The following is a 115,343-nucleotide window of genomic DNA, read 5'->3' as shown; positions in this document are numbered from 1 at the left end:
CGTGATACAGCGATTGAATCTTTCAAAAGCTTCTTCGGAAGTGACCAAAGAGTTTAAATCAATTTATTTATCAAAAATACTTCTGCTCATTGAGCAGAGGTATTTTTTTGTGTGTCAGGGTTGCCCGCTATTATTGTAGTAGTATAATAGAATGGATTGACATATATAAAGGTGGATTTATCTATGCGCTCGATTAATACAAAAGAGTTATTGATTCTATTATTTGTACTAGGATCTGCCAGCTATATTATTTTTGTTTCTGTCACACAGCCTTTTCTGGGCATCGAACTCGAAAAGAATGGGGAACAATTTGAAATCACCCATATTAACGGGGATAGCTGGGGTGACAAGCAGCAGGTTCCTTTAGGGGCGACCGTTGAAAATGTGAATGGAGAAAGTCCAGGAGAACATTACACAGTTACCATGTTTAAAACACTGGAAAACGCAAATTCTTTTACATTGAATCATGATGGAGAATTTCTAAGTTATGAACAAATCGAACAGTCTTCTGCAACACATTGGGCATTTTTCATTATATTGCCGATTATTTTTCTGTTGTTCGTACTGTGGATATCGCACCTTGTAAATAAAAAAGTAAATAAACGTTATTCTGCGAATTTGCTCATGCTGTTCTTTTTAATGATAGCTGTTGGCTATATCAGCAATGGTGGAGCGGTACGCGCTGACTTCTACAGTTTATTCATCAATGTTTTTTTGTTTTTGCTTGCTCCCGTTGTATTGATACACTTTTTGTATAAATATTTCTCGGAACTTGGAGTGTATTGGTTTTCAAAAAATTGGTATCAAGTATTATATATTTTGGTTGGAGCCGTAACCTTACTGGAAGGTTATTTTATATTGACGAACCAATACCCGTCAGTTTATTACTATGTTCCTCGAATCTTTTTATTGGGATTATATATTATTTCTTTTTTTATTATTTTCAGAGGATTATTTATTCACCGGAATCATTCCCATGGTACGTTGTTCAAGTATGTAAGCATAGGGATGACGGTAGGCTTTTTTCCGTATATTTTCTTGTACTTGATTCCTGCTTTACTGCTGGATACAAAGTTCATTCCTATTGAATTTGCAGGGGCTTTCTTGACAGCGCTGCCTGTTACTTTTATGTATTTAATTACACGTGAACGACTGATCGATATTAACTTTTATATGGGAAGACTGCGATACTACTTATTTCTTTCATCAATTCCAAGCTTATTGATTACTATCGCTTTAGTCTTATTCCTTAGAGACAGCGTTTCAGTTGTCCATTATATCGAGATCTACTTTATCATCAACGTTTTGCTCATCGTGTTTCTTTCTTTAAAGGAAATATTGGACTTTAAGCTTCAGCAGTATCTATTCGCTGCTCGTTATAGTTATCAAGAGAGTATGCACCGCATGTCCAAAGATATGAAAGACCAGACAAATGCGGTCGACTTAATGAAAGTATTGAGAAATGAGATCAGCAATGTACTAAACGTTAGAGAGATTTATATTTATTCAAAACACAACAAAAAACCGCTTTATTGTGTATACGATCCAATTCCTGAAGACTATATCGAGCATGTCGATTATCATTTGACCCATCACAGCTATGATATCGGCTCCATTATTGAGACTGAAAAAGGGTTCGGGGTCATCGTTGGATATTCTTTAGAAAAAATTACAATGCTCTGGTGTAGAGGGAAGAAGGATTTCACCAGGTTAAATCGGGATGAGAAGACGTATCTTCAGACGATATCTCATAATGCCAATATTGCTATTGAAAATATGAATCTCATTGAAGATCTGCTTAAAGAGCTGCGAACCCTTCGAAGTGATCAGACTCAACAATATCCAGCATGGTTATCAAGGCTTTTATTTACGATCGCGGAAAACCAAAGGAAGCAACTTTCAATTGACCTTCACGATACTGTTTTGCAGGAACAGCTTTATCTTTACCGTAGGATGGATGATTTAGTCAGCAAACGTAAAGACTTACCGAAGACTCTTGTAACGGAACTTAATATGTTCAAGGAGTCGATATTGGATAGTATACATTTGATTAGAGAAACGTGTAATGAGCTAAGGCCAGCTTTTATTGAGGAACTCGGATTGGTACATTCGTTAGAGGACCTTATTGAGCAATATCAGCTTAGGTCTAATTTCACGGTATACTTTTCACATGATAACTTTGATGCGGAGCTTGATCAGGAGCGGATTCTAGCAATCTTTCGAATTGTCCAGGAGTTATTGTCCAATGCGATGAAACATTCTGAAGCGAAAATTGTTAAACTCAGTCTTTCCAATTTAAGTGAAGAGGTTACTTTACTTTACTCTGATGATGGGCAGGGCATGGATTATTCATTTCAACGAGATCTTTTCTCTCATATCGGATTATCAGGAATCGAACAAAGGGTTCACGGCTTAAACGGCCGTTTGCATATTGATACTTCGCCGGATCAAGGATTCAAATCAATGGTTACTTTCCCTTATAACTCAAGAAAGGAGGCAAAAGTATGACTCGTGTACTCATAGTGGACGACCACCCAGCGGTCGGTGCTGGAACCAAAGCCATGCTGGAACAAGAGGAGGACATGCAGGTAGATGTCATCGATCAAGCTGAGGAGGCAGAGGCGACACTTGCACACCAAATTTATGATATTGTGCTCCTTGATTTATATATGCCTGGAATGAGCGGTGTCGATTTAGCGAAGGATTTACGCAAGGACCACCCGGATTTAGCCATTCTTATTTATACAGGGTTTGACTTGAGTACTCATTTTAATATGCTGGTGGAAGCGAATATCAACGGGTTCGTTAGTAAAACAGCTTCTAGTGAGCAACTTATTAATGTAATTCGCTGTGCACTTCGAGATGAAGTCGTCATTCCTCTTCACCTTTTCAAACAATTGAGGCGGTCTGAAGCCAGCGTGAGCGATATCTCTGAAAAAGAAGGAGCTCGACTTTCGTTAAATGAAAAGGAACAGTCCATACTAAGAGAAGTATCTTCTGGTTTGACAAACCGGGAAATCGCTCAAACCCTTCATATGTCACAGCGCAGCGTAGAGTATACGTTAACGGGTATATTCAATAAATTGTCCGTAAAGTCGAGAACTGAGGCCTTATTTAAAGCTCAGGAGTTAGGTCTTGTATCTAAAACGTAAATGAACGGCACATGGTCACCCCTACCTTCATACGATACAATGACTAAATAATTCCCTCCGTACAGAGCTCTAGACAACAAGGAGGGGTTCGCTTGTGAAGGAGGAGGGCTATAGGCCAGCACAGATTCTGACTAAACGCGAGCGCGAAGTTTTTGAACTATTGGTGCAAGACAAGACAACAAAAGAAATTGCTAAAGAACTGTTCATCTCAGAAAAGACGGTTAGAAACCATATTTCTAATGCCATGCAAAAACTGGGCGTTAAGGGCAGGTCTCAAGCTGTAGTAGAATTACTGCGAATGGGTGAATTGAAGCTTTAGCTTTGATGTGCCATGCTAGATAGCAGGCAAAGACCTTTCAGGTATTAGATTGTCTATGCCTGGGAGGGTTTTCATTTTTAGAAAGTTTAGCTTGATATTTATCTCAAAAAAAGTAAGATATATAGAATAGAACAATTTGTTAGGAGTGCTGTAAGTGGTCGAATCACATCCCGCGGCGTCAATAGCCAATGTTGAAAAAGAATTAAGGTACATATCAGGAATTATTAAACAAAAAGGAAGAGAAATTCTTGACCAGTATCCAATAACAGCCCCTCAGTTTGTAGCTATTCAGTGGCTGCTTGAAAAAGGTGATCTGACGATAGGTGAGTTATCAGACCATATTTATTTAGCATGCAGCACAACAACAGATCTAGTGGACCGTATGGAAAAGAATAAACTGGTGGAGCGGGTCCGTGATCCTAAAGACCGCCGGGTAGTTCGTATACACGTTTTAGATAAAGGAAAACAGATTATCCACGAAGTGATTGAAAAGAGGCAGGAATACCTTAAAGAAGTCTTAACTGAAATGCCAAGTGATGACGTGGAAACTTTAAATAAATTATTGAGTCTTCTGCATGATAACATGCTACACACATCTAAGTAGACGCAGAGAAGAGGGATATGCTTGGAACAGCCTATAGGAGTTATAGATTCAGGGGTCGGAGGGCTGACCGTGGCCGTGGAGTTGATGCGTCAGCTTCCTAATGAAAAACTCATATATCTGGGAGATACGATCAGGTGCCCGTATGGCCCGCGCCCAAAAGAACAAGTGAAGCGTTATACTTGGCAGATGGTCCATTATTTATTAGAAAAAAACATTAAAATGCTGATCGTAGCGTGCAATACGGCTACGGCTTATACTCTGCGTGAGCTTCAATCAACGCTTTCTATTCCCGTTATAGGAGTTATTGAGCCTGGCGCAAGAGCGGCGATTAAAAACAGCAAAAACAAACAAATCGGTGTTATTGGTACAGAAGGCACAATCAAGAGTGAAGCGTATCCTCATACCCTTCGGACAATCGATCAAAGTATTGTCGTAGATGGTTTGGCTTGTCCGTCGTTCGTCCCGATGATAGAAAGTGGCGTTCTATCAGGTCCTGAAGCAGAAGAGATCGTTTCGAAAACCTTGAAGCCTTTTAAAAATCAAAAAAATATCGATACGCTGATTCTTGGATGTACCCATTATCCTATTATAAAAGATTTGATTCAAAAGGAGATGGGTTCTCACATTCAAGTTATCAGTTCTGGAGAAGAAACGGCAAGAGAAGCCAGTTTGATTCTTGCTTATCACAGGTCTTTAGAGCAAGGGAACAGAAGTCCTGTTCACGAATTTTATACAACGGGTGACACAGAGAAATTCCGCCATGTGGCGAATCGCTGGTTTGAAGAACCGATTCAAGTGCTTAACTACGTCAGCCTGGACCCGATACAAAGCTCCGCAAATTAATGTGGAGTTTTTTTGTTCGGCTGGTCTAATCCCTCAAAAAGCTCGTATATATGGTAGTACAAACTATCATGGGAGGGAAAGGCATGAAAACTTGGGGAATTAAGCCATTAACAATTGTAGCTCTTCTGAGCATGGGTATGTTGACTGGCTGCCTCTTTGAGGGGGAGCAATCCCTGGAGGAAATGGATGGTCCTCCTGAAGAAGAAGCAGCAAGTACAGATACAATAACCGAAGAAACTGAAACGGAAAGTGGAGAAGGTGAGGAAGGGGAAGGTACTGAAGAAGAAACTTCCGGAACAGTTGAAAGAGAATTATATCTTCTTGACTCCAACGGAATGGTTGTACCGCAGACGCTTGAAATACCGGCTTCTGAAAATGTGGCCGGACAATCATTAGAATACTTGGTCAAAGATGGGCCAGTTACTGAACTTCTCCCATCAGGCTTTGAAGCCGTACTTCCAGCAGGAACGCAAATTCAGGGAGTGAACCTGGTAGATGGGACAATGACTGTTGATGTTTCGAAAGAATTCCAAGAATATGAAGCGGAAGATGAAGAGGAAATTTTACAAGCTATGACCTTCACTCTTACGCAGTTCGATAATGTGGAAAGAATCAAATTATGGATCAATGGCCATGAACAGAAGACAATGCCTGTGAGCGGAACCCCAATATCCGATGGGGTTTCCCGTTCTGACGGGATCAATGTACAGGAAAGCTCAACGAATGATTTAGTGAACAGTGAACCAGTGACTGTGTATTATCCGAGTCAGCAGGATGGTGAAGAAGTTTATCAGGTCCCTGTAACAACGAGAGTAGCCAGCGGAGAGGATTTATATACAACTGTAGTACAAACCCTCCTGAATGGCCCCGCACTTGGCACATCGCTTATGCAGCCTTTTAATGAAGGAGCGGAAGTAAGTAAGGCAGAGATGAAGGACGGAGTGCTGTCAGTCACTTTCAATGAAGCGATGCTGACCGGTGAAGAAACAAAGGCTCTGTCGAATGAAGCCTTATCAAGCTTAGTGATGAGTTTGACAGGTCTGCCAGACGTAGAGTCAGTGGAAGTGATGGTAGAAGGAGTAGAGGATGTATTAAATGAAGCTGGAGAACCAATTAGTGAACCTGTAACGAAATCTGACATAAAAGAAGCTGAAAGTTTATAAAGTTTCGGTTAAAGAGCCACTCTAAAATAAGAGTGGCTCTCATTGTTTATGCAAAGCAGAAGCTTATTATGTTAAGATAGTCAAGGATAAAAGGAAGAATGGAAAGGGAGGACGTTTACGATGAGAAGTGATCAGCGTGAAGTCAATGAACTTAGAAAAATTACAATTGAAACGGACTATGTAAAACACCCGGAGGGGTCTGTATTAATAAGCTTTGGAGATACAAAAGTAATTTGTAATGCAAGTGTAGAAGATCGTGTTCCCCCTTTTCTCCGTGGACAAGGAAAAGGCTGGATCACAGCTGAATATGCTATGCTCCCAAGAGCTACTGAGCAACGAAATATAAGAGAATCCTCTAAAGGGAAAGTCTCTGGCCGTACGATGGAAATCCAGCGTCTGATCGGTCGTGCCCTGCGTGCTGTAGTGGATTTAGATAAAATCGGTGAACGCACTTTGTGGGTGGACTGTGATGTCATCCAGGCTGATGGCGGTACAAGAACAGCATCCATAACCGGTGCGTTCGTAGCTGTCGTTCTTGCGTTTGGAAAGATGGTAGATAAGGGTACAATTAAAGAACTCCCTGTTAAAGATTTTTTGACGGCGATTTCTGTAGGGGTTTTAAAAGATGGAAAAGAAATTCTCGACCTTTGCTATGAGGAAGACAGCCAGGCTCATGTAGATATGAATGTAGTCATGACTGGACAGGGAGAATTCGTAGAGCTTCAAGGGACAGGGGAAGAAGCTACTTTCTCGATGAATCAACTTCAAGAGATGCTATCGCTGGCTCAAGAAGGTGTAACCGAACTGATTACATTGCAAAAAGAAGCTATTGGTAAATGGTCGGAAACAATCGAATCTAAACAATCCTCAAAAGCAGCGGGAAAGTAATCATATGAAACAATTGGTGATTGCTACTAAAAACGCTGGAAAAGTGGAAGAGTTCCGTACGATGTTTGCCAATTACAACATCGAAGTGAAGTCATTATTGGATTTTGAACAGCCTATCGGAGATATTGTCGAAGATGGAGACTCGTTTGAAGAAAATGCAATAATAAAAGCAGAAGCCATTGCAGAAAAATTTCAAATACCAGTCGCTGCTGATGACTCCGGTTTAGAAATCGACGCTCTTGGCGGAGCACCAGGCATTTATTCTGCCCGCTATGCAGGCGAAGACAAAAATGACCAGAAGAACTTAGAAAAAGTCCTTCATGAGTTGAAAAGCACCCCTGCGGAAGAACGCACTGCACGTTTCGTCTGTGCAGTAGCTGTAGCTCGACCTGGCCTTAGTACATTTGTGAAAAGAGGAACATGTGAAGGTACAATCGCTGAAGCTCCACGTGGAAACGAAGGGTTCGGATATGATCCGATCTTTATTCCTCTCCATTCCAATCGTACAATGGCAGAACATAGTTCAACAGAAAAAAACTCGATCAGTCACCGTAAACAAGCGATTCTGAAAATTGAAGAATGGATACAAGAACATTTCTAAAGAGGTGATTCTAAATGCCAAAAGTATTAATTGTAAGTGATACACACGGTCTTACGGACAAGGTTATTGAAATTAAAGAGCGTCACCAGCATGAAGTAGATGCTATGATTCATTGCGGTGACTCAGAGTTGGCTTATGCTTCAGAAGAACTTGAAGGATTTTATTATGCGAAAGGCAACTGCGATTTTGAACCGGAAATGGAAAACGAACAAGTAGTGCCGGTCGGTAATATCAAAATCCTTGTCGTTCACGGCCACCTGCATCAAATTAAATCAACATTGCTCCCATTATCTTATCGTGCGGAAGAAGTAGGTGCACAAATCGCCTGCTTTGGACATTCTCACATGGCCGGAGCAGAAAAAGTAAACGGAAAACTCCTGATCAATCCAGGTAGCGCTCGCGAACCGAGAGATCATAAGGAACCGTCTTATGCAATTTTAGAATGGCAAAGTAATGATAAAATCAGCCTGCAATACTATCACGTCAACGGTGAGCCGATGCCTGAACTAAGAATGGAAACATCACTTGCAGCAGAGAATTAATTCTTTGCTGCAAGACTGTTGACAAATCCGCTGATAATTAATATACTTATTCTTGTCCGAAAAAACAGGACAGCAATTACAAATTGCTTTATTAAATACATATTCATGAACTTTTCTAGAAAATCAGTAGAATAAAATATGCGGGTGTAGTTTAGTGGTAAAACCTCAGCCTTCCAAGCTGATGATGAGGGTTCGATTCCCTTCACCCGCTCCAATTAAATTACATATTTTGTCCCAGTAGCTCAGCTGGATAGAGCAACAGCCTTCTAAGCTGTGGGTCGGGAGTTCGAATCTCTCCTGGGACGCTAACTAATAAAACGCTGAATCTCTTGTGTATCAAGGGATTCAGCGTTTTTCTTGTTTTGAAAGGATTGGGGCTGGTGAAACTCTAAACCGCCTTTTGGGGCAGAATTGGGGCAGGATTTTTATCCAATGGAATCTTACGTTGTATTCTTACCTCTTATAAAAATAAATTGGAGAATAATCTTCCCTTTGAATAATTTTGGTATTTCAAAGTCCATTTTATGATCATACTATTATAGAGGTGATTGAAAGTGGGAAGACGGAGAAGAACTTCATTTGGATATTTACCGATATTACTGGCCATTACATTATTTATATATGTGACAATATTAATCGAAAAATTTTTTTATTGGCTGATGTCATTATCTCCATTGACATGGCTGACAATGATCTTCGCAATTATTGTTTTTGTAACTCTTTTTCGTAATCACCGAATAAAGAAAAAGATAATAGAAGAAGAACTAATTGCTCACGAGAGAAAAATTGTGTTAAAAAGAAAAGGTAACCTTATTGATTTAAAGAAAATGCTTCCTTTAGAATTTGAGTATTTTATCTGTGACCTGTTTTTGCAAATGGGCTACGAAGCTGAAGTTACCAAAGCAACAGGAGATGGAGGGAAAGACATTGTATTAAGAAAAGGAGATTATTGCGCAATTGTAGAGTGTAAACGTTACGACAAAACAAAAGTAACTAGACCAAAAATACAACAGTTTCATAGTGCAGTAATTGATTGTAAAGCTGAAATTGGCTTTTTTATAACGACTGGGGAATATACACTTCAAGCAAGAAAATATGTTTTGGATAAACCTATAGATTTAATTAATGGGTCTCAATTAGTAAAGTTAATTGAAAAGGTGACTGAGAAACAGTGTACAGCAGAAAACTTTGGTTTAGTCTTAAAGAAAATATAGGGGAAAGCTGGAAGCTATTCAGGCTTTCAGCTTTCCTTTGATTCTAGTTTTCAGCAGAGTGGTTTTTATTAAAAAACTCACTAAAATGAGTTGCAGCTAACTGATCCACTTCCTCAATATGATGACCGTAAATATCCATGGTTGTCCCGATTTTCCTATGACGTACTCTCTGACTAATGGATTTAGTAGGAACATTCTTCTAAATTAAATAAGTAACAGAGTAGTGTCTCAAATCATGGAATCGAACGTTTCCGATATCATACCTCTTTCTAAAACGCCCCCACCATTGACTAACACTATCCGGGCGCATTGGCTTTCCCAATTCATCAGAGAAGAGGTATAGGTGCTCTGGGTCATACCAACGATCCCTGAGCTTCATAAAGTGCCTTTTCTTCTCTTTAACTATCTTATCAATCATGGTCATTAATTCTACTGGAACGGCTGCCGTACCATCCATGCCATTTTTAATTGATTTCACTTTTAATCCTTCACCTTTAACTTGAGTCAGAGATTGTTCAAACCGAATAGCACTTTTCTCAGGTAGGATGTGACGACCCTCTATAGCGACTAATTCACCTTCCCGACAACCTGTGACGAATGCAATCCAGAACATGACCTGCTTCTCGAATGGTTCGTTACCAATACATTCAATAATGTAATCAATCGTACCTTTAGAGAAAGATATAGCATTCTTGTTTGAGTTCGTAGGGAGCTTAATATTTTTCGCAGGGTTGTTTTTAATTAATCCAAAATCAGCTGCGACCGATAAAAGGCTGTTAAGAGCTTTGTAACAGTTTCGAATAGTGGAGGAGGACAATGGAACCTCTTTACCATCAAAACGGCTCTCACCCTTCTTTAATTGATCGATAAAGTCAACAACATGCATAGGTTTAATATCCATAAGTCTTAGATGACCTAACTGGGGAAGAATTCTTTTCTGAATAATATTAATGTATTCGTTTTTTGTACGAGGTGCAAAATGATCTTCTGCATAATTAGTAAGCCATTCCTCATAAAAATCTTCTAACTTTGTATAGGTGGGCTTAGTATAATCGCCAGAAAGCACTTCTGACTCAAATTTAGCCAGTTCTTGCCTTGCTAGAGTCTTATTCCTTACTTTAACGTTTCTGCGCTCTCTGATAGCTTTTCCTTTTGCATCATATCCAGTAACAACCGAAAGACGAAAAGAGCCCTTACCGCGTTTCTCAATGCTTCCCATAGCTTTAACCTCCTTTACAAGTACCGTAAATGATCTTCAGTAATTTTTGTGTGACATTTCTCTTGCCTTGCTGAGATGTATCTTCTTTGGATTTGATCGAGTCTCTCCACATATAATTCAGGGGCCACTTTAAAATCTAGGGACAATCTTCCAATAATTTCAGGATCCTTGAGGTTATACTCCTTAATCATGTGATAGGGAAGAGCAGCATATAGAGTAAAGTTACGAGCATCTCGCTCCTGTAGCTCTCTAAAGGCTTCAGGCATCATTGTTTGTTTTCCTACATGACGTAGGGCGTGGCAAAATTCATGAAAGAATTGTTCGCGTTGAATTAATGGATCTTTAGTGGAATTAATAACGATTTCTTCGTACCTTCCAAATCGTGCATATCGTGATTCAATTGTGTGCTTTATGTACCAGTTGGACACCCAATCTTCTAGTGCTGTTATCGTATACTGTGAGAAATTCATCCTGTCACCTTCATTGAAAATATTATACGAACAAATGTTCTGTTATTGCAAATAAAAATACCCATCCATAAATTGAATGGGTATTTTATTAAGTTTAAGGATGAGCAGGGAGGAGTTTGTACTGTGTGAAAATAATACTATCATCCTTGCTTATAGTACGAATGTTTCATCTAACATCCCAACTATGACTTTTGAAAATATTGTGAGAAGCATTAGTTATTGTATGTTTAGAATTTCCTTAAAAAATTATTTTTTCTCTCATTGTTAGCATCTCTTAAACAATTTTCAATTCTATCATTTATATACTTTTTAAGTGGTATTATTTCAATACCTAATTGAAAATTATCTACCATTGATAGCAAATTACGCCATTTAACAGCTTCAATATCTCCGATAATTACATCACCATTATAAGTACCACCATTACCTACCCACCAAATCTTTGAAAAATCTTCTGTGCTTTTATTATGGTTAAGATATTGTAACAAAACGCTTTCAAACATGTAATCCATAGAATGGAGTACAATATCTATAATGACATTCATTTTCTCTCTATTATCAAAATTCTTTTTAACATAATCTAGTATGAATGTTTCAGCATTTGTTTTAAAAGGACTCTTAAGATCTTCAAATAAATTATTGAGGGGATGGCTAAGTATTCCAAAGAAAGGTAATCTATCTAAAATAGAATCAAACGCCCTTTCAATTTCATGAGAAATGCCGCTGATTTGCCAGATAAAGCTAAGATCGTTGTGCTCATAATTTCTTTGTTTATCTTGATACATAGTATCTAAGTAAGGAGTTAAATAACTTGGTTTTTTATTCAAGATATTAATTAAGCCAGTTCCATTATAATCAAAATGGGCATTTAGCTTAGCCTGTTGTATATAGGCTTTAAAAATAATATCAAACTCTATATTTAACTTATTAAAATAAAGAGTGAATATTTCTTCCCGAAGGATTATCGGATTACTATTGGAAGAGTTTCTCTCAACAATTATTTTTAGTAATCCGTCAAACAAATTAGGTTCTATTTCAAGAAACTTCTCTAATACGTGAAAATTAATAGTTACTTCCTCATCGCACTTCTCCAGAGCTTTAGTAATTTCTCCAATGTTAACGAAAGAGATGTCAATATTTTCAAAATACGAAAATTGCCAATTTGTTTTACCATAGAAATCTTTATTTTGAATTACTGCGTAAACTTCGTTAGCGTGCGTCTTATTTTTAAGGTGATTTTTTAATGCTAATTTAGGAATGTAGTTTATTGAGTTGTTGTCATTAATAATAAGGTTTAATAAATAGAGACCCATTTCAAAGTTATTAGAGAAAGTTTCATCAATTATAATATCTAATGTATTTAAAGAATTCCAATCGTTTTTTAATTTCTTTTTTAAAAATAAGAAATCCTTGTAAAATTCATCAATATCTTTTCTTGAACTAAACTTAAAATAACTTCGGAGTTGATTTTCTTTTAATTTCTCGTATTCTCTGTAGTCATCAAAATCAAATATTTCCTTGTCTCTTAATCTGTCCCAGTCAATTATTAAATACATTTCATAAGTATCGTTTGTGTAAAACTTCGAAAGAAAGGTGAAATTCGAGTTTTTTATAGAGTTCCATCTGCACAAAGAAATATATTCTTGAACAATATCACAATGGTCAAAAATTGTATTCGTGAAGTGCTCTTGAATCAATTGTAAGAAAAAAGACATATCGAACTCATCGATTTGTTTAATCCTTTTATTTTTATTGTTGCTAATGTAATGTTTTATTACTTCTATAGACTTAGCAGGAAAATCTTTATAGTTATCAATTAAAGCATGCCAAATATTTGATCGAAATTCTTGTACTGCCGTTGTGTTTGGAAGTGGATAATCATAAAAACTTATGGTTAGATTTTTTCCAGCTTTGACTTGGTGAAATGAAGATTCTAAGAAGGTTTTCGCTAATTCATAAAACAACACAATGTATAATTTATCGACAGTTTTAAAACCGTTTATTAGTAGTTCGAAAAGCGTCTTCTGTCTTTCAAAATTTATTAGTTCGTCCTCTTTATCAAAAGTAAGTGTTTCTCTAATTTCAAAAACTAATTCTGGTAAGTACTCAGGGCATTTTCTTGTAAACTCCATTGCTAATGCTAGAGCATCTTTTATATCGTTTGGGAGAGATCTAAATAGTTGTCCAAAAAGGGTAATGGTTTTGTTTCTATTATAAGTGAATTGATTGCGTTCATAGGTGACGTTGTACTCTAGAGAATTATCAGAGGGTAATCTAGAAATTAAATTATATAAAAATTCGAAACACTCTTCTTTTAGGTATGGCCAAAAAACAGCTAAAAACTTATAAGAGTCATTCTCATCAAGCTTCGCTGTTTCCCAATATTTTTGTAACAGAGGTCTTAATTTTTCCATAACGTTCTTAGGGCCAAAAGTGTTGTTTGACGGAATTACACAATCTCTAAACCTTGACTCAAATGAAGGAAAGTAATTAAACAATAGAACTGTAAAGGAGAGCATTTCATCTTTTATGAAGCACTTATAAAAGAAATAGGTCGAGAGATTCTGCTCAGGAATTTTTACATGTTCAAATTGAATGTCAATTATTTCTCTCTTTGCAAGTTTATCCATGGTCTCAATAAAATTATAATAGTCTAAATTGAAACTTTTAAGGATAGGTAATAGTACATTCTTATCTTTATAAGGGAGGGTATGAAAAAAAGCCACTAAACCTAAACACTTTATATCCTGATTGCTAATAACTTCAGTTTTATCTAGGGTGAAGTTAGAGAAATACTTTTCAAATAGAGAAGAAACGTCATATAGAGCGCTTATTCTTTGCTTTGTTTTCGCCAATAATGCAGCCATGATTGCCAGCCGGGGATTACCATCTGCAATTCGAAGAATTTCTTTTTGATATTCAGAATTCAAAATGCGAAATGAATCTGCTTCAATTATATCTATAATTTGCTGATCTTTAAGCTTTGGCACATTAATTTGTGTTGCATTGAGTTCTTTGTGAAGCCACTGCATATCTGGAATTACATAATCTCTAAGTGTAATAATAATCTTTAAGTTACCCTTTCTAATGGAACGATAGTAACCTATTATTTGCTGAAAAGCATCTATCCGGTTAGCATCATCTACGAACAAAATATTATTATGGTTAGGATTAATTACTTGATAAAGATCTTCAATTAAAGTATGACTTTTATATGAAATACAGTAAGCATTATAATCTGGGTTTTCTTCTATATAGCTTTTAATTGTCTCAATTGCTAATTTGGTTTTCCCCACTCCTGGTGGCCCTGATATTATAGTGAAATCATTTGTTTGAATAGCATTAAGAAGTTTTTCTCTTTCAAATTCACGGTGTAGAAATACGTTATCAAGGGGAGTAGAAATACCCTGTGCAGCTTTATTATATTCTTCAATAAATCTATTTATTGAAACCACCTGTCCTGTATCTAGATGAAGCCCTAAATATTCTTTCGCTAGGTCTCTATGGTGCAAATTTATTTCCATTGCAATAGAATCTAAATATTCTATAGTAAGAGTTATCCCCTTATCACGTACTAATTACTGTAATAATTCTGTTTCACTTGTATTTAAATTAAAATTCAAACAAATTATTATTTCAGCTATGTAATTAATATGTATTCCTGTTTTGTCGTCATCTAAGCATTTTTCAATGTCATCTCTTAACTTATTGACTCCTTTGGTGATATTAGTAGAATGTTCTACGAATATATATTTTCCATTTGAAAGAAGAAAGAAGGAATCAGGGGTCCCAACAGTTGTTTTTTGCTTGCCACTCTGGCTGCCGGTACGCGAAAATGCAGAGTAATTATTGTTGCGACGTATTAGAAGGCTATCACAAAGTTCCTGAAATACCGTTTCATTTATTTCTTTTAATGAGTTCTCTATAGATTGTAGTCTTGTCACTCAAATACCACCCTTCAATAAAGAATTAACTGTTATGACTATCATTAATTAATTTGATAAGTTACTCCCTTTAATTTATGATTCTCGAATTTATGAACCACTTTCCTTAAAATTACCTTTTAACTGAGATTAAGAAAACACGTCAATTGACGTGTTTTCTTATTATTTATTTCTTAAATTGTTTCCCTTCTCCACTAAATACTGAAAATACTCTCCACTTCCTTAATTTTCTCAGGACTCATTGATTTCCACTTCTCGATAACATAGGAACGCATAATTTATTGCAAACTATCACAAGCAATCCCATCAGTATCCCTATTCAAATCATGAGGGTCATTCGCTGGTCCACCAGCAGCTTCAAAAAATGCTTGGGCTGATGCATGGTCAGGGAAGTCACCACAGTCACGATCAGGTCCAAATGGGTCGTACAAAAGCCCATCATTAGACGGTTCTTCAGGTTCAGGCTCAGGCTCATGTTCTTCCTCAAAGTGATAACCATGATCGTGGTCCTTATGGGCATAACCATCAATTGACCATACACCCTTGCCAGAATCGATTGCTTTCTGTTGAGCTGCATGAAATTCATCAAGCATTGTTAAGTCGTTGTATAAGTAAGCAGTTCGTGCCAATCCTTTTTCCAGCAACTTTTCTTGAATAGTTTCGCCATCAATAAATACATAAGCTAGCAATCGGCCGTAATTGTCACGCTCTTCGCTTCCAACTTTCACTCTTACTTCTTCTCCGGATAGAGTATCCTTAACAAACTGAGTTGCTTCAGGTCCGTAAGGTTGAACTGGTTCAGAAGGATGTACCGTTTCAGGTGTGTCAATAAGTAAGAGACGCACATCTTCTGTTTTACCATCCATGCTCACTTCAATTGTATCTCCGTCAATGACTCGTGTTAATGTAGCGTTTGTTTCATTTTTCTTCTTTTCTGCAGCTTCGGCTTCAGCCTTTTCCTTAGCTTCCTGCTCGGCTTTTTCTTTCTCAGCTTGGGCTTTTTCTTCGGCTTCTTTTTCTTTACGCTCTTTTTCTGCTTGAGCTTGTTCTTCAGCCTCTTTTTTATATTTTTCTTCCTGCTCTTTTTGTTCTTCAGCTTCTTCTTCTTCGGCAGCCTTTAATTCTTCTTCATCTTTTTTGTTTGGATCTGCTCCATCGCCATTACTAGAATTTTTAGGTTCCGTGTCAGTCTCAGCCATGACATCCTCTGTATTAGCTACATCTGTTAAGTTGTCGTTCTCCTCAGTTAGAGCATCTACACTTGTACCAACCAGAAAGATATAGATGAGGATAGCTGTTACCATTTTCCATGCTTTTCCGGTTCTAAATCCTACAATTTTCTGGTGCCATTTTCTTTCTTGTTTTTCAATGTTTGTATTGCACTTTTCCTCAGCGGTTCTTAATACTTTCTTACTGTTATTAATGATCTTATAAACTTTTCCATTCAGCGCTAGAAGGGTGCTCATAGCTCTAAAATCAATCGAAGCTCGAGTGATCTTTTTCCAATGTGTTTGTTCTAGTTCTATTAGTTTTCCTTTTTGATAGGAATAAGCAAAAATTCCGGTTTGAGTAATTGCAGAGTACTGATTGGGTTCATTTGATTTATATAATCCGCCCTCAACCATATAAATAAAATCAGAGTGCATACTCATTAGTAGATTTTTAACCAATTCTTTTTTTGGTAATGCTTTTTCATTTTGCTCATATGGTTGGTTTGACGTTTGAGGGGTGGATTTTTCATCTGCTATATCTGGGTAAACCTGCTCGTTAGTAGATACTCCTGTTTCATTTATTTGAGTTTGAATGTTAAAAAAATTTTTCACCAGTGATCTAAATTTATCTTCATCTTCCTCTATGTGTGCCAGCAAGCAATTGAAGCAGGTTTCTGCATCAAGAGCGTGGTGGGGAAGAGTGTTCTTTAGTTCAACCCATGATTTATTGAATATCCATTTGAGATCATTGCTGTTTAACTTTAAGATTTCAATTAATTGGTTTAGTCGCTTACTTGTTGGCATAGGTGATATATTTTCTGGATCTTCAATAATAAATCCATTGTGTAAACCACTAGTGCTTAAAATAAATGCATGAAGATAATAATTATGTGCATGTTCATAATCTTCTTCATTGTATAATTGGTTTGCCATATTAATTAAGACAATAGTCAATAATCCAAAATTACGCTCTCTCTCATATCTGCTTTTGGCACGTGTATAAAGCCCCCATGAAATTTCGCTGTTACTAGGAGTGTGATTACTCTGCTTTACAAAACGAATTGCACTTGCAGGATAGTAAATACCATCCCTTGAAGATGATTTGTGGGAAGGGATAATATAATAGTATTTCTTAAATACATCCTCGCCTTTTGAAGTAAGTTTCAAAGTTGTATCAACAATATGATGCTGGAGGTCTGCCAAAGGTATTTCTTCTTTAATGCGATCTACGAGGACGGCTTTTTTTCCGGAAACTTTAAGGTTGTGGTGTTTTAAAATCTCCTTTAATTCTGCAACCTTGAAGTGTGGAAGTGATTCATAAATAGTAGCTTGTTCTAAGTAGTTTTCTTTAATTAGATTCTCTGCTGATCGGAGAGCATCAATACCATAATCATATTCAAAATAGAGGGGAAAAGTAGCTTTCATAAAGTTTTTGCCATTTAGCCAATCCAGTAGAATTACTTCTCCAGGTAATAATCCATTCTCTAAAGGTTTCATGTAAATCAAGTCGATTTCATCACGGAAGTCATCATGTGGCAAATGTTTTCAACCTCTCGTGTTCAAGTATTTTAAATCTATTACTTTAATTATAGAAAATTTTAGCAACAATATATATAGAAAATACAATTTTTTCATGTCAAAAAAGAAAAAATACCCAACTAACCACATGCAATAAAAGGAAGCACATCAATAGTGTGATGTGCTTCCTTTTATTATTTAAGATAGGTATAATTTTTTTCTTGCTTTCTATATCCTTCAACTTCTGCACTAACTACTAACACCATATCTGCAATTCCTTAACCTGTTCTTGTCCCATTGAGTTCCACTTCTCAATATCTAAGAAAAAATTGTCTATTCGTATCTTCCTAGAGGTTTCATAATACGGATTCATTCTATACTTCTTAAAATGCGATAAAAAAGGTCATGAAAATCTATTTGAAAAGTACGTATCTATTTAATGAAGGTTTTGTTTTTTTATATAATATTTTATGGTTCGCTTTCATTATATAAAACACTATTTGTATCCTTTTCTTCAATTATAAATTCGGTATGAAAAAGTTTATAAAGAAGGTAATATTTGAGATATTTAATAAAGAAAAATGAGAATAGAAACTAAGCCGGTCAATCTCTTAGAATGTATAGGGGTGGACGTAATACTAATCTTTAGATTGGTGTACTAATTGGACAGTCCATTGTATAGGAATTCTATATAATAAATTCTCTGCATATATTTAGTACAAACTGTGCTGGTATAGAGGGGATATACTATGAAAAATTTCGTGAAGAAAGCATCAGCCATACTTATAGGAAGTGTTTTCCTTTCATTAGGTATCAATCTGTTTCTTATCCCCCATCAGGTATTGGACGGTGGTGTGATCGGCTTAGGGCTAATAGCGAATTATGTATGGGATTTACAAGTAGGCTTCACAATCATATGTGTCAGTATCCCGATATTTACGATCGCATGGTTTCAATTTAGAAGTTATTTCTATAATAGCCTGCATGGGTTGTTAGTCTCTTCCTTTTTAATTGATGTTCTGAGTGATACGAGAAATTATCAAGTTAACATCGACCCTGCGGTCAGCTCGATTCTTGGAGGAGTACTTGTAGGGTGTGGGATCGGATACATGCTCAGACATCAGACGAGCACGGGCGGGACAGATTTACTTGCACAGATGATTGCGAAGTTTATGAAAGTAAACGTCGGGTTTGTTATTCTTTTTATTGATTTGATCGTAATTCTTTTAGGAGGATACTTGTTTTCAGCGCACACCCTCCTGCTTTCAACCCTAACTATCATAAGTGTAGCACTGGCCACTATGCTGCTTACTTCTCAAAGATTCACCCCTAATGCCTCTCTATGAGTGAATAAGATGTGTTCATGAACTGCCTGTGCTATAATAAACGGTGTCAAATATACATATACAGGTTTGTGTCAGCGATACTTCGCAAAACAAAGAAAGAGGCGCCGCATTGGACGCCTCTTCTCTATATTTTTATTAAGGGGGAGTTACATCTACACTTTTCGAGTACATTTCTTTTTTTAGGGTGTTTTCTTATAAAAAGTTTGGAACAGACCATTTTCAAAAACTTACCGGTTTTAAAAATAATGAATCTGGTTACAATGGATGAATGATAAATTATTTGGAAGGGTGTCTTATGGAAAAACAAAACGGGGATATAGTATTGTTCCCAAAATGGAAATCAACATTGGAGAATACAGGTTTTCAGTCTATTCGCGAGAAGCGGTATGAAGACGCAGCAGAAAGCTTTAAGCTGCTTCTTGAGCACCGTGTTGCAACTCATGAAGTAATCACTGGATTATTAATGGCATGGATTGAGCTGGGACACTATGAAGAAGCAGAGAACCTTTGTCAAGAGCAGATGAAAACAGAAGAAGATCACTATTATCAATATCTACATATTTACATTACAATTCTTTTTCAAGATAATCGGTATCAGGAATTAATCAGTCTATTGGATGAAGTATTTGAGACGGAGGATATGCCCCATCAAAGCCGTACTCAGCTTTGGCAAATGTATGAAGTAAGTAAAAAACTCTTACAGGATGTACATAAAGAAGAAAGTGATAAACTGACGTCCGACTTTAAAAGTGCATTAGGGGCCGGTGACTTACATAACCAATGGATAGCGGTCAATCAATTGAAGAAGCAGCCTATTCCGAAGGATGTTTCAGTATTTGAAAGCTCTTTGGTTGATGATCAAGTACACCCCATTATTAAAACCGGGATTATTCAGTGGTTTAGGGATGAGGGCTTCAACAACAAAATCCGGATTAAGAAATTCGGTTCAGAATGGGACGTCACACCCTCTAAATTGAACACATTTCAATCTGACTACATTATCAAGCAGATTCAATTAAGGCTGGGTTCCATTGAACAAAGCAATCCGACAATGTTTGACTTGATTCATAACTTACTTGATCACTACTGCTTCGTCCGTTATCCGCTCTTCCCATCTGAAGATGAAGTGGATTTTGTAGTGGAGGCTTTAAAACAATTGGGACATGAGTATTTGCAGCTTCCTTATAATTATGATGGACATGCTGAAGAAGTTCATAAATATAAGGAAGAAATTGAACTTTGTGAACAGCATTATATGGTTCTTGTAGGGGAATGAAATCGTTAGACTTTTCATAATTCTTTTGAGGGATGGACAATTGTTGAAAGCACGAATCTTTATGTTATAATGTAGTGGTTGCATATGAGATTCGTGTATAGGTAGAATCATAGAATGAAACAATGATCGTCTACTGACGAAAAGGAAATTATAGATGTTGGAGGGAATTTTTATGTCAGCAAAGTGGGAAAAACAAGAAGGTAATCAGGGGACACTAACAGTGGAAGTGCCTGCTGAGGATTTCAACAATGCTTTAGATGAAGCATTCAAAAAAGTAGTAAAGCAAGTACAGGTACCAGGTTTCCGTAAAGGTAAAGTACCTCGTAAATTATTCGAACAACGTTTCGGAGTGGAATCACTTTACCAGGATGCTATTGATATCGTTCTTCCAAAAGCGTATTCAGACGCTGTAGAAGAAACTGGTATCGAGCCTGTAGACCGTCCTGAAGTGGATGTGCAGCAAATCGAAAAAGGAGAGCCGCTTGTATTTACTGCTGAAGTAACAGTAAAACCAGAAGTTAAACTGGGTGAATACAAAGGATTAACTTACGAAGAGCAAAGCACTGAAGTAACGGACGAAGACGTTGAAAACGAACTTCAGCAGCAGCAAGAGCGCCAAGCTGAACTTGTTGTGAAAGAAGACGGTGCAGTTGAAGATGGAGATACAGTTGTTATGGACTTTGAAGGTTTTGTCGATGGCGAAGCTTTTGAAGGCGGCCAGGCTGAGAACTATTCTCTTGAAATTGGTTCTGGTTCTTTCATTCCAGGATTTGAAGAACAGCTGGTTGGTAAGAAAACAGGAGAAGAAACTGATGTTACAGTGACGTTCCCTGAAGAATATCATGCAGAAGATCTTGCAGGTAAAGAAGCTACTTTCAAAGTGACGATTCACGAAGTAAAAGGAAAAGAACTTCCTGAACTTGATGATGAGTTTGCTAAAGATGTAGACGAAGAAGTTGAATCTCTGGATGAACTGAAGAAGAAAACTCGTGAGCGTTTGGAAGAGCAGAAGAAAACAGATGCTGAAAACCAAAAGCGCGACACTCTAGTTCAAAAGGCTTCTGAAAATGCAGAAGTAGAAATACCACAATCCATGGTGGACACAGAACTTGACCGCATGGTCAGCGAGTTTGAACAACGCCTTCAAATGCAAGGCATGACGAAAGACATGTACTTCCAGTTCACTGGTCAAGATGAAGATGCTTTACGCGAACAAATGCAAGAAGATGCAGGCAAGCGTGTGAAAACAAATCTTACACTTGAAGCAATTGCTGAAGCTGAAAATGTTGAAGCTAACGAAGAAGACGTGAATGCTGAGCTTGAAAAGATGGCTTCCACGTATCAGACTGACGTAGCTCAACTAACACAAATGCTTGGCGGTAACACTGACATGGTCAAAGAAGACTTAAAAGTCCGTAAAGCAATTGACGTATTAGCTGAAAATAGTAAACCTGAATAATAAAAATAGAAGACAAGGGGACCTAGTCACCCCTTGTCTTCTCCTATATTTTTCATTCCTTATAAAACTAGTTTTATCAAAGATGATGAATGAATATCTCTTGTTTTTACATATAATATAGATATACCTATCAGTTGACTTCTAAGTTATATGTCTACATAATGAGGTTGATGTAATAGTATTCGCACACCTCTCTATGGGTATTGCTTTTTTGTTTGTCGTTAATCTGGTATGATGGGCAAAAGAAACGGATGCACAGCAGCCACGATTGAGCAGTCGCAATCAACTATTGCGTCATTTTATAAAGGGGTGAAGGTTATGTTTAAATTTAATGAAGAAAAAGGACAGTTGAAATGTTCTTTCTGTGGGAAAAGTCAAGAGCAAGTTAGAAAATTAGTGGCTGGCCCTGGCGTATATATATGTGATGAGTGTATTGAACTATGTACAGAAATCGTAGAAGAGGAGCTGGGCAATGAAGAGGAAGTGGAATTTAAAGAAGTTCCAAAACCTCAGGAAATACGCGGAATTCTGAACGACTACGTCATCGGGCAGGACCAAGCTAAGAAAAACTTATCAGTAGCTGTTTACAATCACTACAAGCGTATTAACGCTGGAGTTAAAAATGATGATGTAGAACTAGCTAAAAGTAACATTCTTATGCTTGGACCGACCGGGAGCGGTAAAACGTTGCTTGCACAGACATTGGCTCGTATTTTGAATGTTCCATTTGCTATCGCAGATGCAACATCATTGACGGAAGCTGGATATGTAGGTGAAGATGTAGAAAACATTCTTCTTAAACTGATTCAAGCAGCTGATTACGATGTTGAAAAAGCAGAAAAAGGGATCATCTATATTGATGAGATCGATAAAGTAGCTCGGAAATCTGAGAACCCTTCCATCACTCGTGATGTTTCTGGTGAAGGTGTGCAGCAGGCACTGCTTAAGATTCTTGAGGGCACTCAAGCCAGCGTTCCTCCACAAGGTGGAAGAAAGCATCCTCATCAAGAATTCATTCAAATCGATACTACTAACGTTCTATTTATCGTCGGTGGTGCATTTGATGGGATTGAGCAGATCATTAAACGCCGCTTAGGTAAAAAAGTTATAGGTTTCGGCTCAGGCCAAGTGGACGTAGACGCAGAGAAAAGTGAACTTTTAACAAAAGTTTTACCAGAAGACCTGCTTAGTTACGGTTTGATTCCTGAATTTATCGGCCGTCTTCCGGTAATTGGAAGCCTGGAGCAATTAGATGAGGAAGCACTCGTTGAAATTCTTACGGCTCCTAAGAATGCATTGGTCAAGCAGTATCAAAAGCTTCTGCAAATCGACCATGTGGAATTAGAGTTTGAAGAAGAAGCACTGCGTGAGATTGCGCGTTTAGCAATTGAACGTAAAACAGGCGCTCGTGGTCTCCGTTCAATCATCGAAGGAATCATGTTAGACGTTATGTACGAACTGCCATCAAGAGATGATATTGAAAAATGTGTCATAACGAAGGATACAGTTGTTGAAGAAAGCAGCTATCCTAAGTTGATTTTGACTGATGGTACGGTAGAAGATGAGAACAAGGAATCCGGTAAAGAGAGTGCTTAATTAAGCCTTTTAACATTTTTCTATTTTTTATGAAAACCGCGCTGCGATCAGTTTGTAGCGCGGTTTCTGCTGTACATAGGTTCTTTTTTAGCATGATTCACGGGCTGCGTGTTTATAATAGAACTAACGCTCGTAGTTTTAAGTACGGCTATAGTCTTTAGACCTATTCCTTACGTTTTACTTTCCACTTGGATTTCTATATGATTAACATACAATTCGCATTATTTGGAGGTGCAATCCTTGTCAGAAAAACATAAAATACAGTTACCCCTCCTTCCTCTTAGAGGTCTTTTAGTGTACCCTTCGATGGTACTACACCTTGATGTAGGTAGAGACAAATCAGTTAATGCCTTAGAGCAAGCGATGATTGAAGACAACGAAATATTTCTCGTTTCACAAAAAGAAGTGAATATCGATGATCCCTCAGCAGAGGATATGTATGATATAGGTACAGTCGCCCGCGTGAAACAGATGGTTAAACTCCCTAACGGAACGAACCGAGTTCTTGTAGAAGGACTTTACCGAGCGAGTGTAGAACATATCCGCACAGGAGAAGAGTTTTATGAAGCGGATGTCGTAAGAGTAGAAGATATCCATGAAGATCATAACGAAGAAGAAGCTTTAATGCGCACTTTGCTCAATCAGTTTGAGCAGTATGTCAAAGTGTCTAAAAAGGTGAGTAAAGAGACGTATAATACCGTAGCGGATGTAGATGAACCAAGCCACCTGGCTGACATCGTCACCTCACATCTGCCAATAAAAATAAAAGAAAAGCAAAGCGTTCTTGAAACTGCTAATGTTAAGCAGCGTTTGAAGCATTTGATCGAATTGATCGGCAATGAACGCGACGTGCTTCAAATTGAGCAAAAAATCGGCCAGCGTGTTAAGAAATCGATGGAAAAAACGCAGAAAGAATATTATTTGCGTGAGCAGATGAAGGCCATCCAAAACGAACTCGGTGATAAAGATGGAAAGTCTGGAGAGGTTTCAGAGCTCAGAGAGAAAATAAAAGAAGCTAATATGCCTGAACGTGTAGAAAAGGTAGCAGAAAAGGAGCTGGGCCGTTATGAAAAGGTTCCACAAAGCTCTGCAGAAAGCTCTGTCATCCGTAATTATATCGAATGGCTGGTTTCTTTGCCGTGGACAACAGAAACTGAGGACAATTTAGATGTGAATCATGCGGAAACCATTCTGGATGAAGATCATTACGGCTTAGAAAAAGTGAAAGAGCGCGTACTGGAGTACTTAGCTGTGCAGCAGCTCACTAATTCGATTAAAGGGCCTATCCTTTGCTTAGTCGGCCCGCCCGGAGTAGGTAAAACCTCTCTGGCCAAGTCAATTGCAAGAGCGATCAACCGTAAATTTGTGCGCGTGTCACTTGGCGGTGTCCGTGATGAAGCTGAAATACGAGGTCATCGACGTACGTATATTGGTGCGATGCCTGGTCGTGTTATCCAGGGGATGAAACGTGCTGAGACGGTAAACCCTGTCTTTTTATTGGATGAAATTGATAAGATGGCAAGTGATTTTCGCGGCGATCCGTCCTCCGCAATGCTTGAAGTACTTGATCCTGAGCAAAACAACACGTTCAGCGACCACTTCATTGAAGAACATTACGATCTATCTAACGTTATGTTCGTCGCTACCGCAAATACGATGAACTCGATACCCGGCCCATTGCTTGACCGTATGGAAGTCATATCAATTGCTGGATATACAGAGGTGGAGAAGCTTCATATCGCTAAAGAGCATTTGCTTCCTAAACAAATCAAGGAAAATGGTTTAACGAAAAGCAAAGTCCAGTTCAAAGATGAAGCGCTATTGAAGTTAATTCGTATGTATACGAGGGAAGCCGGCGTGCGTAATTTAGAAAGAGAATTGGCAGGCGTCTGCAGAAAAGCAGCGAAGATCATCGTCTCTGGCAAGAAAAAACGTGTCGTAGTAACTGAAAATCAGCTGGAGGAGCTTTTAGGGCGCCCTAAATTCCGTTATGGGCAAGCAGAGCTCGAAGATCAAGTTGGAGCTGCAACAGGATTGGCTTACACCTCTGCAGGAGGAGATACGCTATCCATTGAAGTTTCTATTTATCCTGGTAAAGGCAACCTGACCTTGACCGGTAAATTAGGTGATGTCATGAAAGAATCAGCACAGGCTGCGTTCAGCTATATTCGCACACGTGCTGACGATTTGAAGATTGATCGCGATTTTGTTGAAAAGAATGATATCCATATTCACGTTCCTGAAGGAGCTACACCTAAAGATGGCCCTTCAGCCGGTATTACTATGGCTACAGCCTTAGTCTCAGCCCTTACAGGAAGAGCTGTAAAGAAAGAGGTAGGCATGACTGGTGAAATCACTCTGCGCGGCCGCGTGCTCCCTATCGGCGGGCTGAAGGAAAAATCTTTAAGTGCTCATAGAGCAGGACTTACAAAAATCATTATTCCAGCAGATAACGAAAAAGATTTGGATGACATTCCTGAAAGCGTGAGGGAAGGTCTTACATTCATTCCGGTTAAACATTTGGATGAGGTGTTAGAACAAGCTTTAACGGAGGATTCTCATGAAGGTTAACCAGGCAGATATCGTGATCAGTGCAGCGAGTAAAAAACAATATCCTAAAGATCTTATTCCGGAAATTGCGTTAGCTGGCCGTTCCAATGTAGGTAAGTCTTCATTTATCAATAAAATGATTTTAAGGAAAAATCTAGCCAGGACTTCTTCTAAACCAGGCAAAACGCAGACATTGAATTTTTATATCATCAATGATAAATTCCATTTTGTCGATGTCCCAGGTTATGGGTATGCTAAAGTGTCTAAAAAGGAAAGAGCTAAATGGGGAGAAATGATGGAAGAGTATTTCTCAGAAAGAGAACAGCTTCGAGCGACTGCTCTTGTCATCGATATCCGCCATAAGCCGACTGAAGATGACTGTATGATGTATGATTTCCTTAAACACTTTGAGCTTCCTGTGATGGTCATTGCGACGAAACTAGATAAGATAAAAAAAGGTCAAAGGAAAAAACAGCTCCAATTGATTTCTTCAACGCTTCAGATGGAAGAAGAGGATCTGTTGATTCCTTTCTCTGCTGAAACTGGAGAGGGCAAGGATTTAGCATGGAGAAAAATGCTGGAGTATTTAAACATTTGAAAGTAACCACTCCTATTGGGGTGGTTTTTTTCTGAAGGTACGGAGGAGGCAGTCTTATGAATGAACGTAGAGAGATGGTAACCGTAAAGAATCTGAATAAATATTTTGGTGATTTACACGTATTGAAAGACATAAACTTTAAAGTAAGGGAAAGTGAAGTAGTCTGCCTTATCGGCTCGAGTGGATCTGGGAAAAGTACACTGCTCCGGTGTCTGAATTTTTTAGAAATGCTTAACAGCGGCGTCGTAATGATTAAGGGACAAGCTGTAGACCCAAAGAAAAATAACTTAAATGACGTTCGTCAAAAAGTCGGGATGGTGTTTCAGCAATTTAATTTATTTCCTCATAAAACCGTCCTTGAAAATGTTACCGAAGCCCCTATTCAGGTGAAAAAGAAAAAAAAGACGGAGGCTGAGCAAGAAGCCCTGGCCTTACTTAAGAAAGTGGGATTATTAGAAAAAGCGAACGAATTTCCTTCTAAGCTTTCTGGTGGACAGATGCAAAGAGTAGCAATTGCAAGAGCACTAGCCATGAAGCCGGAAATCATGCTGTTTGACGAACCAACTTCTGCTCTGGATCCAGAGCTCGTCGGTGAGGTCCTGCAGACAATTAAAACATTAGCGAGTGAAGGGATGACGATGGTCGTCGTAACTCATGAAATGGGATTTGCCAGAGAGGTCGCCGATCGTGTAGTTTATATGCATGAGGGTAGAATTGTAGAGGTTGGCGAGCCTGAGGAGATTTTTGATCATCCAAAAGAGGAACGAACGAAAGCTTTCTTGAGCTCGATATTATAATTAAAAAGGCCGCCTCTTGGCAAATTGTAAAGTAATTAACTTCATAATTTGAAGAAAATGGTGCATCACATTATCAAAAGGCGTCAGTGCCTTATTAAAATCTTAGTTGTTCCACTAATGCTCCCTATTCTTGAAGACTCAGTTTCGAGACTTTTGTATGAGGATATGGTGACTTCAGGAAACGGATCGCTTTCCGTGGGCATGTGTTGAGCTTCCTCAGGCTTCGCCTTCCGGGATCTCACCTACCATGTACATCCCACAGGAGTCTCACCGTTTTCTAAAGTCACCATCCGATTGGAAGGTGCTCGAAACTATACCAAATTTAAAAATATTAGTAGAAATATTAGAAAAGACCTTGTCACTGGAGTGATAACCAGGAAGACTGTCGTATGCAAAGAAATGTATGGAACTACCTTAAAGCGCAGGTTTTATAACTGAAATTCTATAGCTATACCACCGGAGTTTAGTACTCACATTATTACTTAGAAGGTTCTTTTTACAGCGATTTCGAGAAGAAAATCTATAGTAAGGGCGGCGGGGAATGGGGAGACTCCTGTGGGAAGAGAGGGCTTGGTGAGATCCCGCAGGACGGGATGTCCGAGGAAGCTCACCAAGCTCCCACGGAAAGCGAGCCATTCCCCGCCGCCCTGACCCACTCACCCAATATCTCGAAACTAAGTCTTCCACTATCCTGCCAGTTTGTTCAAGAGCTTTATTCCAAGACTCTATATAAACTTAAACATCCATTCGCATACACCTTTTCTGATTCCAAATATTAATAAGGCTTTGAATGACAATTTGAAGGTGAAAAAGTATAGCATAAAGAAAATGTAGACGAAGTTAAATGCCTGTCTAATTTACTGCAACGTAAGTAATGTCAGCTCGCAAAGCTGATAAAGAACTTTATAAAACAAAAAATGCCTAACAAATTGATAGGCATTTCAGACTGCATTTTCTAGCTGCAATAGGGAATGGAAACTGTTATCCTATAAAAAATATCTCAGACTTATAAGACAGCCTGATTTTATAAAGTGCATCTATTTTCTTTTCATTAAAAATAGTCCTGCTGCAATTAGGACGACAGGCCAAAACTGTTCAATCCAGCCCGTCAATGTATAGAAGAAGCTGAACCAGCCTGGGTTAGATGTAGAGAAAAAGCCGAAACCAGCTAATCCTAGTAATCCTAGTGCTGGTAGAATGCCAGATTTCGTTTTCGAATACTTAAGTAAAAAGCCGATACCGATAATTAAAGGATACATGGCCCAATGATCGATCCAAAATGAATAATGATTCTGCCCGTGAAAATGAACGCCAAGTCCTGTAAGAATAAAACCAGGAAGAATGTTCGTATAATCTTTTGACACATAGCTATGTATCAAAAAGGCGGCCCCAATTATGATAAGAATGGTAGGCCAAGAGTAAAATTGACTGAAATAGGGTATATTTAATTGGCGAAGAAGAAAATAAATTCCGAGACCAATCAATAGATAGCCAGCGAAAGAGTTTTGTTTTTTCAATGATAATTCCTCCATAAATACATAGCTGCAAAATGCTTTTCTTGCGCAATTTGTAATGATTTGTTATATTACAAACGGGTTATAAATTAGACTCGTTCTAAACAAATATCAATGATTAATGATTATAATTTCATCCTAACATAAGGATTTCAAATTCTGTTCATATTTTTTCTCTAAAATTTCATTTTGTTCATGTTATAATGGTGTATATGTAACGGACTAGGAACGTTGAGATGGGGGTATTCGTAGTGCATATTTTAACAATAGGACTAAATTATAAAACAGCCCCTGTGGAAATTCGAGAAAAATTGACGTTTTCTGAAGACCACATTGAAGAGGCGATGCAGAAGCTGAGTGCTCAAAAAAGTGTGCTGGAAAATGTCATTATATCTACCTGCAATCGTACGGAAATTTATGCAGTTGTAGATCAGCTTCATACTGGACGATATTATATTAAGAAATTTTTAGCTGATTGGTTTGAGATGGATAAAGAACAATTTTCTCCATTCTTATCGATCTATGAAGCGGATGGCGCGATGGAGCATTTGTTCCGTGTGACGTCAGGTCTCGATTCCATGGTATTAGGCGAAACTCAAATATTAGGACAAATAAAGCAAGCGTTTCAAAGAGCTCAGGAAGCCGGAACGACGGGAACGATTTTTAACCAGCTTTTTAAACAAGGGGTTACGATGGCGAAAAAGGCTCATAAAGATACAGAAATTGGTGGAAATGCCGTCTCTGTAAGCTATGCCGCTGTGGAACTTGCCCGAAAGATTTTCGGAGATTTAGTTCATAAGCATATTGTAATTGTCGGTGCCGGAAAGATGGGCGAGCTTGCGGCTAAAAACCTGCACGGTTCGGGCGTGAAAAAAGTCACTGTATTGAATCGTACGCTAACCAAAGCACAAGTGGTAGCTGAACAGTTCAATGGGCAGGCTAAAACGATGGACAACCTTGAAGATGTGTTGACGAATGCTGATATCGTGATAACTTCTACAGGTTCTTCAGAATATGTCATGACAAAAGAAAAAATGGAGCCTATTCATAAGAAGCGAAAAGGTAAGCCTCTATTCTTTGTGGATATTTCCGTACCTCGAAATTTGGATCCGGCTATGGAAAACTTAGACAGCGTCTTTTTGTATGATATCGATGACCTTCAAGGAATCGTTGATTCAAACCTGGCAGTGAGAAAGCAGGCAGCCGAAGAGATTGAAATCATGATTGAAGCAGAAATAGTAGCGTTTAAAGAATGGCTGCAGACGATAGGCGTAGTGCCTGTCATTTCAGCTTTACGTGCTAAAGCTATGGGAATCCAGGCAGACACGATGGAAAGCATTGAAAGAAAAATGCCTGAATTAACCGATCGTGAAAGAAAAGTGTTGAACAAACACACGAAAAGCATCATCAATCAAATGCTTAAAGATCCCATTCTTCAAGTGAAAGAACTTAGTGCTAAACCAGATTCTGAGGAATCTTTGCGTCTTTTCACGCAAATTTTCGGCATTGAAGAAGAAGTGGAAAAGGAACTGGAAGAACAAGAGAGAAAAGCACAATCTACCGTAAAGTCGACGGATGAAGAAAATTTCACCTTTCCAGCTCTTCGTAAGATTGTGAATTCATAGGGTGGAGTCAGCGATGTTCGAGCTCAAATGGATTTATGAACTGATCCTTTTACTTTATGGACTGAGCTTAATAGGATATTTTATTGATTTCATTCAAAATAACCGGAAGGCTAATGTGTTTGCCTTCTGGTTACTTAGTTTGGTTTGGGGTTTGCAAACCTTTTTTTTATTGGCACAAGTCTTTGTGCAAGAAAATTTCCCAGTTATGAACGTTTATGATGGGCTCTATTTCTATGCATGGATCCTTGTCACTTTCTCCTTGATTATCAACCGTTTTTTTAGAGTGGATTTTCTTGTGTTTTTTACAAATCTATTAGGATTCCTTGTCATGCTGCTTCATATTTCCACGCGTGCGCAAAGTGTAATGGATGATGAAGGAGTGGCATTGGTTCATGAGATGCTCGTCGTTCATATTATCTTGGCTCTCATTTCTTATGGGTTTTTCACCCTGTCCTTCACTTTTTCACTAATGTATTTATTGCAGTACCGTCTGTTAAAACAGAAACAATGGAATGCTAAACTGTTTCGACTTGGAGACTTGACTAAACTCGATCATTTCTCGTATATAGCTGTCATACTTGGCATGCCTCTGCTATTGATCGCTTTGATTCTAGGAATCACGTGGGGTTATGTTTCTGAAGATACTTTTTATTGGTATGATTCCAAAACATTAGGGTCCATTCTCGTGCTGATCGTCTATGGGGTCTACTTGTTCCTTAGGGTTGTTAAAGGGTATCAGGGCAGAGCCATTTCACTCTTTAATAGTGCGGCATTTCTATTTTTATTGATTAACTTTTTTTTATTTGGATCGTTATCGAATTTTCATTTCTAACCTGAGGAGGATGTAAGGTGCGTAAAATAGTCATTGGCTCGCGTAAAAGTAATTTGGCGATCACTCAAACTGAATGGGTAATCGACCAGTTGAAGAAAGTAGATCCTTCTTATGATTTTGAAATCAAGAGGATTTCTACAAAAGGGGATCGTGTCCTTGATGTGACCTTGTCTAAAGTAGGAGGGAAAGGTCTATTCATTAAAGAAATCGAACAAGCTATGTATGATGAAGAAATAGATATGGCTGTTCACAGTATGAAAGATATGCCATCTGAAGTTGCTGATGGCTTGACGATTGCTTCCATTCCTTTGCGTGAGGATCACAGAGATGCTTTCATTTCAAACGATCATGTAGCATTGAAGGATCTTAAAGAGGGTGCTGTCGTGGGCACAAGCAGCTTGCGCAGAGGCTCTCAAATCAAAGCTTTCCGGCCGGATTTGGAAATTCAATGGATTCGTGGGAATATTGACACGCGGCTGAAAAAACTCAAAGAAGAAGATTTCGATGCGATTGTACTAGCCGCTGCAGGTCTTAAGCGTATGGGCTGGGATGATGAGCTTGTGACCGAATATTTAGAAGAAGATGTATGTGTTTCGGCAGTAGGTCAGGGAGCGCTGGCGCTGCAATGCAGAGAAACAGATACGGAGCTTCTGAATTTCCTTAAAAAAATTAATCATGAGTATACGGAAAAAACGGTGACAGCGGAACGCAAATTTCTTCATGATTTAAATGGAGGCTGTCAGGTTCCTATTGGTGGTTATGCTTATCTTGAAGGTGACGATGTCATTTTGACAGCTCTTGTAGGCAAACCAGATGGCTCGGCTATTCTTCATGAAAGGGTAAAAGGCAAGGACCCTGTAGAAGTAGGCAGAGAAGCAGCTGACCGACTAAAAGCACAAGGTGCTGTAAGCATAGTGGAGAAAGCGAAACAGGAGTACGGGCAGTAATGATCCTTCTAGAAGGCAAGAAAGTGTTAGTAACACGAGCTATAGAGCAATCGGAAGGTCTGCTTTTAAACCTGCAGGAATCGGGGGCTGAAGTCATCCATGAGCCCCTGATTCAATTTCAGTTCAATGAAAACATTAATAATAAATCGATTTTGACTAAACTTCACGATTTCAGCTGGGTTTTCTTAACAAGCTCTAATGGCGTGAAGTTTTTTTTCGAATGGATGAAGAGAAACGATCTCAGCCCCCCTTCCCACTGGCGATGGGCGGTCATAGGTGATAAAACAAGGCAAACGCTCAGGGAGTTCGGTAAACATGCCGACTTTGTACCCGGTCAGTTTGAAGCTGAAGCTATGGCGGAGGAATATTTATCACTGTACAAGCATCCCGGTCCGACTCTATTTGTTCGCGGGAATTTATCAAAAGATACTCTCTTAAAATCATTTAGAGCCAAGGGCGTTCTTTTTGAAACACTAACTGTATATGATACCCTACTATTAAAAGAGTCGAATGACATACTTAACCATTTGAACACGTTGGATGCTCTTACATTTACTAGTCCTTCCACAATACAAGCTTTTATAAAAGTCGTTGAAAATAGAAAAGCAGAAGCCTTTCGTATTCCTTGTTTCTGTATCGGTTCAACGACTGCTAATGAAGCCTGTTCCGAGGGCTTTCAACAAGTGTATTTTCCTGACAGGTTTACAGTGGAGGATATGATTCAGCAAATGATCGATTATTTCACGAAAGAAGGTAAGTGAACATGGAAGATTTGCAATTCAAAAGACATCGCCGCTTGAGAAAAACAGAATCTATGCGCGCACTGGTGCGGGAAACGCACCTGCGTAAAGAAGATCTTATCTACCCTATCTTTGTAGTGGAGGGTGAACAAATAAAAAACGCTGTAGCATCAATGCCAGGAGTGCATCAAGTATCTCTTGATCATCTATCTGAGGAAATGAATGAACTTGAACAGTTAGGCATCCGTTCTGTCATTTTGTTTGGAGTGCCTAATGAAAAGGATGAAGTGGGAAGCCAGGCTTATCACAATGAGGGAATCGTCCAGCAGGCAATTCGTCATGTAAAAGAGGCTCATCCATCTTTAACCGTAATTGCGGATACGTGTTTATGCCAATATACTGATCATGGGCACTGCGGTGTCGTACGAGACGGGGAGATCGCGAATGACGAATCTCTTGAGCTTATTACAAAAACAGCTGTGAGCCAGGCTGAAGCGGGCGCGGATATCATCGCTCCTTCAAATATGATGGATGGGTTTGTGGCAGCAATCAGAAAGGGGCTGGATAATGCAGGGTATAGCCATGTCCCTGTTATGTCATATGCGGTTAAATATGCTTCTGCGTTTTATGGTCCATTTCGTGATGCTGCCCACAGCTCTCCGCAATTTGGTGATCGCAGAGCCTATCAAATGGATCCAGCAAACCGTTTGGAAGCTATGAGAGAAGCCCAGTCTGATGTAGATGAGGGAGCAGACTTCCTTATTGTGAAGCCCGCCTTGTCATACCTTGATATCATGAGAGAAGTAAAGGACCGCTTTAATTTACCGCTGGTGGCTTATAATGTCAGTGGTGAATATTCAATGATCAAAGCAGCCGCAGCTAATGGCTGGGTGAATGAGGAAGAAATTGTGATGGAAAAGCTGACATCCATGAAGCGTGCAGGTGCTGATTTGATTATTACCTACTTTGCAAAAGATGCAGCTGGATATTTAGATAAGTAAAGGAAGAAAGGATGCTGTAAATGAAAAAATTCGAACGCTCTGTCGCCGCTTATAAAGAAGCCGTGGATTTAATGCCTGGAGGAGTGAACTCACCAGTACGTGCATTCAATTCGGTCAAGATGGATCCGATTTTTATGGAAAAAGGAAAAGGTTCGAAAATTGCAGATATCGATGGCAATGAATATATTGATTATGTATTGAGCTGGGGTCCTTTAATTTTGGGGCACGCAGACGATCGTGTCGTCGATTCATTAAAAAAAACGACGGAACTTGGAACTAGCTTCGGTGCACCTACGCAGGTGGAAAATGACTTAGCACAGCTGGTAATTGATCGAGTTCCTTCTATAGAAATGCTTCGGATGGTCAATTCTGGAACAGAAGCTACCATGAGTGCTCTTCGGGTAGCGAGAGGGTATACCGGGCGTGACAAAATCCTTAAATTCGAAGGGAATTATCATGGTCACGGGGATTCCCTTTTAATAAAAGCGGGTTCTGGTGTAGCTACACTAGGGTTACCTGACTCACCAGGTGTCCCGGCATCTATTGCAGAGAATACTATTACGGTTCCTTATAATGATATGGAAAGCGTCAAGTATGTATTTGAGGAATATGGCAAGGATTTAGCAGCTGTTATTATTGAACCTGTCTCAGGCAATATGGGAGTAGTCCCACCGCAAGAAGGCTTCTTGGAGCAGCTTCGTGAAATTACTGAGGACCATGGCACGTTGCTTATTTTTGATGAAGTAATGACCGGTTTTCGTGTCGGGTACGAAAGTGCCCAAGGTCACTTTGGAGTCACTCCTGATATGACTTGTCTCGGTAAAGTGATAGGCGGCGGCCTTCCGGTCGGTGCGTATGGTGGAAAACGAAAAATCATGGAACGTGTAGCTCCTGTTGGCGACATTTATCAGGCAGGAACTCTATCTGGTAACCCTCTGGCAATGACCGCTGGGTATGAAACGTTGAAAGCTATGGACGAAGAAGCTTATCAAAAAATAGGTGAAAAAGTCGATCGACTTGTGGAAGGTTTCAAGGCAGCTGCTGAGAAATACAGCATTCCATTAACCGTCAATAGAGCTGGTTCCATGGTGGGTGTCTTTTTCAATGAAGATCCCGTGGTCAACTTTGAAACAGCAAATGCTTCTAATCTGGACATGTTCGCAAAATATTATCAAGGAATGATTGAAGAAGGTATTTTCCTTCCGCCTTCTCAATTTGAAGGCTTGTTCTTATCCACCGCTCATACTGAAGAAGATATAGAAAAAACGATCAAAGCCGTGGAACAAGTTTTCAGTAATTTATAATTTCGCAAAAGGCTCTGTACTACAAGCCTTCAGCAGTGAGTAAAGCACTCAGATGAAATCAAATCAGCTGAATAGTCACTTATAAAAAATCGCTCTGTTTCGTTTTTTTGTTAAAGCTTAGTCGCTTACATTAAAACAAGTGGAGCGATTTTTATTATAAGAGATTAATTAAACAATGACGCGCGATCGTTGATTGGAAGTGTGATTTTTAACCGTTCTTTCATCGTAATGAGGGCAAGGTGTTTTTAGGAATGGGCTCGCTTTCCTTGGGAGCTTGGTGAGTTTCCTCGAGCTAACGCTCTGCGAGGCCTCATCGATCACTCTCTTCCCACAGGAGTATCGCAATTCCCCGGAGCTCTTAGCGATGATTAAGTGGAACGAAAACTTCCGTTGCGTCCCTCTCCACATGTCGAAGCTGAGTCGATAAAGGAGAAAGTCTACTTCTAAAACGTTCAGGATAGTTCCTTTTTCTTTTCCTAATGTATATCAAAGAAATTCATGCATACGTTTTAAGTAGGTGACTTTGTTGATTAATTAGGGGAGGGAATGGAATACATGCAAAACAATCAGGAATTTACATTTTATTTAGATGAATCTCTGTGGTTCAAGGAAGGACAGGGAGTAAATGAATTATTAGGCATATCATTGGACCCTGATGTATCTATTACAGATTTAGGAGAAGAAGTAAGGCTTCATGGATTTGTCGTGCTGTCTGGGGAATATTTACCGAACCCAGACATTGAGCCATACAGAAACCAAGATGCTATTCCTGTTGGTCGAGTATTGGAGGTAGCCGATGCAGAAGATGGAGTGGCAGAGTTTTCTCATTCATTTCCAGTTGAAATTACTGTAGCCAAAGATCGAGTCGATGATTTAGATAAAGTAGTAATAAACATTGAAAGTTTCGATTACGAATTACCTGAACCTGCAAACTTGAGTCTTCATGCTCAAATCAGCATGATGGGCATAAAACAAGAGCAAACGGCTGCCCCTGAAAAAGACGATCATGAAATGATTACGATTGGCCCTGTCCGGTATACTGAAGAAGAAACGTTGGCTGTAGATGAAGTGGATTTCAATAAAGATACTGGAGAAGAAACCTTGGCTGCAGATGAAGTGGATTTAAAGAAAGATATTGAAGAAGAAACATTGCCAGTTGATGAAGTTTCCTTGTACGAAAATACTAAAGAAGACAGTCTAAGGAATGAACGTTATGAAACTTATGAGGAAAGCAGCAGGAAAGAAAAAACCCAAAGTTTATCAGAATTTTTCTATACAAATGAGAAAGAGATTGAGGAGGAAACTGAATTAGTTGAGGATGAAGATGATTCTGAAACATATGAGGCGGAGAATGTATCAAATGTAGAAGAAGAATCCTCGCCATCCGTCAACGGCTTCAAGCAAATATTCCAACACCTCTTTCCAAATAGAGATGAAACGTATACGCAAATGAAGATGTATATTGTACAAGAGGATGAAACCATTCAAATGATCGCTGAACGCTATGAGGTGCCTGTGAAACAGTTGGAGAAAGTGAATGGGGTAGAAGATGAAGTTTCACCCGGGCAAATTGTTTATATTCCGAATTAAATCCACTTCACTCGGAAAGCTAAGTGAAGACCTATACAGACCCCAAGCAATAAAACGTCAAGTGTGGTAGGAAAGATGACGGTTCTGATCAGCTGATAAATACAAATAGGTAACGTCGCTTTTTCAATGACATAGAGCCAATGACGACACCATGGAGGTAACCGATAACGGTACATTCTACTCATATAGACCACCTCTTTCTTTTAAATTTTAAAAATAGTTGACTTCCTAGTCGCATTCTATATACAATATGAATACTAACTACTATATGTGAAATGCCGTGATTGGGAAGAGTACATCAATCTCTCCTTCAGAGAAGAAAACATGAGCTGAGAGTTTTCTAGGAAAGAGATGGATGGAAGGTCGCCCGGGATGCAGCTTCTTTGAATGTTCAGTAAAAGAAGCCGGTTAAAAGCCGTTATTTGTCATGAAGTGTACAGATGTAAATGTCTGTAAATGAAGGTGGTACCACGGAAACTCAGTCCTTTTCGTCCTTTTTAGGATGAAAGGGATTTTTTTGTTTTACAGCAGTGTATGATTTGAAGGAGGAAATGAAATGGAGCATGAAAATCTGTCAATGCCGACGAAGTATGATCCGGCAGAAATTGAAAAGGATAGGTATCAATATTGGGTAGATGGTAAATTCTTTGAAGCCGATGGGGATAAGAGTAAAGAGCCTTATACGGTCGTCATCCCACCGCCTAACGTCACGGGGAAACTGCACCTTGGTCATGCCTGGGATACTACATTGCAAGATATTCTGACGCGTGTGAAGCGCATGCAGGGTTATGATGTGCTATGGCTGCCGGGAATGGACCATGCAGGTATCGCTACGCAAGCTAAAGTAGAAGCTAAACTGAAAGAGCAAGGAACGTCCCGGTATGATTTAGGGCGAGAGGCTTTTCTTGATAAGTCTTGGGAATGGAAAAAAGAATACGCTCAGTTCATTCGAACGCAATGGGAAAAGCTAGGGCTTGGATTAGATTATTCCCGCGAAAGGTTTACCTTAGATGAAGGGCTTTCTGAAGCTGTAAAAGAAGTCTTTGTGAAACTTTATGAAAAGGACCTTGTTTATCGGGGAGAATATATCATTAACTGGGATCCATCCACGCAAACGGCGCTTTCTGATATCGAAGTGGAATATAAAGATGTCCAGGGTGCATTCTATCATATGCGTTATCCATTAAAAGATGACGAGGGATCGATAGAAATCGCTACGACACGTCCGGAAACGATGCTTGGAGATACGGCGGTAGCCGTGCATCCTAAAGATGAGCGATATAAACATTTGATCGGCAAAAAAGCGGTGCTTCCTGTCATCGGACGTGAGATTGAAATTGTAGCGGATGATTATGTTGATATGGAGTTCGGTTCAGGAGCTGTGAAAATTACTCCGGCTCATGACCCTAATGATTTCGAAATCGGTAACCGCCATAACTTAGAGCGCGTACTCGTTATGAACGAAGACGGTTCTATGAATGAAAATGCCGGCAAGTACAAAGGGATGGATCGCTTCGAATGTCGTAAGCAGCTCGTTAAGGATCTCGAAGCTAGCGGTGTTCTTTTTGAGATTGAAGAGCATATGCATTCGGTTGGTCACTCGGAAAGAAGCGGAGCTGTTGTAGAGCCATATTTGTCCACTCAATGGTTTGTTAATATGGAACCCCTTGCTAAAGAGGCGATCAAATTACAATCCGGCGATGATAAAGTCAGCTTTGTTCCTGACCGTTTTGAAAAAACTTACTTGAACTGGATGGAAAACATCCGTGACTGGTGTATTTCTCGTCAGCTTTGGTGGGGGCACCGCATTCCAGCATGGTATCACAAAGAAACAGGAGAAATCCATGTAGGGAAAGAAGCTCCTAAGGATATCGAAAATTGGGAACAGGATGAAGATGTACTTGATACATGGTTTTCATCCGCATTATGGCCTTTTTCTACAATGGGATGGCCTGATGAGAACAATGAAGATTTCAAACGGTACTTCCCGACGAACGTGCTAGTTACAGGCTACGATATTATTTTCTTCTGGGTAAGCCGCATGATCTTCCAGTCGATTGAATTTACAGATCGACGTCCATTCGAAGACGTACTGATCCATGGCCTCGTAAGGGATGCGGAAGGCCGTAAGATGAGTAAATCTCTCGGAAACGGTGTAGATCCAATGGATGTCATAGAAAAGTATGGGGCAGACTCCCTTCGCTATTTCTTATCCACAGGATCATCACCAGGACAAGATTTGCGCTTTCAGTGGGAGAAGGTAGAATCGACGTGGAATTTTGCGAATAAAATTTGGAATGCGTCTCGTTTTGCTTTAATGAATATGGGCGATCTTAAATATGAAGACATCGATCTCTCAGGTGAAAAATCTGTAGCCGATGAATGGATTCTGACTCGCTTAAATCAGACCATTGAACAAGTCACAAAGAATATTGATCGCTATGAATTTGGTGAAGCTGGACGCCACCTATACAACTTTATTTGGGATGAATTTTGTGACTGGTATATAGAAATGGCTAAATTGCCGTTGTATGGAGAAGATGAAAAGAGAATTCATACGACTCGCTCCATTTTAGCTTATACGCTGGACCAGATAATGCGGATGCTTCATCCATTCATGCCATTTATTACTGAAGAGATCTGGCAGCATTTGCCTCATAAAGGGGAGTCCATTACTCAAGCAGCATGGCCGCAAGTGGTCAAAGAATTTCACAGTGAGCAGGCAGTATCCGAAATGAATCGATTGGTCTCTATTATTCGTTCGGTAAGGAATATCCGTGCCGAGGTAGATACACCGATGTCTAAAGAGATCCAGCTTCTTATTCAGGCGAAAGATGAAGAGGTTATCAAGGAATTAGAGAAGAATCGCAGCTACCTAGAGCGTTTTTGCAATCCAAGCGAACTTACCATCAGGACAGACTTGCAAGCTCCGGAAAAGGCTATGTCAGCCGTCGTAACAGGAGCTGAGCTTTATTTACCTTTAGCTGGCCTGATCAATATCGATGATGAGATTAAGCGTCTCGAAAAAGAATGGGATAAATGGGACAAAGAAGTAAACCGTGTACAGAAAAAGCTGGCGAATGAAGGCTTTGTCAGTAAAGCTCCAGACCATGTCGTCGAAGAAGAACGTAATAAAGAAAATGATTATTTAGATAAACGATCGAAAGTTGAAGCAAGGATGAAAGAATTGAAAGCTTAAAAGGGAAAAGGAGGGTATTCAAAGGAATACTCTCCTCTTTTATGATACAAAAAAGTGAGGGATATCAGTGAATTACGAAGACTCTATCCAATGGATACACTCAAGAGAGAAGTTTAAATTCAAGCCAGGATTAAAAAGAATGGAATGGATGATGGAGAAGCTGGGCCATCCGGAGAAACAGTTGAACTCCATACATATCGCAGGAACGAATGGAAAAGGATCGACTGTTTCATTTCTTAGAAATTTACTTCAGAAACAAGAGTATACCGTAGGGACTTTCACCTCTCCATACATCGTCCGATTTAATGAAAGAATGAGCATAAACGGAGATCCCATTTCAGATTACGAACTTGCCGATATAGTTGAGATGGTGAAACCACTCGCTGAGGAAGCGGGCCAAACTGAACTTGGGGAGCCTACAGAATTTGAAGTCATTACGGTAATAGCTATCCTGTATTTTAAAAATAAAGGCGTAGATTTTGCAGTATTTGAAACTGGGTTGGGCGGCCGCTATGATTCCACGAATGTCATACATCCGTTAGTGGCGATCATTACGAATATAGGTAAAGACCATACGCATATCCTCGGAAATACTTTCGAAGAGATTTCCTATCAAAAAGCAGGGATCATAAAGAAGAAAACACCGGTCCTGACTTGTGTAAAACAGAAGGAGGCCCTTGAGGTTATAAAAAAAGAAGCAGCACTTCAACAGGCGGACCTCTTGATTGATGGGGAGGATTTTTCAGCTGAGTATTACGGAAGTTCAAGTGATGGGGAAGTTTTTACTTTTCATATGAAAACGTACGACTCACCAGAGCTCGTCTCGAATTTGAAGGGAGTTCACCAGGTGGCTAACGCTTCTCTTGCTCTTGGGGCTATCGAACAATTAAGGAAGATGGGCTTTCTTATTCAGCAAGATTTTTACCCTGAAGCTATATCGGCAACAACTTGGCCGGCTCGATTTGAAACAGTTCAGGAGGATCCTCGCGTTATTTTGGATGGAGCCCACAATGAAGAAGGAACTGAAGCTTTAGTAAGTACCATTGAAAATTACTTCCCGAACCAGACCATTTACCTATTATATGCGGCAGTGGAAGGGAAACCGGTCCATAATATGTTAGAAAAGCTGCAGCCCATTGTTAAAGAAGCATGGTTCACACAATTTGATTTTCCAAAATCGCTTAAGGGCAGAGATTTAGAAGCTGAATCAATGATTGAACCCGCACATGTGGAAGAGGATTATAGAGAGGCTCTTAATCAAATACTTGGAAAAATGACAGGGAAGGATGTCCTAATAGTTTCGGGATCTTTGTATTTTATTTCCGATATAAGGAAATGTTTTGAATAAAAAGTATGGCTATGATAATATGATAATTGTTTGAATATTCTTTTACTATTGTAGCGAGAGGGTGCAGCTCTATTGATAACTAAACGAAAAAAGCTCGCCGTTTATGCCTCCTGGTTAGTCATTTGGCCAGCCGCGATCTACATACTTTTTTCGAATACACCATTAGAGCTTGCAGATTACAAAATAGATATTTTCGGATTCATCGTTCTTGCCTCAGTAGTGGCTTTATTTCCATTGTTGATGGGAGACCATCCTGTTTTCTTAACGAACGTAGTCAGCTTTGCTGCTTTTCTGTATTTCGGCCTCCTGGTAGAGATACTTGTAATACAGGCAGCGATCTTATTTCTTATGCTAAAGCTCGGAGTGGGACGGGTTGGTTTCTTTCGTATCCCTTTGAATATGCTCATGTTTCTAGTTATTTCGTTAGCCTCTGCTTATGTATATATTCTGCTGGGTGGAAGCCACGGAAGTGACGCTTTAAGTTCCGGAAACGATGCCATCCCAGTAGTTGCGTATGTCGTTACTCACGTAGTAGTCAATCAGCTGCTCCTTCAGTTCATCTGGAGGTATTTGTATGGCCGGAAGCAAAATCTTTTGGACAACGGGGTGCTGTGGGAATTAATAAGTTTAATATTGATATCACCCGTAGGACTTATGCTGTATTTTGTTTACACAAAAATCGGTCCGTCTGCCATTTATTTGATTGGTTTTCCTTTTTTACTGCTTTCTATCACTTTAAGACAATTCCATAAAACGAGTCAGGTGAATTACTATTTACAGACTACTGGCGAAATTGGTCATGAACTTACAGGCAGCCTCGGTGTGAAAGAAGTGTTAGATGTCTTTGTTATGAGGGTAACTGAGCTGCTTCCGGTTGATTATATGTATGTTTTTGACGTGACACATGGCAACTCGCTAAAATTAATTAGATATTACAACCGGTTTCAGCAGGATGAAATTCCTGACCTTAACCTGGTAGAGAATCAAAGCATCAGTGGAGATACATGTAAGCGTGGCAAAGGTAAGCATTACCATAACAGAAAAAAGTGGAGACATTTGAGCAACTCTTATACTCCGGAGAATGCTGAGAGCGTTTTGTCTATTCCGATCAGCCGTCAAAACGAAATAGTGGGTGTAATTACAATGTACTCGACCAGTCCTCGTGCGTTCTTTAAATATCAGTATATGATATTGAACATACTGGGTGGTTACTTAGCAGTAGCCATCGAAAATGCTAGGAACTATAAAAAGACTAAAATGGAGAGCGAGCGCTGTCCTTTGACGTCATTGTATAATTATCGATATTTTGAAAACTATCTGCAAATATTAACAGATGAGTGGGCAAATGAACAAACGAGTCAACCGGTCTCCCAAATTTTATTAGATATCGATCACTTTAAGTCTGTGAACGATCAGTATGGGCATGAAGCGGGGAATGAAATTTTATGCGAACTGGCTGTCCGACTAGAGCAAGTGATTGGCGAACTTGGAACTGTGGCACGTTATGGCGGGGAGGAATTCGTTGTTTTGCTTCCAGGTATGACGATCGAAGAATCACTTCCTATGGCTGAGGAGATCCGGCAAACGATTATTGAAAAACCCTTCACCGCATATGAGCATATCTTAAAGGATAGAGAGCCCGCTAGCATCCGTATATCTGCGAGTATCGGAGTAGCATCCTATCCTGAACATTGTGAGGATATTCTTGAATTAACCCGTCATGCAGACCGGGCAATGTATGTAGGTGCTAAACAGAGGGGACGAAATCGAGTAGCCAGTTATGAAAAGTTGAAACAAGATGCTGTTACATAAGCTAATTCACATGATAAAAACTCTTAAAAATGAAAGTAGTATCTGAATAGACCCTCATAAAAATCTCCCTTTTTCGTTTTTGTTAAGTTAAGTCACTTACATTAAAACGAGAAGGGCGATTTTTTTGTATTAAGTTATGTCGAACGTCATGGTTGATTTTTTATAATTGAGTAATACAACTATAAGTCAGGATTGTGATGACTCGATTTCGGATTATTTTGTGGGAGAAGAGGTGTTTGGGAACGATGCGCTTTTGTCGGGACCACTGAAAAACTGATTTATTCCCATAATTAAATGATGAAATATTCAAATATGGAAAGTTAAAGGATGGATACAACGATTAAACGTTGTGGAAACCAAGTGTCTCTGATTTCAAGTGTTAGAGGGCGTTCATTTTCAAAAACAGATGTCATAATGAACGATTTGATGGTGAGAAACTGAGTCATAAAGAAACGGACAGGTTTGTGTAAGACCCAGTTTAGTAATAAATGGGTTATTGATAAAAGCATACACAATGATAATTCCATGAGCATCCATAAAATAATAGAACCCATTAACAAAAAGGAAAAAGAAGGCCGTGTGATTTATACCGCCTTCTTTTTCCTTTGATGCGTGCGTTTTATTGAGGATGAGGAGTCTTCTTCACGCTAAGAACGATAACCGTAAACAGGATGAGCACCATTCCAAGAAGTTGGATGATGATTAAATGATCGCCGATTAGGAGAAAGCCAAACAATGAAGCTGTTACCGGTTCCACCATAGCGACCATTGAAGCGGTAGTTGGGGCAGTCCACTGAATGCCAATCACATAAAAGATAAATGAAATTCCAGCTCCCAGGATTCCCAATAAAAGAAACCAGCCTAAGTCGTTTGACTTCGCAACACTAGCAGCTTCATCTATGTCCGCAATAAGCAAAAGTACGAGACAAAATGCAAAGAACGCGATGGTTAACGTGGTCTGTGGCTTTCCAATGGAAGAGGCGTTCTTAAATCCGAATATAAATAATGCATAGGAAAGGCCGGCAGCAAGCCCGGAGGCCACCCCTAGAAAACCCACTGATATAGAATCCGCATTGTAAGCACCTGTAAGCATGATAATTCCCATAAGTACACCCGATATGCATCCCCATTTAAACCAAGTCGAACGTTCTATTTTTAATAAAAAAGAGATGATAAGGACGAACACCGGTGCTGTGTACATTAAAGTAGCAGCAACAGCCACGCTTGATGCTTGGATAGTGAGAAAATAAAAGGTGAAATTACCAGCAACACCAACACCAGCTAATAAGGACCAAATGTATAAACGAGTAGAGGAGGTCCAATTTTGTTTAAAGCGTAAAAGAAACCATACAAAAAAACATACAAAGCCAACAGCCCCTCGATAAAGTGAAATTACAATAGGATCCCAGCCCTTGTTCATTAAAATATCTGCAATTCCTCCACTAACGCCCCAGAATATAGCTGCACAAATAACTAAGCTTACACCTACGGATCTCACCTTTTATATGCCTCCTAAAAAATAGTAATAATACAAAAACAGACCTCTTAGAAATATAAAGTGCGCTTAAAAACAATGGAAATTATAGAGCCAAACCATCTTCTGTAATAAAACGCATGTTTTTAGAAGGCATAAGTGATAATTTTCTTTACTTCATCCTCAAGTCAAATTAATCTTTCACATGGAATATATATACGGAACTTTGCGGTCAGAGGATAAAGTTAAAACAGTGAAAGCTGATACTTAATATTGAGTTTGATAGCTATTGGATTATTAAAAATTCATTATTAGAAGGGGAAGCTGCTTCTTATTGATCTCATATTGGTGTATCTAATTATTAATGTAAACTTAGATATTTTGATTTTTGAGAAAACGAAGGAGGTGGTAGAAATATAATAAACTCTCGTATGGTAAAAATTAGAAATTTATTTCTAAGCTTAGCAGGGGCATACCTTTTTTTCAATCAAAAAATAGAAAAATTTGATATTTATTGGTATATTCAGAATTAGCTAGTGGATCGATACCATCTCAGATTCAAATTTAAAAGAATTAGGGACAATTCTGAAATAAAGTGGACACTCTAATGACAAGGAAATTGTAGCTCTAATTAGTGTATTGGGAGCGATGGTCTTACCTTTATTGACTAAATCGTCTAAACTCACAAAGGTTTCGATAGGGAATAAAATCAGTCTTTTCGTACTACCGGTGGTCTTTTTCACAATCATATTCGTTGTGACTTTAAATGATGATGATTATTGGGTTATTGATGAAGGACACATGACTGTTCAAGAGGACACGAATAATCACTACTGTCGTGTTTCAACGATTTCAGAAGGAAACAAAGAAATGTTTGAAACTCATACCTTAAATAATCGTATTTGTAGGTGAATTAGCTTTTTTATCAGGTGCTATATTATTTTTTTTTTCAACATTCAATAAGGTAGTGCGAATATAACTGTAGTAATTAGGAGTGAAAAATGCTAGAACTAATTTTATTTGGGATATTAGTGGTTTTAATAGCTGTTGCGTGCAATATCAAATTGGTCGGTGAAAAAATACTTGAGAAAGAAGAAAGGAGGAGACTAATTTTGCAGCCTTAAAATTTAACGTTTATCATGAATTCAATTCTTCCTGTATCGGGGACGATTGCTCTATTATGGCGATCGCTTTTTAATTAACGCAGCAGAATTGTTTAACAAAGCAGGACAAGAGTTAGAAGTGGTAAATTATCAATAATTAAGGGGTATAAAAATATGGATTTATCTATTCGAACCGCCGAGAAAAACGATTATGAGTCATTGTTGCCTTTATTTAAGCAGGTTCATGAATTGCACGTTGCTGAAAGACCAGATTTATATAAAGAGAATTCAACTCCAGTCGAGCAAGAGTTCTTTGAAAGCCAGTTAATTGATAACCAACAGCATATTTTTGTGGCTGTCATAGGGAATGATATAGTCGGAGTTATAGTTACTAAGGAAGAAGAAACGCCTGAAAATTCTTTCGTCAAAGCGAGGAAGGTATTATTTATAAATAGTTTATGTGTTGATGAAACGCATAGAAAGAAGGGTGTCGGAAAAAAACTAACTACATACGTTTTTGATTTTGGAAGAAGCCTCAGAGTTGATAGTATTGAACTGGGAGTATTCGAGAAAAATAAATCTGCAATAGAATTTTATAAGTCAATGGGGATGACAACAAAGAGTAGAAAAATGGAGATTAAATACAACTAAATGGAGCGTTAGAGAGAGATTTTTTAAATATATAACGAACCCGAGTATTACATAGACTTGGCCATTGCTTAATACGAACGATCGCTTTATTACTAACGAAGCGGGATATAACATTTAAATAATTGTATTAAATTGATATGAAGGAGTGAATTATTTAATTGAAGAAGTTTAATAAACAAGAGCTAATATTTATGAAATGGATAGGTTTCGTAGTAGTTCTCTTCTCGATTTTTCTTGAATCACAAATATCAAATGGTGGTTTTTTTGGTTTCTCCTATATCCTAGTAGCAAGTATGGTCATTGGGGCAAATATGATATTTCTGGCTGAATTTAAACTTAAAAAATATAAATCTGAATGATAAATTAATTTTAAAATTTAAATAATATAACAACAGTCTTAAAATAACTCTTAACTTTTTTGGTCAGGACTATTTCGGTAGAAATGAAATATTCTGTTTAGGCGGCCTGAATAAAGTAGGGGGATATGTATAGGGGCTTGTTGGTATTATTAGTGGACTTATAGCAGTAGAACTCGTTGTTTTTTTATAATGAATAGACCTGAAACGACCACATTTGGAGAACTAATACATAAGGAATTAACTTCGTCTGATGATATCAATGAAGTTTATATTAATCAGTATTGTTAGGTAATGAATTTACAACTATTACTGATCGTCAAGATAAAAAAATAAAAACCCCACTGATATGAATCAACTTCTAATCACTACGTTCAAAAAGGGCAGCTGCCTCCTTCTTCTATCGTGTGGGGTCCATTAATATACTCTTTTCCAATAACTTCTCCTTCGGCGCAAATGAACTCATTTTCACCATCTGAATACCCGATATTTTTGCGGAAGATAATGTCCCCTTTTGCTATCAGTGATGTATTGTTTTGGAAATACCCGGTTTCATTGAAAGTGATATTGCCTTCAGATTTAACAGAACTATTGCCATTTAAATTCGCCTGACTGTGAAAGGTTATGTCTCCTCCTGAAGACATGGACGCGTTGTTTTGAAATTGTGTCTTGCCGCGAATATCGATAGATCCGCCTGCGTACAAGTCGGCATTTCCTAGAAGGTTTACTTTATGTGTAAAAGCAGCACCCTCTGAGACGTACATTTCTACATTATTTCCAATCCTAAAATCATTATTAGAGAATAGATATCCTCCTATGTTAAAAGTACCATTTGAAAAAGAAGTCATGGGTTGATCAAATCGAGTACTGCCAGATGTCTGCAGGGTAAAATTATTATTAAAGTTTGTGTTGTTCTTAAAATGTACGTTGTTTCCTTCAAGCACCCCGCTGTTGAGGTTGAAGCGGTTGTTGAACTGTATATTGTTACTTACCTTTAGTGTGCCTTGTTGTATACTGGCGTAGCCATCTACATATAAGCTTTCACCAATTTCAACTAAAAGTTCATCACGGTAGCCATTAGTACCATTCATTGAAAATCCTTGTTTGGCGTGCACAAATTCAGCGAATGTCGTATGAAGGCAAGGACTTGTCCAACTAGCAAAAGTGATCGACAAAAGTGATACTGAGTCTTCATAATGGCACTGGCCATTACCGTTTGAATTCGTACGTTGGTAAGGCTCTCCATCTTTCACACTTAAGTCCTCAAACTGTTCACTTGTTGTAAAAATAGTTTCCGGCTCTTCATTTTCGTTTTGTTTTACTTCTACTTTCAGGTGGGAAGGGCTCCTGGGCATTATCACGGTAGAGGTATTGTAATCTGAAGAATTTTGTCCTGTTGTGGAAACTGTCAAACCAATGCTTATAGGACTTTCGGTTGTAGTATTTATACAATCCCCTGGATTAGATAATGAAATATTCCCATTTTCAATGTATAATTCATTTATGTAAATGTGCTCATTACTTAAGACTTTATCATTATTTACATATAATTGAAGTTCGTTATCAAAACAGATTTCAGCAGGTTGATTTTTAGTTTCTTCCCTTATTTGGGATAGTAATAGATTGGACTGCTGCTTTAAATCTATTTGACTTTCCACACTGCTCGATGAGTTGATCGACTGTACAAATAAAGAGCCCGCAATGGTTAAGATAATGCCTGCAATGGCTAAAGCAGCTAATAGTTCAATTAGGGTAACACCTCGATTATTATTTAAAAAGTTCTGTCTCATACTGGTTCTCCTAACTAGACAAAAGTAGTGGTGATATTATGAATGCCGAAGAAGATGGCTTCACTTTAATTGAAGTGTTGGCTGCAATAACATTGGTAGGGATCATAGCGACAGTGTTTCTTGCCGTTTTTTCTAATTATGCTGCATCCACCGATCGAGTCGAAAGTGAGCTTGATGCAACAAATCTTGCACAAGAAGTCGCTTTTCATGCGGGACAGTCGGAGCAGATCGTAAGCCAGGACCCTGCTGCGTGTGAATCAGATAGTGAACATCAGCAAGTGAATGTAAGTTCTTTATCTAATATAAACAGTCAATTTGAATCAGATGGTTCTAACCGATTATATTACACATCTTCTCAAAATCAAACCTATGACCTAGTTGTGAATCTGTGTCAGAACGAAGCGGAAAAAGGATTGGTCGTACGTATGAAAGTTGAGGTGTATCGAACTTTACAAAGCGGTGATTTATCCCTTGTAACAGAAGTGTACCAATACATAGATGAAGAGGTGAATCCCTCGTGAAACTTTTTAGCAATGAGCGGGGCGCTGCTTTAATTATGGTTTTATTTCTTATCGTTTTCATGGGACTTCTATTTACGGTGGCTGGATTTCAATTGACCTCCACAGGTAAACAGGTCACACTCTCGCAAAAGCACCTGCAAGCTGAAAACCTGGCTGTGATGGGCCAGGATTACTTCCGATCTTTTCTAAATAAGATAGAACCAGAAATTGTTGAAGGAGATACCTCGCAGCAAATTTTAGAGTATTGGGGAAGCGAAACGACGATAACCATGGATGACGCATCCCTGCAAACCGAATATACGGTCCGCGTTTTTGAGCATCCTACCGAACCTAATAAACTTCAATACGAAAGTATAGGCAGGTCAGGAGAAGTTGAGGAAGTTATAGAAGGTACGGTAACTATTGAATCAGCAGAATAAAAAAACCTTATAACCAGCTCCATTTAATCAATTTACAGAAGGAAATCATCATGCTGCGTAATAGTTGTTAACTGCAGTGCTTGGAAGTTTAAGCAAGGTGAGGAGGAAGTGGCATGCAGATCATATTCTTTGTTTTATCTTTGATTGTCGTTATTGCTTTAATAACTACCTATCGATCTGGAGCTGATAGACAAAGTCTATTTCTTCTGTTCGGTGCGGCGGTCACAGTGAGTATAATTATCATTTTTGCTAATACGATATTCCAATTATGGGGTACAGTATTACTTGGCAGCATTCTCATCTTTTCGACTTACATAATGATCAGACGTAAAATTGTTGAAGTCTCTCAAGATGAGAGTATAGACGAAATCGAGCCAATAAATGTACGAGTAAATAAAATTAATGATCAATATACGCAAAAGGGATCCTCTTTTTTGAGTGAACAAAACACTTCCTCCGAAAAGGAAAGTGTCAAAGAAGAAGTTATTCCTGAGCGGGTATCTTTTAATCAATTGAAAGTAAACAATGAAGCATTTGATATTGAAGAAGAATGGTTTTCTAAGCGAACAATTCCTGATGCTCAGCAGGAAGATAAGAATCCCATTCTTATTACTGAGGTAGAGGGTCGTTTAGAAGCCATTTTTGAGGAAGAGGAAGAAAAACCTATTAAAAATCAACCTATAGAACATGTCACTGCTTCGGAACAAGAAAAGACAGAGGTCGAAGATTATGAGATTGCAGAAATTAATGTCGATGTCCCACAAAGAAGGATGAGGTGATCAAGGTGAGCCAATGGAAAGGTTTAATCATAATGACGAGCATGGTACTCTTCATATTAAGTGTTACGTATGGAGGACCCCTTGGCTGGCAAATCGTATCAGGTGAGCACGGAAAGTTTGCTAAGGGCACTCAAATAGCCGGAGTGAATGTTGAGGATATGAATCAAGAAGAAGCCGCCGGAAAATTGGAATATCAATTCTCCAAATGGAAGAAAAACCATCTTATCGAGATAGAAACTCAGGAGAATACATTACGTTTTCAGGATTCTTTTTTGACAATATCTACAGAAGCTTCATTACATAATAGTGAGAGCGGGGAAAATACTGCTGCAGTTATTAAAGTAGACCGCTCTCATCTCGATGATTTTAAAAGAAGTACGGGGGAAAACATCAGCGATAATTTATTATCAGAAGAGCTTGTCGCTCAAGTTGAAACTGACGCATCAACCCTTCCGGAAAACTTGCCTGCCTATTCTGTTTATGAATTTTTACCACCTGATGTAGAGGCTTTATATGAAACGATTTCTACTGCAGAAATCAATATTAAGGATAGAGAACAGCTAGCGGAATTTTTGGACAAGCTAGGTTCCGTGTCCTTAGAGCCTGGAAGCAGCTTTTCTATAATTGACACTATTGAATCCCTTCCTGCATCCATCGATGAGGAAGATGAACACCGATTTGCAACCGCTGTCTATACAGCCGTCCTCAATACAAACTTTTCGATCGATGAAAGACATATAAGCCAGCAGCTCCCCGATTTCGCAGATATAGGAAAAGAAGCTGCTGTTGATTTTGATAAATCACACGACCTTTCTTTTACGAACCCGAATGAATACACTTATGATTTGGTGTTCTCAATAATCGACAACCGGCTTACATTGGAAATTCGGGGCTATCCTATGGGGAGTAAAGTCAAAACTCATACTGAAGAAGAAAAAGAAATTCCTTCCCGGACAGTTGTTGAATATTCTGTTGATCTCAATGAACAGGAAATTAAGGTTGAAGAAGAAGGACAACCTGGCAGAAGCGCTGTGACGACAAGAGTCATTTCGAATGAAAATGGTGAGCGAACGGAAAAAATGGGCCGTGATTATTACCCCCCTGTTAATCGTATAGAAGTCCGAAGCAGTTTACTTAAAGAAAACACAATGGACGAAGAAGAGATGGAAGAAGATTTTCCTGCCTCTGACAGCGATTCCTCTTCACCTGAGAGAAATGATTCAGATACTGATGGTCCACAGAGTGAGGTGGATGAGACTATTGAAGAATCCAACCCTTCATTTGAAGAAGACGAAAATAGTGATGAAGAGAAAGAAGGGGAAGGGATTTGGGAAAATGAAGATGAAGTTTTGTACTTTAAGTAAACTTCGAAGGAGGCCCCTATGGAAAGAAAAAGGCTTGGTGATATTTTAAAAGAGACAGGGCTGGTATCTGAACAGGAAATCCATGACACCCTGCTTATCAAGAAGGATAAACAGAAACTCGGTGATGCCCTCTTGGAGAGAGGATTGATTACTGAACAACAGCTGATAGAGGTGCTCGAATTCCAGTTAGGCGTCCCTCACGTTTCTCTTTATCGTTATCCGATTGATTCAAGTTTAATGAATATAGTCGATAAAGAATTTGCTGCGAGAAATATCGTGATGCCTTTAAAGAAAGAAAACAATATCATGACCCTCGCTATGAGTGATCCGATGGACTACTATGCGATTGATGATTTACAAATCAGCACCGGCTTCCAAATTTCACCTGTGATCGCTGCACGTGAGGAGATTTTGCATACCATCAACAAGTATTATGGAATGAGTCAGAAGGAGGAAGAGGTAACGGGAGGTGACGATGACCAATCGCCTGCGATTCGCATTGTTGATCAGATTCTGCAAACCGGGATCCAACTGAAGGCGAGTGATATTCATATTGACCCCCAGGATACAAAAGTGCTCATAAGGTATCGAGTAGATGGTTTGCTTCGCACAGAAAAATCCTTATCCAAGTCCATACAAAACTCTTTAACTGCGCGTGTGAAAATCATGAGTAATCTGAATATAACGGAAAGCCGGCTGCCTCAAGATGGACGAATAAAAACAGATGTGAACTCTATCCCTGTTGACCTTAGAATATCTAGCTTACCTACTGTTTTTGGTGAAAAAATAGTCATCAGGATTTTAGATTTGGGCAGTATTCTGAATAAACTTTCAGAATTAGGATTCAACAAGATTAATTATAAACGTTATTTGAAATTGATCGAACAACCTTCCGGCCTAATTTTGATCACTGGTCCAACTGGGTCTGGAAAATCTTCTACCCTCTATGCGTCATTGAACCACCTTAATACAGATCAGCAAAATATCATCACGATCGAAGATCCTGTGGAGTATCAAATAGAGGGAGTCAATCAAGTGCAAGTGAAAACTTCGGTGGGGTTATCCTTTTCAAAGGGATTACGCTCTGTGCTTCGCCAGGATCCGGATATCGTTATGGTTGGAGAGATCCGAGATTCTGAAACAGCTGAGATTGCTGTGCGTGCCTCTTTAACAGGACATCTCGTTTTATCAACATTACATACAAACAGCGCCATAGCAACGATCCCGCGACTGATTGATATGGACATTGAGCCGTACTTAGTTGTATCTTCCTTATCGGGTATTGTAGCTCAGCGGCTCGTACGAAAAATTTGTCCGAACTGTATAAAAGAAGTTGAACCGACTCCGATGGAAAAAGAGCCTTTTGAAAAAAGAGGTTTACCTATTGAAAAAATCCATAAGGGAGCCGGATGTGGCAATTGCCAGCACACCGGTTACCGAGGAAGACTAGCGATTCAGGAGATTCTCGTCATCAACGATGATATCCGCCAAATGATGATGAACAATCAATCGATTTCAAAAATAAAAGAATATGCATTGAAGAATGGAATGATTTTTTTAATTGACGATGGACTGTTAAAAGTTAAAAAAGGATTGACGACGATTGATGAAGTCTTGCGGGTGGCACTAAATGATTAGTACAGGAGGTGTTTTCATATGTTAGAACGTTTTAAAGAATTGTTGACAGCCGCATACAAGTTAGAAGCTTCTGACATTCATCTTACGGTAGGGGTTCCTCCTGTATTCAGATTACACGGGGAACTAAAGCAATATGGAAAAGAAGTTCTTACGCCTGAAAGTATACAGGAAATGGCAGAATCAATATTATCTGAAGAATCGTGGGGAAAATTCAAAGATTTAGGAGAGCTTGATTTTTCTTATGGAATCCCGGGGATCTCTAGGTTCCGCATCAATGCCTATCATCAAAGAGGATGTATTTCTTTAGCTATCCGGATTGTTCCGAAGGAGGTTCCGACCCTTGAAGGTTTATCTATGCCGGATATATTAAAAAACATCGCTAACTCCCCCCAGGGGCTTGTACTAGTTACAGGTCCGACTGGAAGTGGTAAAAGTACGACTCTAGCGGCGATGATCGATTATATGAATCACCATTCGAGAAGGCATGTCATTACACTTGAAGACCCAATTGAATACTTGCATTCTCATCATCATTGCATTATCGACCAACGGGAAATTGGATTCGATACGAAAAATTTCGCCAATGGGTTGAGAGCATGCCTGCGGCAGGATCCGGATGTCATTTTAGTCGGGGAAATGAGGGACTTAGAAACGATATCAACAGCGATTACTGCTGCGGAAACGGGGCATCTAGTTCTAGGAACGCTCCATACGACAGGGGCTTCAGCAACGATGGATCGCGTGATTGATGTTTTTCCACCCGAACAGCAGTCTCAAGTAAGAATTCAATTAGCATCGGTATTACAAGCCATCGTTTCCCAGCGTCTTTTCCAAACGAAAGATCGTAAAGGAAGAAAAGCTGCGACAGAAATATTAATGAATACCCCTGCGGTAAGGAATTTGATTAGAAATGAAAAGATCCATCAGATCCAGAACATAATGCAGACAGCTAAATCTGAAGGCATGCATACGATGGAAATGTCTGTGAGAGAGCTGTTGGATGAAGGTAAAATCTCAGAAGATCATGCAGGTCCATACATACAGGAGAGAGGCTGACAATGGCTCACTTCAAATACGACGGCCGGAATAAGCAAGGCAGGAAGAAGAGTGGAAAAATAAGAGCGGAAAGCAAACAGGAGGCTCTGCAGTCATTAAGAGAATCCGGTATGTTCATAGCTCATATTGAAGAAATGAATGGATTTTTATATCAAGAAATCCGATTAGCTAAAAAGGTAAAGAGCCAGGATTTTGTTCTTTATTTACGTCAATTTGAAACGTTGATTGCAGCAGGGGTGTCCATTCTTGATTCGACTTATATTCTAATGGAGCAGAGCAATAGTAAATCTTTAAAGAAGGTACTGCGTGATGTTGCCGAGGAGTTAGAAGCAGGGCATGCTTATTCGGATGCGGCGGATCGCCATCAAGATGTTTTTCCTGTGCTTTTTATCAATATGGTTCGCGCAGGAGAGGCTGGGGGTAACCTTGATGAAGTTTTACAGCGTATGGCAAGTTATTATGAGAAGCAGCACGATTTGAAACAGAAAGTTATATCTGCGTTATCCTATCCGTTCGTGGTAGGTCTCATTGCACTCTCTATTGTGGTTTTCATGTTGAGCTATGTCGTTCCCAGATTTGAGGATATGTTCTTATCTTTCGGGAGTGATATTCCGCCCTTTACGCATTTTGTATTGAATATCGGCACATTTTTTGGAGTTTATTGGTGGTTAATGCTCACCGTCCCAGTCCTTTTAGTGTTCGGATACCAGGCGGGCCAGCGTCACCCTGCGTTCGCTTATTATACTGACTACTATAAAATGAGAATACCGCTGTTTGGAAAACTCATACAAAAGGCAGCTCTATCTAAAATGACCAGAACATTGAGCTCTTTGTTCAACAGTTCCGTGCCTATCCTTCAGTCTATTTATATCACAGAAAAAATTGTCGGAAATAAAGTAATTGAACAAGCTTTGAGAAAGAGCGCAGACTCTATGGAAAAAGGGGAGTCGATGGCTGAACCTTTCAGGGACCATTGGGCTATTCCTAACCTGGTCACCCAAATGATCATCATAGGAGAAAAAACGGGGGCTTTAGACCAAATGCTCAGCAAAGTTGCTGACTTTTATGAAAGAGAAATCGATCACACTACCGATCGCATCAAAACGTTGATAGAGCCTATCATGATCGTAGTATTAGCTGTTATGGTCGGCGGGATCGTTACGGCGGTGGCTGTGCCGATGTTTTCCATATTCGAGCAGATTTAGTGAAATTACACATTGATTTTGTGTTTACTATAGTAAACACTTAGTTGATTTAGTAAAATAGAATTAGTTTATAAGTCATATGTTAGAGGTGCGATGAACAGAACTCTATATTTGGGCACTTGGAGGGCTGGGAGCAAGTAGTGCAACCGACCTGGTCATAATTGGCAATTAATACTTAAGAAATGGGGAAAATGTATGTTAGAAAGATGGAAGAAAGCACTAAAGAGTCAAAAAGGGTTTACGTTAGTAGAACTGCTGGCGGTTATTGTCATTCTTGGAATCATAGCTGCGATCGCAGTACCGGCTATAGGAAATGTAATTGATAATTCAAAGTCGGATGCTCATGAAGCGAATGCGTCTTCTTTACGAGAAGCGGCAAGGCTATATGAAGTTACGGAAGACGTTGACGATGAGACAATCACTTTGGCTGATTTGATTGATGAGGGCTATATAGACGGGGATGTAGAAAATCCTGACGGGGGTGTCTATAGCCAAACGGATAGTACTGTTAATTTAAGTAATGGTACCGTAACGTTAGATGGTGAGACCTACGAGCAGGCAAGCTCTGAATAAAATAATTAGATCGTTTTAATATTGATGAAAGTCCCTCTTCATGGGGGATTTTCTTCTATACATAACCAAGGAGAGAACAATGACAACTTTTTTCATTCTATATTTTTTTATCTTAGGTATCATCTTAGGGTCTTTTTACAATGTGGTAGGACTCCGTGTTCCAAAAGGAGAACTGTTCAAGGAAGACAGGTCTTACTGTCCTCACTGCCGCCATTCATTAAGCTGGTATGAATTAATCCCTCTCTTATCTTTCACCCTTCAAAGCGGAAAGTGCCGTCATTGCCGACAGCGCATTTCTCCGATTTATCCTTTTATGGAATTCTTCAGTGGACTGGCTTTTGCTGCAAGTTTTTTATCTCTAGGCTTTCAGTTTGAACTTCTTCTCGCTCTATTATTGGTTTCTATGTTTCATATTATCGTGGTCAGTGATCTAAGATATATGATTATTCCAAATAAAGTGCTGGTGTTTTTTGCTTTTCTCATAATGATTTATCGCATAGCGGACCCAATAGACCCCTGGTGGGCATCACTTGCAGGCGGGGGGCTTGGTTTTGCAGGTACAGCTTTGATCATTATAGTCAGCCGAGGAGGTATGGGTGGTGGTGATATGAAGCTGTTTACAGTGATCGGATTTGCATTAGGGGTAAAACTTCTGATCGTGTCATTTTTCTTAGCTGTATTGATTGGTACGGCCGCGAGCCTTGTATTAATGAGCTTGAAAGTGGTTGGAAGAAAGAATCCTATCCCTTTTGGACCATTCATTGCCATAGGGAGCCTAGCCTCTTATTTTTACGGAATTCAATTGATCAACTGGTATTTAGGAAGCTTCTTCTAAGGAGGTATTTGATGTTAGGGTTGAAAAAAAGTAAACGGAGAATGAATATGATCATTAAGGAACATACGATTCGGTATATCATCTCCACACCAAATGAAAGGGAGCGGATTTCCGTTTTCGGCGAAGTGTTTTTACCTAATGATCTAATTGTTGAAGGTGTCATTACAGATGAGCGAAAGTTTATCATGCAGATAGAAGATATTTTGATCGACCATAAATTAAAAGCCAGGGATTTATATTTTTGTGTTCCGGATGCGTCTGCTATCATCCGTCACCATTCATTACCCGATCAGGTAAACTGGGACGAGATCAAAGGATATCTATACTCGCAATTAGGAGAAACGGTGCACCTCCCATTTGAAGATCCCGTATTTGACTTTGTAAAGCTCGGGATGGCGCATGGTGAGAAACACATTCTATTTGTCGCTTACCCTGAAGAACGACTGGAACAGCTGAGGTCAAGCTTTAAGAAAGCGAAACTCATTCCAAAAGCTGCGGATTTATCTTCTCTTTCAACCTATCGCTTTTATGAGGAACAAAATGAGGTGTCAGAGGATGAGCATATTTTGATGGTAGAATGGAATGCAGATGGTATCATTTTGACCGTTTTTCATGAGGGTATCCCGCAATTTTCACGTCAAATGAAATCCACTTTGGATCGTAAGGATTGGAAGGTGAGAAATGTGGGAGAGAAAACCTGGGTTCGTTGGGAAGGAGAACTTGATTCACTAAGGAATTACGTTCGTGAGCAACTTGAGGAGATTACCAAAATCTTGAGTTTTTATAAATTTTCGGTGAAAGAAGGGGAGGCTGATATCTCAAAGGTCATCCTTTCAGGAGATTGGTGTTACCGAAAAGAATTAGAAGAGCAGTTGGAAGACTTTCTTAAAATTCCTGTGCAATGGATTAAACTCCCTCGATTGAATGTAGAGCTGCCCAACCACTTTGTCGATGTTGTAGGATTGTCTTATAAAAAGTAGGTTATTGAGCTTGGAGTGTTCACTATGATGGTCGATATTAATTTATTAGAAGAAAAAGAAAAGAAAAACCGAACGCCCTTGTTCATCATCGTAGCTGCTATTTCAGCTGCTTTGATCATGTTCGTCATATTTATGGTGAGTTCACAGCAGCTGACAATAGAAAGAGACCTTAACATGGAACGTATTGAGCAGCTGCACCAGGCGCAGGAAAAATTGCAACTGACTATGACAGATGAAAAAGCGGAAGCAGAGGGCAAGTTACAAGAAGCGCACGATGGCATAATAGATTCTGCCGTTCCGGCTGTTCCTGCGTTGGAAAAAATGATTGGATTGCTTCCCGAACGAGGCTACATAGAAAATTATATTTTGATGGATCGTTCCGTGGCAGTACAGGTGAGGTTTGACTCTTTTCAGCAAGCTGCTGCTTATACGGATGCTTTACTGTATGACCCTTTATTTGAAAATGTAGAATTAGTGGATATATTATCTTCAGAAACAGAAGCGGATTTGGACTCTTTTGAATACAGGACAGGTTATTCTGCTTCTTACTCTTTGAATATCGCCTCCAAAATGAATAATGATGGGAAGGTGGAGTAAATGCTGCGCTGGAATAAAACTTACACCTTGACCCTGACGGCCGTAATTATAGGTTTGTTTGGCTTAGGGTTCCTTTTACACGATGTATTTATAAAAGGAACACAAGAAGAAGTCCAAAATCTCCGCAATACAATAAGTAATGAACAAAAGATTTTAGAGGAGCTGCAGAAGCGAGAGAATGCCAGCAAGACCTCCTCAAATCTACGAGAACTTTTAGTTAGTCTGCCTGTTACTGAAAAAACGGATCAACTGCTTATCGCATTGGAGCGTGCTGAGAGTATCTCTGATAGTTTGATTAATAGCGTGACTACTCAAAGTGCAGGGACAGATCCTCGGGAGGCGACGAATGAAGAAGAGTCGCAAAATTCCCTGCCAGAAGGAGTGCAAAAGCTTAGCTATGAAGTCGAGGTTTTGACAGATGGTTTTTCAGACTTTTTAATATTTCTTGAGGAATTGTCGAATGACGATCGTATTTTGACAGTTGATGCTATAAGCTTCGACGATTCTGTGCCTGAAGGATATGAGTCGGATGTGAAAAGCTATTTAGTTACTGTTTCTGCTTTCTTTCAACCTGACCTTGGGGAATTGGAAAGCGAGCAGCCCTCTCAGAAATATGACGAAGAATCAAATAAAATAAATCCATTTTAATGGTAATGGGAAGAGAGAGGCTAACTGATTAGTCTCTTTTTTTCTTGCGAAATTTGCTGTCGAAAACTTCATGACAAAATCCAACCCCATTTTTAATATGCTTATGTTAGATTGATAAAAATGGTAAGGGAGAGGGCAGGATGGCAGAAAAAAATAAAATAGTGATTTCATTCAACCGTGATCAAGAACAAACAAAAAAAGAAATTGTACAAGCTCAGGAAGAGCAGGCAGCTTCCCAAATTAAAAAGGTTCACCACATTCATGAAATAAAACGCCAGCCCAAAATTTCTAAATTTACTGCAGTTAAAAACAACGTGAATCCTTCTTACATGAAACATGTAAGCATATCCATAATGACAGCCATAGTCGTTAGCGTTTTTCTTGGTTTTATTCTATTAAAGTTATTTGTTTCAGTAACTGAGGAAACAGCTCCTGCTGCTGAGTCACTAACCGAGGGGAGCAAAGCTGAAATAACGGCAGCAGCACAGGTTCCTGTGAAGCTTCCTGAGCTAGAGACGCAAGTTGTGCAAAGTGGTGTGTTTACGAGTGAAGAAACTGCACTGGAGTGGCAGAAGGATTTATCTGATAAATCGCTGCCTTCCCTTATATGGAAGCAAAATGACCAGTACTTTCTGCTATCAGGAACCAGTGACCTTGATGTTGGGATTCAATCATTGACTGGTGAACTGGCGAAATTAGATGTACCTACTTATATAAAAAAATGGAATGTGCCGGCTGCTGATTTGATGATCACAGAAAACAATGCCGCCGTGGCAGAAACTATTATTACTCATTTAGAAAATAATACATTGCACACGGTACCAGTCGAGGAACGAAAGGCATTGCTTGAGAAATGGGATGATTCAGCTGTGGGGGAGGAAAAGGTACGTAAAGCTTTCGACGGCTGGGTGAATGAACAAGCGAATGGTCTTACTTGGCTGGAGTTTGCCCAGGCCTTTGAATCTTTGTAGAGTTTATATAAATTTTATAAATTTCATAGGTATAACTCGTTCAATCTTAGTATTTTCTATGTTAAGAAGTTAATGTTATCTCAATCATATCCTTCAAATCCTCATATTTACCTGGTCTATGAATAAGCCATTTTTTTATACACTATAGGTACCTCAATGAGGAATAGAAGAGAAAGGATATGGTAATAGAATGACAACCAGCAGTGTGATGATACGTGATCTACCAAAGGAGGACCGCCCTCGGGAAAGGCTGCTTAAATTAGGTGCGTCCCACCTTTCCAATCAGGAACTGTTGGCGATTCTTCTTGGGAGCGGGACCAGGCAGGAGTCGGTAACGGATCTAGCCCATAGGATACTTAGTCATTTCGAAGGGATTATGTTATTGAAAGATGCGACAATCGAAGAACTGACAGCTATTCGTGGAATCGGGGCTGCGAAAGGGGTCCTGCTATTGTCAGCTATTGAGTTCGGCCGCAGGATTCATCATATGAAGCCTGTAGAACGCTATGTCATAAGAAGTCCAGAGGATGGAGCGGATTTTGTTATGGAGGAGATGAGGGATCTTAAACAAGAGCATTTCATTTGTCTGTTCCTTAATACAAAGAACCAGGTGATTCATAGACAGACGATTTTTATAGGAAGTCTTAACGCTTCCATCGTGCATCCAAGAGAGGTTTTTAAGGAAGCGGTTAAACGTTCAGCTGCCTCTATCATTTGTGCCCACAACCACCCCTCCGGCGACCCGACTCCTTCTCAGGAAGACATTCAGGTAACGAGGAGGTTAAATGAGTGCGGAAAAATGATCGGTATAGAACTGTTGGATCACTTAGTGATCGGGGATCGTACATTCATTTCCCTGAAAGAAAAAGGATACCTATAACACTATCTATTTTTATGTATTTTTCGTATAATTGAATAAATGAAAAAAATAAGCGCCTTTTATAAGTTTTTCTTATAATATGGCGCTTCTTCTGATGATATTTAGTTATTCATTTTGTTATGGATGAGGTTTAGAAAGGGAGATATAATTGGGCTTATTTGGTTTTTCGCAAGATTTAGGGATCGATTTAGGTACTGCAAATACATTGGTGTTTTTGAAAAATAAAGGCGTTATTTTACGAGAGCCTTCTGTGGTAGCTAAAAACAGCCATACAGGCGTGATTGAAGCTGTTGGAAACGATGCCCGAAACATGATAGGACGTACACCGAATTACATAAATGTTATTCGTCCGATGAAAGATGGGGTAATCGCAGATTATGATACAACTGCACAAATGATGAATCATTATATTAAACAGGCGATTCGCACACGTTCATTTTTCGCTAGTAAGCCGAATGTCATGGTATGTGTGCCTTCAGGAATTACAATGGTTGAAGAACGGGCTGTTATTGATGCTACAAAACAAGCAGGAGCCAAAGAAGCTTTTCCTATTGCAGAGCCTTTTGCGGCTGCGATTGGAGCTGGACTACCTGTCTGGGAACCTACAGGAAGCATGGTGGTGGATATAGGCGGTGGTACGACAGAAGTTGCCATCATTTCACTCGGAGGCATTGTGACAAGCCAGTCCATACGAGTTGCCGGTGATGAAATGGACGAGGCGATCATCCAGCATGTCCGTAAGAAATATAATTTAATGATCGGAGAGCGTACGGCTGAAGACGTAAAAGTGGAGATTGGCGGAGCAGGATCAGTCGAAAAAAGTGTGGAAATGGAGATACGCGGACGCGATCTTCTGAGCGGTCTTCCTAAAACAATTCAAATACACTCAGACGAGATTGTAGGAGCTTTGAAAGACACTGTAGACTCTATTATTGAAACTGTGAAAAACACATTAGAGAAAACACCTCCTGAACTTTCTGCTGATATCATGGAGAGAGGAATTGTGCTGACAGGCGGTGGAGCGTTACTGAAGAATCTGGATCGGGTAATAAGTGAAGAAACAAACATGCCAGTATTCATCGCTGATGAACCTTTAGATTGCGTAGCCGTCGGAACAGGAAAGTCTCTTGAGTATATTCATCATTTCAGATCCCAGCCTAATGTAGCGGCACGTCCTAGTACGGATTAAGGAGTATTTTTATGCCTTCTTTGTTTCGCAGAAAAAGACTTATGACCGTACTTATCGGCTTTATCATACTTGTAGCACTTATCGGTTTTTCAATGAGGGACCGCAGTGAATTATCAGTTCCAGAGAAGTTCCTTCAGGATTCCGTCGGCTGGGTACAAACAGTGTTTTTAGCGCCTGTGCAGTTATTCGATGATTCTTACCAAAATATACAAAAAATGTTGAATGTATATGATCAGAATGAAGTTTTGAAAACAAGGCTAGATGAATATAAAGGGCTTATTCAAGAGAACCAGCAGCTTCAAAAAGACAACGAGGAGTTAAGAGCTGCTTTAGATAAAACGGAATCCTTACGCGATTATACGCCTATTCAATCTACAGTCATTGCCCGAAGCTCCGATCGCTGGTTTGAACAAATGACGATCAATAAAGGGGAAGAGCACGGGGTGGAGAAGGATATGGCTGTCATTACTAGTGAAGGAATGGTAGGTAAAATTATATCCGCCGGCTCCTTTCACTCCACCGTACAGCTATTGAGCGGCTTTGATGAGTCCAATAAAATTTCCTCCTGGGTTGTCAGAGAGGACGAAGAGAACGCGTTCGGCTTAATCGAAGGCTATGATAGTGAAAGCGGCCGGCTTCTTCTTGAAGGCATAAGTTTGGATGAAGAATTGGAAGAAGGAGATACCGTGATATCTTCCGGGCTGGGTGGTGTATTTCCTAGTGACTTGCGCATAGGTACCGTAGATGAGGTGGAAAATGACCAGTCCGGATTGACGAAAACCGCCTACGTAGAACCGTTTGCAGACTTATTCGATATTAGTCACGTAATTGTCGTAGACCGCGATGTGCAATCTGCCAATGATGAGGAAGAAGAGGAAGAGGAAGAGGAAGGCGAAGGACAATGATACGTTTTACAATATCCTGCCTGCTTATTATATTGTTAGTATTTCAAGGGATGGCGATGAGTTTATTACCCGCCAAAATCGCGTATTCCGAATTATTGATGACTCCTCACTGGGTCTTATGTTTTGTACTAATTATTGCCATATTCTTTGATAAAGATGATACATATCACTGCGTATGGTATGGAATGATCTTCGGACTTTTGATTGATGTAGTATATACTGGGGTCCTCGGAGTTTATATGGTAACTTATACTATTGTCGCCTATGTCATTCACGGGGTTCATAAATGGGTGCACGAAACCTTCTTCGTTTCTTTGCTGCTTGCGATGGCTGGTGTAGGTTTGGCGGATGCTGTATTATATATAATTTATTCTTTTGTTCAGATAACAGAAATGCCATGGTGGAACTATATAGTCCTTAGATTGGTGCCGACAATATTGGCGAACGTCGTATTTTTTGTCTTTTTATATCCTCTTATGAAAAATAGAGTAGAACGTTGGTCTGACATGTGGAAAAGTACTTAATTAATCGGAGAAATGTCCAAGTTTTGAGGTGAAGGCCCGTGACAACAAATAGTCAAATGGTGACGATAAAAGGAACGAGAGATGGATTGACACTTCGGTTAAATGACCAATGCTCTTATGATGCTATACTCCAGGAGCTTGAGGAAAAGCTTTCAGTGAGCGGTACAGATGCTGACCAGCCGATGATCCGTGTAACAATACAATTAGGGAATCGTTACCTTACGGATCAGCAAAAGAACAAGCTCAGGGACATTGTCCGTGAGAAACAGAAGCTTGTTGTTGAGCAAATCGAGTCGGACATTATTACAAAAGAAGAAGCGCTTTCTTGGAAAGAAAACAGCGAAATCACTCCTATAGTAAAAACTATCCGCTCTGGTCAAGTGGTTGAAGTCACTGGAGACTTGCTCTTGTTAGGCGATGTTAATCCAGGTGGGAAGGTTATTGCTACCGGCAACATTTTCGTATTAGGGAATTTGCGGGGGATTGCTCACGCTGGATATGAGGGGAACGAACAAACAGTAATAGCGGCTTCCTATATGAAGCCAAATCAGCTGAGAATTGCAGGACAGCTATCTAGAGCACCTGATCAGGATTCAGAGGGCGTGTATATAGAATGTGGTTTTATCGATGAACAGGTCAACGCTATACGTATAGCCCCTTTGCAGGAAGTTATAAAGTTAAAACCGGATTTACTCAGTTTTGAAAGGAGAATGCTAAATGGGTGAAGCCATTGTAATCACCTCAGGAAAAGGCGGTGTTGGGAAAACAACGACGACTGCAAATTTAGGTACAGCATTAGCTCTCCAGAACAAGAAAGTTTGTTTAGTGGACACGGACATCGGGTTGCGTAATTTGGATGTCATCATGGGGCTGGAGAACAGAATCATTTACGACATTGTAGATGTCGTGGAAGAGCGCTGTAAAACGAAGCAGGCTCTCATAAAAGATAAACGGTTTGACTGCCTTCACCTATTGCCAGCCGCCCAGACTTCTGACAAATCAGCGGTCACCCCTGAAAGGGTCAAAGCCATCGTTGATGAACTCAAGCAGGATTACGATTACGTCATCATCGATTGTCCAGCCGGTATTGAGCAAGGGTACAAAAATGCAGTCGCAGGAGCTGACAAAGCTATTGTGGTGACCACACCTGAAAAAGCGAGTGTCCGGGATGCTGATCGAATCATAGGGTTATTGGAGCAGGAAGAACTGGAACCACCGAAATTAGTGATTAATCGGATTCGCAATCATTTAATGAAAAATGGAGAAATGCTGGATGTCGACGAAATTGTCAATGTGCTATCCATTGATCTCTTAGGGATTGTTATAGACGATGATGCTGTGATTAGAGGATCGAATAAAGGTGAGCCTGTGGCTTTTACGCCAGATACTAAAGCGTCTATCGCTTATCGCAATATTGCAAGACGCATCTTAGGAGAATCTGTGCCTTTGATGAATTTAGAAGAAGACCCTGGCTTGATGACTAAAGTGAAAAAGTTCTTCGGAATGCGTGCCTGACAGCTGCGAACCATAATTCGCAGCTGTTTTATTTTGCCTGCAAACATCTCTGGGGATTTTGCGACACCAGCTAATCACAACGAGTCTATTCATATTCTCTCTCTTTACGCCATAAAATAATAAAAAGGCTGGGAGAGAAGGGATCAAGTGAAAAAGAATATAAACGATGTAAGAAAAAACATAGCAGAACGAAAAAGGAAAAAGGTTATAACCTCCCGCACTCCAACGACTCATAAAGGGATCAGCGGACCGCAGGATGAAGAGATGCATGGGTATCCTCCTTTCGCAGTGAGCGATGGTTTCAAGCAATCGTCAAAGAAATCTGCCTCGCTTTTTGGTGTACAAGCTCTGGCTTCTGTTCTTTTATTTGGAGTTGTATTTATCAGTGAACAATCTTCATCAGCTGTTGCCGAACAGCCCAGGGAATGGGTGTCTTCCCAGCTGCAAGAAGAGTTTCCTTTTGCGAAAGTGACGGCGTGGTACAGTGATCGCTTTGGAGGGCCTTTGCAGCTAGTTCAGCCTAAAGAAGAGCAGCAGAGTGTCAATGTAGCACTTCCAGTCAACGGAACGGTAACAGAGCCTTTTGAGAATCACGGAAGAGGAATCATCATGAGCACGGCTCAAGGTGAAGAAGTTAAATCTATTAAAGAAGGTACCGTTATTTTTGCGGGCAATGACCCAGAAACGAAAAAAACAGTTATTATCCAGCATCAGGACGACTCGAATACGATTTACGGGTTTTTGTCCACTATAGATGTCCATTTATATGAACATATTCAAGCACAGGAAACGGTAGGCTTGTTGAATGAGAAAGATGGCAATGAGTTTTTCTTTGCTATTGAGAAAGACAAGCAATATTTAGACCCTGCTGCAGTGATCAAAGTCGATGGCGACTCTTAAACTTGCTAAATCCATCCATATCCATCCCCTGTTCTTTGTGCTGGCAGTATCTGCTCTTTTGACTGGAGCCATTTACGAATTCATCATTTTGTTTTCAATAGTGGCCATTCATGAAATGGGGCACTATGCGGCTGCTCGAAGGTATGGATGGAGAGTTTCTCATATCGAATTTTGGCTTCTCGGAGGAAGTGTAGTAAGTGATGAACATACGACACGACCACTCAAAGAACAATTTCATGTTACGTTAGCGGGACCAATTCAGCATGTATGGATATTTGCGGTCCTTCAGCTGCTTTCATTTGTGATCGGTCCACACCCTTTATTGTCGGCAGCCTTTACTTACAATAGTCTGATTTTACTATTGAATTTAATTCCTGTATGGCCGTTGGACGGAGGAAAACTGCTTTTTTATTTTCTCAGTCAGTATCTTCCTTTTAAATTCAGCCTGAAAGCCTCATTGATCATTTCAATGGCTGTGTTGTTGCTAAGCTTATCCGTATTAATTCTGGACGGAAGAATGACTTTAGCCGGCACACTGCTGGCAGGTTTTTTGCTTTTAGAAAATGTTTTGGAGTGGAAAAGGCAGATGTATGTATTTATGAGATATGCCGTCTACTGCCTCGAGAGAGACGTTACGAATATGAAAGTAAAGTACTTCACAGTTCCGCCTCAAACTTCCGCATTTGATGTTATAAAAAATATCCGCGCGAATCGTCACCATTTATATATATTGAAACAAACACCAGGATTATATATAGTAGATGAACAGGAATGTCTGCATCAATTTTTAGATGAGAAACGAACGAACGCGACATTAAAGGACATTTCAAGTCTATAGTGATGAAGAGGTTCAACATGAGAACTTTAGCGCTACATACAAAAACAAGTGAATTGATAGCTCTCTTTATCGAACAGGGAGATGTCATTGAATATACAGCGGTGCGCCCGGATGCTTTTCAGCTTTCGGGTTCAATTTTTAAAGGTACGGTAAAAAATATTCATAAAGGCATGCAGGCAGCTTTTGTTGATATTGGGGAAAGACAGCATGCTTTTTTGAAAAAAACTGAAATCCCGTGGTGTAACGGGTCTATAGAACAGATACTAACGGAAGGACAGTCGATCTACGTACAAGCGACTAAAGAACCTATCGGTGACAAAGGAGCCCAGGTCAGTGCAGACTTGACTTTCCCTGGACTGTATTTAGTTTACCGACCGTTTGGGAAGAGGATTTCAATTTCTAAAAAAGTAGCTAAGGATCATGCGGAAACTTTACGTGAAGTTATGACCTCGATGCTGACTGACGCGGAAGGAGCCATCATGCGGACGAGCTCAAAAGATACGGGAGCTAACATCATGAAAGACGAGCTGAGCACTTTAAGAGAGGTATGGAAGCAGATTCCCGAAGCGAATAAGCCAGGGAAGGTGTGGGAGGATCTCATTATCCCTGATCAGTTCATTCGAAAATACGCTCATTCTGTGAATGAAATTGTAGTGGACACGAGTGAAATGAGTGTTCTGTTAAAAGCGAAGTACCCGAGCCTGGAAGGGAAAATACGATGGGAAAAAAGTTTAGAAAACTATACAAACCATTCTGTTAATGAAATCCAAAATAAGCTTTCTCAACGCGAGGTAACAACGTTTAAAGGAGTTCAATTAATAATTGACCGTACGGAAGCTATGATGGTCATCGATGTTAACAGTCATCAATATAAGGAAAAAGCTATGTCCCGTAAGGAAATATTGACGGTGAATAAATTGGCGGCTGAGGAAGTATTGAAGCAGGTAAGGCTGCGAAACCTTTCTGGAATGATTCTCGTAGATTTCATTTCCATGAACATCCTTTCAGAAGAGCAGCAGCTCCTTAAATACATGAAAAAGATTGCGCAGGCAGATCCCGTCAAAACGCTCATCCACGGAATGACTAAACTAGGAATAGTGGAAATGACTCGGACTAGACAATGGTATCCTGTATGCGATCAATTACTTGCGAGACCTGAACGTCGATATGATTTACATACACAGTGGTATCGACTGGAACGTTTTCTTTTTGAGAACCGGCAGCAAGAAGCGGTCCTCGTTGCCGTTCATCCTGAGTTATATGATATAAAAAAACAATTGCATTCTGAACCTATATCTAGTAAAATTCCACAGGAGCTGTTTGTTAGGCAGGATCATAGCATTCCTGGCTGGCAAATTGAGCTTGAAGGGTCACTAGACATGATCACAGCAGCTATTCAGAGACGTGTGTATCATGTTGACAACTTGTTTTGATCTGTGGTAACATCAATATGTTATTCAAGTAGCACTTCATGCTACAACCGCACAGAACAGGTTTTTAAACCGATTCCGGTACCTGGATGGCGAGTCTGAGTTATTTGAGGAGGTGCAAGTATGTACGCAATTATTGAAACTGGTGGAAAACAAATCAAAGTTCAAGAAGGTCAAGAGATCTACGTAGAGAAAGTGAACGTAGAAGATGGCGAGACTGTAACTTTTGATAAAGTTCTTTTCGTAGGTGGAGACGATACTAAAGTTGGCGCTCCATTCGTAGACGGTGCAACGGTAACGGCTAAAGTTGAAAAACAAGGTCGTCAGAAGAAATTGACTGTCTTCAAATATAAGCCTAAAAAGAACTACAAACGTAAACAAGGTCACCGTCAACCGTACACGAAGCTTGTTGTTGAGAGCATCAAGGCGTAAGCGGGACGATGATTAAAGTAACGATATTTCGTTCACAAGAGGATGTAACTGGTTTTGAAATAGCCGGTCATGCCGAGAGCGGTCCTTATGGACATGATCTCGTTTGTGCCGCAGTATCCGCAGTATCCTTTGGAGCGGTCAATTCAATAATCAGCCTTTGTGAATTCGAACCGGAAATCACTCAAGGCGGTGAAGGCGGTTATCTGAAAATAAAACTGCCTGAGAATTTGGATGAGACATCTCATTCTAAATCTCAACTGCTCCTTGCAGGAATGATGGTTTCTTTGCAGACGATCGAAAATGATTATCACGAATATATAAAAATTACAGAACTGTAAGGAGGTGGGACACATGCTACGTCTAGATTTGCAATTTTTTGCCTCTAAAAAAGGTGTAAGTAGTACTAAAAACGGACGTGACTCTGAGTCTAAACGTCTTGGAGCTAAGCGTGCCGACGGTCAATCGGTAACAGGTGGATCAATCCTTTATCGCCAACGCGGTACGAAAGTATACCCTGGTGAAAACGTTGGCCGTGGTGGAGATGACACATTATTCGCTAAAGTGGATGGTGTAGTTAAATTCGAACGTTATGGTCGTAACCGTAAAAAAGTTAGCGTTTATCCTGTAGCTCAGGAAGCGTAACATCATTAGTATGATTTCATACGTACATGTAAGCCGCGCTGTGCCATGGCATAAGCGCGGCTTATTTATTTTATGATGATTTCAGTTTTCCTATGAGTTTGCTATACTTTCTATAGAAGAGAATGGAAAGCAGGGGGAGCGGAAGACAATGGATGAAAATGAGGTACTGCATCTATTACAGCATAAGCGTCATGACTGGATGAATCAAATACAGTTGGTGCAAGGGTATGCGTCTATGGGAAAGATGGAGCGAGTAAAAGAACAGTTGAGAAGGGTTATAGACGAATCAGAACATGAACGAAGACTTATGAATAGTTCAGCGGTTCATTTTGCACTGTGGCTAATCACTTTCAATTTTCGTCACTCTTACTATCGATTGGCCTATGTAATCAATAATGACGTTGATTTATCCCGTCATGATGAACAGCTTGTTGCTTATGCGGATCAAACGATTAAAGCTATGGATGAATTCAACGTCCATGAAGAACTCTATGAAGGTACCCTCCAACTGAGCGATAATGAGGAAAACGCAGGTATAACGTTAAGCTGGAATTGGACAGGGGCATTCACCAAAGAAAAAGAATTGATTAAACAGCTCGAAGATATCGGGTACAGAATGGCTTATGTTAACGGTTCTGACCTTTATCTAGAATTAACGATAGAATAATGAGGTGATCCATATGTTTGTCGATCAGGTTAAAGTTTTTGTAAAAGGTGGAGATGGTGGTAATGGTTTAGTCGCCTACCGCCGGGAAAAATATGTTCCTATGGGAGGACCAGCCGGTGGAGATGGAGGAAATGGCGGCGATGTCATTTTTGAAGTCGATGAAGGACTAAATACGCTGATGGATTTTCGTTATCAGCATCATTTTAAAGCCAAGCGCGGCGAGAATGGCATGAATCAAAAGCAGCACGGTAAAAATTCGCAGCCTTTAGTGATCAGCGTCCCCCCTGGAACAACGGTTAAAGATATTGAAACAGGGAGAGTCATTGCGGATCTCACTGAGCATAAACAGCAGGCTGTCATTGCCAAAGGAGGTCGAGGAGGCCGAGGAAACGCTCGATTTGCTACGGCTAGGAATCCTGCTCCGGAAATTGCTGAAAATGGTGAGCAAGGGGAAGAACTGAACGTGCAAGTGGAACTGAAGTTGTTAGCTGATGTAGGGCTGGTTGGTTTTCCAAGTGTTGGAAAGTCTACTTTTCTTTCAGTCGTGACAGCAGCAACTCCAAAAATCGCTGATTATCATTTCACGACCTTAGCTCCAAATTTAGGTGTTGTAGAAAGTCAGGACCACCGAAGCTTTGTCATGGCTGACCTTCCAGGTTTAATAGAAGGCGCACATGAAGGAATTGGGCTCGGTCATCAATTCCTGCGCCACGTGGAAAGAACGAGATTGCTGCTGCATGTAATTGATATGTCTGGCTTAGAAGGAAGAGACCCTTACGAAGATTTCGTCACGATCAACAATGAGCTTTCTTCCTATGATGAAAGGCTGACAAAACGTCCGCAGATCGTTGTGGCCAACAAGATGGATATTCCGGAAGCGGAAGAACATCTTAATGCTTTTAAAGAAGCTGTGGGAGAAGAAGTAACAGTTTTTCCTATTTCAACAGTAACAAGAACAGGTCTCGACGAGCTTCTTTATGCGGTAGCAGATAAGCTGGATGAAATTCCTAAGTATGAAGCGGAGCCAATTGAAGAAGTGGAAGAGCGAGTCATATATAAGTATGAAAAAGAGGAAGCCCCATTCAAAGTTACGCGAGCTGATGATGGAGCCTACGTTTTATATGGTGAAAAGATCGAGTCCGTATTCCGTAAAACTGACTTCTCTAGAGACCAATCCATTAACCGCTTTGCGAGACAGATGCGCGGAATGGGTGTAGATGAAGAACTTAGAAAGCGCGGGGCAAAAAACGGCGATACTGTAAGACTGCTTGATTATGAATTTGAATTTGTTGACTAATGGGGTGCTAAGTGATGACGGATTATAATGAAAAGTTTTACTTAGTCCGTAGTGATATTTTGCCCGAAGCGATGAAGAAGACGATTGAAGCTAAAGCTTTGATAGAACGGGGAAAGGCAGTATCTATATTTGAAGCTGTTCAAGATGTTGGTTTGTCCAGGAGTGCTTTTTACAAATATAGAGATGCCGTATTTCCGTTCCAGGCTATGGTGAAAGAGCAGATGATCACATTATTTTTTCATTTGGAGGATCGAACAGGTACATTATCCAACCTCCTCAATACGGTGGCAGATTCAGGTTGTAATGTATTGACCATTCACCAAACGATTCCTTTGCAAGGGAAAGCGAACGTTACTCTGTCATTGAATACGACAGGTATGATATATTCGATTGAGCAATTATTACAGAGGCTTCATAAATTGGACTTTGTAGATCGTGTAGAGATTCTTAGTTCTGGGGCTTAAGAAAGAAGGAGTTAAAGCTATGCAGCGAATTGGATATTTAGGACCAAAAGGTACTTTTACAAAAATGGCGGTTGACGCATTGTTTGAAAAAGGATCTTTTATCAGTTATGACAGCATTCCTGCTTGCCTTGATGCAGTAGAACGCGGGGATATTGATACGGGCGTGGTGCCCCTGGAAAATGCGATTGAAGGATCGGTTCATCTGACGATCGATTATTTGATTCATCAGGTAGATCAGGCTGTCATTGCAGAAATGACAGTACCGATAAAACAGCATTTACTCGTCCACCCTGATTACAATGGAGAGAACCTAACTCACATCTATTCACACAGTCACGCTATTGCCCAGTGCCATCAATATTTGTACAAACATTATCCTGAAGCAGAATTAGAATATACGGCTTCTACAGGAAGGGCAGCCGAGGTAGTAGCTTCGGAGGGGGTTCACGTAGCCGCTATAGGAAATCATTTGGCAGCTGAAGAAAATGGTCTGAAAATCTTTACGCCGAATATTCACGATTACGACAATAACCATACCCGTTTCGCTGTCGTGCAAAAAAAGAAACAGCCATTGGAAGTGAAAAATCATCCCGTTACCACTCAAAAGACGACGGTGATGGTCACGCTGCCTAAAGATTTCGTTGGAGCTCTCCATCAAGTGTTAGCTGCGTTCGCCTGGCGTAAAATGAACTTATCAAAAATTGAATCTCGCCCAATGAAAACAGGTTTAGGCAATTATTTCTTTTTAATAGATGTCGATCAACCTTATGATGAGGTCTTGTTCCCGGGAGTGAAAGCGGAATTAGAAGCCTTAGGTTGTACATTGAAGTTGCTCGGCACGTACCCGAGTTATAATATAGATATCCCTTCTCCTGTATGTCAGTAAGTAAAACGAGTCCTCAATAATTGGGGACTCGTTTTTTAAAAGAAAGGCTTTGTTAAAGTTCCGTGTTGATATTCTTTTTAAGCTTTCTTATATTGAAGACTCAGTTTCGAGATGTTAGAGCTGTTTCCGTCACAAAAATAGCATTTGAAGGGCCGGGAAATCACTCGCTTTCCATGGGCGTACGGTGAGCTTCCTCGGGCTGACGCCCTTCGGGATCTCACCCTGTACTGTCATCCCATAGGAGTCTCGCAATTTCACGGTCCTTCTTGCTTTTGTGAGGATAACGGAAACACCTCATGCGATGCTTAACTATTGCACTGGAGTTTAATGCCACACCATTAGTAAGAAAGTACTTATTCAGGTAATTTAAGGTAGAACTTTTATATCTATAGCGAGGGACGGAGGGAAACATTGGTACAACAGAGTTTTCACTTCTTATTCCTTAGTTCCGTCCCTTAATATAAGTTAGGTGGTTTTAGGAATGGGCGAGACTCCTGTGGGATGAGAGTGATTGGTGAGATCCCGGAAGGCGGCAGCCTGAGGAAGCTCACTGCACTCCCACGGAAAGGGAGTCCATTCCTAAAACCACCTTCCACTCATCACGATGACGGAACAGCAGAGTTGCCACAGTGATAACAACTTATATAAATGTCAATGCGAAAATTTTACAGCGACTATATTTAAAAACTTCTCCCTGACTATTAATAATGAGGCTTCCCATAGCTCGGGTTTATTAATTAGGCAAATTCATCATTCTTTTTCTTGTCTACGCATAAAGTGTTAGGAAACGATTATGCTCTTATAACTTTATAGATCACAGGAAAGGAGTTGCAACTGTGAGAATTCACATTGTACAAAAAGGTGATACGCTGTGGAAGATTTCGAAAAAATATGGGGTGAATTTCGAAGAATTGAAATCAGTGAATTCCCAATTATCGAACCCTGATATGATTATGCCGGGCATGAAAATCAAAGTACCTCAGGGGAAAACTCCTGTAAAAAAAGAAGCTCCCAAAAAAGAAAATGTAAAAAAAGAAGCCCCCAAGAAAGAAGCGCCTAAAAAAGAAATGCCAAAACCAAAGCCAAAAACAATTCCTAAACCCATTCCTCAAATAAAAGAAGATGAAAAAATGCCACAAGTTAATAAGCCTATGCCGATGATGGAAAAGCCAATGATGCCGATCCAAATGAATATGCCAATCCAAATGCCGATGGACCAGCATATGCAAAATTACTATACAACCTTTCATCTTCCTCAGATGCCTGCTCCAGAGGAATCTTCGGAGAGTCCTGTTTATGAAAAACCGATGAAACCGATGAAACCGATGAAGCATATGGAAAAACCTTCTAAGCAAGAGACAGCAAAATCATTGCCTATGGAGCAAGAATCAGAGACTAAGCCAATGCAAAGCATGCCGATGCAGAACATGCCAATGCAAAGCATGCCGATGCAGAACATACCAATGCAAAGCATGCCGATGCAGAACATGCCGATGCATAGCATGCCGAAGCATAGCATGCCGATGCAAAATATGCCAATGCAGAACATGCCGAAGCATAGCATGCCGATGCAGAACATGCCGATGCATTATCAGCATTCTCCTTGGGATAGTTTCTGGTGCCCGCCTTACCATCACGCAATGATGGGAATGCCGCACTCCCCACAAATGATGCCTTATGAGAATGAAATGATGAACCATCAATATCCGCAGCAGATGCCGTATCAAAACGCAGCGGCTAATGAGATGTACGAAATGGAAATGGATGAGGAGTCTGAGTCATCTTATGTGGGCGGAGCACAGCAAGAAAGTGATTGCGGCTGTGGAGCTCCAAAGCCATTCACTCAGCCACAGATGATGGATTATGGTTACCCGCCAAATCAAATGATGCAGCCTCAAATGAATGGATGGCACCCTTATGCTATGATGAATAACGATTACCAGATGAGAGGTTTATATTTCCCTCAACAGCCACCACAGCCTTTTCAAAACTGGGCGCCTGAACAAACGTGGCAGGATGATGATGGAGATGACTCGTAATTTAAAAGAAGGCGATTCTTATACGGATCGCCTTTTTCAATGGCTGCGCTCAAGAGACATGAATATTACCAAATTTGTTAAAATAAAACCTAAAGTATACAACGTATGGGTGGACCAGAAGCCCTTCTTATTAAAAGGGTATAGACGTTCTAACATACTGAACCAGCAACTATCATTTTTTGAAAATTGGAAGGAAGCAGCGAAATTTGCAGCTACTCCGGTATCTTTTCCTGACAATGCCCGAAGTTTGAGTAAGCTTGGCTGTGATTGGGCGCTGTTCACTTGGATTAACGGCAGTCACGCAAATTTTGATCATCGAAGTGATCGAAAAAAAGCTTACCATTGCTTAAGGCAGTTTCATCGTTCGACAAAAGGTTTACAAGCATTATCGATTCCTAGAGATCCCTTATACTTGAAATGGGGACGTCGGTTAGAACAATTCAAAAATACGAGAGAGGTTTTTGAATACTGCGAGAAAAAGGAGTTCTACGATGAAGTCGTAACCTCCATGAGCCGTTTGCTCGACCCGTTTGCCCGTTATTCCTGGGGAGTGATCGAAGAAGAGGCTTGGGAAGAACAGCAATGGCTGCACGGGGATGTTGCTCACCATAATTTCATATTGGAACCTGCAGGATCAATGAAAATGATCGACTTCGATTTACTTCATATCGGGCCGAAATTGTATGATGAAATTCAATTAGCTCACCGATTTCTCCCCTATTTAGAAAATGATCGCTCAGCATTCTTCCAATTATTTAAACATGTTGAGTATCCTGAGATTTGGCTTAGAGGCGTGCTCGTTCCAGCCGATCTTGTCAGAGAATGGCTTCACGGGTATAACAAATTTCGAATGGGAGAAGATTTATTAACCAATCATATTGAAAAGTTTGAAATTGCATGGCAAAGTCGTAAACAGTTTGTCCGATATGCAGAATTCATGCTAAGATAAAAAGTATCTTACGTGTGAAAGGATGAACAATCCAGTGAAGCAAAAAGTAGATCGTATTGTAGCTTGGCTGCAAGAACAGGGTGAAAATGCAGGCGTAAAAGGGATGCTTGTTGGTGTAAGCGGCGGTATTGACTCAGCCGTAGTGGCTCACTTAATCAAAAAAGCCTACCCAGATCATTCCCTGGGCGTCATTATGCCTTGTAAGAGTCATGGCAGCGACCAGGAGCATGCAAAAAAAGTAATCAGCTCATGTGAGATTGATTCATTGACTGTTGATTTAACTGAGACGCATAACGTGATGTTCGGGAACATTTTAGATCAGCTGAAAACAGATAATAGCTATGATCCCGACCAGGAGAAAATTGCTGATGCCAATTTACGGGCTCGCTTGAGAATGAGTACCCTATACACTCTTGCCACGAATCATCAGTATTTAGTTGTAGGAACCGATAATGCCGCAGAATGGCACACAGGCTACTTCACCAAATTCGGTGACGGAGGCGTGGATCTAGTCCCTCTTGTCAACTTGACTAAAGGTGAAGTCAGAGAAATGGCAGAATATCTTGGCGTGCCAGATGAGGTTATTCATAAACAGCCAAGTGCGGGTTTATGGGAAGGTCAAACTGATGAAAATGAGATGGGCACAAGTTATGACATGATCGACCGTTACTTAAAAGGTGAAACTATTCCTGACAAGGATAAAGAAATTATCCAGGCGATGCATAACAGAACAGCGCATAAAAGAGAAATGGCTCCAGGGCCGCCGAAGTAATCTTACCTTAAATTGACAGACTAAAACATTCTTCTTCGTCCATAGTAATGGAAAAGGAGAATGTTTTTTATGTGGAAAATTTTAATTGTTTTATTATTAGCGGCGGTATTGTCAGCTTGTAAAGATGACATTCCGGAGAAAACTAATGAATCACAAAGCGATGAGCTTTATCAGCCTATCGAGTATACAGATGAGGACAAAAAACCTAAAGGAACACAAATCCCTACAGGAGAGGATCAGTTTTTTAAAAGATCGACTCAAGAAGAAATGAGGGAAACCAAGTACTCGGAAACAACCCGCTCACATGACAATGCTTTCAACAATGAAGAAGCCATGCTGATTACTCAGGAGGTCAACGAGTTGAAAGAGGTGACGCTTTCTCAAGCTTTTACAAACGGAGAAAAAGCTTACGTTGCAGTAATGGTCAACCCACCTGATTATAAGGACGAAAAAATCGCAGAAAAAGTTTTAGAAAAAGCAGAAGCTGTCACGGATCTACCCGTTGTAGTCTATACAAATGTCAGTCAGTGGGATCGAAGAAAGGATGAAGACGCCAGATCCAGGGCTGCCGAGGCTCCGGAAGCTCTTAAGAAACAAATTAAAGATTTTTTTAACTCAAATTAAACAGGTTTCATAAGTTATCAAGGGCTTGCTTTTGTGATATATTGATATAGGAAAAGTTTTGCTCCAGGGGAGGAGATTACCTATGGCAGGCCATTCTAAATGGAATAATATTAAACGAAGAAAAGGTGCTCAGGACGCCAAAAAAGGCAAGATTTTCATGAAGCATGCTCGTGAAATTTTTATGGCGGCTAGAGAAGGCGGTGGAGATCCAGAAATGAACGCTAACCTTCGCTTAGCTGTAGATAAAGCAAAATCAGACAATATGCCGAACGATAATATAGATCGAGCTATTAAAAAAGCGACAGGTAACCTCGATGGTGTTAACTATGAGGAATTCACTTATGAAGGCTATGGTCCGAATGGAGTAGCCGTTATGGTCACTGTATTGACGGATAATAAGAATCGTACAGCCGCCGAAGTCCGCCACGCATTCAATAAAAATGATGGAAACCTCGGTGAAAATGGATGTGTAGCTTTTATGTTCAACCGTAAAGGATATATAGCCATAGATCGCAGCCAGACAGATCTGGATGAAGAAGAGTTTTTACTTGAAGTTATTGAAGCTGGGGGCGAAGAGCTCGAAACAAGTGAAGAACAATATGAAGTCTATACAGAACCAGAGGATTTTACTAGTGTACAATCTGAACTTGAAAATAACGGCCACGCCATTATAACAGCCGAAGTTACAATGGTTCCCACTACGTATTCACAGCTGGACGAAGAGGGCGTTGGTAAAATGTTGAAATTGATTGATGCTTTAGAAGATAATGATGACGTTCAAGAGGTTCATCATAATTTGGACGCTGATGAAGAAGTGTTGGAAAAACTATCATAAATATTAGTCTCACTTATAAAAGCTATTGTTTCTGAGCATACTAGAAATAATAGCTTTTTATAAGGAGGAAAAACCATGCAATCCATATGGATTACAGCCCTTATGATCGTCAGTATGACACTTCAGCCGTTTACAGGAACTCCAGAAAGAGCTGTAAGCGACCATAGTTTTGCGAGTTCTACTCTAACCGAGAAAGCCATCCCGGCTTTTGTCTATCTGGATCCATTAGAACTTAAAGTTATTTTGAAAACTTATGAAGGCAGTGAATTGATAGATACGAAAATCCAAACAGAGACGATATGGGCCATGGAAGACTTTTGGGCGGCATATGAAGGCTGGACAGTGGAGGATCAGAGTATTGGGGAAGTCGTGTTTCAGAAGCAGCTTGAAATAGCCTGAATAAAGAAAAAACCGCTGTATTTTGGCGGTTTTTTCTTTGGATTAATTCTTATACGAACATGTGCTTGTGTGTTACAATGGAGTGTAGAAAAGAATTCGAGACAGAGGGGAATTTTCACCATGATCGCATACGTGAGAGGAAAAGTAACATCTATAGATGAAGAGGCAATAGCCATTGAAACAGAAGGCATAGGGTACGAAATTTTATGTGCAAACCCCTTCAACTTTCAGGATGATTTACATAATGAAATTAAAGTTCATACGTATCATTATATAAGAGAGGACCAGCAGCTGCTTTTCGGTTTTAAAAAGAAGGAAGATAAATTACTTTTCGCTAAACTTCTAAATGTTTCTGGAATTGGTCCAAAAGGCGCTTTAAGTATTCTAGGCAGCGTCAGTGTTCCCGAATTTGTTTCAGCGATAGAACAGGAAGATGATAAATATTTGACTCGCTTCCCCGGAGTCGGGAAAAAGACAGCCCGTCAGATGATTCTCGATTTAAAAGGGAAGCTTATTATCTGGCTGCCTGATGAAGAGAATGAACAAACGATCTTTTACAAAGAAGATGTGACTTCTAAAGAGAAGAGAGAACGTTTGGATGAAGCGCTTGAGGCATTAAAAGCATTAGGGTACTCAGATAAGGAATTAAAGGTGATCCAACCTGAATTAGCAAAATCAAATCAGTCGAAAATTGACGATTTAATTAGGCAGGGACTGCAGCTTTTAATGAAATCTTAACAGAAAGGAGGAAGCGGGATGGAGGAACGTATGATATCTGGAGAATTACAAGACGTAGAACGGGATATCGAACTTAGTTTACGTCCTGAAAACTTATGTCAGTATATTGGCCAGGAGAAAACTAAAGAGAACTTACGGATTTTCATTGAAGCGGCAAAAATGCGTGAAGAACCACTTGACCATACTTTGCTGTACGGCCCGCCAGGCTTAGGGAAAACCACGCTGGCTTCAATAATAGCAAACGAAATGGGGGTCCAGTTCAGGACGACCTCAGGTCCTGCGATTGAACGTGCTGGAGATTTGGCAGCCATTTTGTCCTCTTTAGAAGCAGGGGATGTGCTTTTTATAGATGAAATTCATCGTCTTCCAAGATCCGTCGAAGAAATTTTATATCCTGCGATGGAGGACTTCTGCCTGGACATCATAGTCGGTACCGGTCCGAGTGCAAGGTCAGTGCGTCTTGACCTTCCTCCATTTACCCTCGTTGGAGCAACAACAAGAGCGGGGCTGCTTTCAGCTCCGTTAAGAGATCGTTTTGGTGTCCATTGCCGTCTTGATTACTATGATGCCAGCGCTCTATGTTCTATTGTAGAAAGAACTGCGGATATTTTCCACGTAGGTATTCACAAGGAAGCGGCGATTGAGGTTGCTCGAAGATCCCGAGGGACCCCGAGGATCGCTAATCGACTGCTTAAGCGTGTGCGGGATATCGCGCAAGTAGGCGGAGAGACAGTTATTTCTGAGGAGACGACTCAAACCGCATTACGGATGCTTCAAGTGGACGGAGAAGGCTTGGATCATATCGATCATAAATTGCTGACTGCTATTATGGACAGCTTTAAAGGCGGACCGGTAGGACTTGATACTATTGCAGCTACTATAGGGGAAGAATCACAGACGATTGAGGACGTGTATGAGCCATTTCTTTTACAGACAGGCTTTATTCAACGAACTCCTAGAGGAAGAGTAGTGACGGATAAGGCATACAGCCACTTTAATCGGGAGGTGCCAGGCTCTTGACGGGCATGGGTAAAATCTTTATTGTAATAGGGGTTGTATTTATCGTTATTGGGTTGTTATGGAGTTTGTTTGGTAAACTGCCGGGTGACTTTAGTTTTAAGAAAGGTCCTGTTACAGTATATTTCCCAATCATGACGTCCATAATTGCCAGTATCGTACTCACATTGATCTTTTACTTAATAGGAAAAATTCGATAAGCAGAATAGGAGTTTCAAATGGATATCAACGCATACGATTTTGAATTGCCAGAAGAATTGATTGCTCAAGTTCCGCTATTGGAACGAGCATCCTCTAAACTGATGGTGTTGGATCGAAAAGAAAAAAGGATAGATCATCAGCATTTTTCCGATATCAAACGTTACTTGCATGAGGGTGACTGTTTAGTATTAAATGATACAAAGGTACTCCCCGCCCGCCTTTATGGAGCTAAAGAAGAGACGGGTGGAAAAGTAGAAGTTTTATTGCTTCATCAGCATGAAAACGATGAGTGGGAGGTTCTCGTAAAGCCTGCCAAAAAAGTGAATGTCGGTACAAGAATCGTATTCGGGGACGGTAAACTGATTGCAGAATGCACAGAGTTGCAGGAACATGGCGGAAGAAAGATGCGTTTTGAATATGAAGGGATTTTTCTTGAAGTTTTAGATTCTTTAGGAGAGATGCCCCTTCCTCCTTACATTAAAGAGCAGTTGTCTGATCGTGAACGCTATCAGACAGTCTATGCCAAAGAGCAAGGTTCAGCTGCTGCACCTACGGCTGGACTGCACTTCACAAACGAATTATTGGACGAGTTACAGACATCTGGAGTGGAAATCGTATATTTAACCCTTCATGTTGGTCTAGGGACTTTCCGCCCCGTAAGTGTCGATGATGTGGAAGAACATGAAATGCACGCTGAGTTTTATCAGCTTAGCGAACAGGCTGCTAATCAGCTTAATGAGGTGCGAACAAAAGGTGGGCGGATTATTTCTGTCGGGACCACTTCCACTCGGACGCTCGAGACCATAGTGCGTGATTATGGAAGTTTCCAAGCTTCGAGCGGCTGGACTGATATTTTCATTTACCCGCCTCAGCAGCTCAAAGCGATTGACGGATTGATAACGAACTTCCATTTGCCAAAGTCAACTTTGATCATGCTCGTTAGTGCATTTGCCGGCCGTGATTTTGTATTAGAAGCTTACCGACTTGCTGTAGAAGAACGTTACCGCTTTTTCAGTTTCGGTGACGCAATGTTTATATTTTAATGATAAACGTGAGAAAGGACTTAAAACATGGCAATAACTTATGAACTTATAAAAACATGTAAACAAACGGGGGCAAGGCTCGGCCGCGTGCATACTCCACACGGGTCTTTCGAAACTCCGATGTTCATGCCGGTAGGAACGTTAGCTACCGTTAAAACGATGAGCCCGGAGGAACTTGAGCGTATGGGTGCTCAAATCATTTTATCGAATACGTACCACCTGTGGCTTAGACCTGGGGAAGATATTGTTGAAGAAGCCGGCGGACTCCATAAATTTATGAATTGGGACGGTTCCATTCTCACAGACTCTGGCGGGTTCCAAGTTTTCAGTTTGAGTGATCTTCGTCAAATCGAAGAAGAAGGCGTACACTTCAGAAACCATATCAGTGGTGAAAAACTATTTTTGTCACCAGAGAAAGCTATGCATATCCAAAATTCTCTCGGTGCAGATATTATGATGGCTTTTGACGAATGCCCTCCATATCCGGCGGACCATGATTACATGAAAAAGTCAGTAGAACGGACGAGCCGCTGGGCTGAACGTTGTTTAGAGGGGCACAATCGTTCGAATGAACAAGGTTTGTTCGGAATTGTGCAAGGCGGCGAATATGAAGATCTGAGGCGTCAAAGTGCTCAAGATCTAACGTCGCTCGACTTTCCGGGATATGCAATTGGCGGTCTGTCAGTTGGAGAGCCAAAGGATGTAATGAATCGCGTACTTGACTTTACTACACCGTTACTACCTGATGAAAAGCCTCGTTACCTTATGGGGGTAGGTTCTCCTGATTCATTGATTGACGGCTCTATAAGAGGCATTGACATGTTCGACTGTGTACTGCCGACAAGAATTGCTCGTAACGGTACCTGTATGACTTCCGATGGCCGTTTAGTCGTAAGAAATGCAAAATTCGCTCGTGATTTCCGCCCGATCGATGAAAATTGCGACTGCCATACATGCCGTAATTACAGTCGGGCTTATATTAGACATTTGGTGAAATCGAGTGAAACATTCGGCTTTAGGCTTACTACTTATCATAACCTTTATTTTCTGTTAAAATTAATGAGGCAAGTTCGTGAAGCCATTAGAGAAGATCGACTCGGTGACTTTAGAGAAGAATTCTTTGAGCAGTATGGTTTCAACAAACCAAACGCAAAGAACTTTTAGAAAGGGGGAATATATAAATGGAAACGTTAGTAGGATTATTGCCGATTATTCTAATGTTCGTCATTTTCTATTTCTTGTTAATCCGTCCACAGCAGAAGAAGCAGAAAAAAGTACAGCAGATGCAGACGGAATTGCAAAAAGGAGATAGGGTCATCACTATTGGAGGCCTTCATGGGACGATTCATGCACTTGATGAAGGTACAATAGTCGTTAGTGTGCAAGATGGCACCCAGATGAAATTTGACCGCTCCTCAGTAAGAGAAAAGTTGAACCAAGATTAAGTATAATTTAAAGCGGTAAAGGTTCGATTCGTTCGGACCTGCGCTTTCCTACATACTTAAAATAGAACCCCGCCTTGAGCGGGGTTTTTTATATCTTTCTTTTTGGCATATTGACTCCGATCATTCCCCCTAAAATGGCTGCGAGCACCAAACCGCCGAAATAACTTAATTGGGCTAAAGAAATCCATCGATTCTCAAAAATAATTTGAAAGAGCATCATGATCGATATAAAAACAATTCCAGTTAGCAGCCCTGTGAGCCACCCTTTTTGTTCGCCTTTATGAGCTGCGAGCAGGCCGCCGACTCCTAAAATGGTCAACCCGGCAATTAAAGACACTTGATTTAAAGCATCTGTGTCGATAGTAGTGAAGCGCAGTAAGCCGGCCAACACGGCTGAAAACAGAATCATCAGAATGAAGATAGATCCTACCCCGTATCCAAGTACCCCTTGAAGAAAAATTTTCATATCTTCCGTCCTCCTTATTTAGCTTGTCTTCTTTACTATATGCTCACACATATTTCTAGTAGAAGTAGATATTTTCCCAAGCTTTTGAATAGATATAAAAAAAGCTTGTTTTAAAGGGGAAGATCTATGACCACTTTGATTACGATCATCATTTTTGTAATTAGTTATTGTCTACTTATGCTTGAGAAATGGAATCGTGCGGTTGTAGCTTTGACAGGTGGTGTCCTTCTGCTGATTTGCAATGTTTTTGAATGGGAAGAGGCATTCGGTTTCATCGATTGGTCTACAATCGCTTTGTTATTTTCAATGATGGTTCTAGTGTCCATTACTAAAAAAACAGGCATTTTCACGTACGTGGCAATTAAGCTTGCGCAGATCGTCAAGGGACGTCCTGTTCCGCTGCTGATCGTTTCTGGAATATTCACCGCCATAGGATCAGCTTTCCTGGACAATGTGACGACCGTGCTATTATTTGTCCCTGTCCTCCTCTCACTAGTTAAACAGCTGAAGCTGCCAGCGTTTCCCTATTTAGTTACGACGATATTCGCTTCCAACATTGGTGGAGCGGCTACATTGATTGGGGATCCGCCGAATATCATGATAGGACAGGCTGTAGAGCATTTCAGTTTCTTATCTTTTCTCAACCATATGGGTCCTGTAGTTACTGTGGTATTTATCGTTGTCATGTTCTTGATGATCCTCATCTTTAAGAATAAGCTCCATTATAATAAGGGATTAGCAGAAGAGTTTCTCAATCAAGATGCAAATCAACACCTGGTGAAAGACAAGCTGCTTTATCGGTCATTGTCAGTTCTATTTTTGACAATCGTTGGGTTCATGCTCCACCCGTTTATTCATATGGACATTACGACTATTGCTGTAAGTGGGGCGTTATTGCTTTTATTTTTGACAGATAAATGTATAGAAGTGGAGCAAGTATTTCAAGAGGTGGAATGGGTCACGCTTTTCTTTTTCATAGGCTTATTCATGCTCGTAGGTGGACTTCAGACTGTTGGATTAATTGATGAATTAGCTAGAGCCATGGTGTGGGTCTCAGATGGAGATTTACCGTTTACTTCCATGCTGATGTTATGGAGTTCTGGCATCCTTTCTGGGATCGTCGACAATATTCCATTTGTGGCTGCGATGATTCCGGTCGTTCAAGAACTGCAAGGCTATGGAATGATGAATGTTGATCCCATTTGGTGGTCGCTTGCTTTAGGTGCATGTCTAGGAGGGAACGGAACGCTGATCGGAGCATCTGCAAATGTTGTGGTAGCGGGGCTGGCAGCAAGTTATAAGGAGCCGATCCCTTTTGTGAAGTTTGCTTTATACGGTGTGCCGATCATGCTGCTTTCTTTACTCATTTGTACCGTCTATATATTTCTAAGATATTTAGTTCCGTTTCTTTCATAGAAATAACAAAATAGGTCATCTTAAGGATGTAGAGAGTACGAAGGGCAGATGACTTATGGTTATTTTTGAATTGATCATTCGGACTGTTATAACTTATTTTTTCATACTGATTGTTTTTAGATTAATGGGCAAAAGGGAGATCGGCGAGCTGAGCGTGATGGATCTCGTAGTATTTATAATGCTCGCCGAAATTGCTATATTTTTGATTGAAAAGCCCGAAGCCTCCCTGTGGCAGGCGGTTATCCCTATGGCAGTATTACTGCTGATACAATGGGGAAGTGCGTTATTATCTCTGAAGAGTAAAAGGTTTCGCGACTGGTTTGACGGGAAGCCCTCGATATTGATACGGAATGGCAAAATTGATGAGCGAGAGATGCGGCGTCAGCGCTACAATTTCTCTGATCTACTCATGCAGTTGAGGGAACAGGAAGTACAAGACATTAAAGTCATAGACTTTGCTATACTTGAACCTTCTGGAAAGTTGTCTGTATTCAAAAAGGGTGAGGACGGCAGTTCGGATTATGCAGTCGTATTGATAGAAGATGGACATGTTCAATATAACGGACTACGATCGATTGAAAAAAGCAAGGAGTGGCTTATGAATGAACTGAAACAAAAAGGTTACGTTGATTCGTCGAATATCTCCTTATGTACTGTGAATTCTGATGGAGATCTTTCTATAGATGAGAAAAACGAAATAAAGTGATGTTAGATGTATGATAGCTTAAGGCAAGTGAATTGTTCATTTTTTTATTAATGGCTCTGTTAAATTTCCTTGTTGATATTCATAAAAGCTCCGAATACTCAGTTTCGAGACATAGTAAGATTTTAGGTGCTACAGGAAACGGTTCGCTTTCTGTGGGGCGGACGCTGAGCCTCCTCGAGCTTCGCTCTGTGTGGTCTCACCTGTACCGCTAATCCCACAGGAGTCTCACCGTTTCCTTCCACTCCTTTCCATATAAGTGTCTCGACCGCTTTAAGGAAAGCAGCAAACTCAATGTAAGCATGTGTTCGAAAGACTTGCTATAGAGCGCTTTCTACCTATAGGAAATGAAGGACAAAAGCCGTTCCTTATGGGGTAGTTTCTCACCTTCATCGAATGATGTTGTTGGGAAGCTGCGAGACTCCTTTTGTAAAAGCGGAAGCGCTTTGGTCAGCGGCGTATGGACTGGACTGAGCTGGCGGAGATAAAGGAAACACGAAGAACGAAGGGAGTCGATGTTGACTTATCGTTCAGAAGTGAAGGAAGTCTCGTTCAACCGCTAAGCGTAGAACCTCGAATACACGGGTTTGATTGGGAAACGTTGGTACAAGAGTTTTTTTGCTTCTCATTTCTTAGTTCCGTCTCTTAATTTAAGTTAGGTGGTTTTAGGAATGGGCGAGACTCCTGTGGGATGAGAGTGATAGGTGAGATCCCGGAAGGCGACAGCCTGAGGAAGCTCACCGCACTCCCACGGAAAGCAAGTCCATTCCTAAAACCACCTTCCACTCATCATGATGACGGAACAGCAAAGATCCCACAGGAAAGCGGGTAGCTTCACAACAACCCCTGACTCTTAATACGGCTCCTTATACAAAAGTCTCGAAACGGAGTACTTAAGATAAGGGAGCTTATATGATTATCAACATGTAAATTTATTAAACAACGCAAAAAAAGATAGCCAGACAGGTGAGCAACCTTTCAGGCTATCTTTTTTTCATTATTTTATTCCATGGAATGAGATTCCACTCTTCTTTAGTCAGTAATTTGAACTTGAATAGAAGCAGCAAATAAAGGAATGTCAGGATTCCACCGACTAAAAGCATCTCAATAAGAGCGTCGGATGACATAAAATTTTGCTCGTGGATAAACATTCCAAATGAAGCGGTTACCACTAGTATACAGAAGAATTTTACAGTCATGAAGATAGGGAATACAAAGCCGGTAGATTTCACTAGGACTGATAAATGAAGGAGTGTCACAATTACAACTCCCGTCACCATAGCGATCGCCACGCCGTTAATTCCAAATTCAGGTCTTGAACTTAAGGCTACCAATACGATGAATTTCACGGCGGCTCCGATCAATGTGTTCCACATGGCAGCCTTGGCCAGGTCCAGTGCCTGCAGACTAGCCTGTAAGGGGGTCTGAATATAATGGAGCAAGAAAAAGGGAGCCATGAACTGCAGGAGGAAACCTCCCTGGTCGGTACCGTAAACGATTGCCAACGTAGCTGCTGGAAATAAGAAATAGATGACTGTTATGAGTCCGCCAGATGCAAGGGACAAGCGGATGGCTTGTAATATTCGATAGTGAATGGATTCATATTGATGTTTAGCCGCAGATTCACTGATCGAAGGGACGAGTGAAACGGCCAAAGCGTGTGTTAAGAAGGTAGGTAGAAATAATAATGGGAGAATGTATCCTGTTAGCCCCCCATATAATTTAGTTGTTTCTATTGCAGTGAATCCGGCAATAGCAAGACTCTGCGCCACAAGTATAGGTTCGAAGAAATAAGTGAGAGAGCCAATCAGGCGGCTTCCGGAAGTCGGCAGGGCTATCGTCATTAATTGCCTCAATGTCGCTTTTCCTTGTTTGATTTGTTTCCTCCAGGCTTTCCTTAATTTGAAGGTTTTATGAAGGGAGAATTGTTTGGACATGTAAAGAAGGGAAACAAATTCTCCTATGATTACAGCGATCATTGCTCCAGCCGCTGCATACTGGACACCATATGGCATAAATAGGTTCGTTAAAAAAGCGACAGTTGCTATGCGGACAACCTGTTCAATAACTTGAGAAATAGCTTGTGGTTTCATGTTCTGTCGTCCCTGGAAGTAACCTCTCAGTACAGCTGATACAGCAGTAATAGGAATAATAGGAGTGACAGCAAGTAAAGGTGCTAACGCACGTACATCCGTAAATAAGTACTGGGCCAAAACAGGAGCGAAGAGAAATAGTCCGGCTGTAAAAATAATACTTAAACTCCCGGTAATTGTAAGGGATACGATGAGAATTCTTTTGATTTGTTTTTCATCACCAAGTGCTTCCGCTTCAGAGACACGTTTAGAAATAGCGACAGGAAGGCCAAACTGAGTGATGGTGGATACTAAGATAAGGGTAGGAAGGGCCATCATATACAGTCCCATACCTTCTTCTCCCATGATCCGGGCAACTAGAATGCGGTTTATAAATCCTAATAACCGAGTAACGAGTCCAGCAGCTACTAGAATAAGCGCTCCATGCAAAAAGGTTTGTTTTGACATCGTAGGGATCCGCCTTCTCAAAGAAATGAAATTCATATACAATGAATTATATGCATTGAGATGGACAAGGCATGACAAAGGATTTCTTAATTCTCCGTTACTAATAATTTGAAGGAGTGCCATACATGAAAGGAATTAAACCTGTCAGCGAATGGAAAGAAACATTAACACCCATCCTCTTAAGTAAACAGGAGGAGTTCAGGCTGTTAGGATATAGAAGTGCAACAGCGGAGGATATATGGAGATGTGTCAATAAGAAACTCTGGAAAAACAATCCTGAGAAACGGTTACATGCAGCAGTCCAGGATGTATTACACTTGAGCAACAATCAATATGTCAGCTATATAACGGTAGAAGCTTACGAAAATGATGACTTAATGGAGTCGATCAAAGCCGTAGATAGCGGGAGTTCAGAAAAATGATAAACTTTCGTGTTGTTTAAAACGAAAAAAGTAGTAAAATTGACAAAGTAACAATTATAGACAAACGATAACTTACTACATAGTGTCATCGTCGTTGAAGTTTAAAGGAGGTAAAGAATTTTATGGTGAAAAGAGGGCGTATCGTTGCCTTTTTTCTAATCGCTATCATATTGGCAGCTACGATTGGAACTACAATAACTGGTGTGACGAAGGATATCAATTTAGGATTGGATTTACAAGGTGGGTTTGAAATCCTTTACGATGTCGAGACTCTGGACGAAGACCAGGAAGTCAGCCAGCAGGTGCTGGAATCGACAGTCCAAGCTTTGAATGAACGTGTGGACGTTTTAGGAATCAGCGAAACCAATATATCGATTGAAAACAATAACCGCATCAGGGTGCAGCTTGCAGGCGTTCAAAACCAGCAAGAGGCCAGGGAACTATTGTCCACTACTGCACAGCTTTCTTTTAGAGATGTAGAAGGTAACGAATATATGGACGGTTCAGATATTCGCGAAGGTAGTGCTCAGCAATCCTACGATCAAAATAATGCGCCTATCGTTACACTTGAGGTGAAAAGTGCTTCTGAATTCTATGATGTCACTCAGGAGATTTCAAATAAGGAGCCAGTAGAAAACGCTACATATCCACCGAATTTGTTAGTGATATGGCTCGATTATGATGAAGATATCTCGTTTGAGGAAGAATATGCTTCAGAAGATCCAGCTTATGTTTCAGCTCCTCGGGTAAGTGAAGGAATCAGAAGCAACACCGTACAAATCGAAGGAGACTTTACACAAGAATCTGCTCAACAGTTAGCAGATATTTTAAATGCCGGGTCGCTCCCAGTTGAACTTGAAGAAACCTACTCCACATCAGTAGGAGCTCAGTTCGGTGAGCAAGCGATGAATAAGACGATCTATGCGGGAATGATTGGTGTTGCAATGATTTTTGTTTACATGATCTTCTATTACCGCTTTCCGGGATTGATATCTGTCATTACATTGTCAGCTTATATTTACTTGATACTCGTTGTATTTGAGCTACTGCAAGGCGTGCTTACCCTTCCAGGAATTGCCGCATTGATTCTCGGCGTAGGTATGGCGGTAGATGCCAATATCATCACGTATGAACGAATTAAAGAAGAGTTGAAATCCGGTAAATCCGTACTCTCAGCATTTAAGTCAGGGAATAAACGCTCGCTGGCTACAATCTTAGATGCGAACATCACAACATTGATTGCCGCAGGTGTTTTGTTTGCCTTTGGGACGAGCTCTGTAAAAGGGTTCGCGACCATGCTTATAGTAAGTATACTCGTAAGCTTCATCACAGCTGTTTATGGAACAAGGCTGCTTTTAGGGTTATGGGTTAAAAGTCGATTTTTGACCAAGAGGTTTGGTTGGTTCGGAGTTAAAAAAGATCAAGTCCATACATTAGAAGATGGAGAAGTTTTAGAAGCCAAGTTCATGAATCGTAAATTCGATTTGATTAAGCATCGAAAAAAATTCTTTGCGCTTTCACTTGTCCTTTTGACTGCTGGAGCTATCGTTCTCGGTATCTTTAAATTGAATTTGGGAATAGACTTCACAAGTGGTTCCAGAGTGGAAATACTTGCGGATGAGAGCATTTCTACGGAGGAAGTAGAATCAGCATTTGAGGATGAACTTGATGTACCTCCAAAACAAATAGTTTTATCAGGAGATAACAACGACATCGCTGTAGCCAGGTTCGAGTCAGAATTGCCCCAGGAAAAAATTGCAGAAATACAAGATTATTTCACTGAGGAATATGGCAGCAGCCCTAACGTCAGTACGGTGTCTCCTGTAGTTGGACAGGAACTGGCCAAAAACGCGGCACTTGCAGTCTTGTACGCTTCCATAGGAATAATTATTTACGTAACCATCCGGTTCGAATTTTTCTTTGCAATGACTGCGATCATAGCCTTATTACATGATGCCTTTTTCATCATAGCCTTTTTCAGTCTAACCAGATTGGAGTTTGATATAACGATTATTGCGGCGATTCTTACGATTGTAGGGTATTCAGTCAATGATACGATAGTAACCTTCGACCGGATCAGGGAAAACCTGAAATTCCACAAGAAGGTGAAATCTTTCAAAGAACTCGCTAAAATAGTGAACGACAGCTTGCTTCAAACGATGGCCCGAAGCCTGAATACGGTCATTACAGTAGTATTCGCGGCAGCTATGCTATTCGTATTCGGAGCTTCATCGATTACTAATTTTGCATTCGCACTTGTCATAGGGTTGATCGCAGGTACGTATTCTTCACTGTTTATAGCAGCACAGCTATGGTTAGTATGGCGAGGAAAAAATATCAAAGATAAGCCAGTGGAATTCGTTAAAAAGAAAAACACTGGTGGACCACAAGTTTAACAACGCAAGGCTGTCTTACAGAGGCAGCCTTGTTTTTGATTATACGAGGATGAATCAGGGTATAAATACAATAACTATGGATGAAGGAGGTTCTACCATTGAAAGGACAGACTTATTTTATTTTTGCACTTATATTTGCGTTAATTGTAGCTGTGTTTGCAGTTATTAATGTAGGCAATGTTGAAGTCAACTACTTGTTCGGTTCCGGACAAGCACCGCTTATTCTCGTCATATTATTCTCCGTGCTTTTAGGAGGGTTGATTACTGCTTTAGTAGGAGCTCGGAGATTTTATCAGTTAAAACGAGAAATTAAGCAATTGAAAAATGAGAAGATGAATGAAAATTCCAGTTCAACGACTACTTCAAATTCTGAAGACATGCGTCCCGCAGATGATTCTTCCGACATCGGAGAAGAGACGAACTCAAACAGTTAAATAATCACATTTGCTCCCCCTGATGACCTCTTGTATAATGGATTAGTCAGGGGTGAACTTATGTTACCAAGTAAAACTAAATGGAACTTTACATATAATGAAGATAATGAAAACTTTGAATCTCCTAAGATTAAAGGAGTTTCTGAATTGACGAGACGTATGCTTGAAAGAAGAAATATAACAGAGCTCACAGAAGTTGACCGTTTCTTGCATCCTTCTCAAAATGATTTGCATGACCCTCTACTATTACAGGGAATGGAGAAATCTGTGGATAGAGTCAAACAAGCTATTGCGCAAGGTGAGCCTATTCTTGTTTATGGAGATTATGATGCAGATGGTGTGAGCTCGACAACTGTGATGATCGAAGCGTTGCGAGAGGCTGGAGCAGTTTGTGATTTTTACATTCCGAACCGCTTTACAGAAGGCTATGGTCCTAATGAGGAAGCCTTTAAAGAAGCGGCTGCCTCGGGTGTGGGTATCATCATTACAGTAGATAATGGGATAGCTGGAGTCCATGAAGCAGAAGTGGCGAAACAATTAGGTGTCGATTTGATTATTACTGATCACCATGAAGTTCAAGAATCTTTACCCGAGGCTTATTCCATCATTCATCCTAAAACATCACCAGATTATCCTTTCAATGAATTGGCAGGAGTAGGAGTAGCGTTTAAGTTTGCGCAAGCTCTTCTTGGGCGATTTCCTCAACACCTTCTTGATATGGTTGCTTTGGGGACGATTGCGGACCTGGTACCTTTAAAGGATGAGAATCGTGCTCTTGTTCATTTAGGATTAAAAGCTTTATCCCAATCAAAACGCATAGGACTGAAAAGCTTAAAAGAAGTATGTGGAATTGAAGGCACTATTGATGAGGAAATGGTTGGATTCACTATAGGACCGAGAGTTAACGCAGTTGGCCGTCTTCAAGATGCTTCTCCTGCTGTAGAGCTTTTTTTAACAGAAGTTCGTGAGGAAGCCGTGCAGCTCGCGGAGTATATCAACCAGTTGAATCAGGAACGTCAAAAGATCGTCACACAAACCGCTAAAGAAGCAGAAGAGATCCTGATGAATGAGGAGCAGCCATTAGGAGAAGTCATCGTGGTAGCTAAAGAGGGATGGAACCCCGGGGTTCTCGGAATCGTCGCTTCCAAGCTCGTGCGTCAGTTTGATCGGCCGGCTATCGTACTTGCGATTGACTCTGAAAAGCAGCAAGCCAAAGGATCCGCAAGAAGTATTGATGCATTCGACTTGTTCTCAAACTGCATGGAAATCAGAGATCATTTTATTCATTTTGGCGGACATGCTCAGGCGGCAGGAATGACTTTGTCTATAGATGAAGTGGATTCAGTAAGGTCGAAGTTATGTGAAATGGCGCAGAACAAGCTTAGTGATGACGATTATCAGCAAGTTTTGAACGTGGAGATGTCAATAGGAATAGAAGAGATTACCCTTCAGCAAATCGAAGAGATCAACAAGTTGAGACCTTTTGGCATGGGCAATCCAAAGCCCTTATTTCATATAAAAGAAACGCCTAAAGAAATACGCTTAATAGGAAGCAGACAAAATCATTTGAAATTCAGCTTTAAGAAAGATACAAGCAAGTTGGACGGTATCGCTTTTGGTTTAGGTGATTTATATTCTCAAATTGCGCCGGCTTCAGAACTGGATATAGTGGGAGAGCTTAGTATTAATGAATGGAACGGACGCAAAAACGTTCAAATTATGATCAAAGATCTGGAAGTCCAATCCTGGCAGCTGTTTGATTATCGCGGCTCCAAGCATCTGGAAAAGAATTTGAAATTTCCTGCTGGACAAACTGCGACAGCTGTTCGATTCCAACAAGAGACCACGCCTCCTGCTAATGTGCCCGTTATTCACTATGATGAAATAGATAAGTTGACTGCAGCAGATGTTCAGGGGCTCGTTTTTATCGATCTGCCGGAACAGCTTTCTCATGTATCAAACGTTGTTCACAAGCTTGCGCCGGATAATATTTATGCTTGTTATCAAATCGATGATAGTGCTTTTTTCACTTCATGGCCTACGAGAGATCATTTTAAGTGGTTTTATGGTATGCTTGTAAAGCAAAAATCTTTTCATCTGAAAAATGACCGGGAAAGACTTGCTCAAAGAAAAGGCTGGAATGCTTCAATGATTGATTTTATTTCCCAGGTGTTTTTTGAACTTGGTTTTGTTAAAATGGAAGATGGTCTTATTACACTTGAATCTGCTCCTGCTCAGAAAGACTTATCAGAGTCTTCTCTATATAAACAGAGGAAAGAACAATTACATGTGGAACAGGCTCTCTATTATTCGACATATAAAGAGCTGAAAGGCTGGTTCGATAAACAGAGACAGCCCGTCAAGGAGGAAGTATTAAATGGATTATAAAGAACATATTGCTATCGTGGAAGACTGGCCTAAAAAGGGAATTAAATTTAAAGACATCACCCCATTGATGGATAACGGGAAGGCTTTTAAATCTGCGGTTGATGAGATTGTAGAATATTCCAAGGATAAAGAAATAGACATCATTGTAGGTCCCGAAGCGCGAGGATTCATCGTGGGTTGTCCAGTTTCGTATGCACTGGAAATCGGATTTGCACCTGTAAGAAAAGAAGGTAAACTCCCAAGAGAAACTATTAAAGTTGATTATGGCTTAGAATACGGTAAAGATGTTCTTACCCTTCATAAAGACGCGATTAAACCGGGACAGCGAGTACTTATCGTAGATGACTTACTGGCTACAGGCGGCACAATCGAAGCTACCATCAACTTAGTGGAACAACTTGGCGGTGTAGTTGCTGGATGCGCATTTTTAGTTGAGCTCACTTACTTAGATGGCCGAGATAAGCTGGACGGTTATGATGTTTTGACACTAATGCAATATTAAGATGGAGAGTGCCCTAAGTTAGGGCGCTCTTTGTTTTAGATTCTTTCAGTTCACAAATAATCAGTCCTATTCACTGATTGTGAATAGACGTTTTTTCTTTACTTTTTCTCGTCTTTTTTTGATAATGAAAACTAAACCACTACTAAATTTTAGGAAGCATAGAGAAATCAGGGTGATTGTATGGCTAAAGACAAAATTTTAACAGCTGAAGAAGTGATAGAGCAGGCTGCCTCCTATATGAATGAAAAGGATCTCGGTTTTATACGGAGGGCTTTTGAGTTTGCCAATCAGGCTCATAGCGAGCAATACCGTAAGTCCGGGGAACCTTATATCATACATCCCATTCAAGTTGCTGGTATTCTCGTCAATTTAGAAATGGACCCCGAGACAATTGCCGGCGGTTTTCTTCATGATGTTGTAGAAGATACCGATTATACACTTGAGGATATAGAGAAACAGTTTGGCGAGGAAGTATCTATGCTAGTTGACGGTGTTACAAAATTGGGGAAAATTAAATATAAATCAAAAGAAGCTCAGCAAGCTGAAAACCATAGAAAGATGTTTGTGGCAATGGCTAAAGATATGAGAGTTATTCTGATTAAACTTGCTGACCGTTTACACAATATGAGAACCCTTAAACATCTGCCGTCTGAGAAACAGCGCAGAATCTCCAATGAAACATTGGAAATTTTTGCGCCTTTAGCTCACAGGTTAGGGATTTCAACGATTAAATGGGAGCTTGAGGATACTGCTTTACGTTATCTGAATCCTCAGCAGTACTATCGAATCGTTCATTTGATGAAACAAAAGAGAAACGAAAGAGAATTTTATATCGATGACGTCATGAACGAAATAAGGTCCCAGCTTGATGACGTTAACATCGAAGCGGATCTTAACGGGCGTCCGAAACATTTGTATAGTATTTATCGTAAAATGGTTTTGCAAAATAAACAATTCAATGAAATTTATGATTTACTGGCTGTAAGAATTTTAGTGAACAGTATTAAAGATTGTTATGCTGTCTTAGGCATAATTCACACATGCTGGAAACCGATGCCAGGGCGTTTCAAAGATTACATTGCCATGCCTAAACCAAACCTTTACCAGTCCCTGCATACGACAGTTATCGGACCTAAAGGAGATCCCCTTGAAGTTCAGATACGCACTCATGAAATGCATGAGATCGCTGAATACGGAATTGCGGCTCACTGGGCTTACAAAGAGGGAAGAGAAGCAACCTCCAAGCACTCGTTTGAAGAAAAGCTGACGTGGTTTAGAGAAATTTTAGAATCTCAGAGTGAAACCCATGATGCCGAAGAGTTCATGGAATCGCTCAAAGTGGATTTGTTTTCGGATATGGTCTATGTCTTCACCCCAAAAGGAGAAGTGGTGGAACTTCCTTCAGGGTCAGTGCCGATCGATTTTGCTTACCGTATCCACACAGAAGTCGGCAACCAGACGATTGGTGCAAAAGTGAATGGCAAAATGGAGCCGCTTGATTACCAGCTCAACACAGGTGATATCGTAGAAATGATGACGTCTAAACACTCCTATGGACCCTCTCAGGACTGGATCAAATTGGCTCAGACTTCTCAAGCTAAGAATAAGATTAAACAGTTTTTTAAACGTCAGCGGAAAGAAGAAAATGTAATAAAAGGCCGCGATTCCGTCGAACGAGAAATCCGCAACATGAATCTTCAGCCGAAAGAAGTATTCACTTCAGATAATTTGCAGAGAGTATCTGAAAAGTTCAATTTCGCAAATGATGAGGATATGTTTGCAGCTGTAGGGTACCAGGGGATCACGGCTTCCCAAATCGCCACAAGGTTAACAGAAAAACTGCGGAGACAAATTCAAAAAGCGCAGGATCTCGAACAAACGTTAGCGGATGTATCAACGACTGAAATCAAGACATCGACTTCGAAAAGTAAAAAAGATTCAGGCGTCCGTGTCGAAGGCGTCGATAACTTACTTGTGCGACTATCCAAATGTTGTAACCCGGTTCCAGGTGATGATATCGTTGGATATATCACAAAAGGGCGGGGAGTATCAGTACACCGTTCGGATTGCCCTAATGTGCAGACGGAAGAAGCTCAAACCCGCTTGCTTCCTGTCTATTGGGAAAAAGGACCAGCTGATACTAAACAGTATCATGTTGATTTAGAAATATGGGGGTACGACCGCCGGGGGCTCTTAAATGAAGTACTTCAAGCGGTGAATGAAACTAAAACAAATATAACAGCTGTAACGGGTAAATCTGATCGTAATAAGATGGCTACTATTCATATTACTATTTTGATTCAAAATACGGATCACTTACGAAAAATAGTGGAACGTATAAAACAAATCCAGGAAGTATATACAGTACGTCGAGTCATGCAGTAGGAACGGGAGTGAATTGATTTGAGAGCAGTAGTTCAGCGTAGTGGCCCCGCTTCTGTAAAAGTTGAGGGGCAGAGCATCGGGGAAATTAATGAAGGACTTGTTGTCTTATTGGGTGTGACTCATGAAGATACAGAAGAAGACGCTCGATACTTAGCTAAGAAAATTCCTCACTTGCGGATCTTTGAAGATGAACAAGATAAGTTGAATGATTCCCTTCTAGATGTGAAGGGGAAAATTCTATCCATTTCCCAGTTCACTTTATATGGTGAAACTCGCAAAGGAAGGCGGCCTAATTTTATGAAGGCTGCTAAACCGGAGTTAGCTAATGAATTATATGAGAGCTTTAACCAGTTTGTACGAAACGAAGGTGTTGAAGTGGAAACTGGAGCCTTCGGAGAAATGATGGAGGTTCAATTACTGAATAGTGGCCCCGTCACGCTCATACTAGATAGTAAAGATCGATAAAAAACAAGCAAGAGCTTTTTTAAGCACTTGCTTGTTTTTATTTAGTCTCTTTTCAATTTCCGTGTTGATATTCACATCTTGAAGACTTCGATTCGAGACATATGGGGAGTATAGGGCAAAAGGACAACGTTCGCTTTCCGTGGGGCGGGAATCTCACCGTTTCCTTCCGCCTCTCTGCCCTATAAGTATCTCGAAACCCATCCTTCCACAATACTGCAATAAAGTTGTAGAGCTCTTTTATGAAATACAACAACCACTTGTAACCCAGCTATTAGTAAAAGAATCTATTTAAAATAATTAATTAATCCATTTGTAATTCCTTGACTGGCTTTGGACTGAAAACTTGAACTATTAACCGTCTTCTCTTCGTTCACGTCAGAGATGAAACCTAGTTCAACTAACACGGAAGGTTTTTGGTTATTGCGCAGTATGTGGAAGTTTCCGTTTGCTATACCTCGATCACGCAGCCCCGTGGAGTTGATGAGGCCTGATTGAACGTTGGATGCAAGAGATCGCGTGCTATCATTATAAAAATAAGTATTGATCCCTGTTGCACTATTAGAAGCAGGAACACTATTATAATGAACACTGATAAACACGTCGCCACTTGAAGCGTTCGATATTGCTGCCCGGGCAGATAAAGATAAATAAGAATCATTAGTCCTTGTCATCACAACACTTGCACCATTTTGTTCCAGTGTGGATTTAAGGTCTTGAGCGGTTTGCAAAGTAAGAGTCTTTTCATAAGTGCCGTTACGGCCTATAGCTCCAGGGTCGAAACCGCCATGCCCCGCATCTAGCACAATTGTTTTACCTTGTAAGTTTCCTTTAGATACTGAAGCAGATTTGATATTTGAGGATTTGCTTTCTTTCACTGTCCATCCTGCTACATAGGCGCTGCTATCTTTGTATGAAACTCTATACCAGGATCCCTCTTTACTGATCACGCTGAATTGGTCACCCTTATCGGCGCTGCTAATAACTTTGTGATTGGTAGAAGGTCCACTTCTTAAGTTAGTAGCGTTATACTGCAGTGTCACTTTTGATTGTGATTGAGGTGTGGCCGATGAAGAATTATCCTTTGTCACTAACCAACCGGCAACCCAGCCTGTTTTATTATTGTCGAGACTAATTTTGTACCAGCCTTGTTTCTCCTCAGAATATTCAAAGCTGTCTTCTTTTTTTACTTGGGTAAGTATAGAACTGTTTGAGGTAGCCTTACTTCTTACATTTAAGACAGCTGCAGCCACTTTTACTTTACCAAGTGATTTTGAAAGCTCGGATTCAGAGGTTTCTTTAGGCTGTTCCTTAGAGTATGTACTCAAATAACTTTTGTGTACCCAACCAGATGCTGTATTTTGATCGATCAGCACCCAGTCACCCTTTTGATCTAATTTGGTAACTTCCTCATCTTTCATGAGATAATCTTGGACTTCTCCGTCCATCCCTGATTTTCCGCGGACTCTTAAATAATCCACTTTTGATTTTACTGTTTCTTCTTGCTTAACATTGACTAGCCAATCTGCGATCCAACCCGTCTTGTTATCCCATTTGATCTTTATCCAATCGTCTTTTTGGTCAACTATTGAATGCGTTTCATCTTTTTGGACTTTGCCCAAAACAGAATGTGAAAGATCAGGACCTGAGCGGACGTTCAAATTGTCAACCTGCACCTTGACGCTGTCAGCGTGAACGGCCGTCGGAATCAGCCAAAGTAAGCAAGCTAAAATAAATACTATCGACATCCAACCTTTCATAAAACTTTTGTCACCTCCATAATATAAGAATGCTTTAACTTATTCGACAAAAAAGTGACTTTCCCTTCTTTAATCTACAATCTTTTTAAAGTAGTACGTAATTTATTGCTGTTACGCTTGACATAGCATAAGTCTAAACATTATGATAGTATCCATATTCCATATGAATCGATTGAAAACCATTGAGGAAAAAAGTAATTTAGATCCTTTGCAAACAGAGAGGAAATGCCGTTAAGGCTGGAAGCATTTCTTTGTAAACTCTAAATGAAAGACATTTCTTAGGTGACATGCTGAAATCCCAGTAGGTATGTACGTGTGACAGGCGTTAACTGTTTATGAGCGGAGGTACATACCTCAACTAGGGTGGCAACGCGGGAAATACTCCCGTCCCTTTCTTAAACTATTCGAGTTTAGAAAGGGGCGGGAGTTTTTTGTGTCCACAGATTCATATAGCACTTAAAGGAGGAAGAAGCTTATGAGAGCTCCTAGAGGAACTCAAGACATATTACCAGGCACTTCAGAAAAGTGGCAGTTTGTAGAGCGTAAGCTTATGGATATCTGCCATCGCTATAATTATAAAGAAATTCGCACCCCCATCTTTGAACACACGGAATTGTTCCAGCGTGGAGTAGGGGACACGACAGATATTGTTCAGAAAGAAATGTATACATTCGAAGATCGTGGTGGGAGAAGTATTACACTGCGTCCCGAAGGCACGGCATCAACAGTAAGGTCTTTTGTGCAGAACAAATTGTTTGGTCTTCCCAATCAACCGACGAAACTTTTTTATATTGGTCCAATGTTCCGTTATGAGCGTCCCCAGCAAGGAAGACTTCGGCAGTTTGTCCAATTTGGTATCGAAGCATTAGGGAGTAATGACCCCTCCATTGATGCCGAAGTGATGGGTCTCGCCATGAATGCGTATGAAGAACTTGGGCTGAAATCTTTGACACTCGTGATGAATAGTCTTGGTGATAAAGACAGCAGAGAAGCTCACAAGCAGGCACTAGTTGACCACTTCAGCCCTCACAGGGAAGAGTTATGTGCGGACTGTCAGGTTCGTTTAGGTCAGAACCCTTTAAGAGTACTGGATTGTAAAAAGGACAAAGATCATCCGGCAATGGCTGATGCACCGTCTATTTTGGATTATTTGAATGATGAGTCCCGCTCTTATTTCGAAAAAGTGAAAGCTCATCTGGATCGTATGGGAATCGAATACGTTATCGACCCTAATTTAGTTCGTGGACTGGATTACTACAACCATACGGCTTTTGAAATCATGAGCCGGGCGGAAGGTTTCGGTGCTATCACGACATTAAGCGGAGGCGGCCGCTACAATGGTCTCGTTGAGGATATTGGTGGCCCAGAAACATCTGGTATCGGATTTGCACTTAGTATTGAAAGGCTGCTTATGGCTCTGGAAGCTGAAGGTGTGGTATTGCCGATCGAAGAAGCGCTCGATTGTTATATCGTCTCACTCGGTGAAAAGGCTGAAGAGGCATCGGTTCGCTTGACGCATCAGCTGCGGCAGGCAGGCGTTCAAGTGGATAAAGATTACCTGCAAAGGAAAATGAAAGGTCAATTCAAATCGGCTGACCGTTTAAACGCAAAATATGTGGTTGTATTAGGAGATAGAGAAATTGAACAAAATGCCGTTTCCGTAAAGGATATGGAGACGGGTCAACAGGAAGAGCTTCCTTTAGAGGAAGTTGCAGAATTTCTTAAGAAACAACTAGCAGGAGGGAAAGACTGATGGAACGAATACAATGTGGATCGTTACGTACAAGCGATAAAAACACAAACATATCCTTAAAAGGATGGGTTCAGAAGCGGAGGGACCTTGGCGGTTTAATTTTTATTGATCTTAGAGACCGCTCAGGCGTTGTTCAGGTAGTTTTCAGTCCGGAGGATTCTTCTGAAGCATTGAAGATTGCTGAAAATATCCGTACGGAATACGTAATTGAAGTTAGCGGAAAAGTAGTCATACGTGATGAAAGTACAGTGAACCCGAATATGTCTACCGGGGAAATAGAAGTGCTCGCAAACGAAGTGACAGTGTTGAACAAGGCGAAGACACCTCCATTTATGATCGAGGATCAAACCGATGTGTCTGAAGACTTGAGGCTTAAATACCGCTATTTAGATCTGCGCCGGAAAGAAATGCAGGAGACATTCAAGCTTCGTCATAACGCTACCCAGTCGATCCGTAATTTCCTTAACGATGAAGGCTATATGGAAATGGAGACGCCAATGCTGACTAAAAGTACACCAGAGGGTGCACGTGATTATTTAGTGCCAAGCAGGGTACATGAAGGGGAGTTCTATGCACTTCCACAATCTCCTCAATTATTTAAGCAAATGCTTATGATGGGCGGCTTTGAAAAATATTATCAAATCGCCCGCTGTTTCCGTGATGAAGATTTAAGAGCTGATCGTCAGCCGGAATTCACTCAAGTGGATATCGAGACCTCTTTTATGTCAAAAGATGAAATAATGGCAATGACTGAGCGTATGATGGTGAAAGTCATGAAAGAAGTGAAGGAAGTCGAAGTGAAAGCACCTTTTGAAAGAATGCCATATCATGAAGCGATGGAAAGGTTCGGTTCTGATAAGCCGGATACAAGGTTCGGGCTTGAGCTTGTAAACTTATCCGAGATAGTGAAAGACTCTGGGTTTAAAGTATTCAGTGGAGCTGTTTCCTCTGGTGGTAAAGTGAGCGGACTTAATGTAAAAGGAGAAGCTGACTCGTTTTCTAGAAAAGATATAGATAAATTAACAGAAGATGTTAAAGTTTATGGTGCAAAAGGGTTGGCTTGGCTTAAAGTGAAAGAAGGAGAGCTCAATGGGCCGATTTCTAAATTTTTCACAGACGAAGAAGCCCGGCAGATAAAAGAAGCAATGCATGCTGAAGATGGAGACCTATTACTGTTCGTAGCAGATAAAACGTCTGTCGTATATGATAGTTTAGGCGCATTACGTTTGAAATTGGGTAAAACTCTTCAGTTAATTGATGAGTCTCAATTTAACTTCTTATGGGTGACCGATTGGCCGCTGTTTGAATATGACGAAGAGGAAGGCCGCTTTTTCGCAGCCCACCATCCATTTACGATGCCTGAGAATGGGGATATTAATCAATTGGCTGAACGTCCAGAGGCTGCTAAAGCAGAAGCTTATGACATTGTTTTGAATGGTTATGAATTAGGTGGAGGATCACTGCGTATATATAATAAGGAAATGCAGGATCGAATGTTTGAAGTGTTAGGTTTTACTAAGGAAGAAGCCGAAGAACAGTTTGGTTTCTTGTTGGAAGCTCTTGAATATGGCACCCCACCGCACGGGGGAATCGCTTTAGGTTTTGATCGTTTCATTATGCTGCTGGCAGGACGAAGCAATTTACGTGATACGATTTTATTTCCAAAAACAGCATCAGCACAAGATCCGCTTACAGACGCTCCTGGCGAAGTAAGTGCAGCCCAGCTGGATGAGCTTCACCTTCAGCTGAAAAAACAAAAACAGGACGGAAGTAGTACCAAATAAGGTTGTTCTATGCTTGATAAGCATAATAAACTGTGCTATTATTTGGTTACAAATTAAATAAGCCAATCCTGATGTGTACGTTGTCCGAATGTACGTTTTGACCGAACATTTTTGAGACGGGAGCCTGACGTCTTCGCACGGAATGCATGCCTCTTTATTACATTCAGAGGACGCAAGAAATGCGAAGCAAGGCACCCACCTGCCTGGAGCGGGTTCAAAACTCATGGTGAAACAACGGCACAATTGGGATTGGTTTTGTTTTTTGGTAGAAAGAGCGAGCATATTATGCTCGCTCTTTCTATTTTGCTAAATGTTCTAAATTTCCGTTCTTCTCCATACGGAAGAAGGGTTTATTCATGTATTCCTGGTCGTCGAACATCGTCATCTTTCTTGCTCGATCCATAATTGAAATAAAAGCTTGATAATCTTCCTTTAATGAGTTGAGTTGATTATGCAGTTGCTCGTTTTCTTTTAAGAGTTCTTGTTTTTCTTCTTCAAGCTCTTGAAGTTTACTACTTAATCCAAGCTGAGATTTGCTCTCTTTTTGTAGTGATTTCAAATATGAAATCACCTGATTCAAATCAAGGATTTCTTCATTATTCTCTTCCATAGGAGCCTCGATTTCTCTGTGTACAGTGTCGGAATGGGTTTTAGGGATGGCAGCAACAGGCTGTTGAAAGGCAGCTTCAGATCGTTTCTTTTCTTTGCGCTGTTTTTTAGCAAGTTCTACAGCTTGCTCATACTTCTGCCTTATTTCTGCATTCCAGCGGAATCCACAAGCAGCGGATGTGCGGTTAAGCACGTCTCCTACCTCATCAAACGCTCTTAATTGGGTACTTCCTTCCCTTATGTGGCGGAGCACTGTTTCAGCTAATAATAAATCATCTTCATGAGACCAAGCATCTTGCCTTACTTTTGGCATAATTTACCCTCCAGTTGAACTATTAGAAAAATAGTTTGTAAGATTTTGCTACTATTGTGACCAAAGTAAAGCAGGATTATACTTGATTATGATTTTTGTTGATTGATTTTATCGTAAACTTGTTTCAGTGCTTGCTCAAATTTGCCAGTTGATTTAGGTTCGTAGTAGGATTTCTTCTTCAGTATGTCCGGAAGATACTGCTGGTCCACCCATGCGTTCGGGTAGTTGTGGGGATATTTATATTCATTCCCTCGACCGAGCTTGCCTGCCCCTTTATAGTGGGAATCTTTCAAATGGATCGGAACTTCACCGCTGTTTCCATTTCTAATATCAGATAAGGCTGAATCCAATGCCTTATAAGAGCTGTTTGATTTTGGAGAAAGCGCAAGCTCTGTAACAGAAGCCGCCAGAGGAATTCTAGCTTCAGGGAAACCTAATCGTTCGGCCGCTTCTACTGCGGCTAGAGCTCTAGGTCCCGCCTGCGGGTTAGCGAGCCCTATGTCTTCATAAGCGATCACGACAAGCCGGCGGCTGATACTGTCAAGGTCCCCTGCCTCGATCAGCCGTGCCAGATAATGAAGGGCGGCGTTAACATCACTTCCGCGAATCGATTTCTGAAAAGCGGATAGTACATCATAATGCGCATCTCCGTCCTTGTCATGGGAAAAGCTTTTTTTCTGCATACACTCTTCTGCCGTATCCAGATCGATAAAAACAACACCCTTTTCATTTTCCGGAGTTGAAAAAGCAGCAAGTTCCAATCCGTTCAAGGCGGCTCTCATATCCCCGTTGGCACTTTTGGCAAAATGATGGAGGGCTTCTTCCGTCAATTTGATATTGATGTTCCCCAAGCCTTCTTCTTTGTTGGCTAATGCTTTTTGAATTGCTTCTTCCATGTCCCGTTCTTCAAGACGATGTAATTCAAAAAGGTGGCATCTGCTGCGAATAGCTGGGTTGATGGAGTGGTAAGGGTTGCTCGTCGTACATCCGATCATCGTTAGTCGGTTACTTTCAAGGTGAGGAAGTAAAAAATCTTGTTTAGCTTTATCAAGCCTGTGCACTTCGTCTAAGATGAGCACCATTTGACCGTGCATTTTAGCTTCTTCCACTACTATCTCCATGTCTTTCTTTTTATCAGTCACCGCATTCAGCGTTTTGTAAGGAAGCTGCAAGCTTTTGGCCAAAGCCGTTGCCATGGAGGTTTTTCCAGTCCCTGGAGGACCAAATAGTATCATCGAAGCTAATCGTTCAGCTGTTACCATTCGATGTAATGTTTTCCCCTCAGCCACTAAATGTTTCTGTCCGATAATATCGTTGAGTGTGGAGGGTCTTAGTCGGTATGCTAGAGGTTGTACGCTCATAAACGGATAGCTCCTTTACAATGATAATTACGTTAAGGGTATGCTCAATTCTATTAAAATGCAAGAGACTTGCCATTCATGCTATAATAGCGTTTGGTATAATTGAAGAAGGAGAGATCAGCTATGAAGAATGATCAATACGTCAGACCGCACACCGGTCTTCGCTGGTCTTTTTTTATTGTAGGATTAACTTTACTTGGATTGGGAATTTCATTAACTATGCAAGTAAGAGTTTTTGGTATAGGGCCATGGGACGTACTTCATTATGGACTATATAAACAACTCGGACTTACGGTCGGGACATGGTCTATTATCGCGGGTCTGTTGATCGTCATTATCAGCTCAATCGTTTTGAGGACATTTCCTAAAATCGGTACGATATTAAACATGGTTTTAATCGGTGTCTTCATTGATTTTTTTAATTGGATATTGCCTGAACCAAGCTGGCTTCTTAATCAAGTCATTTTCTTCGTGGCTGGTACAATGATAACGGCGCTAGGTATAGGAGTTTATGTAGCAGCAGATATCGGTGCTGGGCCACGCGACAGTTTGATGTTGATTCTCACAGATAAATTGCAATGGAAAGTTTCTACTGTACGTAATGGGATAGAAGTCACGGTTGCCCTTCTAGGGTGGATGTTAGGAGGACCGGTGGGAATCGGAACAGTTTTTATCGCACTTTTCCTCGGTTCTTTCGTGGGATATTCTCTCCCTCTTTCTAAACGATTATTGAACTTTTTAATGAAGAAAGGTGAATCGTATGAAAATTTCTACAAAGGGCCGTTACGGCCTGACCATCATGATCGAATTGGCTAGGAAATATGGCGATGGTCCAATATCATTGAAGCAAATCGCCAGAGATAACGAGTTATCCGAACATTATTTAGAGCAGCTTATTGCACCGCTTCGGAATGCGAGCCTCGTTAAGAGTGTGCGGGGTGCTTACGGAGGATACATGCTGACGAAAGCTCCTTACGAAATCACTGCGGGAGATGTAATCAGGGTACTAGAAGGACCGATTACCCCTGTAGAAGGAATAGAAGATGAAGAACCTGCAAAGCAAGCTCTTTGGAAAAGAGTAAGGGATGCAGTGAAAGATGTACTGGATACCACTACGTTAGAAGACTTGAAAGATCACGTGGACGATCAAACTCAAGATGCGTATATGTTTTATATTTAAATATGGAGGTGGAAAAGGTGGAGTCTATTTATTTAGATCATGCGGCTACGACACCTGTTCATCCACAAGTGACAGAAGCTATGATTCCCGTTTTACAAGAAACATTCGGAAATCCTTCAAGTGTCCATACCTTTGGCAGAAAAGCGAGGAAACAACTTGATGACGCGCGTCATACAGCAGCGGAAAGCATCCAAGCGAAGGATAAGGAAATTGTTTTTACAAGTGGCGGAACAGAATCTGATAATTTAGCGATTATCGGAGCAGCAATTGCTAATCAGCATAAGGGTCGTCACATTATTACTTCTAAAATAGAGCATCATGCGACATTGCACGCCGTAGAGCATTTGGAGTCGTTAGGCTTTGAAGTGAGTTATCTCCCGGTATATAATGATGGCCGTGTAAAGTCAGAAGATGTGCACAGCCTTTTAAGAGAAGATACGATTTTAGTGACGATCATGATGGTGAATAATGAAACAGGTGTCGTTCAGCCTATTCGTGAATTAAGCGAGGCTGTCAAAGATCATCAAGCTTACTTTCATTCAGATGTTGTACAGGCTTATGGTTTGATTTCCATCGATGTCAGGGAACTTCCTGTTGATTTACTAACTGTGTCCAGTCATAAAATCAATGGACCTAAAGGCGTCGGCTTTCTCTATGTGAGAGAAGGTACGAACTTAAACTCCCAGCATTACGGCGGAGAACAAGAAAGAAAACGGAGAGCTGGCACAGAAAATCTTCCAGCCATCGTCGGATTTCAGAAAGCAGTTCAACTGGCTGACGAATTTCGTTCATCCAGAATAACTGAATACGCTCATTATAAACAATTATTCTTGGAGACACTAGAAAAGGAAAATGTCGATTTCAAAATAAATGGTTCAGTCGATCATCAGGTAGAAACGATCGTGAATCTTAGTTTTCCCGGAATGAATGTGGAAACTTTATTGACTAATTTTGATTTGTCTGGTCTAGCCGCCTCAAGCGGCAGTGCCTGTACGGCTGGTTCAGTTGAACCTTCACACGTACTGTCCGCAATGTACGGGGGAAATGACCCGAGAACGATTAACTCGATTCGATTTAGTTTTGGAATGGCCAACACGGAGGCAAATGTCGTTGCGGCCGCAAAGCGCATCAGCCAAATCATTGAAAGGCTGAGTTAGGAGGTAAAATACGATGAAAGAGAATAAAGATACAAGAGTTGTCGTCGGTATGAGCGGGGGAGTCGATTCATCCGTATCTGCCCTGCTGCTAAAAGAGCAAGGGTATGATGTCGTTGGTATCTTCATGAAGAACTGGGATGATACCGACGAAAACGGTGTATGTACCGCGACAGAAGATTATGAAGATGTTATACGTGTATGTAATCAACTGGATATTCCCTATTACGCCGTGAATTTTGAAAAGCAGTACTGGGATAAAGTGTTCACTTACTTTTTAGACGAATATAAAGCTGGCCGAACCCCGAACCCCGATGTGATGTGTAACAAAGAAATCAAATTCAAAGCTTTCCTGGATCACGCGTTAGCTCTAGGTGCTGATTACCTCGCTACTGGACATTATGCTCAAGTACGTGAGGTCGATGGAACGTACGAAATGCTTAGAGGGGTCGATCAAAATAAAGATCAAACCTACTTCTTGAATCAGCTGTCGCAGGAAGTTCTTTCTAAAGTTATGTTTCCTCTAGGTCATATAGATAAAAAAGAAGTACGTAAAATTGCGGAGGATCATGATCTTGCAACCGCTAAGAAAAAAGATTCCACAGGCATATGCTTCATTGGAGAACGTAATTTCAAAGAATTTTTAAGTGAGTACATCCCTGCCCAGCCTGGAGAGATGCAAACTTTAGACGGTGAAGTAAAAGGTCAGCATGATGGTTTGATGTACTACACATTAGGTCAGCGCCAGGGGCTTGGTATTGGTGGAGCAGGTGAACCGTGGTTTGTGGTTGGTAAAAATGTAACAGACAATATCCTTTATGTTGGTCAAGGCTACCATCATGAAGCGCTGTACTCTGATGGTCTAATAGCAGTAGATGCAAATTGGACGAGTAATGACCCTCCTTTAGAACCATTTGAATGTACGGCTAAATTCCGATATCGTCAAGAAGATAGTCCTGTCACTGTCATCCCTAAAGAGGGCGGAATCTATGTTGTGAAATTCCATGAACGTGAACGTGCGGTCACTCCCGGTCAGGCTGTTGTCCTTTATAAAGGTGAAGTTTGTCTAGGCGGTGCAACGATTGACCAAGTAGTGAAAGAGAATGAATCATTGACTTACGTTGGATAAAAAAACAAGCCATGTCCATTTGCTTTTGGGCATGGCTATTTTTAAGCAGGAGGTATGAAAAATGGATAAACTGAATCAAGCGATCGAACATATGAAGAAGCAAAACTTCGAGGAAGCTACTAAACTTTTCACGGAAACGATAGAAGAGAATCCTAACGACCCCGTAGGTTACATTAATTTCGGGAATTTATTAGTTCACGTGAACGAATGGGAACGAGCTGAACGATTTTTTAATAGGGCTATTGAGCTTGACGAGCAGGCTGCCACTGCTTATTACGGCTTAGGCAACGTTTACTATGAGCAAGAAAACTATACAAAAGCACAAAACCAGTTCCTATTAGCCATTGAAAAAGGCTTAGAAGAGGCTGATGTTCACTTCATGCTTGGGATGACGCTAGTTCATCAGGAGTATATGAAGCTGGCTCTTCCGTATTTGCTGAGAGCTTCTGAACTTGAACCGAAGGATGTCGATATTCAATTTCAATATGGGTTATGTTTAGCGCAAACCGGTCAAATTGAAGAAGCTGAAGAAACGATGAAAACTGTGCTACAATTAGAAGAAAATCACAGTGATGCTCATTATAATTTAGGGGTTGTCGCTCTTCATAAAGAAGATGCAGGTCTAGCCCTTGAACACTTTAACAAAGCTTTAGAGTGTAATGGTGATCATACGTTAGCAGCCCATGCTAAGGCACAAATCGAACAAGCTTTAAGTGGAGAATAATCTAAAGGGGAAAGATGATCATGGAAGAGAATACACTTTTTTCTGAATCAACAGAAGAAGAACGTCCATATATTATTGGTGAATTGAATCGGATGATTTTTCATAAAGAATCCGAGCACTTTTCGATTGCCAGCATAAACGTGACGGATACGAATGAAGACTTCTCAGAAAAAAGTTTAGTCATTAAAGGATATTTCCCTCCTTTAGAAGAAGGAGAATCCTACGTTTTCCATGGTGAATTTCAAGAACATAAAAAATTTGGACGCCAATACCAGGTGGATTTTTATAAACGTGTCATGCCTGAAACGAAAGATGGGTTAATCGTTTATTTAGCGAGCGATTTATTCCATGGTATCGGGCAAAAGACGGCAGAGCGGATTGTCGATGAGCTTGGAGAACAGGCTATCTCAATGATTCTTCAAAACCCGGATGTTCTTGACCGAGTGCCGAAACTGGCTAAGGAAAAGAAGAAGCAATTACATGAGGCTTTAAAGGAGCATCAAGGTTTTGAACACGTGATGATTCATCTTAACCAGTACGGATTCGGACTGAAAATGTCTCAAAAAATATATGAAGCTTTCAAAGATCAGACCCTATCGATCATAGAGGAAGACCCTTATCAGCTGGTATTTGAAGTTGAAGGGTTTGGTTTCCACAGGGCAGACGAGATTGCAAAAATGCAGGAGCTCCCCGATGACCATCCGACAAGAGTACGGGCGGCTTGCCTATATATCATGCAGCAAAGCCTATCATCAGGTCATGTGTATCTTCCGACTGAATTGTGTCTTTCCCAGGTGGAAAATCTTTTGAACAATGGCAATATGAACGCAGTAACCTTTGAGCAATTATCGGACCAAATCATCCATTTGGCTGAAAATCGTTATGTTTTCATAGAAGAGGATCATGTCTATCTGCCTTCGCTTTTTCATGCTGAAAATGGGCTCTGCCATCAATTGGAGCGCATCACGGAAGAAAGCTTGGACATCGAACATACACAGGCGGATTTAATGAAAATTATAGGTGATGTGGAAGAGAAAGAAGCCATGAGTTACGGGGAAGACCAATTCCAGGCGATCGAAAAAGCTCTTCATTCCAAGGCTATGATATTGACCGGCGGTCCAGGTACGGGGAAGACGACTGTTATAAAAGGGATCATACAATCCTATTCAAAGCTTAATGATGTATCGATTGATCCAGGTGACTATGGCAGTGGAGATCCGTTTCCTTTTATTTTGACAGCTCCTACAGGAAGAGCTGCAAAAAGAATGACAGAATCGACAGGCTTGCCTGCTAGAACTATTCATCGTTTATTAGGCTGGGATGGCCACAATAGTTTTGAAAAGAATCAGGATAACCAGTTGGAAGGCAATGTACTGATTATTGATGAATTTTCTATGGTTGATATATGGCTGGCCAACCAATTGTTTCGAGCGATTCCCTCAGGTATGCAAGTATTGATTGTCGGAGATGAAGACCAGCTTCCATCAGTTGGACCCGGTCAAGTATTAGCTGACCTATTGCGTTCGGAATATATACCTTCTATTCAATTAACAGAGGTCTACCGACAAAAAGAAGGATCGAAAATCATCCAGCTGGCCCATGAAATAAAAAATGACCAGTGTACATCAAAATCATTAGAAAAAGACCATGATTTCAATTTTATACCTGCCGGGGAGCACCAAATAAAAGAGTTGGTCACGAATATTGTGAAAAAAGCGATCGATAAGGGAATTGAACTGCGTGAAGTTCAAGTACTGGCTCCGATGTACCGCTCGGAAACGGGGATCCATAAGCTTAACGAAGAGATCCAGCAGGTCGTGAACCCGAAAAGCAAACAAAAAAGAGACTTGACCTTTAAAGAAGTGACCTATCGAAAAGGAGATAAAGTCATTCAATTGGTCAACCAGCCTGAAGACGGTGTATATAACGGAGATATAGGAGAAATCGCAGCAATCTTTCGAGCTGAAGAAAACGTGGATCAAGTTGAACAGGTGGTTGTGGAATATGACAGCAAAGAAGTGGTTTATCCAAAGAAAGACCTGAACAACATCATGCACGCGTATTGTACATCGATCCATAAATCCCAAGGCAGTGAATTCTCTATTGTCATTCTTCCAATTGTAAGAGGCTACCGGAGAATGCTTAGGAAGAACTTGATTTATACAGCGATTACCAGGTCGAAACAATCGCTGATCATTTGCGGGGATCAGCAAGCGTTTTTAGAAGGAATCCAGACGAGGGACACGAATTTAAGGTATACAGGTTTGGCTGAAAAGCTTCAAGAAAATCGCATCCCCGCAGTAGAGGAAGAAGAGGAAGAGGAAGGTCTATCACCTTATGACTTTATGTAAGGTATAAATTGTAAAATCAAGGGACAAACTAGCAGTAAAAAGGAGTTTGCCCTTATGAAATGTCCGAACTGTAATGGCAAGAACTTGGGACGGATAGGTAATGAACAATACTATTGCTGGAACTGCTGTTTAGAACTTTCTGTAGAAAAAGGCATAGTCAATGTCCATCAAATCGAAGAAGATGGCAGTTTAAGTTCCTTGAATGATCTATTCTATCAATCAGGTTCCTAATGGATAAAAAACTGATAAAATGGGCGGTCCGTCTGTCCATCTTTTTCATTGTTCTATTACTTCTTCTTTTTCTTGCCTGGTTATTTCCACACTATGATCATGTAGTAATTTTACTAGGGAGAATCGTACTTCCTTTTTTAATTGCAATTATTTTGGCGATGCTGCTACATCCTTTGGTCAAGTATTTAGAGGAAGTGGGTTTAAAGCGCTCACTAGCTATTTTACTCATATTTCTCGTATTCTTTTCATTAGCAGGATATGGGGTTTATCGTGGATATCCTCATTTAATAGATCAAATTAAAATGCTTAATGAGCAGCTTCCTCATTTAATAGAGGCTTATCAGAAGTGGACGAAGCAAATGTATGAACAGACCGAGCGGTTTCCTGACGGAATTCATGAGAGGCTGGAGGAAAGTTTCGGCAGATTGGAATCATGGATGGATGAGCGAATGATGGCAATTGTTTCAGGTATGAGCGGTCTTTTCAATATGATTGTACTCATTGCAGTCATACCTGTCATGACGTTTTATTTTTTGAAAGACCATCATTACATTATGAATGCTTTGCTTTTTTTAGTGCCAAGAAAGTGGAAAAGAGAGGCCGTTCATTTGACGAAAGAGTTAAGCCATTCCCTGGGCGGGTATATTAGAGGTCAGCTGTTAATCAGTCTGTTTGTAGGAGTGCTGGCTGGTACAGGCTTCTGGATCGCAGGGCTGCCATATCCATTGGTGCTCGGTGTAGTGGCAGGGATCACGAATATCATTCCTTATTTCGGTCCGCTGTTCGGTGCTGTACCCGCATTGATAGTGGCTTTGACTATTTCTGTGAAAACTTTGGTTATTGCGGTGGTCGTCATAGTCATCATACAAGTCATTGAGGGTAACTTCCTTTCACCTTATATTATGGGGAAAAGCATTCATATCCACCCTTTGCTCATTATCTTCGCCCTGCTTGCCGGAGGTGAACTTGCAGGAATCGCAGGGATGGTATTAGCTGTACCTGTACTCACCTGTTTGAAAGTCATTTCAGAAGAAGTTTACCGATCGCGTATGAACGTTGACAGATAAGCACAAATTATCTATAATTGCGCTATCTATTACTATATGAACGTATAACACTTTGAAGAAAAAGAGTAAACAGACAGCCGGTCATAAGAGAGGTACCTCCCCGGGCTGAAAGAGGAACTAACCTGGCGCTGTTGAAAGCTATTTCTGAGTGCGGCTAATACCCGCCGGTTTCACGTACCGTTACAAGCGTCCAAGGTGATAGGCTGATCAGTCTATAATCAGGGTGGTACCGCGGATTTTAATCCCGTCCCTGCCAGAGTGCAGGGGCGGGATTTTTATGTTCATATAGCGAAATACATGAAATTAACAGGAGGCACGTAGCATGAAATCATTAACTTCAGCAGAGGTCCGACAAATGTTTTTAAATTTCTTTACAGAAAAAAGTCATACAGTGGAGCCGAGCGCATCGCTTGTTCCCCATGAAGATCCTTCCCTTTTATGGATTAACAGTGGAGTGGCTACACTGAAAAAATATTTTGATGGACGAGTGATTCCGGAAAACCCGAGAATTGTTAACGCTCAAAAATCTATCCGTACGAACGATATAGAAAATGTTGGGTTCACTGCGCGTCACCATACCTTTTTTGAAATGCTGGGAAATTTTTCCATTGGAGACTATTTTAAAGAAGAAGCTATCGCCTGGGGATGGGAGTTTCTTACGAGTAAGGATTGGATTGGATTCGATCCTGAGAAATTATCAGTAACCGTGCATCCCGAAGATGATGAAGCTTATGAAATTTGGCGGGATAAAATCGGGGTGAATGAAGAGCGAATCATACGCTTGGAAGAGAATTTCTGGGATATCGGAGAAGGCCCAAGCGGTCCGAATACGGAAATTTTTTATGATCGCGGAGCTAAGTATGGAGCAGATTCTTCTGACCCGGAGCTATATCCAGGAGGAGAAAATGAACGCTATTTAGAAATTTGGAACCTTGTGTTCTCCCAGTTCAATCACAATCCTGATGATACGTATACGCCGCTTCCTAAGAAAAACATTGATACAGGAATGGGTTTGGAGCGGATGGTGTGTGTCATTCAAGACACACCAACGAACTTTGAAACAGATTTGTTTTTACCGATCATCAAATCGACAGAAAAGATTTCAGGGCGCACGTACGGCGATACAGTCGACCAGGATGCCGCTTTTAAAGTCATAGCGGATCACATGCGTACAGTAAGCTTTGCTGTAAGTGACGGAGCTCTTCCTTCTAACGAAGGTCGAGGATACGTTCTAAGACGCCTCCTGCGCCGTGCAGTACGTTTTGCCAAGCAAATAGGTATAGACGAACCATTCATGTATAAACTAGTGCCAGTAGTCGCTGAGATCATGAATGATTTCTATCCTGAAGTCAGTAAAAAGCAAGACTTTATTCAAAACGTAATCAAAACGGAAGAAGAACGTTTTCATGAAACATTGAATGACGGGCTATCCATCCTTACTACGATTATGAACCAGGAATCAGAAAAAGGCAGCAATGTATTTCCTGGGGTAGAAGTGTTCAGATTGTATGATACATTTGGTTTTCCAAAAGAACTGACAGATGAATACGTTTCTGAAGCTGGCTTCACTATTGATGAGGAAGGTTTCCAGCAGGAAATGAAAAAGCAAAGAGAACGTGCAAGAAGTGCCCGCCAGAAATCTGACAGTATGCAAATCCAAGACGGTGTACTCGGGGACGTTCAAGTTGCCAGTGAATTTGTAGGGTACGACCAATTGAAGGCTGATGGTGAAATCGTCGAATTGATTAAAGGAAATCAATTTGCAGAAGAAGCGAGTGAAGGAGATACTGTGTATTTCTTCCTTGACCGTACTCCTTTTTATGCGGAAAGCGGAGGACAAATCGCTGATAAAGGATCCGTAAAAAGCAATGAAGCTGTTTTAAATGTGAGCAATGTCCAAAAAGCACCGAATGGACAGCATATGCATGAAGCGGTCGTAATTCAGGGTACGATACAAAAAGGTGATAAAGTCTTTGCGGAAGTAAATAAAGAGACGAGATCGTATATCGTTAAAAATCATACTGCTACTCACTTGCTGCATCAGGCTCTTAAAGATGTTCTTGGTGATCATGTCAATCAAGCTGGATCTATGGTTTCTCCTGATCGGCTGCGTTTCGATTTCTCTCACTTCGGATCGGTGAATGAAGCTGAATTTGAACAAATTGAAAAAATCGTCAATGAAAAGATATGGAATTCGATTCCTGTCAGCATAGAGTACCATTCTCTCGAGCAGGCAAAGGAGAAAGGAGCTATGGCTCTTTTCGGTGAAAAGTACGGCTCTGAAGTTCGAGTTGTTGAAGTCGGAGATTACAGTATGGAATTATGCGGAGGTTGTCACGTAGGAAATACTGCTGAAATCGGCATGTTCAAAATTATAAGCGAGACAGGTATTGGTGCCGGTACGAGAAGAATGGAAGCTGTTACTGCAAGAGGCGCTTACGAGTTGATGACCAATAAAGAAATGATCCTAAAAGAATCGGCTCAATTGCTGAAAACTAAACCCGATCAAGTACCAGAGCGTGTGCAAGTCCTTCATCAGGAATTAAAAGAATTACAGCGCGAAAACGAGTCATTATCAACCAAATTATCTAACTTGGAGGCTTCCTCTATTTTAGATGAAGTAGAAGATATCGATGGTGTTCATGTACTGGCGAAGCAAGTCGACGTCAAGGACAGTAATGCCCTACGGACCATGATGGATGACTTGAAGCAGCAAATCGGTTCGGCCATAGTCCTGCTGGCAACTACAAACGGGGATAAAGTTCAATTGATTGCGGGTGTTTCTAAAGATTTAATCGATGAAGGATACCATGCAGGGAACTTGATTAAACAAGCGGCTGCCATATGCGGTGGAGGCGGTGGAGGCCGACCTGATATGGCTCAAGCAGGAGGTAAAGATTCTTCGAAAATATCCGAGGCTTTGAATTTCGCAAAAGATTACGCTAGAAAGACCGGCTGATTTTTACAAACTCGAAAATAAGTATATAATGGAACAAAGAC

General features: G+C 40.4%; 106 protein-coding genes, 2 tRNA genes, 1 other RNA gene, 1 riboswitch and 3 other annotated features (1 of these 113 only partly in view). Of the genes, 95 read left to right on the top strand and 14 right to left on the bottom strand.

The genetic code is table 11. The features are described 5' to 3' along the window. The 13 genes from sdhB to O2Q26_RS03705 form a co-directional block, all read left to right on the top strand. Positions 1-57 carry the end of a succinate dehydrogenase iron-sulfur subunit gene (gene sdhB, locus O2Q26_RS03765; protein ID WP_253934483.1) on the top strand. Its footprint begins 708 nt before the window's first position, so only the last 57 of its 765 coding nucleotides appear in the window; its start codon lies off the left edge, out of view; the stop codon is at positions 55-57. Positions 58-183: 126 nt separating this feature from the next. Next, positions 184-2,508 (top strand): sensor histidine kinase, encoded by a 2,325-nt coding sequence (locus O2Q26_RS03760; RefSeq protein WP_289214615.1) that lies wholly within the window; start codon positions 184-186, stop codon positions 2,506-2,508. Then, complete coding sequence (locus O2Q26_RS03755; RefSeq protein WP_289214614.1) at positions 2,505-3,152, top strand: response regulator transcription factor; 648 nt, start codon at positions 2,505-2,507, stop codon at positions 3,150-3,152. Before O2Q26_RS03760 ends, O2Q26_RS03755 begins: the two co-directional genes overlap by 4 nt. A gap of 94 nt (positions 3,153-3,246) precedes the next feature. Next, positions 3,247-3,471 (top strand): helix-turn-helix domain-containing protein, encoded by a 225-nt coding sequence (locus O2Q26_RS03750; RefSeq protein ID WP_253934480.1) that lies wholly within the window; start codon positions 3,247-3,249, stop codon positions 3,469-3,471. Between the two features lie 154 nt (positions 3,472-3,625). Beyond that, on the top strand, positions 3,626-4,075 hold the full coding sequence (locus O2Q26_RS03745; RefSeq protein WP_289214613.1) for a MarR family winged helix-turn-helix transcriptional regulator: 450 nt from the start codon (positions 3,626-3,628) through the stop codon (positions 4,073-4,075). A 21-nt stretch (positions 4,076-4,096) separates the two neighbouring features. Beyond that, entirely contained in the window at positions 4,097-4,918 is an 822-nt protein-coding gene (gene racE, locus O2Q26_RS03740; RefSeq protein WP_289214612.1) for a glutamate racemase, read from the top strand. Positions 4,919-5,001: 83 nt separating this feature from the next. Further along, positions 5,002-6,081: a GerMN domain-containing protein gene (locus O2Q26_RS03735; RefSeq protein WP_289214611.1), complete on the top strand. Its 1,080-nt coding sequence runs from the start codon at positions 5,002-5,004 to the stop codon at positions 6,079-6,081. Positions 6,082-6,201: 120 nt separating this feature from the next. Beyond that, on the top strand, positions 6,202-6,969 hold the full coding sequence (gene rph / locus O2Q26_RS03730; protein ID WP_289214610.1) for a ribonuclease PH: 768 nt from the start codon (positions 6,202-6,204) through the stop codon (positions 6,967-6,969). A 4-nt stretch (positions 6,970-6,973) separates the two neighbouring features. Beyond that, entirely contained in the window at positions 6,974-7,570 is a 597-nt protein-coding gene (locus O2Q26_RS03725; RefSeq protein WP_289214609.1) for an XTP/dITP diphosphatase, read from the top strand. 14 nt (positions 7,571-7,584) lie between these two features. Beyond that, positions 7,585-8,112 (top strand): metallophosphoesterase family protein, encoded by a 528-nt coding sequence (locus O2Q26_RS03720; protein ID WP_289214608.1) that lies wholly within the window; start codon positions 7,585-7,587, stop codon positions 8,110-8,112. Positions 8,113-8,252: 140 nt separating this feature from the next. Further along, positions 8,253-8,326, top strand: a tRNA-Gly gene (locus O2Q26_RS03715). Positions 8,327-8,343: 17 nt separating this feature from the next. Continuing rightward, positions 8,344-8,417 (top strand) — tRNA-Arg (locus O2Q26_RS03710). Between the two features lie 249 nt (positions 8,418-8,666). Further along, complete coding sequence (locus O2Q26_RS03705; protein WP_289214607.1) at positions 8,667-9,326, top strand: restriction endonuclease; 660 nt, start codon at positions 8,667-8,669, stop codon at positions 9,324-9,326. A gap of 199 nt (positions 9,327-9,525) precedes the next feature. On the opposite strand, the gene O2Q26_RS03700 is transcribed toward O2Q26_RS03705, so the two are convergent. The 5 genes from O2Q26_RS03700 to O2Q26_RS03680 form a co-directional block, all read right to left on the bottom strand. Continuing rightward, positions 9,526-10,545, bottom strand: coding sequence for a tyrosine-type recombinase/integrase (locus O2Q26_RS03700; RefSeq protein ID WP_289214606.1), 1,020 nt, complete (start codon positions 10,543-10,545; stop codon positions 9,526-9,528). Between the two features lie 14 nt (positions 10,546-10,559). Beyond that, positions 10,560-11,015 (bottom strand): ImmA/IrrE family metallo-endopeptidase, encoded by a 456-nt coding sequence (locus O2Q26_RS03695; RefSeq protein ID WP_289214605.1) that lies wholly within the window; start codon positions 11,013-11,015, stop codon positions 10,560-10,562. Between the two features lie 227 nt (positions 11,016-11,242). Then, entirely contained in the window at positions 11,243-14,539 is a 3,297-nt protein-coding gene (locus tag O2Q26_RS03690; protein ID WP_289214604.1) for an nSTAND3 domain-containing NTPase, read from the bottom strand. Positions 14,540-14,593: 54 nt separating this feature from the next. After that, positions 14,594-14,959, bottom strand: a complete 366-nt coding sequence (locus O2Q26_RS03685) for a hypothetical protein (RefSeq protein WP_289214603.1) — start codon at positions 14,957-14,959, stop codon at positions 14,594-14,596. Positions 14,960-15,237: 278 nt separating this feature from the next. Further along, positions 15,238-17,709 (bottom strand): thermonuclease family protein, encoded by a 2,472-nt coding sequence (locus tag O2Q26_RS03680; RefSeq protein WP_289214602.1) that lies wholly within the window; start codon positions 17,707-17,709, stop codon positions 15,238-15,240. A 728-nt stretch (positions 17,710-18,437) separates the two neighbouring features. Between O2Q26_RS03680 and O2Q26_RS03675 the strand changes: the two genes are divergently transcribed. The 7 genes from O2Q26_RS03675 (at position 18,438) to O2Q26_RS03645 (ending at position 27,310) form a co-directional block, all read left to right on the top strand. Further along, on the top strand, positions 18,438-19,034 hold the full coding sequence (locus tag O2Q26_RS03675; RefSeq protein WP_289214601.1) for a YitT family protein: 597 nt from the start codon (positions 18,438-18,440) through the stop codon (positions 19,032-19,034). A 295-nt stretch (positions 19,035-19,329) separates the two neighbouring features. Next, complete coding sequence (locus O2Q26_RS03670) at positions 19,330-20,310, top strand: tetratricopeptide repeat protein (protein ID WP_289214600.1); 981 nt, start codon at positions 19,330-19,332, stop codon at positions 20,308-20,310. 172 nt (positions 20,311-20,482) lie between these two features. Then, entirely contained in the window at positions 20,483-21,769 is a 1,287-nt protein-coding gene (gene tig, locus O2Q26_RS03665; RefSeq protein ID WP_253934470.1) for a trigger factor, read from the top strand. A 318-nt stretch (positions 21,770-22,087) separates the two neighbouring features. After that, positions 22,088-23,365: an ATP-dependent protease ATP-binding subunit ClpX gene (clpX, locus tag O2Q26_RS03660; RefSeq protein ID WP_253934469.1), complete on the top strand. Its 1,278-nt coding sequence runs from the start codon at positions 22,088-22,090 to the stop codon at positions 23,363-23,365. Positions 23,366-23,671: 306 nt separating this feature from the next. Continuing rightward, positions 23,672-25,936, top strand: a complete 2,265-nt coding sequence (gene lon, locus O2Q26_RS03655; protein ID WP_390216556.1) for an endopeptidase La — start codon at positions 23,672-23,674, stop codon at positions 25,934-25,936. Beyond that, positions 25,926-26,513: a ribosome biogenesis GTP-binding protein YihA/YsxC gene (yihA, locus tag O2Q26_RS03650; RefSeq protein WP_253934467.1), complete on the top strand. Its 588-nt coding sequence runs from the start codon at positions 25,926-25,928 to the stop codon at positions 26,511-26,513. The genes lon and yihA overlap by 11 nt, the downstream gene beginning before the upstream one ends. Positions 26,514-26,587: 74 nt before the next feature. Further along, positions 26,588-27,310 carry an amino acid ABC transporter ATP-binding protein gene (locus tag O2Q26_RS03645; RefSeq protein ID WP_390216588.1) on the top strand — a complete coding sequence of 241 codons (723 nt, stop codon included), beginning with the start codon at positions 26,588-26,590 and terminating at the stop codon, positions 27,308-27,310. A gap of 1,037 nt (positions 27,311-28,347) precedes the next feature. Here the strand turns inward: O2Q26_RS03645 and O2Q26_RS03640 are convergent. After that, on the bottom strand, positions 28,348-28,827 hold the full coding sequence (locus O2Q26_RS03640) for a LiaI-LiaF-like domain-containing protein (RefSeq protein WP_289214597.1): 480 nt from the start codon (positions 28,825-28,827) through the stop codon (positions 28,348-28,350). A gap of 248 nt (positions 28,828-29,075) precedes the next feature. On the opposite strand from O2Q26_RS03640, the gene hemA reads away from it, so the two are divergent. The 7 genes from hemA to spoVID all read left to right on the top strand — a co-directional run bounded on the left by hemA (position 29,076) and on the right by spoVID (position 36,863). Further along, the gene (gene hemA / locus O2Q26_RS03635; protein WP_289214596.1) at positions 29,076-30,449 is read left to right on the top strand and encodes a glutamyl-tRNA reductase; all 1,374 of its coding nucleotides are present in this window, start codon (positions 29,076-29,078) and stop codon (positions 30,447-30,449) included. A 13-nt stretch (positions 30,450-30,462) separates the two neighbouring features. Next, positions 30,463-31,281, top strand: a complete 819-nt coding sequence (locus tag O2Q26_RS03630) for a cytochrome c biogenesis protein (RefSeq protein WP_289214595.1) — start codon at positions 30,463-30,465, stop codon at positions 31,279-31,281. A gap of 17 nt (positions 31,282-31,298) precedes the next feature. Beyond that, entirely contained in the window at positions 31,299-32,228 is a 930-nt protein-coding gene (gene hemC, locus O2Q26_RS03625) for a hydroxymethylbilane synthase (protein ID WP_289214594.1), read from the top strand. Continuing rightward, entirely contained in the window at positions 32,228-32,989 is a 762-nt protein-coding gene (locus O2Q26_RS03620) for a uroporphyrinogen-III synthase (RefSeq protein WP_289214593.1), read from the top strand. The genes hemC and O2Q26_RS03620 overlap by 1 nt, the downstream gene beginning before the upstream one ends. A gap of 2 nt (positions 32,990-32,991) precedes the next feature. Further along, entirely contained in the window at positions 32,992-33,969 is a 978-nt protein-coding gene (gene hemB / locus O2Q26_RS03615) for a porphobilinogen synthase (protein WP_289214592.1), read from the top strand. 20 nt (positions 33,970-33,989) lie between these two features. Further along, positions 33,990-35,273, top strand: a complete 1,284-nt coding sequence (hemL, locus tag O2Q26_RS03610; RefSeq protein WP_289214591.1) for a glutamate-1-semialdehyde 2,1-aminomutase — start codon at positions 33,990-33,992, stop codon at positions 35,271-35,273. A 555-nt stretch (positions 35,274-35,828) separates the two neighbouring features. Then, complete coding sequence (spoVID, locus tag O2Q26_RS03605; protein ID WP_289214590.1) at positions 35,829-36,863, top strand: stage VI sporulation protein D; 1,035 nt, start codon at positions 35,829-35,831, stop codon at positions 36,861-36,863. On the opposite strand, the gene O2Q26_RS03600 is transcribed toward spoVID, so the two are convergent. Further along, positions 36,860-37,048 (bottom strand): YszA family small membrane protein, encoded by a 189-nt coding sequence (locus O2Q26_RS03600; RefSeq protein ID WP_253934457.1) that lies wholly within the window; start codon positions 37,046-37,048, stop codon positions 36,860-36,862. The two genes, spoVID and O2Q26_RS03600, sit on opposite strands and share 4 nt — an antisense overlap. A gap of 86 nt (positions 37,049-37,134) precedes the next feature. Further along, positions 37,135-37,362: a binding site (T-box leader), on the top strand. Positions 37,363-37,419: 57 nt separating this feature from the next. Between O2Q26_RS03600 and O2Q26_RS03595 the strand changes: the two genes are divergently transcribed. The 3 genes from O2Q26_RS03595 to O2Q26_RS03585 all read left to right on the top strand — a co-directional run bounded on the left by O2Q26_RS03595 (position 37,420) and on the right by O2Q26_RS03585 (position 43,222). Then, positions 37,420-40,062: a valine--tRNA ligase gene (locus O2Q26_RS03595; protein WP_289214589.1), complete on the top strand. Its 2,643-nt coding sequence runs from the start codon at positions 37,420-37,422 to the stop codon at positions 40,060-40,062. 67 nt (positions 40,063-40,129) lie between these two features. Next, positions 40,130-41,410: a bifunctional folylpolyglutamate synthase/dihydrofolate synthase gene (locus O2Q26_RS03590; protein ID WP_289214588.1), complete on the top strand. Its 1,281-nt coding sequence runs from the start codon at positions 40,130-40,132 to the stop codon at positions 41,408-41,410. Positions 41,411-41,482: 72 nt separating this feature from the next. Next, positions 41,483-43,222: a sensor domain-containing diguanylate cyclase gene (locus O2Q26_RS03585; RefSeq protein ID WP_289214587.1), complete on the top strand. Its 1,740-nt coding sequence runs from the start codon at positions 41,483-41,485 to the stop codon at positions 43,220-43,222. A gap of 619 nt (positions 43,223-43,841) precedes the next feature. Here O2Q26_RS03585 and O2Q26_RS03580 read toward each other — a convergent pair. After that, entirely contained in the window at positions 43,842-44,720 is an 879-nt protein-coding gene (locus O2Q26_RS03580; RefSeq protein WP_289214586.1) for a DMT family transporter, read from the bottom strand. A gap of 624 nt (positions 44,721-45,344) precedes the next feature. On the opposite strand from O2Q26_RS03580, the gene O2Q26_RS03575 reads away from it, so the two are divergent. From O2Q26_RS03575 to O2Q26_RS03565, 3 genes are all read left to right on the top strand, one after another. After that, on the top strand, positions 45,345-45,608 hold the full coding sequence (locus O2Q26_RS03575; protein WP_289214585.1) for a hypothetical protein: 264 nt from the start codon (positions 45,345-45,347) through the stop codon (positions 45,606-45,608). A gap of 89 nt (positions 45,609-45,697) precedes the next feature. Beyond that, complete coding sequence (locus O2Q26_RS03570) at positions 45,698-45,820, top strand: hypothetical protein (protein WP_289214584.1); 123 nt, start codon at positions 45,698-45,700, stop codon at positions 45,818-45,820. 153 nt (positions 45,821-45,973) lie between these two features. Next, entirely contained in the window at positions 45,974-46,450 is a 477-nt protein-coding gene (locus O2Q26_RS03565) for a GNAT family N-acetyltransferase (protein ID WP_289214583.1), read from the top strand. A 730-nt stretch (positions 46,451-47,180) separates the two neighbouring features. Here O2Q26_RS03565 and O2Q26_RS03560 read toward each other — a convergent pair. Continuing rightward, positions 47,181-48,596, bottom strand: a complete 1,416-nt coding sequence (locus O2Q26_RS03560; RefSeq protein WP_289214582.1) for a prepilin-type N-terminal cleavage/methylation domain-containing protein — start codon at positions 48,594-48,596, stop codon at positions 47,181-47,183. A 38-nt stretch (positions 48,597-48,634) separates the two neighbouring features. On the opposite strand from O2Q26_RS03560, the gene O2Q26_RS03555 reads away from it, so the two are divergent. From O2Q26_RS03555 to yajC, 41 genes are all read left to right on the top strand, one after another. After that, positions 48,635-49,117 (top strand): type II secretion system protein, encoded by a 483-nt coding sequence (locus O2Q26_RS03555; RefSeq protein WP_289214581.1) that lies wholly within the window; start codon positions 48,635-48,637, stop codon positions 49,115-49,117. After that, complete coding sequence (locus O2Q26_RS03550; protein ID WP_289214580.1) at positions 49,114-49,536, top strand: hypothetical protein; 423 nt, start codon at positions 49,114-49,116, stop codon at positions 49,534-49,536. The genes O2Q26_RS03555 and O2Q26_RS03550 overlap by 4 nt, the downstream gene beginning before the upstream one ends. Positions 49,537-49,649: 113 nt before the next feature. Beyond that, entirely contained in the window at positions 49,650-50,315 is a 666-nt protein-coding gene (locus tag O2Q26_RS03545; RefSeq protein ID WP_289214579.1) for a hypothetical protein, read from the top strand. 5 nt (positions 50,316-50,320) lie between these two features. Further along, positions 50,321-51,679 (top strand): G5 domain-containing protein, encoded by a 1,359-nt coding sequence (locus O2Q26_RS03540; RefSeq protein ID WP_289214578.1) that lies wholly within the window; start codon positions 50,321-50,323, stop codon positions 51,677-51,679. Between the two features lie 18 nt (positions 51,680-51,697). Further along, positions 51,698-53,317: a GspE/PulE family protein gene (locus O2Q26_RS03535; protein WP_289214577.1), complete on the top strand. Its 1,620-nt coding sequence runs from the start codon at positions 51,698-51,700 to the stop codon at positions 53,315-53,317. A gap of 18 nt (positions 53,318-53,335) precedes the next feature. Beyond that, positions 53,336-54,373, top strand: a complete 1,038-nt coding sequence (locus tag O2Q26_RS03530; protein WP_289214576.1) for a type IV pilus twitching motility protein PilT — start codon at positions 53,336-53,338, stop codon at positions 54,371-54,373. Positions 54,374-54,375: 2 nt separating this feature from the next. Next, positions 54,376-55,578 (top strand): type II secretion system F family protein, encoded by a 1,203-nt coding sequence (locus O2Q26_RS03525; RefSeq protein WP_289214575.1) that lies wholly within the window; start codon positions 54,376-54,378, stop codon positions 55,576-55,578. A gap of 77 nt (positions 55,579-55,655) precedes the next feature. After that, positions 55,656-55,739, top strand: a riboswitch (cyclic di-GMP riboswitch). Positions 55,740-55,773: 34 nt separating this feature from the next. Continuing rightward, the gene (locus O2Q26_RS03520; RefSeq protein WP_289214574.1) at positions 55,774-56,151 is read left to right on the top strand and encodes a competence type IV pilus major pilin ComGC; all 378 of its coding nucleotides are present in this window, start codon (positions 55,774-55,776) and stop codon (positions 56,149-56,151) included. Between the two features lie 79 nt (positions 56,152-56,230). Next, complete coding sequence (locus O2Q26_RS03515) at positions 56,231-56,986, top strand: prepilin peptidase (RefSeq protein WP_289214573.1); 756 nt, start codon at positions 56,231-56,233, stop codon at positions 56,984-56,986. 11 nt (positions 56,987-56,997) lie between these two features. Beyond that, entirely contained in the window at positions 56,998-57,966 is a 969-nt protein-coding gene (gene pilM / locus O2Q26_RS03510; RefSeq protein ID WP_289214572.1) for a type IV pilus biogenesis protein PilM, read from the top strand. 24 nt (positions 57,967-57,990) lie between these two features. After that, the gene (locus tag O2Q26_RS03505; protein WP_289214571.1) at positions 57,991-58,563 is read left to right on the top strand and encodes a PilN domain-containing protein; all 573 of its coding nucleotides are present in this window, start codon (positions 57,991-57,993) and stop codon (positions 58,561-58,563) included. Next, a complete protein-coding gene (locus O2Q26_RS03500; RefSeq protein ID WP_289214570.1) occupies positions 58,564-59,211 on the top strand; it encodes a hypothetical protein in 648 nt (215 codons plus the stop codon). 140 nt (positions 59,212-59,351) lie between these two features. After that, positions 59,352-60,182 (top strand): hypothetical protein, encoded by an 831-nt coding sequence (locus O2Q26_RS03495; protein WP_289214569.1) that lies wholly within the window; start codon positions 59,352-59,354, stop codon positions 60,180-60,182. 190 nt (positions 60,183-60,372) lie between these two features. Continuing rightward, positions 60,373-61,062 (top strand): RadC family protein, encoded by a 690-nt coding sequence (gene radC / locus O2Q26_RS03490; RefSeq protein ID WP_289214568.1) that lies wholly within the window; start codon positions 60,373-60,375, stop codon positions 61,060-61,062. 148 nt (positions 61,063-61,210) lie between these two features. Further along, positions 61,211-62,251 carry a rod shape-determining protein gene (locus O2Q26_RS03485; protein WP_289214567.1) on the top strand — a complete coding sequence of 347 codons (1,041 nt, stop codon included), beginning with the start codon at positions 61,211-61,213 and terminating at the stop codon, positions 62,249-62,251. Between the two features lie 11 nt (positions 62,252-62,262). Beyond that, a complete protein-coding gene (mreC, locus tag O2Q26_RS03480; protein WP_289214566.1) occupies positions 62,263-63,156 on the top strand; it encodes a rod shape-determining protein MreC in 894 nt (297 codons plus the stop codon). Continuing rightward, the gene (gene mreD / locus O2Q26_RS03475) at positions 63,153-63,680 is read left to right on the top strand and encodes a rod shape-determining protein MreD (RefSeq protein ID WP_289214565.1); all 528 of its coding nucleotides are present in this window, start codon (positions 63,153-63,155) and stop codon (positions 63,678-63,680) included. The genes mreC and mreD overlap by 4 nt, the downstream gene beginning before the upstream one ends. A gap of 38 nt (positions 63,681-63,718) precedes the next feature. Then, the gene (minC, locus tag O2Q26_RS03470; protein ID WP_289214564.1) at positions 63,719-64,405 is read left to right on the top strand and encodes a septum site-determining protein MinC; all 687 of its coding nucleotides are present in this window, start codon (positions 63,719-63,721) and stop codon (positions 64,403-64,405) included. Next, entirely contained in the window at positions 64,398-65,195 is a 798-nt protein-coding gene (gene minD / locus O2Q26_RS03465; RefSeq protein ID WP_289214563.1) for a septum site-determining protein MinD, read from the top strand. Before minC ends, minD begins: the two co-directional genes overlap by 8 nt. A gap of 147 nt (positions 65,196-65,342) precedes the next feature. Beyond that, complete coding sequence (locus tag O2Q26_RS03460; protein WP_289214562.1) at positions 65,343-66,095, top strand: M23 family metallopeptidase; 753 nt, start codon at positions 65,343-65,345, stop codon at positions 66,093-66,095. After that, entirely contained in the window at positions 66,082-66,933 is an 852-nt protein-coding gene (locus O2Q26_RS03455; protein ID WP_289214561.1) for a site-2 protease family protein, read from the top strand. Before O2Q26_RS03460 ends, O2Q26_RS03455 begins: the two co-directional genes overlap by 14 nt. A 17-nt stretch (positions 66,934-66,950) precedes the next feature. Beyond that, a complete protein-coding gene (locus O2Q26_RS03450; RefSeq protein ID WP_289214560.1) occupies positions 66,951-68,366 on the top strand; it encodes a ribonuclease E/G in 1,416 nt (471 codons plus the stop codon). A gap of 35 nt (positions 68,367-68,401) precedes the next feature. Next, positions 68,402-68,473 (top strand) — a sequence feature (ribosomal protein L21 leader region). A 13-nt stretch (positions 68,474-68,486) separates the two neighbouring features. Next, complete coding sequence (rplU, locus tag O2Q26_RS03445) at positions 68,487-68,795, top strand: 50S ribosomal protein L21 (protein WP_253934427.1); 309 nt, start codon at positions 68,487-68,489, stop codon at positions 68,793-68,795. Between the two features lie 8 nt (positions 68,796-68,803). Further along, entirely contained in the window at positions 68,804-69,133 is a 330-nt protein-coding gene (locus O2Q26_RS03440; RefSeq protein ID WP_289214559.1) for a ribosomal-processing cysteine protease Prp, read from the top strand. 13 nt (positions 69,134-69,146) lie between these two features. Further along, positions 69,147-69,437, top strand: coding sequence for a 50S ribosomal protein L27 (gene rpmA, locus O2Q26_RS03435; protein ID WP_079530402.1), 291 nt, complete (start codon positions 69,147-69,149; stop codon positions 69,435-69,437). Positions 69,438-69,585: 148 nt separating this feature from the next. Next, a complete protein-coding gene (locus O2Q26_RS03430) occupies positions 69,586-70,104 on the top strand; it encodes a Spo0B domain-containing protein (RefSeq protein WP_289214558.1) in 519 nt (172 codons plus the stop codon). Positions 70,105-70,117: 13 nt separating this feature from the next. Next, positions 70,118-71,401, top strand: coding sequence for a GTPase ObgE (gene obgE / locus O2Q26_RS03425; RefSeq protein WP_289214557.1), 1,284 nt, complete (start codon positions 70,118-70,120; stop codon positions 71,399-71,401). A gap of 14 nt (positions 71,402-71,415) precedes the next feature. Then, positions 71,416-71,865, top strand: coding sequence for an ACT domain-containing protein (locus O2Q26_RS03420; RefSeq protein WP_253934423.1), 450 nt, complete (start codon positions 71,416-71,418; stop codon positions 71,863-71,865). A 19-nt stretch (positions 71,866-71,884) separates the two neighbouring features. Then, positions 71,885-72,751, top strand: a complete 867-nt coding sequence (gene pheA, locus O2Q26_RS03415; protein WP_289214556.1) for a prephenate dehydratase — start codon at positions 71,885-71,887, stop codon at positions 72,749-72,751. Between the two features lie 836 nt (positions 72,752-73,587). After that, the gene (safA, locus tag O2Q26_RS03410) at positions 73,588-74,790 is read left to right on the top strand and encodes a SafA/ExsA family spore coat assembly protein (protein WP_289214555.1); all 1,203 of its coding nucleotides are present in this window, start codon (positions 73,588-73,590) and stop codon (positions 74,788-74,790) included. After that, positions 74,780-75,739, top strand: coding sequence for an aminoglycoside phosphotransferase family protein (locus O2Q26_RS03405; RefSeq protein WP_289214554.1), 960 nt, complete (start codon positions 74,780-74,782; stop codon positions 75,737-75,739). Before safA ends, O2Q26_RS03405 begins: the two co-directional genes overlap by 11 nt. A 34-nt stretch (positions 75,740-75,773) precedes the next feature. Next, positions 75,774-76,511, top strand: a complete 738-nt coding sequence (nadE, locus tag O2Q26_RS03400) for an NAD(+) synthase (protein WP_289214553.1) — start codon at positions 75,774-75,776, stop codon at positions 76,509-76,511. Between the two features lie 69 nt (positions 76,512-76,580). Beyond that, entirely contained in the window at positions 76,581-77,135 is a 555-nt protein-coding gene (locus O2Q26_RS03395) for a YhcN/YlaJ family sporulation lipoprotein (protein WP_289214552.1), read from the top strand. A gap of 82 nt (positions 77,136-77,217) precedes the next feature. After that, positions 77,218-77,970: a YebC/PmpR family DNA-binding transcriptional regulator gene (locus tag O2Q26_RS03390; RefSeq protein WP_289214551.1), complete on the top strand. Its 753-nt coding sequence runs from the start codon at positions 77,218-77,220 to the stop codon at positions 77,968-77,970. 75 nt (positions 77,971-78,045) lie between these two features. Next, positions 78,046-78,369, top strand: a complete 324-nt coding sequence (locus O2Q26_RS03385) for a BofC N-terminal domain-containing protein (protein ID WP_289214550.1) — start codon at positions 78,046-78,048, stop codon at positions 78,367-78,369. Between the two features lie 120 nt (positions 78,370-78,489). Beyond that, complete coding sequence (gene ruvA / locus O2Q26_RS03380; protein WP_253934415.1) at positions 78,490-79,107, top strand: Holliday junction branch migration protein RuvA; 618 nt, start codon at positions 78,490-78,492, stop codon at positions 79,105-79,107. Between the two features lie 18 nt (positions 79,108-79,125). Then, the gene (ruvB, locus tag O2Q26_RS03375) at positions 79,126-80,127 is read left to right on the top strand and encodes a Holliday junction branch migration DNA helicase RuvB (protein ID WP_289214549.1); all 1,002 of its coding nucleotides are present in this window, start codon (positions 79,126-79,128) and stop codon (positions 80,125-80,127) included. Positions 80,128-80,132: 5 nt separating this feature from the next. Beyond that, complete coding sequence (locus O2Q26_RS03370) at positions 80,133-80,324, top strand: DUF2905 domain-containing protein (protein ID WP_253934559.1); 192 nt, start codon at positions 80,133-80,135, stop codon at positions 80,322-80,324. Between the two features lie 18 nt (positions 80,325-80,342). Beyond that, complete coding sequence (queA, locus tag O2Q26_RS03365) at positions 80,343-81,368, top strand: tRNA preQ1(34) S-adenosylmethionine ribosyltransferase-isomerase QueA (protein WP_289214548.1); 1,026 nt, start codon at positions 80,343-80,345, stop codon at positions 81,366-81,368. Positions 81,369-81,395: 27 nt separating this feature from the next. After that, positions 81,396-82,532, top strand: a complete 1,137-nt coding sequence (gene tgt, locus O2Q26_RS03360) for a tRNA guanosine(34) transglycosylase Tgt (RefSeq protein ID WP_289214547.1) — start codon at positions 81,396-81,398, stop codon at positions 82,530-82,532. Positions 82,533-82,549: 17 nt separating this feature from the next. Further along, positions 82,550-82,813: a preprotein translocase subunit YajC gene (gene yajC, locus O2Q26_RS03355; RefSeq protein ID WP_253934411.1), complete on the top strand. Its 264-nt coding sequence runs from the start codon at positions 82,550-82,552 to the stop codon at positions 82,811-82,813. A gap of 88 nt (positions 82,814-82,901) precedes the next feature. Here the strand turns inward: yajC and O2Q26_RS03350 are convergent, their stop codons facing one another. Continuing rightward, positions 82,902-83,279, bottom strand: a complete 378-nt coding sequence (locus O2Q26_RS03350; RefSeq protein WP_253934410.1) for a TIGR04086 family membrane protein — start codon at positions 83,277-83,279, stop codon at positions 82,902-82,904. Positions 83,280-83,405: 126 nt separating this feature from the next. Here O2Q26_RS03350 and O2Q26_RS03345 point away from each other — a divergent pair, with 126 nt between their 5' ends. Beyond that, positions 83,406-84,695 carry an ArsB/NhaD family transporter gene (locus O2Q26_RS03345; RefSeq protein WP_289214546.1) on the top strand — a complete coding sequence of 430 codons (1,290 nt, stop codon included), beginning with the start codon at positions 83,406-83,408 and terminating at the stop codon, positions 84,693-84,695. Positions 84,696-84,750: 55 nt separating this feature from the next. Next, positions 84,751-85,401 carry a DUF421 domain-containing protein gene (locus O2Q26_RS03340; protein WP_289214545.1) on the top strand — a complete coding sequence of 217 codons (651 nt, stop codon included), beginning with the start codon at positions 84,751-84,753 and terminating at the stop codon, positions 85,399-85,401. A 980-nt stretch (positions 85,402-86,381) separates the two neighbouring features. Here O2Q26_RS03340 and spoVB read toward each other — a convergent pair. Further along, positions 86,382-87,938 carry a stage V sporulation protein B gene (gene spoVB / locus O2Q26_RS03335; protein WP_289214544.1) on the bottom strand — a complete coding sequence of 519 codons (1,557 nt, stop codon included), beginning with the start codon at positions 87,936-87,938 and terminating at the stop codon, positions 86,382-86,384. Positions 87,939-88,063: 125 nt separating this feature from the next. Here spoVB and O2Q26_RS03330 point away from each other — a divergent pair, with 125 nt between their 5' ends. The 7 genes from O2Q26_RS03330 to dtd all read left to right on the top strand — a co-directional run bounded on the left by O2Q26_RS03330 (position 88,064) and on the right by dtd (position 96,930). Beyond that, positions 88,064-88,360 carry a post-transcriptional regulator gene (locus O2Q26_RS03330; protein WP_289214543.1) on the top strand — a complete coding sequence of 99 codons (297 nt, stop codon included), beginning with the start codon at positions 88,064-88,066 and terminating at the stop codon, positions 88,358-88,360. A gap of 122 nt (positions 88,361-88,482) precedes the next feature. After that, on the top strand, positions 88,483-90,756 hold the full coding sequence (gene secDF, locus O2Q26_RS03325) for a protein translocase subunit SecDF (RefSeq protein WP_289214542.1): 2,274 nt from the start codon (positions 88,483-88,485) through the stop codon (positions 90,754-90,756). Between the two features lie 98 nt (positions 90,757-90,854). After that, a complete protein-coding gene (locus tag O2Q26_RS03320) occupies positions 90,855-91,190 on the top strand; it encodes a LapA family protein (protein WP_289214541.1) in 336 nt (111 codons plus the stop codon). A gap of 60 nt (positions 91,191-91,250) precedes the next feature. Beyond that, positions 91,251-93,578, top strand: coding sequence for a single-stranded-DNA-specific exonuclease RecJ (gene recJ, locus O2Q26_RS03315; RefSeq protein WP_289214540.1), 2,328 nt, complete (start codon positions 91,251-91,253; stop codon positions 93,576-93,578). Further along, positions 93,568-94,080 (top strand): adenine phosphoribosyltransferase, encoded by a 513-nt coding sequence (locus O2Q26_RS03310; protein ID WP_289214539.1) that lies wholly within the window; start codon positions 93,568-93,570, stop codon positions 94,078-94,080. The genes recJ and O2Q26_RS03310 overlap by 11 nt, the downstream gene beginning before the upstream one ends. A 180-nt stretch (positions 94,081-94,260) precedes the next feature. Beyond that, on the top strand, positions 94,261-96,465 hold the full coding sequence (locus O2Q26_RS03305) for a RelA/SpoT family protein (RefSeq protein WP_289214538.1): 2,205 nt from the start codon (positions 94,261-94,263) through the stop codon (positions 96,463-96,465). Between the two features lie 18 nt (positions 96,466-96,483). Further along, the gene (gene dtd, locus O2Q26_RS03300; RefSeq protein WP_253934400.1) at positions 96,484-96,930 is read left to right on the top strand and encodes a D-aminoacyl-tRNA deacylase; all 447 of its coding nucleotides are present in this window, start codon (positions 96,484-96,486) and stop codon (positions 96,928-96,930) included. A 284-nt stretch (positions 96,931-97,214) separates the two neighbouring features. Here the strand turns inward: dtd and O2Q26_RS03295 are convergent, their stop codons facing one another. Next, positions 97,215-98,687, bottom strand: coding sequence for an N-acetylmuramoyl-L-alanine amidase family protein (locus O2Q26_RS03295; protein WP_289214537.1), 1,473 nt, complete (start codon positions 98,685-98,687; stop codon positions 97,215-97,217). A 173-nt stretch (positions 98,688-98,860) separates the two neighbouring features. Beyond that, positions 98,861-99,082, top strand: a binding site (T-box leader). An 80-nt stretch (positions 99,083-99,162) separates the two neighbouring features. On the opposite strand from O2Q26_RS03295, the gene hisS reads away from it, so the two are divergent. The 3 genes from hisS to ssrS all read left to right on the top strand — a co-directional run bounded on the left by hisS (position 99,163) and on the right by ssrS (position 102,478). Next, on the top strand, positions 99,163-100,440 hold the full coding sequence (gene hisS / locus O2Q26_RS03290) for a histidine--tRNA ligase (protein WP_289214536.1): 1,278 nt from the start codon (positions 99,163-99,165) through the stop codon (positions 100,438-100,440). Beyond that, entirely contained in the window at positions 100,440-102,224 is a 1,785-nt protein-coding gene (gene aspS / locus O2Q26_RS03285; protein WP_289214535.1) for an aspartate--tRNA ligase, read from the top strand. Before hisS ends, aspS begins: the two co-directional genes overlap by 1 nt. 62 nt (positions 102,225-102,286) lie before the next feature. Further along, a non-coding RNA gene (gene ssrS / locus O2Q26_RS03280) (6S RNA) lies at positions 102,287-102,478 on the top strand. A 44-nt stretch (positions 102,479-102,522) separates the two neighbouring features. On the opposite strand, the gene O2Q26_RS03275 is transcribed toward ssrS, so the two are convergent. Then, positions 102,523-103,146 carry an RsfA family transcriptional regulator gene (locus O2Q26_RS03275; RefSeq protein WP_289214534.1) on the bottom strand — a complete coding sequence of 208 codons (624 nt, stop codon included), beginning with the start codon at positions 103,144-103,146 and terminating at the stop codon, positions 102,523-102,525. Between the two features lie 86 nt (positions 103,147-103,232). Next, a complete protein-coding gene (locus tag O2Q26_RS03270; protein WP_289214533.1) occupies positions 103,233-104,507 on the bottom strand; it encodes a replication-associated recombination protein A in 1,275 nt (424 codons plus the stop codon). A 123-nt stretch (positions 104,508-104,630) separates the two neighbouring features. Here O2Q26_RS03270 and O2Q26_RS03265 point away from each other — a divergent pair, with 123 nt between their 5' ends. The 9 genes from O2Q26_RS03265 (at position 104,631) to alaS (ending at position 115,302) form a co-directional block, all read left to right on the top strand. Continuing rightward, complete coding sequence (locus tag O2Q26_RS03265; protein WP_253934394.1) at positions 104,631-105,323, top strand: YczE/YyaS/YitT family protein; 693 nt, start codon at positions 104,631-104,633, stop codon at positions 105,321-105,323. Continuing rightward, complete coding sequence (cymR, locus tag O2Q26_RS03260) at positions 105,268-105,687, top strand: cysteine metabolism transcriptional regulator CymR (RefSeq protein ID WP_253934393.1); 420 nt, start codon at positions 105,268-105,270, stop codon at positions 105,685-105,687. Before O2Q26_RS03265 ends, cymR begins: the two co-directional genes overlap by 56 nt. 17 nt (positions 105,688-105,704) lie before the next feature. Continuing rightward, positions 105,705-106,844: a cysteine desulfurase family protein gene (locus O2Q26_RS03255; RefSeq protein ID WP_289214532.1), complete on the top strand. Its 1,140-nt coding sequence runs from the start codon at positions 105,705-105,707 to the stop codon at positions 106,842-106,844. Between the two features lie 13 nt (positions 106,845-106,857). Beyond that, complete coding sequence (gene mnmA / locus O2Q26_RS03250; RefSeq protein ID WP_289214531.1) at positions 106,858-107,970, top strand: tRNA 2-thiouridine(34) synthase MnmA; 1,113 nt, start codon at positions 106,858-106,860, stop codon at positions 107,968-107,970. Positions 107,971-108,031: 61 nt separating this feature from the next. After that, positions 108,032-108,694, top strand: a complete 663-nt coding sequence (locus tag O2Q26_RS03245; RefSeq protein WP_289214530.1) for a tetratricopeptide repeat protein — start codon at positions 108,032-108,034, stop codon at positions 108,692-108,694. 20 nt (positions 108,695-108,714) lie between these two features. Then, a complete protein-coding gene (gene recD2 / locus O2Q26_RS03240) occupies positions 108,715-111,045 on the top strand; it encodes an SF1B family DNA helicase RecD2 (RefSeq protein ID WP_289214529.1) in 2,331 nt (776 codons plus the stop codon). 54 nt (positions 111,046-111,099) lie between these two features. Next, entirely contained in the window at positions 111,100-111,276 is a 177-nt protein-coding gene (locus O2Q26_RS03235) for a YrzR-like zinc ribbon domain (RefSeq protein ID WP_253934388.1), read from the top strand. Further along, entirely contained in the window at positions 111,276-112,343 is a 1,068-nt protein-coding gene (locus O2Q26_RS03230) for an AI-2E family transporter (protein WP_289214528.1), read from the top strand. The genes O2Q26_RS03235 and O2Q26_RS03230 overlap by 1 nt, the downstream gene beginning before the upstream one ends. Positions 112,344-112,665: 322 nt before the next feature. Next, positions 112,666-115,302 (top strand): alanine--tRNA ligase, encoded by a 2,637-nt coding sequence (gene alaS, locus O2Q26_RS03225; RefSeq protein WP_289214527.1) that lies wholly within the window; start codon positions 112,666-112,668, stop codon positions 115,300-115,302. Positions 115,303-115,343: the final 41 nt, after the last annotated feature.

The organism is Halobacillus campisalis, from assembly GCF_030345335.1.
Lineage (GTDB): Bacteria > Bacillota > Bacilli > Bacillales > Halobacillaceae > Halobacillus_A > Halobacillus_A campisalis.
Note: the sequence above shows the minus strand (reverse complement) of the source record. Positions and strands in the feature narration are given on the sequence as shown.

What these genes read in the sequence shown, in the direction of transcription:
- O2Q26_RS03755 (WP_289214614.1), top strand. Translation starts at nt 2,505, where the DNA reads ATGACTCGTGTACTCATAGTGGACGACCACCCAGCGGTCGGTGCTGGA.
- O2Q26_RS03630 (WP_289214595.1), top strand. Translation starts at nt 30,463, where the DNA reads ATGTTCGAGCTCAAATGGATTTATGAACTGATCCTTTTACTTTATGGA.
- rpmA (WP_079530402.1), top strand. Translation starts at nt 69,147, where the DNA reads ATGCTACGTCTAGATTTGCAATTTTTTGCCTCTAAAAAAGGTGTAAGT.
- mreD (WP_289214565.1), top strand. Translation starts at nt 63,153, where the DNA reads ATGATACGTTTTACAATATCCTGCCTGCTTATTATATTGTTAGTATTT.
- O2Q26_RS03575 (WP_289214585.1), top strand. Translation starts at nt 45,345, where the DNA reads ATGGTCTTACCTTTATTGACTAAATCGTCTAAACTCACAAAGGTTTCG.
- O2Q26_RS03440 (WP_289214559.1), top strand. Translation starts at nt 68,804, where the DNA reads ATGATTAAAGTAACGATATTTCGTTCACAAGAGGATGTAACTGGTTTT.
- O2Q26_RS03245 (WP_289214530.1), top strand. Translation starts at nt 108,032, where the DNA reads ATGGATAAACTGAATCAAGCGATCGAACATATGAAGAAGCAAAACTTC.
- O2Q26_RS03295 (WP_289214537.1), bottom strand. Translation starts at nt 98,687, where the DNA reads ATGAAAGGTTGGATGTCGATAGTATTTATTTTAGCTTGCTTACTTTGG.
- O2Q26_RS03420 (WP_253934423.1), top strand. Translation starts at nt 71,416, where the DNA reads ATGACGGATTATAATGAAAAGTTTTACTTAGTCCGTAGTGATATTTTG.
- O2Q26_RS03595 (WP_289214589.1), top strand. Translation starts at nt 37,420, where the DNA reads ATGGAGCATGAAAATCTGTCAATGCCGACGAAGTATGATCCGGCAGAA.
- aspS (WP_289214535.1), top strand. Translation starts at nt 100,440, where the DNA reads ATGGAACGAATACAATGTGGATCGTTACGTACAAGCGATAAAAACACA.
- O2Q26_RS03370 (WP_253934559.1), top strand. Translation starts at nt 80,133, where the DNA reads ATGGGTAAAATCTTTATTGTAATAGGGGTTGTATTTATCGTTATTGGG.
- obgE (WP_289214557.1), top strand. Translation starts at nt 70,118, where the DNA reads ATGTTTGTCGATCAGGTTAAAGTTTTTGTAAAAGGTGGAGATGGTGGT.
- O2Q26_RS03645 (WP_390216588.1), top strand. Translation starts at nt 26,588, where the DNA reads ATGGTAACCGTAAAGAATCTGAATAAATATTTTGGTGATTTACACGTA.
- O2Q26_RS03530 (WP_289214576.1), top strand. Translation starts at nt 53,336, where the DNA reads ATGTTAGAACGTTTTAAAGAATTGTTGACAGCCGCATACAAGTTAGAA.
- ruvB (WP_289214549.1), top strand. Translation starts at nt 79,126, where the DNA reads ATGGAGGAACGTATGATATCTGGAGAATTACAAGACGTAGAACGGGAT.
- queA (WP_289214548.1), top strand. Translation starts at nt 80,343, where the DNA reads ATGGATATCAACGCATACGATTTTGAATTGCCAGAAGAATTGATTGCT.
- O2Q26_RS03570 (WP_289214584.1), top strand. Translation starts at nt 45,698, where the DNA reads ATGCTAGAACTAATTTTATTTGGGATATTAGTGGTTTTAATAGCTGTT.
- O2Q26_RS03560 (WP_289214582.1), bottom strand. Translation starts at nt 48,596, where the DNA reads ATGAGACAGAACTTTTTAAATAATAATCGAGGTGTTACCCTAATTGAA.
- O2Q26_RS03495 (WP_289214569.1), top strand. Translation starts at nt 59,352, where the DNA reads ATGGCAGAAAAAAATAAAATAGTGATTTCATTCAACCGTGATCAAGAA.
- O2Q26_RS03350 (WP_253934410.1), bottom strand. Translation starts at nt 83,279, where the DNA reads ATGAAAATTTTTCTTCAAGGGGTACTTGGATACGGGGTAGGATCTATC.
- O2Q26_RS03620 (WP_289214593.1), top strand. Translation starts at nt 32,228, where the DNA reads ATGATCCTTCTAGAAGGCAAGAAAGTGTTAGTAACACGAGCTATAGAG.
- lon (WP_390216556.1), top strand. Translation starts at nt 23,672, where the DNA reads ATGGTACTACACCTTGATGTAGGTAGAGACAAATCAGTTAATGCCTTA.
- pheA (WP_289214556.1), top strand. Translation starts at nt 71,885, where the DNA reads ATGCAGCGAATTGGATATTTAGGACCAAAAGGTACTTTTACAAAAATG.
- O2Q26_RS03695 (WP_289214605.1), bottom strand. Translation starts at nt 11,015, where the DNA reads ATGAATTTCTCACAGTATACGATAACAGCACTAGAAGATTGGGTGTCC.
- O2Q26_RS03735 (WP_289214611.1), top strand. Translation starts at nt 5,002, where the DNA reads ATGAAAACTTGGGGAATTAAGCCATTAACAATTGTAGCTCTTCTGAGC.
- minD (WP_289214563.1), top strand. Translation starts at nt 64,398, where the DNA reads ATGGGTGAAGCCATTGTAATCACCTCAGGAAAAGGCGGTGTTGGGAAA.
- spoVB (WP_289214544.1), bottom strand. Translation starts at nt 87,938, where the DNA reads ATGTCAAAACAAACCTTTTTGCATGGAGCGCTTATTCTAGTAGCTGCT.
- O2Q26_RS03720 (WP_289214608.1), top strand. Translation starts at nt 7,585, where the DNA reads ATGCCAAAAGTATTAATTGTAAGTGATACACACGGTCTTACGGACAAG.
- hemL (WP_289214591.1), top strand. Translation starts at nt 33,990, where the DNA reads ATGAAAAAATTCGAACGCTCTGTCGCCGCTTATAAAGAAGCCGTGGAT.
- O2Q26_RS03235 (WP_253934388.1), top strand. Translation starts at nt 111,100, where the DNA reads ATGAAATGTCCGAACTGTAATGGCAAGAACTTGGGACGGATAGGTAAT.
- clpX (WP_253934469.1), top strand. Translation starts at nt 22,088, where the DNA reads ATGTTTAAATTTAATGAAGAAAAAGGACAGTTGAAATGTTCTTTCTGT.
- O2Q26_RS03450 (WP_289214560.1), top strand. Translation starts at nt 66,951, where the DNA reads ATGAGAACTTTAGCGCTACATACAAAAACAAGTGAATTGATAGCTCTC.
- O2Q26_RS03390 (WP_289214551.1), top strand. Translation starts at nt 77,218, where the DNA reads ATGGCAGGCCATTCTAAATGGAATAATATTAAACGAAGAAAAGGTGCT.
- O2Q26_RS03305 (WP_289214538.1), top strand. Translation starts at nt 94,261, where the DNA reads ATGGCTAAAGACAAAATTTTAACAGCTGAAGAAGTGATAGAGCAGGCT.
- alaS (WP_289214527.1), top strand. Translation starts at nt 112,666, where the DNA reads ATGAAATCATTAACTTCAGCAGAGGTCCGACAAATGTTTTTAAATTTC.
- O2Q26_RS03675 (WP_289214601.1), top strand. Translation starts at nt 18,438, where the DNA reads ATGAAAAATTTCGTGAAGAAAGCATCAGCCATACTTATAGGAAGTGTT.
- O2Q26_RS03545 (WP_289214579.1), top strand. Translation starts at nt 49,650, where the DNA reads ATGCAGATCATATTCTTTGTTTTATCTTTGATTGTCGTTATTGCTTTA.
- recD2 (WP_289214529.1), top strand. Translation starts at nt 108,715, where the DNA reads ATGGAAGAGAATACACTTTTTTCTGAATCAACAGAAGAAGAACGTCCA.
- rph (WP_289214610.1), top strand. Translation starts at nt 6,202, where the DNA reads ATGAGAAGTGATCAGCGTGAAGTCAATGAACTTAGAAAAATTACAATT.
- O2Q26_RS03385 (WP_289214550.1), top strand. Translation starts at nt 78,046, where the DNA reads ATGCAATCCATATGGATTACAGCCCTTATGATCGTCAGTATGACACTT.
- O2Q26_RS03265 (WP_253934394.1), top strand. Translation starts at nt 104,631, where the DNA reads ATGAAGAATGATCAATACGTCAGACCGCACACCGGTCTTCGCTGGTCT.
- pilM (WP_289214572.1), top strand. Translation starts at nt 56,998, where the DNA reads ATGTTAGGGTTGAAAAAAAGTAAACGGAGAATGAATATGATCATTAAG.
- O2Q26_RS03525 (WP_289214575.1), top strand. Translation starts at nt 54,376, where the DNA reads ATGGCTCACTTCAAATACGACGGCCGGAATAAGCAAGGCAGGAAGAAG.
- cymR (WP_253934393.1), top strand. Translation starts at nt 105,268, where the DNA reads ATGAAAATTTCTACAAAGGGCCGTTACGGCCTGACCATCATGATCGAA.
- O2Q26_RS03670 (WP_289214600.1), top strand. Translation starts at nt 19,330, where the DNA reads ATGGAAAAACAAAACGGGGATATAGTATTGTTCCCAAAATGGAAATCA.
- rplU (WP_253934427.1), top strand. Translation starts at nt 68,487, where the DNA reads ATGTACGCAATTATTGAAACTGGTGGAAAACAAATCAAAGTTCAAGAA.
- O2Q26_RS03690 (WP_289214604.1), bottom strand. Translation starts at nt 14,539, where the DNA reads ATGGAAATAAATTTGCACCATAGAGACCTAGCGAAAGAATATTTAGGG.
- O2Q26_RS03430 (WP_289214558.1), top strand. Translation starts at nt 69,586, where the DNA reads ATGGATGAAAATGAGGTACTGCATCTATTACAGCATAAGCGTCATGAC.
- yihA (WP_253934467.1), top strand. Translation starts at nt 25,926, where the DNA reads ATGAAGGTTAACCAGGCAGATATCGTGATCAGTGCAGCGAGTAAAAAA.
- O2Q26_RS03230 (WP_289214528.1), top strand. Translation starts at nt 111,276, where the DNA reads ATGGATAAAAAACTGATAAAATGGGCGGTCCGTCTGTCCATCTTTTTC.
- O2Q26_RS03515 (WP_289214573.1), top strand. Translation starts at nt 56,231, where the DNA reads ATGACAACTTTTTTCATTCTATATTTTTTTATCTTAGGTATCATCTTA.
- hemB (WP_289214592.1), top strand. Translation starts at nt 32,992, where the DNA reads ATGGAAGATTTGCAATTCAAAAGACATCGCCGCTTGAGAAAAACAGAA.
- O2Q26_RS03520 (WP_289214574.1), top strand. Translation starts at nt 55,774, where the DNA reads ATGTTAGAAAGATGGAAGAAAGCACTAAAGAGTCAAAAAGGGTTTACG.
- O2Q26_RS03330 (WP_289214543.1), top strand. Translation starts at nt 88,064, where the DNA reads ATGAAAGGAATTAAACCTGTCAGCGAATGGAAAGAAACATTAACACCC.
- mreC (WP_289214566.1), top strand. Translation starts at nt 62,263, where the DNA reads ATGCCTTCTTTGTTTCGCAGAAAAAGACTTATGACCGTACTTATCGGC.
- O2Q26_RS03340 (WP_289214545.1), top strand. Translation starts at nt 84,751, where the DNA reads ATGGTTATTTTTGAATTGATCATTCGGACTGTTATAACTTATTTTTTC.
- O2Q26_RS03310 (WP_289214539.1), top strand. Translation starts at nt 93,568, where the DNA reads ATGGATTATAAAGAACATATTGCTATCGTGGAAGACTGGCCTAAAAAG.
- spoVID (WP_289214590.1), top strand. Translation starts at nt 35,829, where the DNA reads ATGCAAAACAATCAGGAATTTACATTTTATTTAGATGAATCTCTGTGG.
- O2Q26_RS03760 (WP_289214615.1), top strand. Translation starts at nt 184, where the DNA reads ATGCGCTCGATTAATACAAAAGAGTTATTGATTCTATTATTTGTACTA.
- radC (WP_289214568.1), top strand. Translation starts at nt 60,373, where the DNA reads ATGACAACCAGCAGTGTGATGATACGTGATCTACCAAAGGAGGACCGC.
- O2Q26_RS03500 (WP_289214570.1), top strand. Translation starts at nt 58,564, where the DNA reads ATGCTGCGCTGGAATAAAACTTACACCTTGACCCTGACGGCCGTAATT.
- tgt (WP_289214547.1), top strand. Translation starts at nt 81,396, where the DNA reads ATGGCAATAACTTATGAACTTATAAAAACATGTAAACAAACGGGGGCA.
- O2Q26_RS03405 (WP_289214554.1), top strand. Translation starts at nt 74,780, where the DNA reads ATGACTCGTAATTTAAAAGAAGGCGATTCTTATACGGATCGCCTTTTT.
- ruvA (WP_253934415.1), top strand. Translation starts at nt 78,490, where the DNA reads ATGATCGCATACGTGAGAGGAAAAGTAACATCTATAGATGAAGAGGCA.
- O2Q26_RS03270 (WP_289214533.1), bottom strand. Translation starts at nt 104,507, where the DNA reads ATGAGCGTACAACCTCTAGCATACCGACTAAGACCCTCCACACTCAAC.
- O2Q26_RS03555 (WP_289214581.1), top strand. Translation starts at nt 48,635, where the DNA reads ATGAATGCCGAAGAAGATGGCTTCACTTTAATTGAAGTGTTGGCTGCA.
- O2Q26_RS03275 (WP_289214534.1), bottom strand. Translation starts at nt 103,146, where the DNA reads ATGCCAAAAGTAAGGCAAGATGCTTGGTCTCATGAAGATGATTTATTA.
- O2Q26_RS03505 (WP_289214571.1), top strand. Translation starts at nt 57,991, where the DNA reads ATGATGGTCGATATTAATTTATTAGAAGAAAAAGAAAAGAAAAACCGA.
- O2Q26_RS03395 (WP_289214552.1), top strand. Translation starts at nt 76,581, where the DNA reads ATGTGGAAAATTTTAATTGTTTTATTATTAGCGGCGGTATTGTCAGCT.
- secDF (WP_289214542.1), top strand. Translation starts at nt 88,483, where the DNA reads ATGGTGAAAAGAGGGCGTATCGTTGCCTTTTTTCTAATCGCTATCATA.
- mnmA (WP_289214531.1), top strand. Translation starts at nt 106,858, where the DNA reads ATGAAAGAGAATAAAGATACAAGAGTTGTCGTCGGTATGAGCGGGGGA.
- O2Q26_RS03600 (WP_253934457.1), bottom strand. Translation starts at nt 37,048, where the DNA reads ATGAGTAGAATGTACCGTTATCGGTTACCTCCATGGTGTCGTCATTGG.
- yajC (WP_253934411.1), top strand. Translation starts at nt 82,550, where the DNA reads ATGGAAACGTTAGTAGGATTATTGCCGATTATTCTAATGTTCGTCATT.
- O2Q26_RS03565 (WP_289214583.1), top strand. Translation starts at nt 45,974, where the DNA reads ATGGATTTATCTATTCGAACCGCCGAGAAAAACGATTATGAGTCATTG.
- O2Q26_RS03455 (WP_289214561.1), top strand. Translation starts at nt 66,082, where the DNA reads ATGGCGACTCTTAAACTTGCTAAATCCATCCATATCCATCCCCTGTTC.
- O2Q26_RS03535 (WP_289214577.1), top strand. Translation starts at nt 51,698, where the DNA reads ATGGAAAGAAAAAGGCTTGGTGATATTTTAAAAGAGACAGGGCTGGTA.
- O2Q26_RS03725 (WP_289214609.1), top strand. Translation starts at nt 6,974, where the DNA reads ATGAAACAATTGGTGATTGCTACTAAAAACGCTGGAAAAGTGGAAGAG.
- O2Q26_RS03345 (WP_289214546.1), top strand. Translation starts at nt 83,406, where the DNA reads ATGACCACTTTGATTACGATCATCATTTTTGTAATTAGTTATTGTCTA.
- hisS (WP_289214536.1), top strand. Translation starts at nt 99,163, where the DNA reads ATGAGAGCTCCTAGAGGAACTCAAGACATATTACCAGGCACTTCAGAA.
- tig (WP_253934470.1), top strand. Translation starts at nt 20,483, where the DNA reads ATGTCAGCAAAGTGGGAAAAACAAGAAGGTAATCAGGGGACACTAACA.
- recJ (WP_289214540.1), top strand. Translation starts at nt 91,251, where the DNA reads ATGTTACCAAGTAAAACTAAATGGAACTTTACATATAATGAAGATAAT.
- O2Q26_RS03700 (WP_289214606.1), bottom strand. Translation starts at nt 10,545, where the DNA reads ATGGGAAGCATTGAGAAACGCGGTAAGGGCTCTTTTCGTCTTTCGGTT.